Raw genomic sequence first — 115343 nt, forward strand, 5'->3', positions numbered from 1 at the left:
TTAACCGCTTTTAAAATTGGCGTTTTTCAATGTCTTGCCATGATTCCAGGAGTTTCTAGAAGTGGCGCAAGTATTGTAGGCGGAATGTCGCAAAAATTATCTCGAACAACTGCGGCCGAATTCTCTTTCTTTTTAGCCGTTCCAACGATGCTTGGAGCAACATTAAAAAAATGTTATGATTACTACAAAGACGGATTGGTATTAACCAACGAGCAAATAAATTTATTGATAATTGGAAATGTAGTTGGATTTATAGTTGCGCTTTTGGCAATTAAAACGTTCATCGGATTTCTTAGTAAAAATGGTTTTAAAGTTTTTGGATATTACCGAATTATCGTCGGAATTGCCTTGTTGCTCATTCACTTTTTTATTCAAAAATTAGACGTTATATAATGACTTCAGAAGATTTTTTAAACGGTCAGGTTATCTTGATAGACAAACCACTTACTTGGAGTTCGTTTCAAGCGGTGAGTAAATTGAAGTACATTTTAAAACGAAAATTCGATTTACCCAAAAAATTTAAAATTGGTCATGCCGGAACTTTAGATCCGTTAGCATCGGGATTGTTGATTATTTGTACCGGGAAATTCACAAAATCAATTACCGAAATTCAGGCGCAAACCAAAGAATATACAGGTACAATAACGGTTGGTGCTACAACGCCAAGTTATGATTTAGAGACTGAAGTCGATTTTACTTTTCCAACTTCACATATAAATGAGGGTTTAATTCTGGAAACTACCAAGCAATTTATTGGAGAAATAGATCAGAAACCACCTGTTTTTTCAGCCATAAAAAAAGATGGAAAACGACTTTACGAGCATGCTCGTGCTGGTGAAGAAGTCGAAATTGCATTTAGAAAAACGACCATTTACAAATTTGAAATCACTCGAATTGATCTTCCAGAAATTGATTTTAGAGTAACTTGCAGCAAAGGAACTTACATCCGATCGTTGGCTTTTGACTTTGGAAATGCATTGCAATCTGGCGGCCATTTAACCAAATTACGCCGTACAAAAATTGGCGATTACTCGGTTGAAAATGCAGTATCTCCAGAAGAATTTGAAAAGAAAGTTGCAGAATTTTTATGAAATCACAGATTTGTAAAAACCAAAAAGATAAGGTTTACTTGCATACAAAAATTATACTAATTGTCGCGTTAGTATCAAATTATTTTAGCTTCGCTCAAGGCTATGATTCACCTCCAGAATCAACAAAAATAAGTCATTTATTTACTCAATTTGAATTTTCGGTTCCAATTAAAGGAAATCCAAATCGTAATGAAGATTATGTAGATGGCGTAGAAAATACCAATAAAAGTTGGTTTGTTCCTGACGGATTGAGCGCAAAAATTGGTTATGGAATTCAGGAAAAACGTTGGATTGGACTGAGTTTACATACTGGAATTGATTGGAAAGCAACCGAAAAACTTGTCGCAGTTCCCGTTTATGCCAACTTTAGAATTAGTCCGGCATTGTCTTCAGAATCTAGAGCTACACTACAAGTTGGCTACGGAAAGGGTTTTGCCTTAGGAAGAGGAAATTTATCGGGCGAATACAGAAAAATAAGTTTAGGGATTGAATCCGATGAAGACATCCTTCTTTTTATTGAAGTTGCCGATTACAAAATTAAAGTCAATGAATTCAACTCGGTTGGAAGTATAAGTTTAGGTCTTGCATTGCGTACTTTTTAAATTCTCATCAAATCAATAATTTCTTTTTGAGTCGAAATTCCTTTATCAGACAAATACCATTTCTGCAAATCGGTTTTAATAGTTTCATCAATTATACCAAACTTTTCTTTGTAATTTTTTACCAAATCAATCGCAGGTTTTGGTCGCGGTCCAAATTGATTTACAACTTTTAACGTGTCTTTTTCAATCAAAATTAAAATGGGAATCGACTTGCTCCCATTAGTCAAAAATTGATTCATCAAATCGTCATTATGATCGCGAAGCACAATTTTGAAATCGATTTTATCCGATAACAAAGCCATTTTATTGATGATTGGAAGTATTTGAGCCGCATCGCCACACCAACCTTCGGAAATTACCAACCAAATGTATTCTTGATTCAAATTTTCTAAAAAACTTTTTACCTCATCAGTAACTTGCATTGTTTTATCCAATCGATTCATTCTTGCTTCGTTCAATTCGGTGTAATGAACCAAACTTTCCGATTGTTCGTTTCCAGTTGCTTTTCCAGCTTGAAATAAATTGGTTACATGACCACGATATTCCTGATAAGTAAAACTATTTGCTAAACTATTTTCGATTATTAGTTTCATGATAAAGTGTAATTTTAAACAAAATTACTTGTATTTAATTTATTGCAATCTTAAAAATAGTTAAATAAAAAAGAATTACTTTTAAACTTATTTTTTATCTATGAAATTCGATTCTAAATCAATTGGTTATGTACTTTCGGGCGGTGGTTCTAAAGGAATTGCGCATGCTGGCGCGATAAAATTTCTTGAAGAACAAAACATTTTTCCCAATCAAATTGCGGGTTCGAGTGCCGGTGCCATTGTGGCTGCAATGTATGGATTTGGAAAATCTCCTGACGAAATTTTAAACTTTTTCAAATCGATCTATTTTTTTCATTGGAAACATTTTACGTTTAAAAAAGCGGGTTTTATTGACTCCGAATCGTTTAAAAACTACTTTAAAGATGTTTTTCAGGATGCAACGATTGGCAATTCTAAAATTCCGATTCATATTACAGCAACTGATATGGTTAAAGGCAAACTCAAAATTTTTAGCGAAGAAACTAAAATTGTAGATGCTATATTGGCTTCATCAGCATTTCCAGGTATCATTTCTCCGTATGAAATTGAGGGTAATCTTTACAGCGATGGTGGTATTTTAAATCATTTTCCAACCGATATTTTGCAAGGTAGATGTGACAAAATTATCGGTGTTTACGTAAGTCCAATTCAGAAAATTGAAGCATCCGATTTGCAATCGATAAAAGCAGTTACTACTCGTGCCTTCGATTTGCTATCGGCAAACTCCAATATCTTAAAATTCAACACGTGCGATTGGGTTATCGAGCCGGAAGAATTATCGAAATTCAGCACTTTTGAAACGAACAAAGGTAAAATGGATAAAATTTTTGAAATAGGGTACCAAGCAGCCAAAAATTCATTTGAAACATTAGACGCATAATTTTTAGTTTCACTATTTCACAAAATTATATAATAACTATATTTGCACTTCAAAACACAACTTCTAAATACCTATGAAATATAAAAGAATCCTTCTGAAATTAAGTGGAGAAGCGTTAATGGGAGAACGCCAATACGGAATTGACCCAAAAACACTTTCAGAATATGCAGAAGAAATTAAGCAAATTCACGATAAAGGAATAGAAATTGCTATCGTAATTGGTGGAGGAAATATTTTTAGAGGTGTTGCCGGTGCCAGCAATGGAATGGACCGAGTTCAAGGTGATTACATGGGAATGCTTGCCACTGTTATAAACGGCATGGCTTTGCAAGGTGCATTGGAAGACAAAGGAATGCTTACGCGATTGCAAACAGCTTTAAAAATTGAAGCTATTGCTGAACCTTATATTAAAAGAAGAGCAGTTCGTCATCTTGAAAAAGGAAGAATAGTAATTTTCGGTGCAGGAACAGGAAATCCGTATTTCACAACCGATACAGCCGCAGTTTTACGTGGTGTAGAAGTACACGCCGATGTAATTTTGAAAGGAACTCGTGTAGACGGAATTTACACTGCCGATCCTGAAAAAGATAAAAGTGCAACCAAATTTGATTACATATCATTTGAAGATGTTATCAAAAAAGGATTAAACGTAATGGATTCGACTGCGTTTACCTTAAGTCAAGAAAACAAATTGCCAATAGTTGTTTTTGATATGAACACTAGAGGAAATTTACTTAAAATTTGCGAAGGCGAAAATATTGGAACTGTAGTAAATATATAAAGGACTATTAGATTATTGGATTGTAGGATTAAAAGATAAAAAACGTCTGAAAATCTAACCATCTAAGAAGTCTAAAAATCTAAAAATCTAAATAGAAATGGAAGAAATAGAATTTATTATCGATGAGGCTAAAGAATCTATGAACGGTTCGATTGCGCATTTAGAAAAAGAATTTTTAAATATTCGTGCTGGAAAAGCTTCTCCTCAAATGCTAGGAAGTGTTTTCGTTGATTATTATGGATCACAAACACCACTTTCTCAAGTTGCTAATTTAAATGTTCCAGATGCTAGAACAATTACAATTCAGCCGTTTGAAAAAAGTATGTTGCAACCTATTGAAAAAGCAATTATGGTCGCCAATATTGGTTTTAACCCTATGAACAATGGGGATGTAATTATTATTAGCGTTCCGCCATTAACTGAAGAAAGACGTAGAGACTTGGTAAAACAAGCCAAAGCTGAAGCCGAAGATGCTAAAATTGGTATCAGAAATTCGAGAAAAGATGCCAATACGGATATTAAAAAATTAGAAAAAGAAGGAACTTCAGAAGATGCTTGTAAAACTGCTGAAGATGAAATTCAAAATTTAACGAATGCTTATATTAAAAAAATTGACGAACTTTTGGCAGCAAAAGAAGTTGAAATTTTGAAGGTATAAGTACTAATAATTTTATAAATTAAAAAAATCCGTTCATTGAACGGATTTTTTTATTTGCCAAAAGCAGTGAGTACTACTAATATGGAACCCCAAACAACACCATGAATTACAATACATTTGATGTGATTTTGGTTTCCAAAAAGTTGCTTAACTAAGTGATACATAAAGTAAACTAAACTTATTGGGATAAATAAATACAGTAATAAAACTCCAACATTGGGTGTTTGTGCATTACCAGGAAACAGTTCAAAACATACTCCTGCAATTAAGATATAGATTACATAAAATCCAATGGTTACGTTTTCTTTGGAATACTTTTTTAACATGATTTAGTGCTATAATTGAATTTGTCGTTCTATTTGTTGTTCCAAAGATATGAATGTTTCTGTTCTTGAAACCCCATTTATAGGTTGTATTTTTTTGTTTAACAGTTGCATTAAATGTTCGTTATCACGACAAATAACTTTTACAAGTATGCTCCAGTTTCCAGTGGTGTAATGACATTCTAGGACTTCGGGGATTTTTTTTAACTCTTTTACGGCTTCCGAATTGCTGGCGGCTTTTTCGAGGTATACGCCTATAAACGCCATGGTTTTATAACCCAAAACTTTGTTGTTTACAATAAATTTTGATCCTGATATAACACCAGCATCTTCTAGTTTTCTTAGTCGTTGGTGAATTGCAGCACCCGAAATTCCGATTTTGTTGGCTATTTGTAAAATGGGTTTTCGAGCGTCTTCCATCAAATCGCGAAGAATTTCTTTGTCGATGCCGTCTATTTCAACTTGTAGCGAATTGAGTTTCATGTTACAGATTTTAATCAAAAATAGGAAAAATGTTTTATTTAGAAATCAATACTTGCCTTTTACTACTTATTTTAACAAAAATGATGACTTTAAATAGCCCTGATGGAAATGAAAATCCTGCAGCATTGCGATTAGAAATGCTGCAGATTAAATGTACAGCAGGAATAGGGCTTGCTGCAATGCGCTTGCCATTAGCTCCTAAAAAAAATTAATTACCTAAAAGTCGGTCGGGATTGTAACCTATATAAGGCATTACGGTTTCTTTAAAAACCACACCATATTCTTCCAATTCTTTCAATATTGGTTCGTATACTTCTTTGGTTATAGGCAGTTGCACGCCTGGAGTTTTGATGTTTCCGTTTAGTATTTGTAGAGTGGCAATGGCTACCGGTAATCCTACAGTTTTGGCCATGGCAGTGTAGGTTTGGTCGTCGCCGATGCAAACCATTTTGGAATCTATTTGTTGTTGTTTACCGTAAAGTTCATATCCAAACTTGTGGTACATTACAATCATGTCTTTGTCGTTGGGTTGCAACGTCCATTTGTCGGCTAAAATTTTTTCTAAGATTTGCGCTGGCGTTGCGTTTTTCAGTCCTACAATTTTGTTGGCGTTGAACAAATCGAGTTCCAACAGTTTGTCCCACATAATATCGTCTTGCTCGATACCAAGAGCCATTCTGGTTTTTATTTCGACAGAATCTGATGGCGAATAGGGCAAAAATAAATTGACAAAATCGCGGTACGAAAGAGTTTCTGAATTGTCTAGTACATAGGTATCATCGGTCATGCCCAATTGCACAAACATATTCCAAGCTCTAGAATAACCTACTCTTCTTATTGTTCCTCTATACAGTGTCAACACGTCGTCTAAACCATACACACTGCGGTATTTGAGAGAATCACGGTTGGCGTAACCTTCAAATCGTCCGTAGCCTTCTATTTCTAAAAACTCGGTTCTACGAAACAATTTGTGGTACGGAATGTATTTGTATTTTCCTTCTTGAATAAACTTGGCTGCACCACCTTGACCAGCTAAAACTACATTTCTTGGTGCCCATGTAAACTTATAATTCCACAAATTGTTGTCTGATTCTGGAGCTACAAGTCCGCCACAAAAAGATTCAAAAAGTAATAATTTTCCGCCTTTGTCTTTTATTTCATCTATAATTTTCATGGCGCTCATGTGATCAATTCCTGGGTCTAAACCAATTTCGTTCATGAAAATTAGGTTGTTGGCTTTGGCCTGAGCGTCTAATTCTTGCATAGCATCAGAAATATAGGATGCTGTAACCATGTGTTTTTTATAAGTAATACAATCTTTGGCTACTTGAATGTGCAAATGCGCTGGAAGCATAGAAATTACAATATCTGCCTTTTGAATTTCGGTTTTTCGTTGATTTTCATTAAAAATATCCAATTCAATTGCAGTAGCATTCGGATGATTATTGGTTTTACGTTGCGCTAATTCTTGCGACAAATCGCCTATAGTAAGGTGTAAATCTTGTGCTACAGATTTATTTAAAAGATACTGTATTAAGGATGATGCTGAACGTCCTGCACCAATTATAAGAATATTTCTCATGGTAAAAGTTATTGGTCACAAATGTATGAATTTGGAATAATTTTTAAAGATTTTTTGATAAAAACAAAATAAAAGAATGATTTGAACTAACTTTGTTATGGAATTAATTGGAAAATAGAATTGAAATTTACGCTTGCAAATATGGACAAAAAGATTCTTTCAACTGCTGGTATTTTAGGAATGACTGCAATTATTTTGGGTGCTTTTGGTGCGCATGCTTTAAAAAAGGTACTTTCGATAGACGAATTAACCACTTTTGAAACTGGAGTGAAATACCAAATATATCATGCCTTATTTCTGTTATTTTTAGGAATAAATCAATCAATTTCAGAAAAAACTAAAAGAACCATTTTTTGGTTAATTACTATTGGTGTTTTTATGTTTTCAGGTTCTATTTATTTACTGGCAACAATGTCCATTACAAATATCAATTTCAAACCATTTGGAATCATCACGCCTATCGGCGGACTACTGCTAATACTGGGTTGGGGAATTTTTTCGATGCAATTTTTAAAGAAAAAATCATAAAATTTGATTAAACTACAACGTTGTAATAATTAATTTTTACCTTTGTCGAAATTTTAAAAAGCAACACAATTTAAATTTCTATGGAGAACTACGCCCAAATTACGAAATCGATTTCGTTAGAACAATATGGAATTAAAAATGCCCAAGAAATAATTCACAATCCATCTTTTGAATTTCTTTATAACGAAGAGCTGAATTCAACTTTAACTGGGTACGAAAAAGGACAACTTTCTGAACTTGGCGCTGTAAATGTTATGACTGGTGAGTTTACAGGACGATCGCCAAAAGATAAATATATTGTAGAAGATTCAATAACTAAAGATACCATTTGGTGGAATAACGACAAAGCGCCCAACGACAACAAACCAATTTCTGAAACTACGTGGAAAGCTTTGAAAGAAACTTCGGTGAATCAACTTTCGGGAAAACGATTGTTTGTAATTGATGCATTTTGTGGTGCCAATGAAAACACACGTCTTAAAGTACGCTTTATTATGGAAGTGGCGTGGCAAGCACATTTTGTAAAAAACATGTTCATTCGTCCTACTGAACACGAATTAGAACATTTTGGCGAACCCGATTTTGTAGTTTTAAATGCTTCTAAAACAGACTTTAAAGATTTCAAAGCTCATAATTTAAACTCTGAAGTATATGTTGCCTTTAACCTAACCGAAAAAATGCAGCTTATTGGCGGAACTTGGTACGGTGGCGAAATGAAAAAAGGATTGTTCTCGATGATGAACTATTACCTTCCGTTGCAAGGAATAGCATCGATGCATTGCTCTGCCAATAAAGGAAAAGATGGTGATGTTGCCGTTTTCTTCGGATTATCTGGAACAGGAAAAACAACGCTTTCCACCGATCCAAAACGTGAATTAATTGGTGACGACGAACACGGCTGGGATAACGACGGCGTTTTCAACTTTGAAGGCGGATGTTATGCTAAAACCATAGATTTAAGTCCAGCAAACGAACCTGATATTTTTGGAGCCATTAAGAAAAATGCACTTTTAGAAAATGTGACTCTAGATGCTCATGGAAAGATTGATTTCAGTGACACATCGGTTACTCAAAATACGCGTGTTTCTTATCCAATTGATCACATTCATAATATTGTAAAACCAGTTTCTAAAGCGGGTCATGCAACCAAAGTTATTTTCTTAACTGCAGATGCTTTTGGCGTAATGCCACCAGTTTCTAAGCTAACACCAGAACAAACTAAGTACTATTTCCTTTCAGGATTTACCGCCAAACTTGCTGGAACTGAACGTGGGGTTACCGAACCTACTCCGACCTTTTCTGCCTGTTTCGGAAAAGCATTTTTATCACTTCATCCTACTAAATATGGTGAAGAATTGGTAAAGAAAATGGAAGAACACAACGCTACAGCGTACATGGTGAACACCGGTTGGAATGGAACAGGAAAACGTATTTCTATAAAAGATACTCGTGCTATAATCGATTCGATTCTTGATGGATCGATTGAAAAAGCAGCAACAAAAGTAATTCCGACATTTAATTTTGTAGTTCCAACTGCTTTGAACGGTGTGAATGCGGCGATTTTAGACCCAAGAGATACGTACGAAAATGCAACCGAATGGAATGAAAAAACAGCCAAACTAGCTGGCTTATTTGTTAAAAATTTCGTGCAATATACAGATAATGAAGAAGGACAGAATTTAGTAAAAGCTGGTCCGCAATTGTAAATTTTAAACTATAATAACCTAACCGAAAAGAGTCACGCTAAATTAGTATGACTCTTTTTTTTGGTTATTCTTTAATAATTTTTACGGATTGGTTATTATTGATAGTTAAAAAATAGATTCCTGCTTCGCCAACTATATTTATTTTAGCATTGTTAATTTGATGAAGAGTAGTTGAATAAATTTCCTGCCCTAAAATATTTTTTAAACTGATTACTGCTTCTTCTTGAAATACACCAAATTCGATATTTAAAATATCATACGTAGGATTAGGATAGTATATAAAATCTTCCAGTTTATTATTTTCCAAAACTGAAAGATTATCAGGAGCAAATTTTACAACCCAACAATCATAAACACCTTTAGGAGCTATTGAAATGTCTCCAGAAATAGGAGATTGCGTTATGCCTGATACGTGATAACCACCATCTGCGGCTTGAACAATAGTATTAAACTCATCTTGATCAGAACCACCTAGTGTTTTTTGCCATGCAATTTCTCCTAGCGCATTTAATTTAACAATCCATCCGTCAACTATACCGTTTATAGCTTCTGTTTTTTCGCCAGAAATTGAGGATAAGGATGAGCCTGCCAAAATTACACCTCCATCGCTGCACAAAGCAGAAGAATATAGAAAATCGGAATTATCGCCACCGATAGTTTTTTGCCAAACAAGTGTTCCTGTTGCGCTTAATTTAAGACACCAAAAATCTTCTAATCCTCTTGAAACTTCGGTCTTATCTCCAGAAATTGAAGAATTGGAATGTCCTGAAATAAAAAATTGGCCATTTGGCAATTCAACCACATCTGCAAATTCTTCAAAACCTGAGCCACCAAGAGTTTTTTGCCACTGAATGACACCCAGCGGATTGATTTTTAATATCCAATAATCGCCAGAACCTTTTGAATTTTCTGTTTTTTCGCCAGAAATGTTAGAATTTGATCTACCGCCTAACAAATAACCACCATCACTGGTGGTAATCATAGCACTAAGTATGTCATTACTAGAACCTCCGTAGGTCTTATCCCATTCTACTACACCACTACTATTAATTTTTACAATCCAATAATCCTGTAAACCTCTACAATTTTCAGTTTTATTACCAAACATGTTGGAGCTAGAATAACCACCAATTAAATACCCGCCGTCTGTTGTAGATAGTGCGGTAGTGGGCACATCATCATCAGTACCGCCAATAGTAGCTTGCCATACAATACCTCCTAATGGATTGGTTTTAACTATCCAAAAATCGGCTGCACCTACAGGATTACTTGTTTTATCGCCAGACAAAGGCGAACTAGACGACCCACATACTAAAAATCCATCGTTATTATTGGACTCTTTGACAAAATAAATTCTGTCGACTTCAAAACCTAACGGACTGGCTCCACCGATTGTTTTGTCCCATTGTATCGTGCCTTCCGAATTGGTTTTAACAAGCCAATAATCATGACTTCCTCTAGAATTTTCGGTTTTATCGCCCGAAATGTTAGAATTCGAACGCATACCGATAATGTAACCCATATCGCTAGTTTGTTGCGATGTATAAGCAAGATTGCTATTACTACCACCGTACCGATTTTGCCAAGAAACCGATGGCGCTTGGCTGTAGCAAAACATAATGCTAAAAAACAGTACTAAAAAATGGATTTTCATGGCTGTGAAAGATATTTCCTTACTTAACAAATGTAAGCGATTATTTTTAAACAAAAAAAATCCCAAACTCTACTAGAATTTGGGATTTTATATTTTAAAAAATCTTGTGTTTATTTTCCTTTATTAGCTTCGGCTACATATTTTTCTAAAGCCATAGTCATGGATGGAGTTTCTGGTGTTGGCGCCAAAATATCAATACGCAATCCGTGGTCCAATGCTTCTTTTTGAGTAGTGCTTCCAAAAACTGCAATTCTTGTATCATTTTGTTTAAAATCTGGAAAGTTTTTAAACAATGATTTTATTCCAGTTGGACTAAAAAACGCTAAAACATCGTAATAAACATCAGCTAAATCAGATAAATCGCTCATTACCGTTTTGTAAAAAGTAGCTGGCGTCCAATTGATTTTTAAATTATTCAACGTGTTTGGAGCATCGGCATTCAATTGATCTGAAGCTGGCAATAAGTATTTTTCGTCTTTGTATTTTTTAAACAACGTACTCATATCAGCAAAATCTTTTTGACCTACATATATTTTACGTTTTCGGTACACCACATATTTCTGTAAATAAAAAGCAATCGCTTCTGATTGGCAAAAATATCTTAAATCTTCTGGAACCTTATAACGCATTTCTTCCGCCACTCTAAAAAAGTGATCGACAGCATTTTTACTAGTTAAAATTATTGCTGTAAAGTTATTAAGGTCAATTTTTTGAGCTCTCACATCTTTGGCACTTACTCCTTCAACATGTATGAATGAGCGAAAATCAACTTTTACCTTGTGCTTTTGTTGTAAATCAAAATAAGGCGAGTTCTCTACTTTTGGCTCTGGCTGTGACACCAAAATCGTTTTCACTTTCAAGTTTGACATTTATGCTCTATTTTTTATAATCAAATAATATATGAAATAATAGGGTGCTATTTCAAAAGCGCAAAGATACAAAATAAAATAAAAGATATTACCTATTATTAAATTTTGATATATCCGCAATGAAATAATGTATGTCAGCACATTTATTATTAATAATATAGCTATTATAGTCAAAATAACAGCATTTATTGAATAATCATTATAAAACAACAATATCGATACTGGAAGCAGCAGCAATCCGATAAACGTTCTGAAACTTACTTTCTGCAAATTGAATCCTTCTATAAGTTCTTCAATACCAAATGTGGTTGCAATAATTTTTTCTAATAAAAACTTAGACAATATAAAAACAGTCAGTAGTGTGAATATTCTAACAAATAATACCCAATCTAATTTTTCACCATAATCAAAATGATGCAATACCAATTGGATGAAAAACGAGAGTGAAATTAAATTAACCACAAACAACAAGATGTTGAACCCGCTCATTAAATGGCTACTATCCTTGTAAATTTTGAGGTATTTATCAGAAACAATCAACCTGATAAAATCATTAAATCGGTTTTCAAAAGCCGATTTTGCCAAAACCACCAAGGCAAAAGCCAACAAAAAAACGACGGTTGCCCAGTCTTTATTTTCAATTAATCGAGGTTGTAGTTCTAGTGCAATCATTGGCGCAAAATTAGTAATTTTTATTTGTTGATTAGTATTATAATATTATTAAGATTATCAAGTTATAAAATCTGTATTTTTGCGACATATTTTTAATAAAACTTATGAACTGCGGCATTGTAATTATTCCTACTTATAACGAAATAGAAAACATAGAAAGTATTGTGAGAGCAACTCTTTCTTTACACAAACCGTTTCATATTCTTATAGTTGACGATAATTCGCCAGATAAAACCGCAGATAAAGTTAGAGAATTACAAAAAGAATATCCCACGCAACTTTTTCTAGAAGTTCGAACCAAGAAAGCCGGACTTGGAACTGCCTATGTACATGGTTTTAAATGGGCATTGGCACGTAATTATGAGTTTATTTTCGAAATGGATGCCGATTTTTCTCACAATCCACACGATTTAGAAAAACTATACGATGCGTGTCATTTTGGTGGTGCCGATATTGCAATTGGATCAAGATATGTAACTGGTGTAAATGTTGTGAACTGGCCTTTAAGTCGTGTTTTATTATCCTATTTCGCATCGGTTTATGTTCGATTAATAACTGGAATGAAAATTATGGATGCCACTGCAGGATTTATTTGCTACAGCAAAAACGTTTTGGAAAGCATCGATTTAGACAAAATAAAATTCATTGGATACGCTTTTCAAATAGAAATGAAATACCGTGTGTATGCCAAAAATTTCAACATACAAGAAGTACCTGTAATATTTACCGACAGAACCAAAGGACAATCTAAAATGAGTGGTTCTATTATTAAAGAAGCAATATTTGGTGTACTTTCCTTACGATTAAAAAAACTGTTTAACAGATTATAAAAAATACAAAATATGAACACCGTCTTAATTCAGAATGCCAAAATTGTAAACGAAGGAATCATTTTTGAAGGTGATGTTTTGATTGAAAATGAATTTATAATCGAAATAGCGGAAAGAATTTCGCCAAAAACACCCAATTGCAAAATTATTGATGCCGAAGGAAATTACTTAATTCCCGGATTGATAGACGACCAAGTGCATTTTCGCGAACCTGGATTGACACACAAAGGCACTATCGAATCGGAATCTAGAGCTGCAGTTGCTGGCGGAATAACATCCTTTATAGAACAACCCAATACCGTACCGAATGCTGTAACACAAGAATTATTAGAAGATAAATACCAAATAGCCGCACAATCTTCCTATGCCAATTATTCTTTTATGATGGGTGGAACCAACGATAATCTAGAAGAAGTTTTAAAAACGAATCCTAAAAATGTTGCTGGAATAAAACTATTTTTGGGCTCTTCCACCGGAAATATGTTGGTCGATAATGAAGCAACTTTAGAGAAAATATTCTCTAGTACCAAAATGCTTATTGCCGTACATTGCGAAGATGAAGCCACAATAAAAGCTAATTTAGAAAAATATAAAGCCGAATTTGGTGAAGATATTCCCGTTACAGCACATCATTTAATTCGAAGTGAAGAAGCCTGTTACCTATCGTCATCAAAAGCTATTGCTTTGGCTAAAAAAACTGGCGCAAGATTGCATGTGTTTCATCTTTCGACCGCAAAAGAAATGGAATTATTTACCAACAAAATTCCGTTAGAAGACAAGATGATTACAGCAGAAGTTTGCGTACACCATCTTTGGTTTACCAACGAAGATTATGCTACTAAAGGAAATTTTATCAAATGGAATCCTGCGGTAAAAACGCAATCGGATAAAGATGCACTTTGGAAAGCACTACTCAATGATACTATTGACGTTATTGCAACCGATCATGCTCCGCATACTTTAGAAGAAAAATCGCAAAAATACCTGAACGCACCTTCTGGCGGACCATTGGTTCAACATGCGTTAGTTGCATTATTTGAAGCACACCATCAAGGAAAAATTTCGGTTGAAAAAATTGTAGAAAAAATGGCGCACAATCCGGCCAAAATTTTCAAAATAGAAAAACGCGGATTTATCAAAGAAGGTTATTATGCCGATTTAGTTATCATAAATCCGGCAAAACCATGGAGTGTAAATAAAGACAACATTCTGTATAAATGCGGTTGGTCTCCTTTTGAAGGAACTAATTTTAAATCCAGAATTTCGCATACTTTTGTAAACGGACAACTGGTATATGAAAACGCAAAAGTTAAAGAAATCAAAGCGGGTAAAAGATTATTGTTTGACAGATAAAAAGAACTATGAAAAAAATAACAGTACTCTTGGTAACACTACTTTTTATAGCAACTAGTTGCAAAGAAGACATTGTCAAAAAGCCTAAAATTCTTGTTGATCGAGAAAAAATGGTCAATATACTTTATGATTTATCGTTGTTAGAAGCCATGAAATCGCAATCTATGGGCGAACAACACAATTATCCTAAACCGATTGCTTTTATCAAATCAAAGTACAAATTAGACAGTATCACTTTTGTTCAGAATACCCAATATTATGCTTCTGACATTAAAAATTACAAAAAAATGTATGACGAAGTTAAAAGTAGAATCGAAAAAGAATCTAAAAAACTAGAAATCGGAACTAATGGTCCAGCAAAACAATTGGATGATGTTGGAATTGTAAAATAAAATCTAGGACAGATTTAGCATAAATAAATCTGCTGCAATTCCGTCGCTTAAAAACGTTCCTTTTTTGGTTGTTCGTAAAATATTTTCGTCAACAAAAAGCAGGTGATCTTCAATATATTTTGCTGCTTGTTGTTTGAGATAATCTAAATAAAATTTACCAAATTCGGTTTCAATTCGGTCTAAAGAAATTCCCCAAATGGTTCTCAAACCAGTCATTACATATTCGTTATACCGATCGGTTTTTGATAAAATTTCGATTTCTGATGGCAGTTTGTTTTCAGATATTGATTTCAAATACAGTGCATTATTTGATACATTCCAACCGCGTTTTTCGCCATCATAACTGTGTGCCGAAGGTCCAATTCCGATGTATTTTTTTCCTAACCAGTAACTCGAATTGTTTTTAGAGAAATAATTCTCCTTTCCGAAATTGGATAATTCATAATGAATAAAGCCATTTTCGGATAGTTTATCGACTAAAATCTGAAAATGTTCTTGAGCCACTTCATCATCAGGTTGCGGAATAATTCCTTTTTGGATAAACGAATGCAAAGCAGTTTTGGGTTCGACCGTCAAAGCATAACTAGAAATGTGTGGAATATTGAATGACAAAGCAGTTTCGATATTCTGAAGCCATTTTTCATTGCTCAGTCCTGGAATTCCGTAAATTAAATCGACTGAAATATTATCAAAATAGTGTGTCGCTATTTCAAGACATTTTTTAGCTTCTTCGGAATTATGAGCGCGATTCATCAGCTGCAAATCATCTTCAAAAAACGATTGAATTCCGATAGATAGTCGATTAATTCCAATAGCTTTAAGTTCAATCAGATACTCTTCTGACAAATCATCTGGATTAGCTTCAAGTGTGATTTCAGGATTTTCTGATACCTTGTAGTTTTTATAAATCGAATCAATCTGCAATCTCAAATCTGCAATCTGCAATCTGCTTGGCGTTCCTCCACCAAAATAAATGGTTTCTACAACTTCGTCTTGAAACTCACTTTTACGCATTTCAATTTCTTTAGTCAATGCCAAAACCATCTCGTCTTTCTTCTTCAATGAAGTCGAAAAATGAAAGTCGCAATAGTGACACGCTTGCTTGCAAAATGGAATGTGAATGTAAATTCCTGACATTTAAATTTGAAAATTTATTAATTTGAAAATTTGAAAATTATTGTGCTTCAATGAAATCATTTTCAAATTGGCACATTTTCAAATTATCTAATTCTTCCTTCATTTTCCTTAACAAAAGCATCCCAACCGGAATAACTTTTTTCACCAACCACTTTTCCAGAGTTGAAGAAATGGCAAACTGCTGCTGCCAATCCATCGGTTGAATCGAGGTTTTTTGGTAATGTTTTTAGTTCCAGAAGTTGTTGTAGCATTTTGGCAACCTGCTCTTTACTGGCATTTCCGTTTCCGGTAATTGCCATTTTTATTTTTTTGGGTTCGTATTCGGTAATTGGAATGTCTCTTGAAAGTCCGGCTGCCATTGCAACGCCTTGCGCTCTTCCTAACTTCAACATGGATTGCACGTTTTTACCAAAAAATGGTGCTTCGATGGCAATTTCGTCTGGATTGTGTGTATCAATCAACTCAATTGTACGCTCAAAAATGACTTTTAATTTCTGATAATGGTTGTCGTATTTGCTCAATATCAACTCGTTCAACTGCAGAAATTCCATTTTCTTGTTGACTACTTTTATCAATCCAAAACCCATAATGGTTGTTCCTGGGTCGATTCCTAAAATTATTCTTTCGTTTGCCATTTTCAGTTGTCAGTGTTCAGTTGACAGTTATCAGTTGCCCAAAGTGAGAATTATTCACTTCCAAAATAGTACATTTGTACCAATGATTACAATTCCTCACAAAGCTAAACAATTCTTGGTTTTTTCAGTCAAACTTTTGATTGTTGTTGGTGCATTTTATTTTATTTACAACCAACTTGCTTCCAATGACAAATTGGATTGGGATAAATTTCTTATTTTATTTCATAAAAATCAATCATTTGCTGGAATTTCGTTCATTCTATTTTTTAGTTTTTTGAATCGTTTTTTTGAAATTCTGAAATGGCAAAATTTGGCGCAAGTTGTAAAACCTATTTCTGTAAATGAAGCGACGAAACAAGTTCTTGCCGCTTTGACTTTGGGCGTTTTTACTCCGGTTGGCGTTGGTGAATATGCCGGAAAAGCATTATACTTCGACAAAAAAAATACTAAAAAAATTATTTTTCTGAATCTCATTTGTAATGGCGTTCAAATTGTTGCCACTGGAATTTTTGGTATTCTTGGAATGATGATTTTAGGTTATTGGCTTTGGAGTTTTGCAATAATAGCTTTTACAATTATATTTTTTCTGTTTTCTTATTTCACAAAAAAAATCAAAATCAAAGGTTATTCTACTGAAGATTTACTTGATAAAATCAATGAAATTCCGAATAAAATTCATCGTAAGAATTTGATTTTGGGATTTTGTCGTTACTTGGTTTTCTCGCACCAATACTATTTTCTGTTTTTGGCATTTGATGTAGATTTGCCCTATTTTACTTTAATGGCAACGATTACGACCGTTTATTTTTTAGCTTCAATTGTTCCGAGTTTTCAGTTTTTAGACTTTGCTCTGAAAGGAAGTTTGGCCATTTATTTCTTTGGATTACTCGGTGTTAACGAATGGATTGTGGTTTTTGTAACAATGTTGATGTGGTTTTTAAATGTGGTTTTGCCAGTAGTATTTGGAAGTTATTATGTTATGATTTTTAAGGTTTTACCTCAAAAAGGCGAAATTTTAAACCATTAAGGAAATTAAGTTCATTAAGATTTATGTTTCTGAGTTGTTTTAATTTAAAAAAATAATTAGCTTTCTATTGGTTTCTCGCAAAGGCGCGAAGTCGCTAAGATTTTAAACCATTAAGGAAATTAAGTTCGTTAAAATTTATGTCTGTGAGTTGTTTTAATTTAAAAAAATAATTAGTTTTCTGTTGGATTCTTGCAAAGGCGCGAAGTCGCTAAGATTTTTAACCATTAAGAAAATTAAGTTCATTAAGATTTATGTTTCTGAGTTGTTTTAAATTTCAAAGATTAATTAGTTTTCTATTGGATTCTCGCAAAGGCGCGAAGTCGCTAAGATTTTAAACCATTAAGGAAATTAAGTTCGTTAAAATTTATGTTTCTGAGTTGTTTTAAATTACAAAGATTAATTAGTTTTCTATTGGATTCTCGCAAAGGCGCGAAGTCGCTAAGATTTTAAACCATTAAGGAAATTAAGTTCGTTTAAATTTATGTTTGTGAGTTGTTTTAATTTAAAAAAATAATTAGTTTTCTATTGGTTTCTCGCAAAGGCGCGAAGTCGCTAAGATTTTAAACCATTAAGGAAATTAAGTTCATTAAGATTTATGTTTGTGAGTTGTTTTAATTTAAAAAAAATAATTAGTTTTCTACTGGTTTCTCGCAAAGATTTTAAATCATTAAGAAATTATGTTGCATAAAGAATACTATTTGTGAAATCTCTTTAATTTGTGTAAATTAGTGAAATTCGTGTAAAATTTTTATATATGTTTGAAATTATATTGTTCGTTGTTTTAGGAATTTATGTTGTGTTTATTTTACAACTTATTTTAGGTTTTGATAAAGTAAAAACATTTGTTAGAACCGATGAAAAACCCAAAACAACCTTCTCGATAGTAGTTCCGTTTCGGAATGAAGAAAAGAATTTACCGAAACTATTAAAATCGATTTCTAACCTAAATTATCCCAAAGAACTTTTTGAAATCATACTGGTAGATGATTTTTCTACTGATGCTTCAGAACGCATTTATATTAAATGGCGCATGGAAAATGGCTTGATTGAAACAACGCTTTTAGAAAACTTACGCTTGTCCAATTCACCCAAAAAAGATGCAATTTCAAGAGCAATCCCAATCTTGAAACACGAGTGGGTTGTAACTACCGATGCCGATTGTGTAGTACATAAAAACTGGTTGCTAACTTTAGACAATTTTATTCAAAAAAATAATGCCGAAATGCTTGTTGGCGCTGTAGTGTATAAGACTAAAAACAACTGGTTTCATCAGTTTCAGCAATTGGATTTATTGAGTTTGCAAGGAACTACGATTGGAAGTTTTGGCATTGGTAAACCATTTATGTGCAACGGCGCAAATTTTGCTTACACCAAAAAACTTTTTAATGAAATTCGAGGTTTTGGCGGCAACAACAAAATGGCGAGTGGCGATGATGTTTTTTTATTACAAAAAGCATTGAAAAATCATTCGGATAAAGTGCATTATGTAAAAAATACTGAGGCCATTGTAAAAACAAAACCCGAAAATGATTTGTACAAATTGTTCATGCAACGCGTTCGTTGGGCAAGTAAAACAACTGGATATTCTGGATATTATTCTAAAAGTTTGGCGGTTGTGGTTTTGACTATGAATGCTTTACTTGTTACAAGTTTGGCCTTACTTGTTGCTGGTTTTTTAAAGTGGGAAACATTCCTAATCGTTTTTTGGAATAAATATTTAATTGACTATCTATTACTTTTACGTTCGAATCAATACTTAAGAAAAAACAAATTTATTTTTCCTTTGGCTAGTAGTTTGGTTTATCCTTTCTTTTGTAGTTTAGTTGGTATTTATTCTTTGTTTGGCAGTTTTTCTTGGAAAGGTAGAAGTTTTAAGAAATAGTTTTGTTGAAAACGTTTGCCCTAGCCCAGATGGAAATGGAAAGCTTTTTTTTGAAAAAATATAATTTTTCTTGATGAAAAAAAGCGACCAACGGAAGCTCTTTTTTTATCTTAGAAAAACTTATTTTTTAATAAAAACTTGTAATGGATAGCTGGAATGAGCTTCTAAAAATTACTCTTCTGTTTTAATTATTACGGGTAGAATAAATTGAGTTTTTACAGGAATCCCGCGCTTTATGGCTGGATTTACTTTTGGGAAATCCATTAGTTTTTCACTAAGAATACTATCTATTTTAACTTTATCGTAAGCCACACTATCTTTAGGAAATTGGGGTTCAAATTGTAAGGTTGCATCGGCATTTACAGTGACTTTGACCTCTATGGTGTCTAATTTTGGAAAAAGAATTTTTAACGTATCGACACTTAATTTTTGTTGAATTGTACTTGCCATAAACTCAAAAAAACATTGCTTACGTAACGCAGCATCGGTTAGTTTTTCGCAATCGTCAATCGATGGGTATTCGTCGACTTCTTTCCAATTAATTTCATTTAATTTCTCATTTAGCAATTCTTTTTCTGTCGGCACTTTCTTTTCGAAATACTGACATGAAGACAATGCTACTAAACATAGTAATGCTAAAAACTTTTTCAATGTATTATTTTTTCGAATTTAAGTAATCAGAGTAACTTCGGTTAAACCACTCTTGCTTTGTTTGCTCTGATTCAGCTTTTCGATCTTTGTACAAAAGACCTAATTTTTCAGAATAAATTGCAATTTTTATCGTGTAGGTATAAAACTCCTCTTTGGTTAATGTAATTTTTGGATTGTTTTGTTTGTCAAAAAATTCCAAAAACAAATTATCAAAATCCCTTCTATTAAAGGCTAAAACCTCATTTCTATATTTGGTATACAATACTTTTTTGGTTTCAATATCTGGATCATTTATCATTTTTTCTTGTGCAAAAATTGATGTATCAAGACAAAAAAACAAAAAACTAAAGAATGCTATTTGGATTATTTTTCTCATATTTAGACTTCAAAAATACTAAAAATAAATTTATGGATGTTATATTGGTTTTACTAGGGTTTATTTGCTGTGTTGGAGGAATATTTGGAAGTTTTTTACCTGCAATTCCAGGGACTCCACTAAGTTGGATTGGCTTATTACTACTATATTTAACTGATTTTGTCGAAACTAATTATTGGGTTTTAGGAATAACATTGCTACTTACCATTATGGTTTCAATTCTTGACTATACAATTCCTGCACAAGGTACAAAGAAATTTGGCGGCACTAAATACGGTGTTTGGGGAACCAATATTGGATTGATTATTGGATTGTTTTTTCCTCCGATAGGTTTTATAATTGGATTGTTTGTGGGCGCATTCATTGGCGAATTAATAAATAATTCTCATGATAAAAAAGACGCTATAAAAGCTGCTTTTGGAGCATTTTTAGGTTTTCTAGTTTCCAGCTTTATGAAATTCATGATGTGTTTGTGCTTTTTAATTCTCTTTATTTGGATTACAATCACCAATTACGTGTAAGCGCCACCTGTTTTAAAAAGGCTTTCTATTTCTTTAGAAAAATAGCATAATACGGTGAAATTGATTAAAAAACAAAAAAGCCATCCACATAAGTGGAAAGCTTTTCATTGGTCTAACTACTAAACCGTGATACGCTTTACAAAGGCGTATCGAAAACAACACAACTATTTTGAATGATTTGCAAAACATTTAACGTTTGTTTACAAATGCATTTCGATTGCTTTTTTGGGCAAAAAAGCACCTCATTTCTGAAGTGCTTTTTCCCAATTTAGCGGTCTGGACGGGACTCGAACCCGCGACCCCATGCGTGACAGGCATGTATTCTAACCAACTGAACTACCAAACCATCGCTTTATTGCGGTTGCAAATATACAACCGTTTTTGGTTTACACAAGTGTTTTTTTATTTTTTTTTAAAAAAATTTCAGCAAAATCAACCAAAGTTTTGTTTTTCAACCAAGTAAGTAGTAAGAATTTTTTCAAAATTTGCACCAACATTTACTGGAACATACTTTATTTTGTTTTGAGCACAGGTTAACGAAAGCTTTTTAAAGTACTCTGAAACCTTTTTCTCATATTCTTCTTTTACATTTTCGGCAAAAAGATTGACTATTTCACCCGATTCTACATCGATAAACTTTCTTGGAGCGCTATCAAAATCGAAATTGAGCTCTCTTTTTTCATCAATAACATGAAACACCACTACTTTATGCTTGTTGTGTTTTAGATGCTGTAAGGCGTTAAAAAGTGCTTCTTGATTGCCTTCTTGAAACAGATCTGTAAATAGAACAATCATCGAACGACGGTGGACCTTCTCGGCTATTTGATGAAGAAAAGTTATAGTATCGGTGTTTTTAACCTCTTTCGGGTTTTCAAGTAAATTTTCCAATTGATTTAAAAGCATTCTGTGGTGCCTGTCGCTTCCTTTTTCGGGCGCATAAAATTCATAGTGATCAGAATAAATACTTAAGCCAACGGCATCGCGCTGTTTTTTTAATAAATTCATTAATACTGCTGACGCCAAAACAGAAAATCCAACTTTGCTCTCATAAAACGAATCGCCGGTGCTAAGTTTTGGAAAGTGCATGGATGAGGAATTATCAATAATCAAATGACAACGCAGGTTGGTTTCTTCTTCGAAACGTTTGGTATATAAACGATCTGTTTTAGCAAATAACTTCCAATCGATGTGCTTGGTGCTTTCACCAGAATTATATGTTTTATGTTCGGCAAACTCGGCTGAAAATCCGTGAAATGGAGATTTGTGCATTCCTGAAATAAACCCTTCAACTACTTGGTTTGCTAAAAGTTCTAGGTGCTTGAAACCCGATATGATTTCTTTTTGTTCTTCTATCTTCATAACCCAAAGATAATTTGAATATTTGATAATGAGTTCATTTGGACTTTTTTTTAACAATCAAAAAAAAGGTTCAACTTTCGCTGAACCTTTTTAGTCTATATTATTTTAGTATTACAACAATGCGTCAACTGCATCGGTATAAGTTTTCTTTGGTGCTACGCCTACCTGACGTCCAACAACTTCTCCATTTTGGAAAATTAATACCGTTGGAATGTTTCTTACGCCATATTTTGCTGCAAATTCTTGATTGGCGTCAACGTCAACTTTACCAACTGTTGCTTTTCCTTCATATTCTGTTGCGATTTCGTCAATAACTGGTCCAACCATTCTACATGGTCCGCACCAAGCTGCCCAAAAATCTACTACTACTGGTTTGTCTGATTTCAATACTACTTCGTCAAAAGTTGCATCTGTTATTGCTAATGCCATATTTTCTATTTTTAGAATTGTTTAATTTTTATTGTACAAAATTAGCAATTATTTCCTTAAGACAATGTTAATTGAGAATTGCTTTTAATTATGAGTGTATTTGTGTAATTGATTACTAATTCAACTTGAAATTGACTTGAAGTTTTTCCAGATCGGCTAAAAGATTTTTAGAAATAGCTACTTTTAATCTCCTACTCGACATTTCTAAGGTGGTAACTTTCTTCATTACTTATATATCTTTTGGTGTTAAGTCTTATAATTTATAACCTAAGTTATCAATATTATTTTCTAAATTGCCAGAATCGGCTTTTGCTTTTCTTTTTTTAGTTCGCGATTGAAAAAAAAAAAACCCAGAGCAAAATTGTCTGGGTTAATTTTCTTATTTTATAGTGCTCATTTATAGCAGCTTGTATAGTAGTGCACTTAACAGAGTACAAAAGTAATAAAAAAAATTACATATCAAACTTAATTTTAGAATTTATTATATTTTTAACCAAATCATTTTCTGAGGCAGTTGCTAATAATTTTTTTACTTCTTCCTCCAAATCGTTAGCTCTATTTTTAGAAACTTTACTCAATATGTAGAGAAGCAATCGTAATGAGGCGTTTAGATTGGATGTGTTTCCTGTATTAATTCTATATTTCAAATTCGGAATTCTTTTTATACCTATTGGTTGATTATAATCAAAAAGTACGCCATTATGTGAACAAATGTTTCTAATATTTATTATTGAAATAAAATAATTATTCAATAAAGATACATCCCGAAAACCATAAACTCCTGAAATTTGTTTTTTTAATTCTTCATTTTTGAGATTAGAAAAGAACTTGAAAGTTTGTCCAAATGTTAAAAATTCAAACACCTTCCAAGCTGGTGCATAATCGCATGGATAGTTTATATGATGCTTTACTAAGTTTTTGTTTTTTGTTTTTAAATTAAAATAGATTGTATTAAATTCTTTAAAAATTGAACTATCAACTATTTTAGAATCGACGTACCAAGCGTTGTTATCACTATAATGATTGGATGCATAGTACAAAAGTTGTGTGCGAAAATGAACTTCAATTCTGTAAATATATCTCAAAAGCAACATCTTCATATCAAAATCAAAGTAATAGAGCTTGATGATGTCGTTAAAATTTATATTTGATGTAAATTGATGACTTTTTTTATCTTGAAAATAGTAGGAATAAAAACCAAGCCGATAATAACCAATATCAAGCAATGTTTCTTTAATTTTTTCTACATCACAATCAAACACCATTCCTCTACTTTCTAGAAGTGCTATTTGCTCTTCGACCGTTGTGGCTTTATTTCCCATTTATACTGTTATTTTTAACTCGCTTTTACAATTTCAACTTCGTCCGGTGTTAAGTCATACAATTTATAAACCAACTCATCTATTGCGCTTTCTAAATCGCTAGTATCGGCTTTTGGATTTTCTTTTTTTAGCGTTAGGATTTGATCGACTATCGAAACAAATTCTGATTGATTTTCTGCTTTTTTAACACGAAGTTGACCAACTGGACCAGGATAATATTCGTATCTATAATCCATTAATTTACCATAACTTTTAAAATAAAAATCTAACAATTTAGAATTTAACAACGCCATAACAAACTTTAAATCATACTCTTCTTTATAAGCAGTTTTTAAAACTACAATAGTTGTATCTGCGCTTGAATAATATTTATTGGTATCTAATGCAAAAGTGTTTTGTGAAGCTTTATATCTGCAAATTAGTTTGTCACTATCAAAAAGTTGGCTTTCTCTGTATCTATGCAAATCATACCAACGATAATTTCCTAATTTTACTTCTGTTCTATTTTCTAATCTTTCTTTGAAAGGTTTGAAATGTTCAACAAATTTTGGAAATTTGGTAATATCAGAAATATTATTTGGATATATTAAACTCCTCTCTTCTCTTATTTCAAAATAGAATTTAAAAATATCTCCAACTTTTAACCAAGGTTTTATGTTATTTTTTGGAATATCTAAATTTTCATCGCTTTGAATTATGAATGCTTTATCATATCCAGTTAAAATCCCTTGTTTACAATCTGCAATATCATCTAACAGAACGGTATTGGTTTTTATTTTTTTATAAACACTAAGTTCACTTTCATTACCAAAAACCCATTTATCATCGTGTTTAATATCTTCATTATTGATATTAACAGTTGTAAATTCTTCAATTGCTACAGTTGTAATTTTTTTACTGTCAATATATTTTAAAGTAAATTTATGTTCGTCTGTTGGTTTAGTTTTTGCGATTGATGCAATAGAAGTTTTTACACCAACACCATCAAATATAGTCACGTTTTTAAAATCTATAATTTCAAGTATAGAACTATTGTTAGCAATTGAACTTCTTAATTTTTTTCCAAACTCAGCTTCAACCCAATAACGAGAAGTTATGTAACTCATTATTCCGTTTGGTTTTAAAGCTCTTAATCCTTGTTCGAAAAAGTAATAATAAATATCTGCTTTTCCATCAAAAATAGTTTTAAAATCTTCTTTAAAAACGTTCCTATCTTCTTGTGAATACATTTTAAAATTCAAATACGGTGGATTTCCAATCACCACATCAAAACCGACAAAACCACCTTTATCATCCAATACTTCTGGAAATTCAAACCGCCACTCGAAGGCATCTTTATAAACTGGGTTGTCTTTTAGGGTTTGTATTTCTACTTGTTTGTCGTTTATTTCTTTTTCAAGTTTTTCTTTTGCTTTGGCTTGTTTTTCTGTTAATTCACTAGTAAAAAACTGATGCGTTTGGTATTTATCATAAAATTCACCGTTAAGTTTTCGTAATTCGTTTAGTAACTTGGTAACGCGTAAATCTGCCAATTTAAATTCGTCTTTAAAGAGTTGTAAATTCTTTTTCAATATATCTTTGGCTTTCTTATCGTTCGTGTCTTTATAAATACTTACCCATTTTTTATAATCGGTTAGTTTTTTCTGAAAACCACTTATACGCTCAAACACATTGTCTTTTACAGCAAATTTAGAAATAAGAGAGTTTCCAGTTTTTATATTAATATCGATATTAGGTAAAGTGTGCAACTCTTTGTAATTGCTTTCTTTGGTATAATAAGCATTTTTTAATAACTCAATCCACAAACGCAATTGGCAAATCATCACGGATTTTGGGTTGATATCTACACCAAAAAGGCAATTTTCAATAATGATTTGCTTCTCGGTAAACAAGCAATCTTGCAATTCTTGCAAATCGGGAATAACGTTGTTGTTTTGGTTTAAGGTGTATTCAAACAGTTTGTCGGTTTCTTGGTTTTGAATAATTAATTCGTCGTTGTCTAACGTAATTGTGTAGCCTAAAACGCGGTTTCCGTTGGCATACGAAAGAACTTGCAAATCACTTTTTATAGCAATAATTTCGTTAAGTGCAGAAACCAAAAAGTGCCCTGAACCAACTGCAGGATCTACAATTTTTATATCGTTTATTAGTTTGTTGGCTTCTAATCGTTGCGCTTTGTTGGTATAATCTATTTTATCTTTTAGTTCTTCATAATCGTTAATGTCTTTACAATAAGGAAAACTGGTTTTAAATTTTTCTACAACAGCTTTTCTTATGGTTTCACGACACATATACATCGTAATGAAACCTGGCGTAAAGAAAGAACCGTCTTTATAACCATTAATTTTCTCAAAAATTAATCCAAGAACCGATGCGTTGATTATGGATTTATTTTCTTCTTGAATTTTGGCATTGCTTTCACTAGCAAAATTGTAGGCATCCAAAAAATCTAGAAGATAGTTTAAACTGGTTTTAGGTTTTATTATTTCTTTTGTTCCTTTCTTTAAAATCGATTTTTTATAAACTGCAAATTCTAATCGATCTTTTAAATTACTTAATGCTAAAGCATTTTTTTCTAAATCGGTCATTTCAAATAATGAACTGTTTAGATACGGAATGTCCTTGTATTTTAAAGCAATTGATGGATTTCTATCGGCTACTTTTTCAGCTAAAACCTCAAAAAATAATTCTTCTAATTCGTCAAAATCTTTAATTTTGGAATACGATAAAAAAGAATAATTTTCTTTATCTCCTCGATGGTATTTTATTAATTGAGATTCTAAAAGTTTAAGAAATAAAATTCTGTTCAGCCAAGTAATGCACAATTCTAAAGCAACTTCGTAGTATTGATTTTCGGTTTCTTCGTTGTTTTCATAACCAAAATATTTCTTGGTTTTAAGTTTAGAAATCGTGTTTTCTATAAGCGAACCTTCGTTTCGCTCAGCTGCATTTATTCTACGAATGGTTTTTTTAGCAGTGTCTTTGCTTTCTTCTAGCCCAATTATGTAAAGTAATTCATTATAGAAATCAGTATTTAAAGAATTACTGTCGTTGGCAAATTTTTTATTTAATAAATGTTCGGGCGAAAGAATTTTGTATAAATCAATTAAATCATCATCGTCTTTTTTATTATCATTGGTAATTTTCTTCTCGTAGTCTTTTAAGTTAAAATACGTACATGGAACTTCTTCGTCAATGGTAGCAAGATATTTAGCCGCAATTGTATCATAAAAATATTTAGTATCGTGACCAGAAGTTTTGTAAGCTAAATACTCTTTTTTAAGTTTAGAATTTCTAAAAATATTTTTTTCAAACCAAACGCCATCAAAAATAAACCATTCATAAATATTAGTTACAACAAGATTTGTAATTTTATGATTTTCATTATCAACAGTTTGACGTAAATAATAAAGAACTACTTCTTGCAATGCTTTTACATTGGCATTTTCTGCCGAAACCATGTCACGCTTTTCGGTTGGCTTTTTAAATTCTAATAAAACTCCAACATCATCAGTCGTGGTGTTTCCCAAACGAATTACTAAATCTTCTTTCTTATTGACATTTACAAGATATTTATCTTTACAATACACGTTTTTAAACAAGTCGGCAATGATATTTTTATGATATTCTTCGTCTTGCTTTTCATCAATATGATTAAAAGTATTTTGCAATTCCTTTTTAAAAAGTTCAATTTGTTCACGAGTAAGTGATTGCTTGTAATAAGCTTTGCTTAGACTTTTAGAAGGTTTTATTTTTAGTAGTTTCATTTAGTAAATATTGCTTTCCAAATGTAAGAATTTTAATTCAATCTAAAATTAACATCTAATTTATCCAACTCATTTAAAAGTTCGTTAGAAATAGCTACTTTTAATCTCCTACTCGACATTTCTAAGGTCGTCACTTTCTTGACTTGTTCAGCAACAGCAACAGGTGTTTCGGCAATTTCTTCTTCTAAAGTGTCATTTACATCTAAGTTCTCTATATCAATGTCATCATCGCTGTTGGTTGCAATCAGAACGGGTTGGATGGCTTGAACAACCTCAACTGGTTTTGCAACAATTTCAGTTTCTATAACTTCAAAACTAACCGATTTATCACCTTCATTCGCTCTAAAAATCTCATTCAATTGCTGAATGAAATGCTGTTGTAAATCGTAAATATTCAATTGAATAGATAGCTTTTTAGCAAATGTTGGTAAAACATCGGCCAATAATTTAGCATCTTGAAAAGTAATTTGTGGATCCGATTTTTTTCCGGTTTCGCGATTCACCCAACCGTCTTTGACTCCTATTTTGAAATAAATAAATTGATTGTTTACCAAGAAATGACGAAATTTCAAATATTCTTCGTTAAATATTCTGAAATCGTGGCTTTCATCATAACCTTCAAGCGTAAACATGGCCCAATCTTTTCCGTTTTTTCCTGTTCGGTATTGCACATTGGTTACAATTCCGCCGAAAGTTAGATTTTTACCAATCAATAAATCCAAACTCTTAAGATGTGCTAATTTTACATTACAAAAATGTTTCATTTCAAACTTATAATCATCCAATGGATGACCCGAAATGTAAATCCCAACAACTTCTTTTTCTTTTGCCAATTTCTCCATCGTACTCCATTCTTCACAAGGTGGTACAACTGGTTCGGCGATTTGAACATCACTGCTTTCGCCAAATAAACTGACTTGCGAAGAATTTTCATTTTCCTGAAACTTTGATCCATAGCGGATGGCTTTTTCTAAAAATGTAATTCCTTCGCCTTCAATATGAAAGTATTGCGCTCGGTGTGTTTCATTAAAACAATCAAATCCGCCTGCAAATGCTAAACTTTCAAAGGCTTTTTTATTGGCAGCACGCAAATCTATTTTCTTAGCTAAATCAAATATCGATTTGTATGCAGCGTCTTTTCTATTTTGTACAATCGTATCAACCGCATTGGCTCCAACGCCTTTCACTGCGCCCATTCCAAAACGAACCGCATAATTATCATTTACCGTAAATTTATAAAACGACTCATTTACATCCGGACCAAGAACGGTCAATCCCATGCGTTTACATTCTTCCATAAAGAATGAAACTTGCTTGATGTCGTTCATATTATTGGATAAAACCGCAGCCATATATTCCGCTGGATAATTGGCTTTTAGATAAGCCGTTTGATATGCAATCCAAGCATAACAAGTGGAATGCGATTTATTAAACGCATATTCGGCAAAAGCTTCCCAATCTTTCCAAATCTTTTCTAACTTTTCTTCAGAATGACCTTTGGCTGCAGCTTGGGAAATGAATTTAGGTTTCATTTTATCCAAAACGTCACGTTGTTTTTTCCCCATCGCCTTACGCAAAACGTCGGCATCACCTTTCGAGAAATCAGCTAATTTTTGCGACAAAAGCATTACTTGCTCTTGGTAGACTGTAATTCCGTACGTATCTTTTAGTAATTCTTCGCAGGCATCTAAATCATATACAATTTCTTCCTCACCATTTTTACGTTTAATAAAACTTGGGATGTACGCAATTGGACCTGGACGATACAATGCATTCATGGCAATTAAATCGGGAAAAACCGTTGGCTTTAATTCCTTCATGTACTTTTGCATTCCCGGACTTTCGTATTGGAAAATACCCACTGTTTCACCTCGTTGAAAAAGCTCGTAGGTCTTTAAATCATCAATTGGAAATGCATCAGGATCAATATCTTTTCCAGTTCGATATTTTACAAGTTTTACTGTGTCTTTAATTAAGGTTAGGGTTTTCAATCCCAAGAAATCCATTTTTAATAGTCCGGCGCTTTCTACAACCGAGTTGTCAAATTGGGTAACATATAAATCAGAATCTTTAGCCGTTGCTACAGGAACGAAGTTGGTAATATCGTCTGGCGTGATAATTACACCACAAGCATGGATTCCGGTATTTCTTAAATTTCCTTCTAATATTTGGGCTTGCTGAATGGTTTCACCTCCTAAATCGGAAGCTTTTCCAAGTGCAATTAATTCTTTTACTTTATCAAAATCTTCTGGACGCAAAGCCGCTTTTAACTTGGCATCGTCCATAGAAAATATTTTGGCCAAATTCAAATTGGTTGGAATCAGTTTGGCAATTTTATCCGCTTCAAATAAAGGCAAATCCAAAACTCGCGCCGTATCACGAACCGATGATTTTGCAGCCATCGTACCGTAAGTAATAATTTGCGCTACTTGTTTGGAACCGTATTTATTGATCACATAATCCATTACTTTACTTCGACCTTCATCATCAAAATCGATATCAATATCGGGAAGTGAAACCCTGTCTGGATTTAAGAAACGCTCAAAAAGCAAATTGTACAGCAACGGATCGATATTGGTAATTCCGAGACAATACGCCACAACTGAACCTGCTGCCGAACCACGACCTGGGCCAACCGAAACGCCCATATTTCTAGCTTCGGCGATGAAATCTTGAACAATCAAGAAATAACCTGGATAACCAGAATTTTCAATAGTTAGTAATTCAAAATCAATGCGTTCTTGAATTTCAGGTGTAATTTCAGCGTATCTGCGTTTTGCTCCTTCGTATGTTAAATGATGTAGAAATTTATTTTCACCGCGTTTCCCAGCATCTACTTTATCTTCTTCAACCAAAAACGCTTCTGGAATATCAAATTTTGGAAGCAACACTTCACGAGCCAAATTGAAGATTTCTATTTTGTCTACAATCTCGGTAATATTGGAAATGGCTTCTGGTAAATCAGCGAACAATTTTTTCATCTCTTCGCTCGACTTGAAATAATATTCTTGATTAGGCAATCCAAATCGATAACCCCGACCGCGACCAATTGGCGTAGATTGCTTTTCGCCATCGCGAACACAAAGCAAAATATCGTGAGCGTTAGCGTCTTCTTTATTAATATAAAACGAATTATTCGTCGCAACCGTTTTTACATTGTGCTTTTTGGCCAAATCAATTAAAGTTGCATTCACTCGGTTTTCATCTTCTTGATTGTGACGCATCAACTCGATATACAAATCGTCGCCAAACTGTTCTTTCCACCAAAGCAGCGCTTCTTCCGCTTGATTTTCCCCAAGATTTAAAACTTTATTTGGAATTTCACCATACAAACTTCCCGAAAGCACAATAACGTCTTCTTTGTATTGTTTGATGATTTCACGGTCAATTCTTGGCACATAATAAAAGCCATCGGTGTAAGCAATGGAAGACATTTTAGCTAAATTATGATAGCCTTTTTTATTTTTTGCTAGTAAGACAATTTGATATCCGTTGTCTTTTCTTGATTTATCTTTATGATTATCGCAAACGAAAAACTCGCAACCAACAATAGGTTTTATGATGGTTTCTGATGGCGATTCGCCTGCTTCAACTGCTGCTGCATTTTTAGCCTCGGCTGATTTATTGTGATTGATGATATCTCTAACAAAATGAAAAGCACCCATCATGTTTCCGATATCGGTCATGGCTACGGCTGGCATTTTATTTTTTACAGCGGCAGCAACTAAATCTTTTACAGAAACAGTAGACTGCAAAACCGAAAACTGTGTATGATTGTGAAGATGAACAAACTCTGAGTCGATGAGAATTTGCTTATTTTCGGATAATGTTTCTTTAGAAATAGGCACGTTTCCTTTTTCGCCAAATTGCTGACGAATTGTATCGGAAGCCTCTTTAAGATTGATGTGCTTCAGACCAATTAACTCAATTGATCTCGGATTTTTGAGTTGAAAATCTTCAAAATATTCGGGTTCAACATCCAGTTCTTCTTTGGTAAAAATTTCAGTTCGAATTAATTCTAAGAAACATCGAGTTGTTGCTTCAACGTCGGCAGTTGCGTTGTGTGCTTCTGCAAAGGGTTGGTTGAAAAGATATTGATGTAACTCAGTTAATGTTGGAAGTTTAAATTTTCCACCACGTCCGCCAGGCAATTTTAAAAGTGATGCGGTTACTTCGGTACACGTATCTAAAACGGGCATTTGCGTCATTGGCGAATCGATTCCTAATCGGTAGAATTCGCAACCCATGATGTTAACGTCGAAACCTACATTTTGCCCAACGATGAATTTGGTTTTCGAAAGTGCTACATTGAACTTTTCTAAAACTTCTTGTAATGAAACACCTTGTTGTTGTGCTAATTCGGTTGAGATACCGTGAATTCTTTCGGCATCGTAGGGAATATTGAAACCATCTGGTTGTACCAAATAGTCTTGATGCTCGATAAGATTCCCCATTTCGTCGTGCAGTTGCCAAGCAATTTGAATACACCTTGGCCAGTTGTCTGTATCAGAAATTGGTGCTGCCCATTTTTTGGGTAATCCGGTGGTTTCGGTATCGAATATTAAATACATAGTTTTCAAAAATCAATGTCAATTGCAAAAATCAATAGCAAAAAAAATGCTGATTTTTGACTTTGTTCAAAAGTACAATTTACAAAATAATTTATGAATTTTAGTTATTAACAAAAGGAAAAATGAAGGACTAACTAGCCCTGATTGACTGGACGCCGTTTTTTTTAACGGCTGGAAGGAAAGCAGGAAAATGGATTGCTGATAAAGCCCGAGCCATTCGCTCCTAAATAAAAAAACCACTCGATTTCTCGAATGGTTTTCTGTATAAAATTTAGGTTTGGAATTAGTATCTTCCTCTGTTTCCACCACCATTATTGTCTCTATTTCCGCCACCGTAACTTCCGCTACCGCCACCGCGAGAATTTCCACCACCATTGTAACCACCACCACTAGGACGGTTGTTGTTGAAAGATCTTCTTTCTCCTTCTGGTTTTGGTTCTGATTTATTAACCACAATAGTTCTACCGTCAACAGTAGCACCGTTTAATTCTGTGATTGCTTTTTGTGCCTCTTCGTCGTTTTCCATTTCAATAAAACCGAAACCTTTACTTCTTCCAGTAAATTTATCAGTAATAATTTTAACAGAAGCAACAGTTCCGTATACTTCAAAAGACTCTCTTAAATCTGCTTCGTCTATGCTAAACGGAAGGCTTCCAACAAAAATATTCATAATATTATTTTAAAATTTGATTACAAAGGTAACTTAAATAAACTGATACTCAATCTTAATTGGGAATATTTAACTTAAAAATAAAAACCAACCTGTTGATAGGTTGGTTTTTAAAGATATTTATATAGGTTTGGTTAGGGTTGCGGTACTATTGGAACTTTATAAAATTCGCCGTATTGGAAATTTACAACCGCACCACCTAATGGATTGTTATCGACATTGACTGCATTGAATTTGAATTTTCCTGAAATTGTTCCGTTTTCAACACTTTCTATAACTATTTCACCGTTGCTTCCTTCAATATTCAAAACTCTAAAGCTAGCATTAGCGTCTCCACCTGAAATGGTGATTACATCGCCTGGAAGATAGTTGTTTCCTGGAGAAGAAAGTTTTACATCAGTTACTACTCCAGCCGAATTAACGATAGTACGCACTGTTAATCCAGTTCCCGAACCTCCTGTTGTAGCTACGCCTGAAGAAGCAGTGTAGCCGCTTCCGCCAGAAACTAAAGGCATTTCTATTTGTGCAACACTACCCGAAATAATGTTGGTAGCATAATACAAATCGATATCGTTGAAATTGGAAGTATATTCGGCGCTAATATTTTGGTTGGTAGTTCCCAAATAATAAGTTCCTACGTTAGAACTAGGCAGACTTAATACAAGTTCTTCACCTTGAGCAAGACCTTCTAAAGAAATTGCTCCCGAAGTTGATTGATACGCTCGTATATCGATTGCTCTAAAAAGCACATCGTCACGGTAAGCTTGAAAACCAGGTGTATTGAACTTAACTTCTTCTTGACAAGATGAAAATGCAACTGCAAGTACGAAAAGGGAAACTATTTTTTTCATTGTATAAGTATATTTACGTTTACAAAAATAGTTTTTTTGAGTAATTATTGATATTTTTTTTGAACAAAAATCAATTTAGTTGTAAATTTAACACATCTATTAGTTTGAATGAAAAACTTTTATATCTTTGCACCCTTAATTAATCGAGGTCGAGAACCTCACAATTTAATCACAAGATTATGTCAGTAAAAATTAGATTACAAAGACACGGTAAAAAACAAAAACCTTTTTACTGGATCGTAGCTGCAGATGCACGCTCAAAAAGAGATGGTAAATTTCTTGAAAAATTAGGAACTTACAATCCAAACACCAATCCTGCAACTGTAGATTTAGACATTAACAAAGCGGTACAATGGTTACACAATGGTGCACAACCAACTGATACTGCAAAAGCTATTCTTTCTTACAAAGGTGCTTTATTGAAACACCATTTAGATGGTGGTATCCGTAAAGGTGCTTTAACTCAAGAACAAGCTGATGCTAAATTGGCTGCTTGGTTAGAAGAAAAAGCTGGTAAAGTAGATGCTAAAAAAGAAGGTTTGACAAAAGCACAACAAGAAGCTAGAGCGAAAGCTTTAAAAGCTGAAAAAGCTGCTAATGAAAAACGTGTAAATGCTGCGGCTGAAGCTGCTAAAGCTGCTGAAACTCCAGAAGTAACTGAAGAGGAAACTGTTGAAGCTTCTACTGAAGAAACTCCTGATGCTGAAGAAGCTAGCGAAGAAACTGAGGCATAATTAAGAGCGATTATGCGTAAAGAAGATTGTTTCTATCTAGGCAAAATCGCGAAGAAATTTAGCTTTAAAGGTGAAGTTCTTATCTATTTAGATACAGACGAACCAGAATTATATGAAGATATGGAATCAGTATTTGTTGAATTCAACAAAAATCTGGTTCCATTTTTTATTGAAAATTCATCACTGCATAAAAATGATTTTCTTCGTGTAAAATTTGAAGACACCGACAATGAAGAAGATGCCGATAGAATAATTGGCTGTGAAGTTTATCTTCCACTAAACATGTTGCCGAAACTTGAAGGCAACAAATTTTATTTTCATGAAGTTATTGGCTTTGAAATTGAAGACAAGCGTTTGGGCGTTTTTGGCAAAATTGTATCCATAAACGATACATCAGCGCAACCTCTTTTTGAAGTTATTAATGGCACTGTAGAAATTCTAATCCCGATGATCGATCAGTTTTTAGTGAAAATTGACCGTGAAAATAAGAAAGTTGTTATGGACTTACCAGAAGGATTGGTTGAAATGTACCTTTAATTGGATTTGTAGAATCGCTACGGTTTTAGATTTTTAGATACTCTGCGCTCATAGATTTTTAGATTCGCTTCACTTTTAGACAAATAATCCAATCATCAAACAATCTAGCAGTCCAAAAAAAATGTCCACATTCAATTTCAAACAATTCTCCGTTCAACAAGACAAATGTGCTATGAAAGTTGGCACCGACAGTGTCTTACTTGGTGCTTGGTGTCCAACAGATAATAATCCGTTTTCGGTTTTGGATATTGGAGCTGGAACTGGAATCTTATCGTTAATGTTGGCACAAAGAACGAATGCTGAACAGATTGATGCTTTAGAAATTGATGAAGAAGCCTACGAACAATGTGTTGAAAATTTTGAAAACTCACCTTGGTCCGATAGACTATTTTGCTTTCATGCAGGTTTAGATGAATTTGTAGAAGAACCGGAAGACGAATACGACATCATCATTTCAAATCCGCCATTTTATTCTGAAGATTTTAAAACTTCCAATCCACAACGAGACACCGCTAGATTTCAAGACGCTTTGCCTTTTGAAGACCTCATCGATGCTGCCGATTTACTTCTGTCAGAAAATGGCATTTTTGCTGTTGTAATTCCATCTAAAGAAGAAGAACGATTCATCGACCTGTGCGCTGAAGTAGAACTTTTTCCTGTAAAAGTTACTCGTGTAAAAGGAGCACACACGACTCCAATAGTACGAAGTTTACTTGCTTTTAAAAGATACGAGCTTTCGGTTTTGGAAGCCGACGAACTTGTTGTTGAAATAAACCGTCATGAATATACCGACGACTATATTGCGCTGACCAAAGATTTCTATCTCAAAATGTGATTGTTGTAAATTTAAAATCAATTTAGATCATTACTTTCAAAAACACGCTTAACACTTTTTTAAAATAGTAAACGTAGTAACCTACAATTGAACTAAATCAATTACAGTTACTATAACTAGTCGCATTAAGTTCAGTTTCCTAACAAACGGCTCAAATTTTAGCACCTCTATCTTTACTAATATCCTAAAAATTCAATACATTTGAACGTACTAAAATCAAATATAGTCCAACTATGAACGAGATCATTTGCCCGCACTGTAACAAAGCTTTCAAAGTAGATGAAGCCGGTTTTGCCGAAATTGTAAAGCAAGTACGCGACCATCTGTTTGAAGAAGAACTTCAAAACAGGTTACAACTTGCCGAGAAAGAAAAAGAAAGTGCTGTAAAGTTGGCAGAAGCTACCATTAGAAATTCGTTTCAAGAATATTTGAATAAAAAAGACAAAGAACTGCAGGAACTAAAAACCCAAACCGAACTGGCCAACGCAGAAAAACTCAACAAAAAAGAATCTGAAATCGCACAGCTTAAAGCTAAAATTGACAATGTTGAGATAGAAAAAAAGCTCGCAGTCAACGAAGCGGTTCAGAAAATTGAAAAGGAAAGAGATGCTTTGGCAAACGACATTAAAACCAAGGACCTTGAAAAGCAAAATCTTGAAAGCACTTTAAAGCAGCATTTTACAGCCGAATTGCAAAACAAAGAAGCCATCATAAAATACAAAGACGAAGAAATTGCTCGGGTAAAAGACATGAAACTCAAACTATCTACCAAGATGTTGGGTGAAACTTTAGAACAACATTGCGAAACCGAATTCAATAAATTACGAGCCACTGCTTTTCAGAACGCGTATTTCGAAAAAGACAATGATGCGAAATCTGGAAGTAAAGGTGATTTTATTTACAAAGAACACGACGAGCAGGGAAACGAAATTATTTCGATCATGTTTGAAATGAAAAATGAAGGCGACGAAACGGCAACAAAAAAGAAAAATGAAGATTTTCTAAAAGAATTGGACAAAGACCGAACAGAAAAAAAATGCGAATATGCCGTACTAGTTTCTTTATTAGAAGCCGACAGCGAATTTTACAATACCGGTATTGTAGATGTATCACACAAATACAAAAAAATGTATGTCGTAAGACCACAATTTTTTATTCCAATAATCACATTACTTCGAAATGCTTCGATGAACTCATTACAGTACAAAGCGGAACTGGCTTTGGTAAGAAGTCAAAACATCGACATCACCAATTTTGAAGATAAAATAAACAAGTTTAAAGATGGCTTTGCTAGAAACTATGATTTGGCAAGCCGCAAGTTCAAAGATGCTATTGACGGAATAGACAAAACCATTAAAGAATTGCAAAAAACCAAAGACGCATTACTGTCTTCAGAAAACAACCTCCGCTTGGCTAATGAAAAAACCGAAGACCTTACCATTAAAAAATTAACACACGGTAATCCAACAATGAAAGCTAAATTTGACGAGCTAGAATAACAACTCTAGCTACTTCTTCATTTTTAACAAGACTGTAAAACATAAAACGCACCAATAAATAGTGGTGCGTTTTTTTGTTTTTAGTCAATGTAATAAGATTGACCAAACAAAGTCGGTTCGTCAAAATAAACATTTATTTAAATTAATTAAATCGATAAAATTAATTTCTTTAAAATCAAACTTAGTAAAATTTTCATTGATAAAAATTTCATTTGTAATAAGGAAAATCTTACTGTGATAACCCATAATTTCAGAGTCATATTTGCTGATTTTCCCATTACAAATACTTCCCTTGATAGCTGAGTAATAAACTATAACATTCGCTTCATGGGCTTTATATTTATACTTCATTGAAAGTATTTCCTTTTTATTTCTTTCTATGATGTTAAAATTTTTTTCTAAAAGATCATGATTTATTGAATCAAATTTAAAAGTATCGTTGGAAAAGGATTTATAGATATTTATAGTATCGCATAATTTACATGAATTAACTTGAGAATCAGAAAAATCGTTAAATAAAACAGGAGATGCTTCCCCTAAAGGTTTCCTTAAAGAATCTAATTCTATAATTAAAAATTTTCTTTTAAAAGGATGTAATTTAGTTTTACTTTTAATGTCGATACTTATCAATAAATAATTTTCTTTTATTTGGCTATTTACATAAATCCATTTAAATAAAATAAACAAAACTGCAATTAAATATTTTTTTTTCATATCATATTTTTTTTAACCCCAACTGCCGCGCGAATCCTTTCGCGTGGTTCTAAAATATAAAAGTATTAAAAAAAACAACAGCTACCGCGCGAATCCTTTCGCGTGGTTCTAAAATATTAAAAAAACACAAACACCAACTGACCAATTATCCCAGCTGCCACGCGAATCCTTTCGCGTGGTTCTACAATTTAAAATATTGAAAAACAGAACCCAGCTACCGCGCGAATCCTTTCGCGTGGTCTTACAATTTAAAATATTGAAAAACACAAACCAAAAATACCCCTATCCCCTAACTTACCGCAGCTCTTTGTAAGCACGATTATTTTAAGAACACTTTGCCAATCTGGTTTAAAAGTAAATGGATGATAAATATTTACGAAACTAATTACTATACAATATAATTTATGTTGAATTTTTTATTCACAAAAAAATATTATGGTTTAAACCCTGCTTGTATTATTTTTACTGAATCAGTAACTTTATCATTGAAATATATTATGGAAAATTTTGGCTCTACACTCGAAAGATCAATTCTATAATAATTATTTATGTACTGCTTTCCTGAATTGTGTATATACTCATTTGAATAAAACTTTTCATCGTTAAAATAATAAAAATAATTAGCGCTTGTAAAACTTCTTCCTGATACTATCTCATATACTTTGCCTATAGTCTCAATTTTATTATCATTAATTAATTTATTTTTATTTTTTCCTGTACGAAAAGACCAAAAAATTAATAGTCCAAAAAGAAGAAAGAATAATAAAGCGGGGATTGTTGTTTTTTTACTCACATTTATAATTTTTTTATTATCACTTTTTTTATCATTAAAAGATTTGTCAATCTTGAAATCCATAAAAGAGACTATTATTATTTTTATATCTTACCCAACTTCACAAAGTCTTCCTTGTCTGCAATACGCTACACAAATATCTCTTGACGCTGCGCACTTTTCCTAAGCACGATTATTTTAATTAGAAGTCTTTGTGGAGCTAGTATTGGATTGCACTACAAATAATTTACTTTTTCATTTGAAAGATTTATGAAGGTATTTTAATCCATAATCCTCGTCCATTTTTTTGATGACTATAAAGTTTTGCATTTGACGTTTTACTGAAACCTCAAATTTTTCATCTTGATTGCCTTTAAAAAGAGTATCCGAAATAGTACCGTTTTCTGAACAATTAAGCACTACATACTTAAACTGCTCCGCTTTATTTCGTAGAAAAATTCTACCACCTATAGATAATTTTCCCTTTTTTATCAAACAATGTTCTATTGTTGGAGAAATCAAAAACTCTCCTAATTTTAGTGTAATATTTTCGAAGCGCTGCTTTTCCTTAAACCAAATAACTTTCGAATATTTACCATCAAAATCGCAAATATAAAAAGATAAAAGTGAAGCTAAAATTAACAAATGTTTCATAAACTAAATTTATACAATTATTTAATATACACAAGCTACCGCGCGAATCCTTTCGCGTGGTTCTAAAATATAAAAATATTGAAAAACACAAACACCCTCTAATATTCCTTTTTCACCTGCGTAGTCAGGAGCGCTACTGTATTTGTAATCTTCTGGTCTAAACACAATACCTTCTTCAACTGGATTGTTATGAATATAATCTATTTTTTGCTGAATTATAGCATTACTCCATAATTCGATTGGCTTGTTGTCATGTCGCCAAAATTGAAAATTAGTAGTATTTGAACTTCTTGCACCTTCTTTCTTAAAGTAGTCTAATAAAAATTCTTTTCTGCTTTCTCTCGGATTTTCTTGAATTGCTTTGATAATACTTCTGCTTGTAAATCTTTTAAAATCTCCTAATAACAATTCTGGTTTTTGATTATCAATACTTCTAAAAATTAAATGTACGTGATTGGTCATAATACACCAGGCATGAATTTCCATGCCTTTACTTTTTTGACAAAATTCTAAGCTCTCTACAAGCAAATCTTTGTATTCGTTTCTCGTGAATACATCTAACCAACCCACCACTGCAAAACTAACAAAATACAATCCCTCAGAATTATAGAACTTGTAATTTCTACTCATAACTTGTTCTCTTAACCAAAATTAATACAAACTTTCAATGTTATCAAGAACCACGCGAAAGGATTCCCGCCGTAGCTTGGGGCTGCAATTGCGCAAAACGGTTGTTAGCAGCAGTACTTTTATAGTTTAGTTTTACTACTATCTAACGGAAATTATTTCGTCATGTATTTATAAAAAAGTTGGTTTAAATAAATATAAGACTCCTTTTCAATTGGAAGTTTTATATCTTTAAAACCAGATTCGTAATAGAAAGTAGGTAAATTAAATTTACATTCTGTAAAACTTTTCAACGTCAAACAAAAGAACAAATATCTTTCTCCAGCTTTTTCAACAACATCATTTTTACAAATATCTTTTTTAAATATATTGTCTAAAACATCACATCTTTTGATCAATTCATTTTTATCTATTTTATATTCTACAAGTTGTGTTTTCACATTTAAAATTTCCGAAACGATAAATATTCTATATTGATTTTCTAACTTATTTATAACCATATAATCTTTATCAATATTATAAATTAAATAATCGGATGTCTTTAATTCATCCGAAAGATATACTACAACATTTAACGGATTATAAATGTTCATTGTCCTTTCCTGAGCATAAGGCATCAAGATAAAAAAAAGTAAAGCGATAAAAGTCAATTTCTTTTTCATCAAATTATTTTCAAAGAGTGATTTTTTGGAGTAGTGCCCCCAGCTACCGCGCGAATCCTTTCGCGTGGTTCTAAAATATAAAAGTATTAAAAAAAACACCAGCTACCGCGCGAATCCTTTTGCGTGGTTCTACAATTTAAAATATTGAAAAACAGAACCCAGCTACCGCGCGAATCCTTTCGCGTGGTCTTACAATTTAAAATATTGAAAAACACAAACCAAAAATGCCCCTATCTCCTAACTTTCTGCAACTTTTCATAAGCACGATTATATTAATTAGAACGCTTTGCTAAGCTGATTTCATTTCCTAAAAAAATTTCTAAATCAGAAAGGAATTTGTCGCTATCAAATCCTTTTATCTTTTTATTTAAAAAAATTTCCTTTGCCATTTTTAATATTTCAGACCGTATATATATATATCGTTTTGCATTATCACTATTTATCATCTTGTTAAAATCTAGTTTTATTTCATATTCAAATGATTTTTCTTTTCTATAAATTTTTAATGGTCTCACATTAAAAAACATTTCGAAATCTTTTGATACACAAATAACTCCAATATATAGTTTTTCTATACACATTCCATAGTTTTTATCTGCAAAATAAAAATTTAGTTCCTCTTCAATAGTGATAATAATTGAGGAATCATCATTGCTAAATTCTCTTGAAAACTGTATACCAAATCCTACTAACATATTATATTTTATATTATTACCGTAAATTTTTGCTTCTTGTAAGCAACCAACCCAACTGCACAAAGTCTTCTTTTTTTAGCAACACGCTATACAATTATCCCCAGCTACCGCGCGAATCCTTTCGCGTGGTTCTACAATTTAAAATATTGAAAAAGACAAACCCCAACTGCCCAATTATCCCCAGCTACCGCGCGAATCCTTTCGCGTGGTTCTAAAATATAAATATATTAAAAAAACACAAACCCCAACTGCCCAATTATCTCCTAACTTTCCGCAACTTTACATAAGCACGATTATTTAAATTAAAACTCCTTCCAGTGTCGAAAACACCATCAGTTGTCAGTCAAAATATCAGTTGCACGACTTCACATATTTATCGATAATATAGTTTGTAACTGGCCGTAATGCCTTGCCCGTTACCGGATGCAATCCGTGAGAAGTAAAATATTCTGGATTACCATTAACTCTACAATACCAAATTACAGCTTTTGTTCCTTTAAAAAAAGCTGTTGTATCACACACCGCAATCTTTTTTAGTTCAAACACTTCATCATCATAAGGTGTGACCTCAGCAACACTACCAATCCGATTTTCCGCACTAGTACAACTAACTTTTTCATAATGATCGCCATTCCATTGCATGCAGTCATCAGAAAAAAATAAGGATTTAGACGTATAGCCAACAAGAAAAACGCACACAACTACTAAAATTAAAATACCAATCCGCTTCCTAAAATTCTTGTCCACTGGATTCGCAATGGGTTGCACTTCCATGTTCACACTTGCGCTTGACAAAGCTATTCCTGTTTCCGCCTCTTGTTTAGTCAAATCTCCAAACACTTCTTCAACAGTACCAATTGCAGATTTACTAAATTTTGTAAAAGGTCTCGGATTAAAATCGACCAAAATTGCGGCCATATTGATTGCTTCTGGATCAGACAAATCGGTTGCTCCTTTTAAGAAATTTTCAATAGGTCTAAATTTATCGGTTGCCGCTTGTAATTTATTTTTAGCTCCTGCACTAAATTCAAATCCAAAAAACAGTTCAAAACACCTCAAGTCGCTGGGTTTACTATTGTTCCTAAACCGCTCAACACACAATTTTCGCAATTGCGCTCGAGACGGAACAATCAAAAAACTCGAATAGTGTTTTCCTTTTTCTACTTCAAATTGTGCTCTTATGGCACTCTTATAAGCTTCAAGAGCATCTTGTGTTGTGGTCATAATTAGGAATTTTTAGGAACAGTAGGAATTTCAGGAATTCCCTATAAACACTACCACAAAAACCACATTCCTTTGCCTCAGAATTAGTTCTTGATCTATTTCGCGATAGGAACAAATGTACAAAACTGATTCTAAAAAAGTGACGCACTACAGAACTGATTTTTATTCAGGGAAGTGTACTTAAAAGGTTCTGTAGCGGCGCACTTCACTTCCCACAAAAAAACTGAGTACTCAAAAAAAGTAACAGATTTCTCTGTAAACCCAGCTTTCGAGAATACCTCGAACAGCCCAACTTATGTTCAATTTTTAAAAATCAATACCATGAAAAAAATACTATTTATTGCCTTTGTGGCAACAGCAACCATAGCAGTTTCTTGCACAAGTGATTCAGATGCACCAACGCCTGCTCAAGGAATTCACCAAATTCAAAATGACGACACGTTAGCATCCAAAGAAGGCGACACGTTACCTGCCGATACTGGTGGTCAAGGCGGACAAACGCCACCACCTCTACCACCAAGAAAATAATTAAAAAAGATTTATTTTACTTTCTAAATTAAAATCAATAATTTCGGGAAATGATATTCAAAAAAATATTTTTCCCGATTTTTATTGGTCTATTCATCTTAAACTCTTGTGTGAAAAGTGAAGCCGATCTGCCTTCCAACGACCTCTTTTATGAGTATGTCGAAAAAGCCAGTACATTCAATTACAATCAAAAATACGACAGTGCCTACCACTACTTTCTGAAAGCTAAACAAACCTGTACTCCAGAAGAAAAAGACCGCATTCTCTATGCCTTGTACAACATAGCCGATATCCAACAAATACGATGTGACTTTGCCGAAAGTGAAGCCACTGCAACCGAAATTATAAAAACCTATCCAGAATACAAACACCTGTACAGCACCTACAACCTGCTAGGATTATCCTTCCTAGAACAATATAATTTCGATAGCGCACTCAAGTACTTCAACTTGGCCATAAAATCGAATGCTACCGAAAAAAACAAACTAGTCTACCTCAACAATATCGGATACACCTATCTCGAAGCCAAAGAATTTGGTAACGCGCAACAAATCCTTGCTAAAGCACTAGTGCATGATTCACTGGCTAGTAACCCAACAAGCAATGCCGATATACTCGACAATCTCGGTTACGCCTATTTCAAATTGAACAACCCCAAAGCAATCAACTACCTTAACCAATCATTGCACATTCGAAATAGCCTTAAAGACCATTCCGAATTAATTGCCTCCTACATACACCTTTCAGAATATTATCTCAATTCCAATCCGGTGCTGGCTCAAGATTTTGCACAAAAAGCCTACAATTCGGCTACCGCGATCAACAGTCCAGACGATCGCATTGAAGCTATAAAATTCCAAATTGCCTCAAGCACTTCCAATGATGTAAAACAACTTGCATTGAAACAAATGCGCATTTCCGACAGCATTAATAAGGTAAGACAAATATCCAAAACCAAATTCGCCAACATCAAATACAACTTCGATATTGCCCAAAAAGAAAGCGAAAAACACAAAACACAAAAACAACTCTATCTACTGCTGTTCCTTTTTGCCTCTACCATTTTCTTGCTAATTTTCTTCACCATTCGTTCTCGAAACCGAAGAAAACTTAAAATCATTTCCTACGAAACCGAAACCAGAATATCCAAAAGACTCCACGACGAACTCGCCAACGACGTCTTTAACGCACTCACCTATGCCGAAACGCAAGACCTACAAAATAGCAGAAAAAAAGAACAGCTACTAGAAGACCTGGACGCTATTTATACTCGAACCAGAAACATTGCTAAAGAAAACAGCGACATCGATACAGGAACTTATTTTCAAGACAATTTACAAAGTATGATGGCAAGCTACAGCACTGCCGATGTAAACGTGCTTATTCAAAATACAAATACTATAAATTGGACTTCCGTAAAAAAAGAAGTAAAAATTGCAATCTATCGTACGTTGCAAGAATTAATGGTCAACATGAAAAAGCACAGCCAGTGTTCGGTGGTGGTAATAAGGTTTGACAGCACTAAAAAGCACCTCACAATCAACTATTCGGATAACGGAATTGGCACCTCCGAAATGTTAAAATTTAAAAATGGACTCCAAAATGCGGAAAACCGTATTTTAGCCCTAAAAGGAACACTTACTTTTGAAACAGAATCAGGAAAAGGATTCAAAGCGCAAATCATTGTACCACAATAAAAAGAAAAGCTATGTTTAAAAAAGTACTTGTCGCCGAAGATTTTGACAGCATCAATATCGCCGTAAATCATACCTTAACCGCCTTGGCTGTTACCGAAATCCATCATGCCAAATACTGCGACGATGCCCTATTGAAAATAAAAAAAGCACTGCAGGATAACGAACCCTATGAATTACTAATAAGCGATTTGTCTTTCAAAACCGACCACCGCAAAGTACAACTAGCATCGGGCGAAGACCTCATCGAAAAAGTAAAACTACTGCAACCCGACATCAAAGTCATTGTATACTCCATCGAAGACAAAAATTTTCGGGTCAAAGCACTGTTCCACAACCTCAACGTCGATGCGTATGTGCACAAAGGCAGAAAAAGCATTACCGAACTCAAAGCAGCAATAAAAACTATTTTTAAAGAAGACAAAAGCTACATTTCGCCCGATTTTGCGCATTTCCTGCAAGACAAAGTAATCCATGAAATCGACAATTTTGACGTGCAACTCATCAAGCAACTCGCCAACGGCTTGGCACAAGACCAAATAGAAACCAAATTCAAAGAACTCGGCATCGTACCACACAGCAAAAGCGCCATCGAAAAAAGATTGGGCAAACTAAAAGATTATTTCAAAGCCAACAACACCGTGCATCTTATAGCTATTGCAAAGGATTTGGGTATCGCATAACAACTTTTTTTATTTTTTTTTTACGTTTTACGGTTTTCCGTAGAATAGACATTTTTATTGGGTTTAAGTTTACCGAAGTAGTAATTGAATCCATTTAAAATGAAAAAAATTACGTTACTTTTATCTGTGTAAAGTTAGCACAGCTCGCAACCTATCCGTATAGAATAACAAAAAGTAATTGATATTTTTTTTATGTTTGTATTAAATCCATAAGTATCCATTATATCAGCCAATTAAAAATTAAAAGCCATGAAGAAGAGAAAATCCAATCGTTTAAAAGGATATGATTATTCAAAGAATAATTTATATTTTGTTACAAATTGTGTTAAAAATAATTTGTGTTGTTTTGGGCGTGTGGAATCCGTAGGGACAGGTCGCGACCTGTCCGTGCATCATCCCCAAATTAATCCCCAAATCCAAAATTCAGAAGAAAAATATAGAATGAAATTAAATCAATATGGATTAATCGTTGATGAGAAAATTAATTGGTTAATGAATCAATATGAATATGTGGATATTCATAATTATATAATTATGCCCAATCATTTCCATTTAATTTTAGAAATTGATAGTCAAAAGTTGAAGGGTCAAGACGTTAAAATTAAATCGCTTTCTAGTCTTGTGGGAGCATTGAAAACAACATCTTCAAATGAAATTCATAAAGCTGGATTTGAAGATTTTGCTTGGCATCGTTCGTTTCATGATCATATCATTAGAGATGAAAAAGCATATCAAAATATTTCAAACTATATAGATTTGAATCCTCAAAAATGGTTTGAAGATAAATTTTACAGTAAAGTTTAAAACAATTCTAATTGTGTTGGTTGAGTTTCTTTGGGTACTTCGGCCTAACCGCACTCCGCAAAATCCTAAGCTTCTTAAGCTCTACGAAGTCTCCTGACATCGGAGCACAACAACAAACGCCTCCATAAAACCGTATTTCCCTACACCACAAAAATAAAATCTAAATATGACACTACGGAAAGGTATTCAGTATAACAAATAGAAAACACTATTTTAAATTTGGTTTAATAGTAATTTAAAACCAATTTAGTATGCCCATCAATGAAACCGGACATTATAAAAATGTCGCCAACCTAAACCTACTAATAGGATACATCACATCCTATGGAGCGCAGTACGCACCAACCAAAGAAGCTATTCAACTAGCCAATCTTCAAAACCTCTACCAAAGCGCAAGTCAGCAAATCGCCTTGGTGCAAGATGCCAAAAACAACTATTCTCAAAAAGTAGACAACAGAGAAGTAGCGTTTAAAAACATCAAAAAATTCAGTACAAGAATCGTGGGTAATCTGTCAGGTACCAACGTAACCGAGCAAACCATTAAAGACGCCAAAACCATCAACGCCAAAATTCAAGCTTCAAAAGCCAAAAAACCCAACACCTCCAATCCCGACAACCTCGACCCAACAGCTACAAGCCATTCCACATCAAGACAAAGCTTCGACAGCCTGTACGAAAACTTCAACGACATGGTCAGTCTGCTCAACTCCGTGCCAGGTTACGACACCACACAAAACGAGTTCCTCATTACCGCACTAACCAGTTACGCCAACCAACTGCAAAATGCCAACGAAGAAATTAACACCGCAGTTGTGCTAGTAACCAATAAAAGAATGGAACGCAACAACCTACTGTACACGCCAGCAACAGGATTGGTAGACACCGCACTCGATGCCAAAAAATACATCAAAGGACTTTTTGGTGCAACCAGCCAACAATTCAAAATCATAAACAGCATAAATTTTAAAAATACCAAATAAAAAACCCAAACCATCAAAGTTTTTAATACTAACTTTGATGGTTGTTTTACACTACGCACTACAATTCATAAAACAATACAACAATACATACAAATCAGTCAACTATACATGCATTATATTAAAAACTACTTGCAACCCAACAACAACTAGATTAAAACAAGAAAACACTAGTAGCAACAAACCAACAACTACTTCCATTATGTTACAATATACTATCAAACTGCCAACCACTACTTCCATTATAACAACAGCTACTACCAAACAGCCAACCACTACTACCAAGTAATCAACCACTAGTACCGTTATACAACCCTCTCGTACCAATGCGCCAAAAAATACTGTACCTACTTCTTTTTCTAACAGCAGCAACGCTCCACAGCCAAGTAAAACTGGTATCTTGGAACATCGAAAACCTGGGAAAATCTAAATCCGACAGCACTGTTGCTTTCATCGCCAACACCCTAAAAAACTACGATGTAGTTGCCTTGCAAGAAGTGGTTGCAGGCGATGGTGGCGCGCAAGCCGTGGCCAAACTAGCCGACGAACTCAACAGAAAAGGCGCAAAATGGGACTATACCATAAGCGATCCTACAAGCAGCAGCGCCTATAAAGTAGAACGCTACGCCTTTCTATGGAAAACCGCCAAAGTCAAGAAAATTGGCAAAGCATGGCTGGAACAAAAATACCATTTGGAAATAGACAGAGAACCGTTTTACTGCACTTTCGAATACAACCAAAAGCAATTTACCGTAGTTAATTTTCACGCCATCACAAAAAGCAAACAACCCGAAACCGAAATAAAATATTTCAAGTACTTACCTGCGGAATATCCGAATCTAAATTTGTTGATTGTTGGCGATTTCAATTGTCCACAGTCGCATACCGTTTTCAATCCGTTGAAGAAAATGGGGTACCAATCGGCTTTCAGGAATCAGAAAACATCGCTCAAGCAAGAATGCAAAGAAAACAATTGCCTTGCCTCAGAGTTTGATAACATTTGGTACAAACCAGCCACAATCACCACAACTTCAACAGAGGCAATTCATTTCTACACCAAGTTTGAAACCCTAAAACAAGCAAGGGCAATCTCCGATCACCTGCCTATTGCCATAACATTTTCAATCAAGTAACAGTTCATTACGGTTTTCCGTAAAATACCTACTAGTGTGTCACCTATTTTTACACAAACACATTAGTCATGAAAAAAAAACTACCCGTTCTACTCGCTTCAATTGCTACGATAGTACTAGTTACAAGTTGCCGACAAAAGGAAGCAGCAAGTCCACCCAAGCTTTTACCCGAATCGGTCAAAGAAATTACAATTGATTCGGTTACCAACCACCACGAAGACACAACCCATCACTACGAATACCGTACCGGCGAATCGGGAAACTACCAATACAATTATGACGTAGTTGCCACTGATGCAGAGGGAAATGAATTGGAAGGCAACATCAATGTAGAAGGCAAATACGGCAAAGGAATCCTCACCGATTTTCAAGGTAACACAATCGCAATCACCACCGAATGGATTGGTTACGGTAAACTTTTAGGAACTGATAACGAGGGTAACGAATATGAAATACTGGTAAAAGAATAATCCATTTATGTAGGCAAAAACTACTGGTTGCTTTATCTATTCTGTGTTGTACCTTGTTTATAAGAGCGTGAATTAACATTTTGCTACTGTGAATACAAAAGTCTTTAAAACAAAAAACCTCTGATTTCTCATAGGTTTGTACACAAATCAGATAAAACATCGAACCAATTATTGATTGATTATGATGAATTTTGTAATTTTATTAACCACTTGAATAGTTGAAAAATTATTCAATTACGCTACTCAATTCAAACATTTTATTTCCTAACAAACTTTGACTTAAACTGTTCCCTTTTAAAATACTCACTTCCACTTTTTCAAGTGATTGTTGCAATGGTACAAAACTAATCATGTTTTTTACCATTTGAATACTATTTAGTATTGGAACTTTGAAACTAGTCAATAATGAAATTGCTTGGGTAAATTGAGCTAAAACCAATCAAGTATTCGCATTAACCAATTCATTTACAGGACAAAATGTTATCTAAAACAAAAAACTCACCACTTAAAAAGTGATGAGTCTTGTTTTGTACCCGGAGCCGGAGTCGAACCGGCACGGTTTCCCACAGGTGTTTGAGACCAGCGCGTCTACCAATTCCGCCATCCGGGCTTAGCAGACAGAAATAACAACAGTCATTTCATCGCATTAAAATTGATTCAAGAAATCAATTTGTTTTAACACGTTGCAAATGTAAAAAAAATTAATTCAAATTTTAAAGAAAATAGTTAAAAATATCCTTTCAGAGTCGGTTTTTATTTCTAAATTTGCACCTCGTTAAAACGAAACACAACTAACTAACTACATTCGAGGGATTTATAAGCTAAAAATATTATTTAATAAAAAATAATGTGAAGAGGTTGTAAATCATTTGAAATAAAAAAACATTACAATGTCGCACCAAGAACCAGAAGCAAAGATATTTGCGTGTTCGCAAAGTGTCTATTTAGCAGAACAAATTGCTGAAAAGTATGGAGTTCCGCTAGGTAAAGTTACGTTCTCAAAATACAGTGATGGTGAATTTCAACCATCCTACGAAGAGTCAATTCGTGGATTAAGAGTTTTTATTGTATGCTCTACTTTTCCAAGCGCAGACAATCTAATGGAATTGTTATTGATGATAGATGCAGCTAAAAGAGCTTCAGCCAGACACGTCACAGCAGTAATTCCTTATTTTGGATGGGCTAGACAAGACAGAAAGGACAAACCAAGAGTTCCAATTGGAGCAAAACTGGTTGCAAAACTGTTAGAAAGCGCCGGAGCAACAAGAATAATGACCATGGATTTGCATGCAGATCAAATACAAGGATTCTTTGAAAAACCAGTAGATCATCTGTTTGCTTCAACCATATTTTTGCCATATGTTAAAAGCTTAAATCTAGAAAATTTAACTATTGCATCGCCAGATATGGGAGGTTCTAAAAGAGCTTACGCCTACTCTAAATTTTTAGATTCAGATGTAGTAATATGTTACAAACAGCGAAAAATTGCCAACGTAATAGATACTATGGAATTAATTGGAGAAGTGAAAGGGAGAAATGTAATTCTAGTAGATGACATGATTGACACTGGAGGAACATTGGCAAAAGCAGCCGATTTAATGATCGAAAAAGGAGCATTAAGTGTTAGAGCAATTTGTACACATCCAATATTGTCTGGAGAAGCTTACGAAAAAATAGAAAATTCTAAATTATTAGAATTGATAGTTACCGATTCAATTCCGTTAAAGAAAGAATCAAACAAAATAAAAGTAGTGAGTTGTGCACCGCTATTTGCAGAAGTAATGCACATGGTACAACACAACAATTCCATCAGTGGAAAGTTTTTGATGTAAATCAGAACAAATACTATCAATAGCAATTTGAAATTGATTTTTGAAATTGACATTGATATTGAAACGAATTATTATTAATTATATATATTTTACAATGAAATCAATTTCAATTAAAGGATCAGAAAGAGAAAGCGTAGGCAAGGTAGCAACCAAAGCGGTACGTAATGCTGGAATGGTTCCTTGCGTTATTTACGGAGGAAGTCAGCCAGTACATTTTACAGCAGAAATCAAAGCTTTCAAAAGCTTGGTTTACACTCCAAACGCGCACACAGTTGTGATTGATTTGGATGGAAAAACCTACAATGCAATTTTGCAAGACATTCAGTTTCACCCAGTTTCAGATGCAATTTTACACATTGACTTCTTCCAACTAAGTGATGACAAAGAAATCATCATGGAAGTACCAGTAAAAATCACAGGAACTTCACCAGGTGTACTTTTAGGAGGTGTTTTGAACTTAAACCAACGTCGTTTAAAAGTAAAAGCATTACCAAAAAACCTTCCAGATTTCGTAGAAGCGAACATCTCAGAATTACAAATGGGTAACAAATTGTATGTAACTAAATTACCTACAAACAATTTTAAATTAATGCACCCAGACAACACTGTTGTTGCACAAGTTAAGATTTCACGTGCTGCAATGAAAGCGGCTCAAGAAGCTGCCAAAGCAGAAAAAGGTGGAGCAAAAAAGAAAAAATAATTTCTTTTACATCAATACAAAAAGCATCAGGAAACTGGTGCTTTTTTTTATTTAATCTGAACTTCAATCTGAACTTGTTTCAGATTCTCATGAACTTGTTTCAGATTCTCATAAACTTATTAAAGAGCCTTCTAGACTTCAGGAACAAATGGCTCGGGCATTTCTACATTCCTTACCTGCCTATCGGCAGACAGGCTCCTGCTCTCTGTACCAAGTTCCAATAAAAATTGGAAGCTTTCCTATGTAATCTACCTTACGTAAGACTAATCTAGGTTAAGTAAGTTATCAATTGAACGAAATTCAAATATTAAAAACAAATTCCTACATTTACAACATGAATTGGTTCACACAAATATTTCAAAACAAAACACCACAAAACCAAACTCCAATGAAGAAATTCTTAATCGTTGGCCTAGGAAATATTGGCATCGAATATGTAAATACACGCCATAATATAGGTTTCAAAGTTCTCAACCATTTTGCCTCAAAGAATAACATCACATTTCAAACTGCCAAGCTGGGCGATATTGCCGAATATACAGTAAAAGGCAGAAAACTAGTACTTTTAAAACCCAATACCTACATGAACCTAAGTGGTAAAGCGGTGAAATATTGGATGGAAAAAGAAAATATTTCCAAAGAAAATATTTTAATAATTACCGATGATCTTAATCTTTCTTTTGGAACCATACGAATAAAAACTAAAGGAACCGATGGTGGTCACAACGGTTTAAAAAACATTCAACTTCTATTAAACACGTCCGAATATCCAAGATTTCGATTTGGAATAAGCGACGAATTTAAAAAAGGAAAACAAGTAGATTATGTATTGGGAGAATGGAACGACGATGAAAAACTTAAACTTGAAGAGCGACTAGAAATTTCATCCGAAATTATTGCATCATTTGCATTAGCAGGATTAGATACAACAATGAACACATTTAATGGTAAATAAAAGCATTTAAAAAAATAACTAAAATGAAAAAAACAGTAGCCATTTTAATTGCAGCAATAATCACATCTTGCAATTGCAAAAAACAAGTAGTATCCAAAGATGCTGTAGCCATTTCTAATTTAGAGCTAACTTCAAACTGTCCATCAGATGGTACTTGTACTATTGAAGTACTTAAGAACAAAAGCTTAGTCTTAAAATCGGATGAATTTGGTTCAATTTACACACAACAAATTGATGATGATAAGCACAGTATCGTGGTTTTTCAATACAATAAAAACGTCCCTGAAGGTTTACAAGACGGAAATTATCGTGAAGAAATTCAGTTTGAAATTCCAAATACGGATACAGAACTCAATCTGAACAATCAAGAATTACAAAACACAAAAATGCTTTTTGGAAGGTATTGTTATTGCAAAGGCGAGACCGGGATATTTAAAGTGATCGACGGAAGTTTGAAGTTACTTCAAAAAAACAACAAATTGAGTTTTAATTTGAATTTTAAAAACAATAAAGTACCTCAACTCATCGAATCAATTTCTGCAGACAACAAATAAAAAAAGGCTCCAAATGGAGCCTTTTCTATATAGTTAAAAAAACATTATTCAATTATAATCTTTTTCACTTCTTTCTTTTCACCATCAAGAACTGTTACTAAGTATACTCCTGCTTCAACATTAGATAACTGTAAATTTTGATTGAAAATTCCAGAATTTTGAAACTTCTTGTTGTACACAACTCGGCCTCTAACATCATTAACTTGAATAGTAATATCGTTAGTTGAAGCGGAATTGAATTGAATGTTAAAATTACCATTATTTGGGTTTGGATATAAAACAAAACCATCTAAACCAAAGTTTTCGGTAGCTAGTGTGGCTGTTTGAGTACAAACTTCTATAGACCAGTTGTTTACGGTTCCAGTATCACCTCCGAAATTATCATAAACTCTAAAAGTCCAAACTCCTTGCGGGTTTTGTCCATTAAATGTAGTCAATGAACCTCCTGGAGCAACCGTTTGTAATGTTGTACCCAATAGGCAATCAATAGCACCAGCACCGTCACTGAAATTCAAATTCACGGTACCATTTGTCATACCGCAACCTCTATTAAACAGCTTAATGAAAGTGGTAGGATTTTGAGGACTACTAATGTCAGTTTGAACGTCAGATAAGTACGTATGAGTAATATTGTTAACCACGTTTACATCAGAAATACTTCCAGTAATTGGCACATTGATAGTACGAGTGGTAAAATTACCTGGCGCTTGATCAACAAACGGCAATGGATTATTATCTGAATAGGTATTACATGCACTTACTATAGTATATCCAATAGCTATATTTTTCGAAACTGCATAAAAAATATTTCCTACTGCTTCAACCATAATTCTACCTGATGTTGAAGGCGTGTTGGGAACAGTAATGGCTTGTGTACCATCATTAGGAGTGTTTGCTACTAAAGTAGTAAAAGTAGTTCCACCGTCAGTTGATATTAATATATTTACGTTGGCTGTATTAATACCATTGGCTGTAGTACCTGCAACATCCCAAGTTATTGTTTGCGAAGATCCAAGCAACCAAGTTGTATTTTCAACACTTGGACTTGTAATTCTAAATGGTCCAACTGCTGCCGTTGTAATAGTTACATTTCCTCTGTTTGTTTGACCTCCGTTTGGAGTTCTATTATCTCGTACTGTTAATGAGAAAGCCATAGTTCTTGCTACAGTAGGTACAACTTCCCAAGTAGGAGTTAAATTACCTAACAATACTTGTTGAAAGTTTGGCATGAATCGATTAGGAGATGTTGCTGGAGGCAACGATCTAAAATTTGGGCCAAGTGTAGAAGTTGAAACTGGTGGCTGCGTTGAAACTTGGTTATTAGTTTGTTCCCAGCAATAAGTCAACGCATCATTATTTGCATCTGTAGCAGAACCTTTAAGAACAAATGCAGTGCCGTTTGGAATCGTGTAATTTACACCTGCATTCACAACTGGAGGAGTATTTCCGTTAGCAACTGTCACTGCACAACCGCCAGAACCAGCTATAAAAGTATCCATTTGAGCCAAACTTACTGCGTGAAAATGAGCATCAGAATTTCCTTGAATGTCTGGTGCACAAATACCTGCATAACCCATAATAGTAGTTCCACTTCCAGGTTCTACAGCAGTTGCACCGCTACGATTTCCACCGCATGAATTGTTAAAAGTATGAGTAGCACCAAATTGATGACCCATTTCATGTGCAACATAATCGATATCAAATGGATCGCCAACTGGAGAAGGAGAACCAGTAATACCTCGAGCTTTGTTGGTAGTACATGGAGAATTCAACTGAGCCAAACCTCCACCACCTGTGCTTACGGTATGACCGATATCGTAATTGCTTAAACCAATTGCAGCATCTATCTCTACTTGACTTTCGTTTATTAGAGAATTAGCGGCAGAATTAGAAAAATTATCTGAATCAATAAATATAACTAAATCATTATTGGCTACTAAAGTCATTCGTAATGACATATCTCTTTCGTACAAACCATTTACTCTTGTCATAGTCACAACCATTGCAGATAGAACGGCAGCTTTCTTTTGAGCCAATGTTCCAGAATTCAAATTGGCTGCATTAACATGAAAAGCTGCATACTCAATTGTACAAGCCATTGCAAGTCTATAAGTTCTAAAAACACCGCCGTTAGCCAAAGGAGCCGACGTAGTGTTTATTGACTTATTCATATCTTCCTCATCCACTACTGCACAAGAAAATGAATTGGTTCTACTTACCTTACTTCTTTCATAAACCATATAGTTGTTCAAATCTTTGGTATAGGTATCTATATAAAAAGTTCCTCTCTTGCCAGATAAAACCATAGCATGAAAACCAAATACTGTTGTGCTAATGTTTATAGTAGCAGTCGGATCATCAATACCTTTTCCAACATAAGAATTAATGCTCGGAAATTTATTTGCCAACTGTGGATCCATAACTGAAGCCTCGTACATTTTATAATTTTCTAAGGTTCCATCTGGATTTGGAAACTGCATGATAACAGTAGAATCAAAAACCAGATTCTCTCTTGACGGAGCTAGTGCTAGTTGTGATTTTAAATTATTCAATTCTAGAGAATACAATTTATATTCACTTGGAAAAGATGCTCTTTCAAAAGTTTCTTTACCCTCTAATCTATCCTTAGAAATAGATTTCCAATAAGAATTTTGACTGAATCCAAAATTGAAAATCATTATTAAAAATAATGCTAAATGTAGTTTTTTTCTCATTTTTTTATAGTATTTAATGATTAATCATCAAATATAATTAATTTATTCTATTTTTTATATAATCAACAAAAAAAAGACCCATCATTGATGAGTCTTTTGTATTATAAAGAAAGTGAATTTACACTATTCAATACTTATCTTTTTAGTTTCAGAAATTGTTCCGTTATCTATTTTAACTAAGTAAACTCCTGCTTCAACCGAATTAAGATTGATTTCTTGGTTAAAGATTCCTGAGTTAGCGTAAGTCTTTGCAAATATCTGTCTTCCTCTTAAATCGTACACACCAATTTTTACATCATCTGTTGATGGTGATTCAAATTGAACAGTAAAACTTCCATTATTTGGGTTAGGATATAAAGCGAAGTCTTTAAAACTAAATGTTTCAGAACCTAAGGTTACTGTGGTTGTAGTAGAACAAACATTTAAAGACCAACTGTTTAAGGTACCACTATTTTCAGCGGTAACATCTGCTATTGCTAACCTCCATAATCCAGCAGAATTTCCTCCATTAAAAATGTCTAATGTATTTAAAGGCTTGTAAGTATTGTTATTCCCAATTCCAGCACAAGCTAAGTTAACTCCACTATCATCAAAAGTTGTAACCATATTATTGGTAATAAAAGTTGAACAACCTTGCTGATATAAAATTCTATCCACTGTAGTACTATTTGGTTTAACCAACGCTACGTATAAGTCATTAATTCTCGTATGTGAAATATTTATAGACATATTTAAATCTGAAATTACTACATTACTTGCAGCTGGAATATTTACATTTCCTAAAACAAAAAACTGAGTATTCGGACCAGCAATTGTTGCATTGGTAACTACTCCTGTATAGGTATTGCAAGTATTAGTAACCGTTACAGTATACCCAACAGCTACAGATTTAGAAACAGCATAATATATATTTCCTATTGGCTCTATTTTAATTCTGCAAAATGGAGCAGCTATATTAGGAACTGTTATTACTTGCGAACCGTCATTTGGTGTATTGGCAACTAAAGTGGTGAAAGTAGCTCCAGCATCAGAAGAAAAAAGAATGTTCACGTTGGCAGTATTGATGCCGTTTGCATTTGTTCCAGCAACATTCCAAGTAACAGTTTGAGTACTCCCTTGCGTCCAAGAAGTATTTTCAACATTTGGTGAGGTTATAGTAAATGGTCCAGCAGTTCCACTAACATTTACAGACATCGTTGCAGTTTGAGTTTGTGGTCCAGAAGGATTGTTATCTCTACCTGTAAGGGTAAAATTTAGCGTTCTTGCAACAGTAGAAACTGCTTCCCAAGTGTTACTCAAACTTCCAGATAACACCGTACTGTATGCAGGGAAAAATCTTACTGGTGTAGCAACTGGATTTCTAGATCTAAAATTTGGTCCATCTGTTTTTGTTCCAGCTGGATATGATGGAGCCGCACCAACAATAGTAGCGTCATCATTTTGCTCCCAACAATACGAAATTGTATCGCCTTGAGCATCAGTTCCAGTTCCTGTCAACACAAATGCTGTTCCATTTGGAATGGTATAGTTTAAACCTGCATTAATAACCGGTGGTGTATTTGTCAAAGGCACACTTACAGGACATGTTTTAGTTAGTAAATTTGTCTGCATTTGTAAAATACTTCTGTAAGTGAAATACGGATCTGAATTTGCTTGAACATCAGTAGCACCAGTAATACCAGCATAAGCCATAATAGTAGATCCACTTCCAGGTTCCACGTTTACCGCATTATTCTCTGCAGAATGTGAAAAAGTATGATTCCCACCCAATTGATGACCCATTTCGTGAGCTACATAATCAATATCAAATGTATCACCTTGAGGAATACCGTTTGATGGTGAAGTATAAGCACTACCTTTTCCGTTATCACAAACACAACCAATACAACCTGCATTTCCTCCGCCACCAGTTCCTCCAAACAAATGACCTATATCATAGTTAGCTTCACCAATTACAGATGTAAGATTATTTTGTAATTCAGAATTCCAATTCCCTAAATTTGCAGCATCTGAATAAGGATCGTTTGCAGCATCAGTATATATGACAGCACTATTATTAGCTATGATATTTAAATGTAGCGCCATATCCATTTCGTAAACACCATTTACTCTTGTCATTGTAGCATTCATTGCTGCTAATGCACCTGCAACAGTTCCTCCAAAATAAGTTCCATATTCTCCTGTACATGAAAGTGCCAAACGCATCGTTTTCATAACTTGATTGTTCGCTCTTTGCAATTCAGGTGAACTTGATAGCTTTTGATTTAATGCCAAATCCTCTGTGCTACATACAAATGGTAAATTTCCTTTTGTTCTAGTTTTCGAATCAAATAATACATAAACAGAACTATCCGTAGTATAAGGCTCTATAAATTCAGCGCCTTTATCTGCTCTAAGTATCATGGTTTGAATACCACTAGGAGCAATACTAAAATTAAGTTTAGCATTAACATCCGATATTCCTTTCCCAACATAGGCTCTAATTTCAGGATATTGAGCTTGTAATTCTGGCTCAAAATTAGAATTTTCCCAAACTAAAAATTGCTCAAGTTCTCCTGCTGCATTTGGTAGTGTTATTTGAACACCTGAAAGACCTGAAAAACGATCAGCAACATTTGACAAAGACTGAATAAATAATTGCTTGTCAAAATTGAATAAAACTTGATTTTCTGAGTAAGTTGTAGTTCTAATTTTCTTAGAATCTACAACATTTGCTTCATTAACTTTTTTCCAAACAGATGATTTTTGAGAAAATACATATATTGAATTAGTTAAAATTAATAACAGTAGTAATGTTTTTTTCATTTTTTAATATATTTTTTCCAAATATATTAAGTTAATTCGTAATTCTAAAAAATTTAACACCTACAGAAGTATATAAAAAATTGAATATTATACTTTTTTTCAAAATAATCAATAAAAAAACAACGTCAATCCTATACATCCGTAATAAATTATTATTTTTACCGAAAATATCTTAATCATTATGAAGAAAAATACTTTATTATTAAAATTTTTGTTTTTGATTACTCTACTCATAAATAGTACTGTATATAGTCAAGAAACCAAACCAAGAACTATTTTTGGAAAACCAGTACAAAACATATCTCCAGATGGATTTGTTAGATGTGCAACTACAGAGTACGAACACTATTTACAAGCTAATAATTCTAAAAGAGCCACAGACGAGGAATTTGAAAGATGGTTACAACCATTAGTAGCAAAATACAAACAACAGCAAACGTTAAGTTCACAAAGTGGTGGTATTATTTATATCCCTGTTGTTGTTCACGTGATTCACAATGGTGATGCTTTCGGAACTAATGAAAACATTACCGATGCCCAAGTACAGTCACAAATAACTGTAATGACTCAGGATTTTAGAAGACTATTAGGAACTCCAGGATATAATACTAATTCAGTTGGTGCAGATACAACAATTGAATTTGTACTTGCAAAAGTTGACCCAAATGGAAATCCTACAAATGGAATCGACCGAGTTAATTTATGTCAGGCTTCTTGGTCTACAGATGCTATCGATGCAATTGTTAAACCATCTACAATTTGGGATCCAAGTTTATATATGAATATGTGGAGTGTCAACTTTTCAGACGCATCTTTACTTGGTTATGCTCAATTTCCTGATGCATCTGGACTTGGAGGATTGAATGCTTCTGGTGGTGCAGCAAATACAGATGGTGTAGTTGCAGGATATTCTTTCTTTGGAAGTTCGGATTTAGCAACAGGTAGCTTTCAACCTCCATTTGACAAAGGGAGAACGATGACACATGAGGTAGGCCATTATCTTGGATTAAGACATATTTGGGGAGACAATGGAACTTGTCCAACAACTAACATTGCAACAAACAAAGATTTTTGCGCTGATACTCCAGCAGCGAGCGGACCTAATTTTGGCTGTACAGCTAATACCGATAGCTGTCCTTCAAATCCAGGACTAGATATGATTCAAAACTACATGGATTATACCGATGATGCTTGCATGAACATTTTCACGCAAAATCAAAAAGATAGAATGATTGTTATTATGAATAATGCAGCAAGAAGATCAACTTTAAAAACATCAACTAAAGATATTGCTATTCCCTTGTTCGCGAATGATGCCGAAGTTAAAATTGAAAACAGTTGTGGTGGAATCGCTCCGACATGCACAACACCAAATCCAATTTCTCCAGCAAAAACAATTTCGTTATACAATAGAGGTACTGCTAATTTAACAGCAGCAACATTAAGTTATAATATGAATAACGGAACTAATTTTACTCAAAATTGGACAGGTAATTTAACTCCTAATCAATACGCAGTAATTACATTAACAAATTCTACAGGAAATGGAACTTTGAATGTAACCATTACAGCAGCAAATGGCACAGACCAAAGAGCAAGTAACAATACTGCTTCTAAAGCTTTCGGTTCTACTTTACCGTATGCAAATGCAACTACCTTTACCTTTAATTTGTTTGGTGACGCTTATGGATCTGAAACAACATGGACTTTAAAAAACCAAGCTGGAACAACTTTATACAGTGGCGGTCCTTATACTGATCAGACTGCTGGTGGAATATACCAATTAGTCAACAACCAATCTTGGACTTTACCGACAAACGGATGCTACTATTTAACTGTAAATGATTCATACGGAGACGGACTATTTGACGGCACTGGACAAGGTTATTATACAGTAACAGCAGGTACAACTAACGTTGTAAACGTAACCGATTTTGTAGCAACTGGCAACCCAGCAAACACGCTAATTTCAAGATCAAGTTATTTTACAAACAATGCATCTTTATCAACAGAAAGCTTTAGTTTGACTGACATTACTTTGTACCCAAATCCGTCAAAAAATTATTTTACAATTGATGTTCCAAACACTATTGAACGATCTGGTACAATGGAAATTTATAATACATTAGGACAAAGAGTAATGACTAAAGCAATCTCGTCTGATGCTGATTTAAATGTTACTGTTTCAAATCTTACTAATGGGGTTTATTTCTTAAACTTAAATTTAGGTGAATCAACAAAAACATTACAATTTATTAAAGAATAAATTGTACTTACATATCATTATAAAAGGGTTGAATTCGTTTCAACCCTTTTTTATTTTTAAACCAAACACAAAATGACCTTATAAATAAAAGGTAAATCTTTTCCATTATTTAATCGTTTACATTAAATTCGCACTTTCGTAATATAAGTCTTTTGAAAACCTACAATTCCATTTCTGATTACGCTGCATCTAAAAAATCGATTGTAACAATTGGAACCTTTGATGGTGTGCATCTTGGTCACAAAAAAATATTAGAAAAAATTACACAAAACGCTAAGCAATTAAATTGTGAAAGTCTTGTACTTACTTTTTTTCCACATCCTAGAATGGTACTTCAAAAAGGCTCTGACATTAAATTGCTTAATACCGTTTTAGAAAAAACTACCCTTCTTGAGAATATTGGTATTGACAAACTAATTGTTCATCCCTTCGATCAAGAATTTTCTAGATTAACTGCCGAAGAATTTGTTAAAGATATTTTAGTTGACAAACTGAACATTCAAAAAATTATAATTGGATATGACCACCGCTTTGGTAGAAATCGAAATGCAGATATTAACGATTTAATACTTTTTGGAGAAAAATACAATTTTGAAGTAGAACAAATTTCAGCCAAAGAAATAGATGAAATAGCGATAAGCTCTACCAAAATAAGAGTTGCAATTCAAGAAGGCGAAATTACTTTAGCAAATAAATATTTAGATTACGACTATTTCTTCTCAGGCAAAGTAGTCGAAGGAAAACAATTGGGAAGAACAATAGGCTTTCCAACTGCCAATATTCAAATCGAAGAAGATTATAAACTTATTCCTAAAAATGGCGTTTACATTGTAAAAAGCCATTACAACGACAGGACAATTTTCGGAATGATGAATATTGGAACGAGACCAACAGTTGAAGGAGAAAATCAAACCATTGAAGTACACTTCTTAAATTTCAATGAAACTATTTATAATAAGATAGTGACTATTTCCATTCTTGAACGAATTCGAGATGAAATAAAATTTCCTTCATTAGAAGCATTAAAACTACAATTAGATACGGATCGAAACACAACAGTCAGTTATATAGAAAAAATATAATCTCATTTATTAAAATTCAACATTAATAATTTTTTTGTTAAAATTTATTGTTTTTTCTTATTATTTCTTAAATTTGAAAGAGATGTAACAAGAATAAAAACTAAAAATTTGGACTATGAAATTATCTAAAGAGTTTATCAATGGTTTTTTAATATTCCTAGGAATTGGAATTTATTTTATCCTAATGGAAGTTCTAGGACTTTCAAAATATTATGTTTTACGAATATTTAATGTACTTATTGTAATCTACGGATTGAATAAAACCATAAAATCTAACATCCAAGAAGGCAAAACTGGATATATTAAAAATTTAATCTCATCAGGTTTAACCGGATTTATTGGTATTGCATTAGGAATAATTGGTCTTGCCGTATACATATACTACAGAGGTGGACAAACCTACCTAAATAATCTATCAGAAGCATTCATGTTTGGAGGAAATCCTACTTTAGGAGAATATTGTTTTGGGCTTTTTATTGAAGGAATAGCCTCAGTGTTCATGGTTGTTTTTATCAACATGCAATTTTGGAGAACCAAAAACGTATTCAAAGACGAAGCCTAAATTCTTAACTAAATATTGGCAATTGAAAGCTAAGTTAAATTCTTTTATACTTCAAAACAATTAACTACTTTTGAGGCAACATAAAAAGTACTTATGAGCATAACAAAACACAATTGGACAAAAGAAGAAATTATAGCTATATATAATAAACCAATGATGGATTTGCTTTTTGAAGCAGCTTCAATTCACAGACAAAATCACGATCCAAACGTGGTTCAAGTATCTACATTATTATCAATAAAAACAGGTGGTTGTCCTGAAGATTGTGGTTATTGCCCACAAGCTGCAAGATACCATACTGGTGTTGAAGGAAACGATTTAATGAGTGTTTCCCAAGTAAAAGCTCAGGCATTACGTGCTAAAGCTGGCGGATCATCGAGAGTTTGTATGGGTGCAGCTTGGAGAAATGTAAAAGACGGTCCAGAATTCGATCAAGTACTAGAAATGGTTCGTACCATTAATAAACTTGACATGGAAGTTTGTTGCACACTCGGAATGATAACTGAAAATCAGGCAAAACGTTTAGCAGAAGCTGGTTTATATGCCTACAATCACAATTTAGACACATCCGAAGAATATTATAAAGAAGTAATTTCTACACGCGGTTTTGAAGACAGACTTGAAACAATTGAAAATGTAAGAAAAACAAATGTAACAGTATGTAGCGGTGGAATCATTGGAATGGGTGAAAGCATTGAAGACAGAGCTGGAATGCTTGTAGCTTTAGCGTCACTTAGTCCACAACCAGAATCAGTTCCAATCAATGCTTTAGTTGCAGTGGAAGGAACTCCAATGGAAGATGAAAAACCAGTAGAAATTTGGGAAATGATTCGAATGGTTGCAACTACTAGAATTGTAATGCCAGATACTCAAGTTAGACTTTCTGCTGGAAGAACCAACATGTCTCGAGAAGGACAAGCTATGTGCTTCTTTGCTGGTGCAAATTCAATTTTCGCTGGAGACAAACTACTTACTACCCCAAATCCAGATGTAGAAGACGACATGAAAATGTTTGAATTATTAGGATTGAAACCTCAAAAACCATTTACTAAAGTTTCTCAACCACAAACCGTGGAAGCAGTAGATTCTCAATACGAATCTTTAGGAGAAAAACCAAAATGGTCAAGACCTGGACACAAAATTGAAAAAAATCTTGAAGCATCAGGAAAATTAAAATAAAACGAAAAACTCTAACTTACAAGTTGGAGTTTTTTTTTATAAATTTAAATATTAATAATACGTTCCAATTATTTCTATATCATTTAAAATATTAGCATTATTAATATATCCTGCTCCACCAGTTCCACCATAACCCACTAGCCGAAAGACAACGGTAGCATTGGTTAAGTTTTGTAAATCAGCTACAGAACTTAATATTGTTTCAGCAATAATATTTCCAGTTGCACCAGTATCCGTCATTTGATTACTAGCTACACCAACATTAATAAATGCACCACCATTTACCGAATATTGCCACTGTAAATATTGTGGACCACTAGCAGGTCTTCTATAATTGAATGTTGGAATTTTCGTAAATGAAAATGTTGAACTGGTAGGTAACACCAATGTAAAAGTAAAATAATCATTATTTAAAACTGCCGCTGCTGCATCTACTGAAGCATCAAATCCTATTCCACCCCAAGCATTAGCAGCTGCACCTCCAGCTGGAGTAGACAGCAATCCAGAGCCTCTTGCTAAACTCGCAGATGTTATTTGATTAATTGTTGTAGCAGAAAATGCAGAAGCACCACCATAGCCCGTAATTCCATTTACTTCCCAACCTGCAAATGCTACAGTACGAACTGTTCCTAAAACCTGCCATGACGATCCATCAAATCCTAAAAATTGTTTTAATGTAGTATCAAAAACCATCAAACCCTCTGAAGCCGTTGCTGATAAGGCTACAATAGCAGATGTCGTTAACCTTGGAATCAAAAGTCCTCTAGAAGTAGAAGCAATTTCCAATTCAGAAGATACATGAGGATTGGTCGTACTGATTCCAACTTGAGCCAAACAAGAAATTGAAACTAATAAGAATAAAAAAGTAATTTTTTTCATAAAACAAATAAATTGATTTGAAGCAAATTAAAAACAATACACCTCCTATAATTTTACTTCAAATAAAACTACAATAAATTTTAACACACCAATAATTTTTTAGGTTAATTCATTGTAAACAAATACATTAAACTTTAAAAGACCTGAAAAATCAATAAACCACAGATAAATAGCAAAATGATCTACAAAAAATATAAAAATCACGATTCAACCTAGAATGTAATTTTCACTATGTTTGTAAACTGTAATCAAAAATGCTAAATAGTTTACATTGAATTTAACTTCTAACTCAAATTCTGATTCAAATAAATCCAAACTTGAAGCCTATTGCGCCTATCAAGAACGCTGCCATAAAGAAGTAGTCGCAAAACTATGGACTCTTGGTTGCAATCAAAACGAAATTGATGAAATTGTAAGCTACTTAATTACCTCTAACTTTTTAAATGAAGAACGGTTTGCGTGCAGTTTCGCAAGAGGAAAACACCGAATCAAAAATTGGGGAAAAGTAAGGATTGTAAACGAACTAAAATTTCGGAATATTAGTTCAAGGAACATCACAACAGCACTAAAAGAACTTACAGCAGAAGAATATTACGATGCTTTTGAAAAACTTTCCGAACGCGTATGGGAATCAATTCAAGAACCAAATATCTTAAAAAAACGAAAGAAATTTTGTGATTATTTACTAAGAAAAGGTTGGGAAAGTGATATAGTATATTCTAAAGTTAAAGAATTAGAAACTAATCCTTAGACAACAACACGCTAACCGCATTTCCTCCAAAACCAACAGCATTTATTATAACTTTTTTAATAGATTTTCGTTCTTGTTGTGCTTCTGCAAATGGAACTCCAATGAATTGATTGTGTTGCATCATCAGAATTGCTAGCTCAATATTCAACATTCCAGATGCACCGAAAGTGTGTCCAATTTTCCATTTATTAGTAGTAAGCATCGGATGATTTTCTCCAAAAACACTTTTAATTGCCTTATATTCTGAAGTGTCGCCTTTTAAAGTTCCAGGCATGTGCATCACAATAGCATCAACTTCTTCAAGATTAGTATCTTTTAAAGCCATTTTCATAGACTTTTTGAAACATTCAGCTTCATCAGAAATCGAAATGTTATGTTGCAATTCGTCGGTTGCATAGCCAATTCCTTCAACATAACACAAAGCATTTTTACTTTCACCAAGTTCCAAACAGGCTACACTTGCACCTTCTCCCAAAACCATTGAATTTTGAGTTTTCGTAAAATCAAACGCTCTACATGGAAATTCAGAATCTTCTCTAGAATAGATTTTTAAAGCTTGCATTTGAGCAATTGTGAACGGAGTTAACGGCGCTTCACTTCCTCCAACCAAAAATTTTTCTGCCATTCCAGCTTTCATCCAAGCAATTCCGTTAAGCAAAGCATGTAATGCTGTAGAACACGTTATGGAATGTGAAATTTCTGGACCTTGTGTTTTTAAATCGTGAGCTACCCAAGTGGCAATATTTCCGAGTGTTGTGGTTGGCGATGTTAGGGTTGACGTTTTTCCTGTTGTGAGAAATTCTTCGTGGTATTTTTCAAATAATTCGGTAGCGCCGCGGGACGAACCAATGTTTATTCCGAAATCATCTTTGCCACTCCAACCAGCATTTTTTATGGCTTGGCGCGATGCGTAAATTGCAAACAGAACAGAATTATCTAATGATTTATATTTTAAATCGGAATTTCTTAAGACTTCGATTTCCTGTTTTACATTTTCTGGAATTTTAGAGGCTAAAACAAGCTGCTTTCCAATTTGCTCTTTTGTAATTAGTGTTTGTGGCGTACAGTAATGTTCCCAAATCTGATCAGGAGTGTTTCCTAATGGTGAAATGGAAGAGATTGCTGTTATGGAAATTTTTGTTTTCAAGAGTTCAAATGATTTTTCTTATAGCCCTGACACTGGAATTGTTTGAGCTCTTGGCATTTTTTTCTTTTTAAAAAATGACAAAGCGAGTTCCTGTGGCAGGAATATGGATTGCTGAAAATGACCAAGCCATTCGCTTCTAATTATTTTACAAATTTAAACTATTTCTAACGCTTTTTCGATAGTTTCGTAGACTTTTTGAAGTTGCTCTTTGGTGATGATGTACGGCGGCAAGATGTAGACGATATTACCAATTGGCCGCATGATGATGCCATTTTCCATGAAGTAATTAAAGAGTTTGTTACGCATTGTGCCGTAATAAGATTCTTGCGATTCGGATTTGATTTCTAATGCGAAAATGACTCCGAGAACGCGTGTTGTTGTAACTTTTGGATGCTGTTTTATTTTTTCTTGGAACGCTAGATGTGAGGCGTTTACTCGTTGAATATGTTGTTGCATTTCAGGAGTTTGTAACAACGAAATGCTTGCCAAAGCTGCGGCGCAACCTGTAGGATTTGCTGTAAAAGTGTGTCCGTGGAACAAAGCTTTATTTACATCGTCGTCGAAAAAACCATCGTAAATTTCCTGACAGAATGTGGTAATTGCCATTGGAATTGTGCCGCCAGTTAGTGCTTTTGAAAGGCAAATTACATCCGGTTTTATTTCTAAGTAATCAGTTGCAAATGTTTTTCCTGTTTTTCCGAAACCAGTCATGACTTCATCTGCAATTGTGAAAACTTGATTTTGATTACAAATTGCAATCATTTTATTCAGAATTTCTGGCTCGTACATGACCATTCCGGCTGCACCGAGAACTAATGGTTCAAAAATAAACGCTGCGTATTCGTTGGTTTTTACTAGACTTTCTAAAATTTCGATGGCATTTTGTTCGTTTCCTTTTGTTGGAATTGGAACTCGAACAACTTCTAATAATGAATTTCGAAAGGCTTCGGTGTAGAATGAAATTCCGCTTGCTGCCATTGCTCCGAAAGTATCGCCGTGAAAGGCGTCTTCGAAAGCGATGATTTTGGTGCGTTTTTCTCCTTTATTATAAAAATATTGTAGACATCCTTTTATAGCGACTTCTACCGCTGTTGATCCGTTGTCGGAATAGAAAATTTTCTTTTGGTTTGACGGTAAGATTTCCATCAGTTTTTCTGACAATAAAACGGCTTTATCGTGCGTGAAACCTCCAAAAAGTACATGTTCTAAGGTTGTGAGCTGCTTGTAAATAGCGTCTGCAATAATCTGATTGGAATGCCCATACGGATTTACCCACCAAGAAGCGATGGCGTCGATGTATTCTTTATCGTTTTCATCCCAAAGCAAAGCGTCTTTTCCTTTGACAATTGCCGGATGAAATTGTGCTGTTTTGTGTTGCGTATAGGGATGCCAGTTGTATAATAAATCTCTTTCGGAAAGGTTCATATTTTAGAATATAGAAAATAGAGAATAGAAAAAAGACTACTCGCTAAATGTTTTTGCAAAGATAAACTCTATTATCTAACCGTCTCTCATCTATTCGTCTAATTTTAGTAGATTTTCTCGAAACAAATCGGCGTAATATCGAATAACATTCTGATCGAAATACGGTTCATCATCGATTCGACCAATGAATTTGGCATGGGTTTTATTGAGGATAATTTCTTCTGAAGCCTTGTTTTCATCTCCCGAAAAAATGATTCCGGCAACTTTTAAATTTCGGCTTTTTACTGCTTCGAATGACAATAAAGTATGATTAATACTTCCAAGATAGTGACGAGAAACCAGAATAATTTTATAATCGGGCTTAATTAAATCGATAATAGCATCCTTATCATTTAGTGGAACTAATAATCCGCCAGCGCCTTCAATTATTAAATGATTATTGGTTGTTGAAGGTTCAACAATCTTTTTTAAATCTATAGTTACTCCGTCAATTGCTGCCGCCAAATGTGGACTTGCTGGCGTATTCAATTTATAGCTGTTTTCATGAATGACTGTTTGGTCATTTGAAATATAGCGCTGTATTTTATGGCTATCTGAATTGTCTAAATCTCCTGCTTGTACTGGTTTCCAATAATCGGCTTCTAACGATTGTGTTATAATGGCTGATGTTATTGTTTTCCCAACGTCGGTTCCGATTCCTGTTATAAATAGTTTCATAATATTTCTTTACACGCAAAGTTCGGGAAGAATGCATACAGAAACAAATCGTTGAATGAAATTTCACAAAGATTCTCAAATAAAAAATAGTTACACTAAACTTATTGAAAATCTGTATAAAACTTTCTTCCTCTCTTTTCAAAAACTTTGTGAATCTTTGTGCAAAAAAATTAGTGAACCTTCGTGAAACAATTAAAAAATCAAAGAACTCAACAAGTATAAAACATCAGCGATTTCCTTTTCAGAATTATAAGAGTGCAAACAAAAACGTAGTCGTTCTTGACCTTCTGGAACAGTTGGTGAAAGAATGGCTTTTACATCAAATCCGTTTTTTTGAATCTCCGAAGCGATATATTTCACTTTTTCATTACCAGGAATTATGGCCGATTGAATAGCTGATTTATTGCGTACGAAAACTTGTTTCAAACTTAATACTGTTTTCTGTTGATTGAAGTACTGGATATTATTCCGCAGTTTCTCAATAGTTTCTGATTGCTTTTCCAATTCCTGATACGCAATATAAATTGTAGCAACTGCATGAGGCGAAAGTCCTGTTGTATAAATAAAGCTGCGGGCAAAATTTACAAGATACTCTTTCAATTCCTTACTACCCAAAATTGCTGCGCCATGACAACCCAATCCTTTTCCGAAAGTCATTATTCTTGCAAAAACTTGATCTTGTAGGTTTAGTGCTTGAATTAATCCTTGTCCGAAATCCCCAAAAACTCCTAACGCATGAGCTTCATCTATTACTAAATTGCAATTGTATTTTTCTGAAAGATTCACCAAACTTTCTAATTCTGGTGAGTCGCCGTCCATTGAAAAAACCGATTCTGTGACAAGGTAGATTTCGTGATTTTTACTATTTACTTCTAATCTTTTGAGCTGATTTTCTAAGTCTACCAAATCATTATGCTCGAATTTGTATGATTTTGCATTACTCATTTTAATTCCGTCACGAATTGAAGCGTGACAAAGTTCGTCGTACAAAATTACATCATTGCGTTGCGGAACAGCATTAAAAAAACCGACGTTAGCATCGTAACCTGAATTGAAAATCAACGCCGTTTCAGATTCATGAAATTTGGCAATAAAATCTTCAGCAATGGTGTACAAATTATGATTTCCAGAAATCAATCTTGAACCGGTTGCTCCATTTATTTTGATGTTATTTTCAATTAGATACTGATGTGTTGTATCAAAAATACCTTCAGAATTGGCAAAACCTAGATAATCATTGGAAGAAAAATCTACTAAATTATTTTGCGCCGTTAATTTTCGCAACGATTGGTTTTGATTGCGCTGATTTAGTTTTTCTGATAATTGCTTTGGAAAATTACTCATAGTTGTACAAAGGTAAAAAATCTTTATAGAATACAAATTTTAATAAAAATGTTGTTTTTTGATGTTTTATTATTGTTTTACAATAATTTTTATATATTTGTAATGAACTTTAAAACTTAAAGCATGAGAAAATTAAACTTTTTGAAAACTGTATTAGATTTATTTTGGTTTTTCACCCTTATCTCAATAGCAGGAATGCTAATTTTTATTCCACTATATTTCTTTAGCTCTGACAATGATATGTCCATAAAAATAAAAGGCCACGAAATTTCAACTAGTACTATTATTGCTAAAATAGTTGTTTTCGTAAATGTTATTAGTGGCTTATTATTTGTTTACAGCATTTATTTGTTAAGAAAAGTGGTCGGAATGTTTCAAAAGAAAGAAATTTTTAATGATGAAGTGGTGAAATCCTTTAATTTAATTGGAAAGTTAATAATTGCTTCTTCAACTATAAGCTCATTATCGCTATTCATTTATAATGGCGTTGAGAGAAAACATTTAGGTTTGACTTTAGATTTTGGTAGTTATGATTCCTTTTTAATTTCTATTAGCTTGGGATTATTCTTTATGGTAATTAGTGAGATTTTCAAGATTGCTAAAAATATGAAAGAAGAAAGCGACTTAATGATTTAACTATGGCTATAATAATTAACTTGGATGTAATGTTAGCTAAAAGAAAAATGCGCTCCAACGAATTGGCTGAGCATGTCGGCATAACAACAGCTAACATTTCAATATTAAAAACTGGAAAAGCTAAAGGAATTCGGTTTTCGACTTTAGAATTGATTTGTGAAATATTAGAATGCCAGCCTGGCGATATAATGGAATATGTACAAGACTAAAAAAATAAAATAACATGAAAAGAAACTTATCTTTATTACTAGTTGGAATGGTACTAGTTATTGTTGGCGCACTTCTTAAAATACAAAAGTACGAAGTTGCTCAATTTGTAATGTTGGTTGGCTTGGCTATTGAAGCCTTTGCATTAGGCTCAATTGTATGGCAATCACTTAAAAAAATTAAATAAAAAAAGTCCCGATAAATCGGGACTTTTTGTTTATGCTAAATTGTCTTAGTCGGCTAAAACAATAACTTTATTATCTTTCATTTCGATAGTTCCAGATGCTATTTCTAAAGTGTAGGTTTGGTCGTTTACTTTAATAAACTTTGGCGCTACTTCCTTGTTGATTGTAAAACTTGAAGCAACAATTTTTATTGCTCCTTGTTTTAAAATGGATACTATTGGTGCGTGATTGTTCAATATTTGAAATGATCCATCCACTCCTGGAAGTGTGATTGATGTTACTTCGCCTTTGAATAATGTAGCTTCTGGTGATACTATTTCTAAAATCATTTCTAATTATTTTAAATTTTAAATTTTATTATTTTAAATTAATTTATAATTTAAAATTCATAATTTAAAATATTATTACGCTTCTGCCAACATTTTTTCTCCTGCTTCGATTGCATCTTGAATAGAACCTTTAAGGTTGAAAGCTGCTTCTGGCAAGTGATCCAATTCTCCGTCAATGATCATGTTAAATCCTTTGATGGTATCTTTAATGTCAACCAAAACTCCTGGTATACCTGTAAACTGCTCAGCTACGTGGAAAGGTTGTGATAAGAAACGTTGAACACGGCGCGCTCTTGAAACAGAAAGTTTATCTTCTTCTGATAATTCTTCCATACCTAGAATCGCGATGATATCTTGTAATTGTTTGTATTTCTGTAAAATTTCTTTTACTCGCTGAGCACAATCGTAGTGGTCTTTTCCTAAAATTTCTGGAGTAAGGATTCTAGAAGTTGAATCCAATGGATCAACTGCTGGATAAATACCTAACTCTGCAATTTTACGAGACAATACAGTTGTTGCATCTAAGTGAGCAAATGTTGTAGCTGGAGCTGGATCTGTTAAGTCATCCGCAGGAACGTAAACCGCCTGAACTGAAGTAATAGAACCTTTTTTGGTAGAGGTAATTCTTTCTTGCATCGCACCCATTTCGGTTGCTAATGTTGGCTGATATCCTACCGCAGATGGCATACGACCTAAAAGAGCCGAAACCTCAGAACCTGCTTGTGTAAAACGGAAAATGTTGTCAACGAAGAAAAGAACGTCTTTACCTTGGTCTGAACCTGCACCGTCACGGAAATATTCTGCAATAGATAATCCAGATAACGCAACACGAGCTCTTGCTCCTGGTGGCTCATTCATTTGTCCAAAAACGAATGTAGCTTTAGACTCTCTCATTCCTGGTTTATCAACTTTAGATAAATCCCATCCTCCATTTTCCATAGAGTGCATGAATTCTTCTCCGTATTTAATAATTCCTGACTCTAACATCTCACGAAGTAAGTCATTTCCTTCACGTGTTCTCTCTCCTACTCCTGCGAATACAGAAAGTCCACCGTGACCTTTTGCAATATTGTTAATTAACTCTTGAATCAATACCGTTTTACCTACTCCAGCACCACCGAACAATCCAATTTTACCTCCTTTAGAGTAAGGCTCAATTAAATCGATTACTTTGATACCAGTAAACAGTACTTCAGAAGAAGTTGATAAATCTTCAAATTTAGGTGCTTGACGGTGAATTGGCATACCGTTTTCTCCAGTTTTTGGCAAATCTCCTAACCCATCAATTGCATCTCCAATTACGTTGAATAATCTTCCGTAAACGTCTGCTCCGATTGGCATTTGAATTGGGTTTCCAGTTGCTTGCACATCTGTACCACGACTTAAACCATCTGTTGAATCCATAGAAATAGTACGTACTGTATCTTCTCCAACGTGCGATTGCACTTCAAGAATTAATTTAGTACCATCTTTTTTTATGATTTCTAATGAATCGTAAATTTTTGGTAATTCAGCATCTTTACTGTTGAATACTACGTCAACTACTGGTCCGATGATTTGAGAAACTTTTCCTATTGCTTTTGACATTGCTTATGTATTTATTAAATAGCGTGTTAGAAATAAAAAAACTTGTGGTTTTTTCAGAGTGCAAAGATAATTTTTTATAAATAAATAATCAATAATAAATGTCTATTTTTTTATTGAAATTTTAAATTATTATCTCAATGCTGTTATTTTGGAGATAGATTATATAAAAAAAGCCACCAAGGAATACTTGGTGGCTTGCTGTAAAATTTATTTTTCTAAAGAACAGAAGGATATAAAATTCTAGTAGTAAAAAGATTAATACCTTTTAAATTTGAACCATAAGTTGCATTAATTGCTTCGATAAATTTATTGGCAATTAGCGCATATCCTCTTGGACTTGGATGAACACCATCTAATGAAAATCCACCACCTGATACATAAGTTGAAGTAACAGTATAGTTATTTGCCGACACACCACCATTAGCAACTTGATTTAACACCGCATTAGCATCTACAAAAGCCAAACCTTTAGCAGAAGCTAGTGTTTGAATACTTGCATTAAACGCATCAGTCGCAGTTTTAACTTCTAGTGTTTCAGCAGCAGTTAACGTAGTATTATCTTGCATAGGAAATGAAACCCCTACTGTGTTAAATGGAGCCGGCGCACCAGCTTGTGTAGTTCCAATCACTCCTCTTGCAGTTAATAAAATATAATCTTTAGAACCCGCAGTATTTCTTGCATGTCTAGCTCTTCCATAAAGGTTACCTAAAAATGCTGCAGTTGTAGGACCAACAGCAGGCGTTAGAACTGCAGTAATTTGAACTGATAAATTAGGCAAACTCTCATCAATGATCAATAATGGATTTTGCTCAACCGTTGCCGAATTTCCATCATCCGCAACCAAAGTAGCAAATCTATTAGGTTGTCCTATTGCAGTTGTTAATTGATTGATTCCTCCAAATAATTGATTAAGTTGACCTGCACTAGCCGCTGGCAAACCTGGAATTGGATTAGTAGGAACTGTTGTAAAAAACGGAACTGATGTAACATAAGGAATGTTTGCAACAACTCCTTTTGCACCATTTGCTGTTAAATTATCCAACAAAGTGCTGTAAACAGATTCGAAAACATTTGGATCTGTTATGTCATTTGGACCATAAGTCGCAGGACTTAAATTACCTAATCTATTTACACCTACACCACCTGAAGTAGCATAACTCAATACGTCGTTATTACCAATCCATAAAGAGAAAAAAGTAGGAGCTTGAGTTAAAGCATCTGCTAAAACAGTTGTAGTAGGCGAAGATGCAAAACGAACAAAAAACGGATTTGCTTGTCCAGAAGCAACTCCTGCCACATTTCCATAACCAGGAGCAATTAAATGAAAACTTTTAGCTCCAGGAACACCCATGTTGTTGAATTGACCTGATAATGTGTTAGTTATCTCAGTAGATGGGGTTCCAGAAACAGGAACTGGACCAGTACCATTAAAATACAACCTTGGCCCTTGAACTACATTTCCTCCTAAAAGTAAACCTCCAACATTGTCGGCCATGTAAGGTATTTTAAATTCTCCACCACCAACTAGCGAAAACTGATTAGCCAATAAATTTGTATAAGAATCATTTTGCCCTTGTATAAATAATGTACCATCAGCAAAACCAGCAGTTAATGAATTCCCTAAAGCAACGTATTTACTAAAATCTGCAGAACCAGCAGTTAGAGGAAGTCCATTTGATGAATTAGGATCAGTAACAGCCTCATCATCGTTATTATCACAAGCTATTAAAGTTAATGAAACTAATAATAACCATTTGAAATTTTTTATCATAATTATATAATTATATGTTATTGCTTAGAAAAAAATTAAGGATTGATTGTTAATGAAGCAAAATATTGTTGTCCAATTGCTCCAGCACCCAATACTTGAATGTATTCTTTACCGAAAAGATTGGTTGCTCCAAATTTAAGTGTCGATTTTAGTTTTGGAATTGAGAAGTTTACTTGTGCATCTAAAACAGTAGCCGACTCTATCATTCCATCTGCAAATGATGATTCCCATAAATATTCGTTATTCCATCTTGCACTTACATTAAAACCAACATTTTTAAATAATTTATCATTACTTAATGTTGCTTTCACTCTATGTTTTGGTGTATTAAATCCTGCTTCAAAACTTGGATCTTTTGCTTGATCAAAATTAAATTCAGCGTAGTTATAATTAGCTCCAAACTCAAAGTTTTTAATAATTCTTTTTGAAATTCCGATTCCAAAACCTAATGATTTTATTTCTACATCAGTATTAGTGTACAATTGGTAATTTCTAACATTTCCATTTTGAAGTGCATGTAAACTTTGTGCACCTCCATCTGTTGGACCAGCTAAAGGATTTGGCGCATCTTGTGCTGTACCATAATATGGTGCTACAACAGTTAAATTACCAATAAAATCATTATAAATATTATAATAACCATTAACATCAATTGAAAAATCTTGAACTTGTCCTCTATATCCTAAATCAAAAGCTTTAACAGTTTCTGGTTTAACTAAACCAACATTGGTTCTTCTTAATAAAGCAGAAGCAGCAACAGGATCTGTTGGTGCCAAAGCAGCAAATGCTTGAACTGAAGTTGCAGTATAAGAATTGTAATAAGCATTCTGACCCGTCATTATTGCAGTTGTTCCACCAGCAAAAGCTTGTCCTACCGCTGTACTAACTGGTAATGTTTCTGAATATCTGTCTAAGTTGTCTGGAGCAGAACCAAGTAATACCGCATTTCCAACATTAAATCCAATGTATTGATCTTGAGTAGTAGGGTTTCTAAATCCAGTTTGAAAAGAAGATCTGAAATTATGATTCTTTTTTTCTCCAGCCGAATATACTAAAGATACTCTTGGAGAAAGGTTTCCGTCAAAATTTTGACTTTTATCGTATCTGATAGAACCTGTAAATTTCAAACGGTCTTCCATCAATTTCTTTTGAACTTGAGTATACGCTCCGTATTCATCATATTTTATACCTCCAAATTCTGGTGTATCGGTGTAAATTCGACCAAATGAATTTAAATCATATCTTCTAGCTGAACCTCCAACTTGAATTTCAGCAAACTTAATAAGGTCTTTAAAGTTATAATTTACATCTGAATGATAAATTTTAGACTCATCTACAAGCTTAGAACCGCTTAGTACATCAGGGTTAGAAATAACATTATTAAATGCAGCTTTAAAAGCATCTGTACCTGGAATTAATCTTCCTGTATCTGCTACATTTCTAGCATTTTGATGCGCTTGAGTTGGTGTTGCACCAGCAAGAGTTGATTGTACATAGGCTCCAGCATATTGCCCAAACCAAGTTGAATCAGATTTCCAAGCACGGTTTACATTTATACCTGTAAAACGCATATCGTATGAATTTCCTCCATTTTCAGTAGTGAAATATCCTCTTATAAAAAAGTTTTTCCCTTTTAACTCAATTTTATGTTGTTGCATAAAAAAGTCATTAAGATAATATCTGTTTGCTCCTTGATATACTGTACTTCCAAATCCGAATTTACTTTGAAGTATGATTTCAAAATCATTTGCAAAAGGTTTGAAATGTAATGAGTAATCAATTTTAGCATTTTTAACTTCGTTGTCAGTTAAATCAACTTCGTTGTAACCTGTTCTTGAAACGTTTTCGTTTGGTAAAATTGCATTAAATGCAGGGAATTGAGCAGGTGTTATCGCTCCAGCGTTTAAAAGACCTTGCGCAACACCTCTTATGTTTGTTGAAACTTCATCTCCATAAACATTTAAACCATTATAGTTATGGTGTGATCTATCTCTTCCTTCAAAACCTAAATCTCTATAATCTGTAGCGTACCAATCAGTTCCTTTAAGAAATGTAAAGTTAGCTTTGGCAGCAAAATGTGGAGAGAATTTTTTAGCGACACGTACTCCGTAATCATAGTAAAGATTATTTCCGGCAGCTTGTTGTGAGGTTTGACCTATTTTGGCGTAAGCCGAAACTCCTTCACTTACAAATGGACTTTTACTGTTTATAAATAAAATTCCGTTGAATGCATTTGCACCGTATAATGCAGATGATGCTCCTGGCAAAAGCTCAACACTTTGCACATCAATTTCAGAAGTACCGATAAGGTTTCCTAAAACGAAATTCAAAAGCGGAGAAGAGTTATCCATTCCATCAACCAATTGCAAAAATCTAGTATTAGCAACCGTTGCAAAACCTCTAGTATTTATAGATTTAAATGTCATACTACTCGTATTCATTTGAACCTCTTTCAAGTTTTCTAAACCATCGTAAAAGGTAGGAGATGCAGTTTTTTTGATGTCCTTTATACTCATTCTTTCAATGGTAACAGGAGATTCTTTGATTCGCTCTGGAGTTCTTGAAGCAGAAACAACTATTTCATCTAATTGAGTTTCTTTATCTGTAAAAACAATTTGTAATGATTGATTGTTGGAAGTAACTTCTTGCTCAGTTGAACCATACCCAACGCTAGTGATTTCAATTGTAAAAGGTGGTAACTTAGACGTTTTCAATGTGAATTTTCCATCGCCATCAGCAACTGTTCCTGAATCGTCGCCAACTACCCTTACGTTGGCTCCTGGAACTGGTTCGTTCTTGCTATCTTTTACCGAACCTGAAACTGTCGTTTGCGCAAATGAAATGCTACAAAAAAACAATGTCAAAATAAAATAATAAATCTTCATTAGGCTAAAATTTTGTTGGTTTAAGTAGCCAAATTACAAATATTTTTTATATTACTAAAAAAACATCAAGTTAATTTCACTATTAACAATGAAATTATATATTTATTATTTATTTGATATTTACGATTTTTTAAACTTTTCTTAACATTTTGTAGATATTAACAAATAAATAGTATGCATACATAATAAATTTCTAAATTTTTTAAATTTATCATAATAAAATTTGTTAATAAATAAAAATAAAAAAAGCGAGATAAAATCTCGCTTAATGTTATAAATAATGACATTAATTACTATTCTACCGTAACCGACTTAGCTAAATTTCTTGGCTGATCAACATTACAACCTCGTAACACAGCAATATGATAAGACAATAATTGCAACGGTATAGTTGTTAATAATGGTGATAAAGCGTCAGAAGTATCAGGAATTTCAATCACGTGATCGGCTAAATCTTTTACTTGTGTATCGCCCTTAGTAACTATAGCAATAATTTTACCGCTTCTCGATTTAATTTCTTGAATGTTACTTACCAATTTATCATAATGTCCTTGTTTTGGTGCAATTACAATAACTGGCATTTTATCATCAATCAAAGCAATCGGACCGTGTTTCATTTCTGCAGCAGGGTAACCTTCAGCGTGAATGTATGATATTTCTTTTAGCTTCAATGCTCCTTCTAATGCTACTGGAAAATTATACCCTCTTCCCAAATACAAACAGTTTGGAGCATCTTTATAAATTTCTGCAATTTGCTTAGCAATATCGTTTGTATTCAATGCTTCGGCAACTTTTTCTGGTATTAATTCTAATTCTTGCAAATACCTAAAGTAATCTGAATTAGAAAGCGTTCCTTTTGCTTTAGCTAAACGTAAAGAAATTAACGTCAAAATTGTAATTTGAGTTGTAAATGCCTTAGTCGATGCAACCCCAATTTCTGGACCAGCATGTGTATAAGCACCAGCATGAGTCTCTCTAGAAATTGATGATCCAACAACATTACAAACTCCAAAAACAAAAGCTCCTTTTTCTTTAGCAAGTTTAATTGCAGCTAATGTATCAGCGGTTTCTCCAGACTGTGAAATGGCTATAACAACATCTTTGGAAGTTATGATTGGATTTCTGTATCTGAATTCCGAAGCGTACTCAACTTCAACTGGTATTCTTGCAAATTCTTCAATAATGTACTCTGCTACTAATCCGGCATGCCAAGAGGTACCGCAAGCGATGATTATTATACGTTCTGCATGAAGAAATTTTTCTAAATTATCTTCTATACCAGCCATCTGAATGATACCAGTATTTGCATGAAGCCTTCCTCTGTAAGTATCTTTTATAACATTTGGCTGCTCATAAATTTCTTTAAGCATGAAATGTTCGTATCCGCCTTTTTCAATTTGTTCCAAATTCATTTGCAACTCTTGAATGTAAGGATCAACCAACGAATCGTCTTTGATTTTTCTAATTTTCAAGGATTTATTCAATCGTACTATTGCCATTTCTTCATCTTCTAGATAAATAGCATTTGAAGTATACTCAATAAATGGAGATGCATCTGAAGCGATAAAATATTCGTTTTCACCAACACCAATTGCTAACGGACTTCCTAATCGAGCTACAACTATTTCATCTGGCTTTTTAGTGTCAAAAACGCAGATTGCATAAGCACCAACCACCTGATTTAAGGCTATTTGTACTGCTTTACCCAATTTTAAATTGTCCTTTTTCTGTACATCTTCAATAAGATTAACTAAGACTTCAGTATCAGTATCTGATTTAAAAACATAACCTCTTTTTATCAGCTCTTTCTTAAGTGGTTCATAATTTTCAATGATACCATTATGAATTATAGCCAAATCTCCAGAGTTGGACAAATGTGGATGTGAGTTAACATCATTAGGAACACCATGTGTTGCCCAACGCGTATGTCCCATTCCAATGGTGCCATTAGTCAAAATTTCTTTTGATTTTTCTTCAAGATCAGAAACCTTGCCTTTGGTTTTAGAAACTTTTAAATTAGTTCCATCATAAAGCATTATTCCGGCACTATCGTAACCTCTATATTCTAGTCGCTTTAAGCCTTTAATAATAATAGGGAAAGCTTCTCTTGTTCCAATATATCCTACAATTCCACACATAGTTATAAGTATTATTCAGGTTTTGTGTAAAAAATTTCTAATTTCATTCTTTTCGCCTCAGGCACATTTGGTGATGCTTTACTACCATAAATCAAAGTTCCTAACGGGTTTATAACAGAAGAAAAAGGAACTCTGTCTAAAGTTGGAGACACTGGATTTTTTAATCGTGCCGTACTCACATTACCAATATTTTCCGTTACTACCAATCCTAGTTTAACGTTGGTGGAATCGTTATTAATCAAATTCCTAATGTGTCGTGTTAGTCTTACTTTATATTTAACACCTCTAGGGTTTTCGGCATCATCAACCTCTATAATTCCGCCATGAACTCTTTTATTAAACTTTTCTGTTGCTCCCAAAGTTGTATCGTCAAAATAATCTAAAAGTGGTCTTCTGTTATTTATATCATACAAATATATTCGATTTGGTTCAGGCGCAGTTCCCATGGCATCTTTATCGATATAAAAAGTCAAATTAGCTTCATTAATTAACCAACCATTAGTCTTTAATGCTTGTAATTCTGGAAATTTTCCGGTAATGGGATTTGCCTCTCCAAACAAACTAATTACTGCCATTGCACCTTGCTGTCCTTTTAAGTATAATTTTTCATCACCTAAAGTTGGATTTGCCGCAGCTATATTACTCAAATAAGCAGTATTGTCTTCGTTTTCGAAAAGATTTACGCTATTACCTAGTGTTTTTAATATTAATGTTTTTCTGACACGTGTTTCATTAGTTGCAGATGTTTGATCGCGGTATACAATAGTTATTTCACCTTTAGAAAAATCCATCATTGCCATAGAACCTCCATCAGGATCGGTAGTTGCAGCATCCACTTTAAAATAGATACCTTTAAAATAATTTTTGAAAACATTGTTATTTAACAGCTTGCCTGCTGGAGCATTTGCTATTTTATTTTTAAAAAACTGCTTGTTTAAATTCAGAAACATTCCAGGCGCTAAGCGTTGTTTCACTTTGGTTTCATTATCTTTTACATAAGTCAGCTTGATTTCTTTATTACTAAAAACAAACTCATCATTTTGAGTTACAACATTTTGCCCATCAATAGTTTGATCATTCAATCTATTATTTGCCAAAACACTACTATTATCTACAATTGCTTGTGTAAATTCAGGAGTTTGATTTGAATAATAGCGTTGCGGTTGTTGTAAGCCCGAAGAAGCGTCGAAATCTCTTAAATAATATCCTGACTCATATAAACTCAATTTAATTTTTTTAGTTCCGCCTTGGATTGAATCTAATTCATACGTACTATCACCCGTTTCGCTATCTCTAACCGTTTTTGCACTATTTATGAAATAAGGCACATACAAATACACCGAATCAATTACTACCGCACCCGGATTAAAAAACTTTGGATCGGCACCGACTAGTTCAACTTGTGTAACAAAACTAGCTTTGGTTTTTCCAAATACTGGATTGTTGTAATAACCCAGCGCATTTAAGGGCAAATTATTGGTTTGAACCACATCGACTTTTTGGTTGTAGGCTACAACAGAAGCCTCAGAGTATTTGTCAAAATTGTAATGATCGGGTCCAATAACATCGGTTCCGATTTCATTATAATCTTTGTCGCAAGAAATTACGAAAATTGCAAACAACGAGAGCAATAATGATTTAAATAAGAAATTAAATTTCATGTTTTTAATGTAAATTATAATTATAACATATTTTTATAAAAGGATGTGTAAGCAGCTGCAAACTCCTCTTTCGGTGCGAAAGGTAAAAAAGGTTTATCCGAAGATTCTATAAATTTTGTTAAACTTGACGACAGATTGTCTGATGCAATAATTACAGCATCTGAATGAAGAATCGACGTTTTGATTAAATTCTCGTAATTTGGCGTTTCCAAATCAGCAATTGCCTCTGCAGGAATACCGTCAAACTTCACTTTGTTAATCATTTCAACATCTAAAGTACCATCAAACGATTGAGCATAAATTGAGCTTACAATCTTAGTCTCCGAAAACAAGGCTTCGTCTTTATAAAAATGCTTCATGTAAACAGGAAGCATTGATGCCATCCAACCGTGAACGTGAATAATATCGGGAACCCAATTTAATTTTTTTACCGTTTCGACTACACCTTTTGCAAAGAAAATGGCACGTTCGTCGTTATCTGGATACATCACACCATCTTCATCAGAAAATGTGGCTTTGCGTTTAAAATATTCGTCGTTATCTATAAAATATACCTGAATTCTTTCTTTAGGAATTGATGCAACTTTAATAATCAACGGCATATCAACATCATTTACCACAAGATTCATCCCAGAAAGGCGAATAACTTCATGCAACTGATGTCTTCTTTCATTGATATTTCCATACCTAGGCATAAAAATTCTAATTTGTCCGCCTTGATCGTTAATCATTTTAGGCACATCATAAGACATCAGAGAAACTTCGTTCTCTGCTAAATAAGGCACCACTTCAGATGATACATACAATATCCTCTTGTCTTCCATACAGTATTATGTTTATTTATTGAAAATAAAAGCACGCAAAATTACGAAATTTTATGCAGTTATTTACTAAAATAGTAAGTTTGTACCCTATTTCAAATAAAAGCTGATGCACATTTTTACGAACAATGTCGATTTAAACCATTATTTATTGGGTGTTTCTGCCTCAAATTCGAGTATAGGATTTGTTCCAACTATGGGTGCATTGCATGCTGGACACTTGTCTTTGCTTAAAGAATCCATAAGAAATAACGCAATTACCGTGATAAGTATTTTTGTAAATCCTACACAATTTAACAATCCTGAAGATTTAAAAAAATATCCAAGAACACTTGAAGCCGATATTGATAAAGTGAAAACTGTAAGTGACGAAATTGTTATTTATGCGCCAACTGTAGAAGATATTTATGAAGGAAATACTAAATCCAAGCACTACAATTTTGACGGATTAGAAAATCAAATGGAAGGAAAGTTTCGACCAGGACATTTCGATGGTGTTGGTACAGTGGTAAAACGATTATTTGAAATTGTGAAACCAACAAACGCCTACTTTGGCGAAAAAGATTTTCAGCAACTACAAATAGTTAGAAAACTTGTAGAAAAACAAAAACTACCCGTTACTATTGTTGGATGCGAAATATATAGAGAACCTAATGGCTTAGCAATGAGTTCAAGAAACGAAAGATTAACAGATGTTGAACGTAAAGAAGCATCCTTAATTTTTAAAACACTGCAAGAAGCAAAAATACTTTTTGCCAGACAATCTGCTAAACAAGTAATCAATTCGGTTGAACAAATATTTAAAAAACATCCTCAATTTGAATTAGAATATTTTGAAATTGCCGACGAAGCCACATTACAATCGTGTAAACGAAAAAGTAACAATAAAAAATACCGCGGTTTTATAGCTGTATTTGTTAATAATGTCAGATTGATTGACACTATTTCTTTCTAAATAAAAAAAATAATATAACTTTGCACCATGCAAATTCAAGTAGTAAAATCGAAGATTCATCGCGTTAAAGTAACTGGCGCTGATTTAAATTATATTGGTAGTATCACTATCGATGAAGAGTTAATGGACGCTTCAAATCTTATTGAAGGAGAAAAAGTTTCTATTGTAAACATCAACAATGGTGAACGTTTTGAGACTTACGCCATCAAAGGTCAAAGAAATTCAGGTGAAATTACATTAAATGGTCCTGCGGCAAGAAAAGTTCATGCTGGCGACATCATTATCATTATTTCCTACGCAACTTTAGATTTTGAAGAAGCTAAGACTTTCAAACCATGGTTAGTTTTTCCTGATGAAACTACCAACACCCTGAAATAATTAGTTTGTGAAAAAAACCATAAGCAAGTGGCTGTCAATCTTAATTCCTTTAATTTTAGGAGTGGCTCTGATTACTTATCAGTACAATTCGTTTACACCACAACAACTTGCAGAAATAAAAAGCTATTTTAAAAACGCTGATTATTTCTACATTAATTTATCGCTTTTTGTCGCGCTATTCGGCTTTATTTCACGTGCTTACAGATGGAAATTTTCAATTGAACATTTAGGATATCAATCTAAATTTCAAAATAATTTCATGGCAGTATGCGTTTGTTATTTCATGAATTTATCTATTCCACGTTCAGGAGAAATTTCTAGAGCAGTAGTTTTAAAAAAATACGAAGGCATTCCGTTTGACAAAGCATTTGGAACCATAATTGCCGAAAGAGTAGTGGATACCCTAATTTTTTTACTCTTTATTATAGTTGCATTTATCCTCCAATTTGATGTTTTAAAAGATTTTATATTAGCAACAATTCCTTTCAAGAAATTATTGATTTTAATGATCGTTGGTTTTGTAGGTTTCCTAACTTTTATACTAATTTGGGTCTATTCTAACTGGAAAATAATCCATAAACTTAAGAGTAAACTTTCAGGACTTGTAGAAGGAATGACCAGTATTTTAAAAATGAAAAACAAATGGGCGTTTCTTTTTCATTCATTATTTATTTGGTTTACCTATTTGCTCATGTTTTATATTACCATTTTTGCACTTAAAGAAACGAGTAATATTGGCATTAGCGCCATCATTATTGGCTTTGTTTTTGGAACACTTGCCATCGGATTTACCAATAGTGGTTTTGGTGCTTATCCTTTATTAATTGCTCAAATTTTTGTGCTTTACGGAGTTTCAAATACTGCTGGAACTGCTTTTGGATGGCTAGTTTGGACTTCGCAAACCGCTTTAACTATTCTACTTGGCGGACTATCGTTTTTACTATTACCTGTATTAAATAGAAAATAATTTGTTATCTTGCTTGCTTTAATATGTACCCTACCGCGTTAAAACAAACACTAACAAATTATGAAAAAAGCAATTCTATTTTTTCTTTTAATTCTTACATCAAATTCTTTTTCCCAAAAAACTAAAGATAGTATTTTATCAAGAAAATTAGATAAATACCGACACCTAACGGTATCACTTCCTCCATCGTACAATAAAGACAGTAAAAAAGCATTTCCTATTTTGCTTTTATTAGATGGCGACTATCTATTTGATCCATTTCAAGGAGCATTAAGTTATGGCAATTATTGGGATGATTTACCAGAAGTTATCCTTGTTGGTCTTGATCAAAACAAAGAAAACGAACGCTTCAACGACTGTTCCATTGATAAAGAAACTGGTTTGCCAGATGCTAAAGGTTCCAAATTTTTCGAATTTATAGGTGGCGAATTGATGCCTTATTTAGAAAAAAAATACCGCGTAGCGCCGTTCAAAATTATTGCAGGTCACGATGTAACTGCTGGTTTCATGAACTTTTTTCTTTACAAAGATGATCCTATCTTTAATGCTTACATTTCTTTTAGTCCTGAATTATCTTTAGAAATGGAAAATATTGTGGCATCAAGATTATCAGCTATGAAAAATAATGTTTTTTATTATCAATCATCTGCCGATGGCGATATAAAAAAGATGAAAGAGAAAATTAAAATTTTAGACGAAAACATCAAAACGGTTAAAAATCCGATGCTGAATTATCAGTACGACGAGATTCAAGGCGCATCACATTACTCATTAGTTTTGCACTCTATTCCCAATGCTCTTTATCAGTTCTTTGTTGCATACAAACCTATTTCGACAACTGAATTCCAAGAAAAAATCGTGAAACTTCCTTCTGGATATGTTGACTATTTAGTCGCAAAATACGAAATTTTAGAAAAAGCAATGGGAATGAAAATGAATATTCGTTACAACGATTTCAAAGCTATTGAAGCTGCTATTATAAAAAACAAAGCCTATTCTGAGTTGGAACAATTGTCGCAATTATCTCATAAAATGTATCCCAAAACCATGCTTGGCGATTATCATTTAGCACTATATTATGAAAATACAGGCGATTTTAAACGTGCTTCGAAAACCTATTTGAGTGCATATCAGTTGGAAGAAATTGGAAGCTTAACCAAAGACATGATGCTTGCAAAGGCAGATGAACTTAGAAGTCAAATTAAAAAATAATACAAGTAAAATACCAAATGTCGAAACTAAAAACTTCTTTTTTTTGTCAAAATTGTGGCACGCAGTATTCTAAATGGCAAGGCCAATGCAATGCCTGTAAAGAATGGAATACTATCGTAGAAGAAGTGATTCAAAAGGAAGAAAAAACCGCTTGGAAACCTATAACTAATGAAGTCAAAAAAGCATCGAAACCCTTAAAAGTTGCCGAAATTGATTCGACTTTAGAGGTTAGAATGAATACCGTTGACGAAGAACTCAATCGCGTACTTGGCGGCGGAATTGTACCCGGTTCCTTAATATTACTTGGCGGCGAACCCGGAATTGGAAAAAGTACATTGCTGTTGCAAATTTCACTCAAATTACCTTACAAAACCTTATATGTTTCGGGCGAAGAAAGTCAGAAGCAGATAAAAATGCGTGCCGAACGAATTACACCAAACGGAGACAATTGCTATATTTTAACCGAAACTAAAACTCAGAATATTTTCAAGCAGATTCAAGAAATTGAACCCGAAATTGTAATTATCGATTCCATTCAAACGCTTCATACCGATTACATCGAATCATCGCCAGGAAGTATTTCTCAAATTAGAGAATGTACTGCCGAACTTATAAAATTTGCCAAAGAAACCAATGTTCCGGTAATTTTAATTGGGCATATTACTAAAGATGGAAGTATCGCTGGACCAAAAATTTTAGAACACATGGTCGATACGGTTTTGCAATTTGAAGGCGATAGAAACCATGTATATCGAATTTTACGAAGTTTAAAAAACCGATTTGGATCTACAGCCGAACTCGGAATTTACGAAATGCTCGGTTCTGGCTTGCGCGAAGTTTCCAATCCGTCAGAAATATTACTTTCACACCGTCAAGAAGAACTATCTGGAACAGCAATTGCTTCTACACTTGAAGGAATGAGACCATTGATGATTGAAATTCAAGCACTAGTTTCGACCGCAGTTTATGGAACGCCACAACGAAGCACCACTGGATATAACGCCAAACGACTCAACATGCTTTTGGCAGTCTTAGAGAAGCGTGCTGGATTTCGTTTGGGAACAAAAGATGTGTTTCTAAACGTTACTGGCGGAATTTCAGTCGACGATCCAGCAATCGATTTGGCAGTGGTTGCGGCAATTTTATCATCCAACGAAGATATTGCGGTTAATAAAGACGTATGCTTTGCTGGTGAAGTTGGATTGTCAGGAGAAATTCGTCCTGTAAACCGAGTGGAACAACGCATTCAAGAAGCCGAGAAACTTGGTTTTGCAACAATTTTTGTATCTAAGTACAATAAAATTGCAAGTAAATATCCGGGGATTAAAATAGTTTTAGTAAGTAAGATTGAAGAAGTTGTAGCACATTTATTTGGATAAATTTCAATAGTAATAGTATAATTTGCAATAAAATGAAAGCAAAAATTGTGTATCTCATCTGTTTTGTCTTTTTAATATCATGCACTACTTCTGTCTACTCTAAATTAGATAAAAATTTTGAAGACAACCGTTGGCAAAAAACCGACGTCAAAAAGTATAAATTTAACATTGAAGAAGAAAACCAGTTTTACTCGTTAGTTTTTAAATTTAGTCACATTTACGATTATCAATTCCCTAAAATTCCAATAGTTGTAACCTTAGAGAAACCTTCTGGAGCAATTGAAAAAACAGTAGTAGATGTAGTAATAAAAGATCAATCGGGTAAAGAACTTGGTGATTGTGCTGGCGATATTTGTGATTTATCACAAATTATTAAAAACAAAATAAAACTCCAAAAAGGAAGTTATACCGTAACTATTACTAACAATTTTAAAGGCAACTATTTACCCAATGTATTAGCGATTGGTTTTGAAGTTGAAAAAACAAAATGACAACAAAAAAGAAGTACTTTTTTTTAGCAATCAAAATTTTACTCCTCGTGCTACTACTTGGAGTGGTGCTTCTTTTTGCCTTTAGAAATTCGGTTTTACAAAGCACCATTGCTAAAGTTAATGGTAAATTGAAACGCGAGTACCAATGCGAATTCAAAATTAAAAATGCTCAATTCAATGGATTGACTGATCTTGAATTTGAGAAAATTTCATTAGTTCCTAAAGACGCCGATACGTTAGTTTACATCGAAAATTTAAAAACTAGCGTAAGCTTTTGGAATTTATTTCTTGGAACGGTTCAATTGGGAACATTAGACATTAACGACGGATTTGTCCAACTTGTAAAAAACAAAAACGGTAAGAATTTCGACGCTTTTTTAAAAAGTAAATCCGAAAAGGAATCGTCTACAGAAAAAGGCAATTATGCTAAACTTGTTTACCGTATTTTATCGCAAACTTTAAATTTGGTTCCAACCGATATGAACGTTAAAGGATTTGAATTTCGAATGGACGATATGGGAAATAAAGTGATTTTAGACTTTAAAAAACTTGCCTTACAAAACAAGCAATTGAATACTTTAATTAACGTTCAAGCTAATGATTTTTCACAAGATTGGAGCATTTCAGGATTTGCAGATCCAAGAGATAGAAAAGCCGATTTAAAGTTCTTTAATGCTAAAAACGATAGTATCTTAATTCCCTACATCACTCAAAAATTCAATTTAAAAGCCAGTTTTAAATCCATTCTTTTCAAACTAGAAAATCTTGATATGGATGGTGGCGAATTGCATATTGATGGCTTCGCTGCTATTGAAAAACTTTCGATAAACCATCCAAAAATTGCAACTAGAGATGTGGTGATTAACAATGCTAAATTTGATTACCGTTTTTTATTTGGAGAACGCTTCGTGGCTATTGACAGTACCTCAAGGGTGAAAATCAGTACTATAAATTGCAAACCATTTGTATATTACTCCAATGACGATGACAAAGTTTACGCACTCAAATTAGACATTCCAAAAATGAAGGCGCAAGAATTCATCAACTCTTTACCCAACGGCTTGTTTAAGCATTTTCAAGGTATGGAAGCCGATGGAAATTTTGCTTACAATTTGAACTTTAAGTACCAAACAAGCAAACCCAATAGCGTTGTTTTTGAAAGTCACTTACAACCCGAAAATTTAAAAATCACTAAATATGGTGAAGCCAATTTAAATAAATTAAATACTGAATTTACGTACCAAGCTATAGAAAATGGAAAAGCACAAAGACCAATTTTTGTAGGTGCATCAAATCCAAATTATACGCCGCTTTCGCAAATTTCACCTTATTTACAAAAGTGCGTTTTGACTAGTGAAGATCCTTCATTTTTTAACCATCGCGGTTTTATAAATGAAGCATTTAAACAATCAATTGTAAAGAATATTAAGACAAAAAAGTTTTCTCGTGGTGCAAGTACAATAAGCATGCAGTTGGTTAAAAATGTTTTTCTAACTCGCGAAAAAACACTTTCAAGAAAATTGGAGGAAATTTTGTTGGTTTATGTTTTAGAAAACAACCGAATTGCTAGTAAAAGCCGAATGCTCGAAGTCTATTTTAATATAATAGAATGGGCACCGAATGTATACGGCATTGGCGAAGCAGCTGCTTATTATTTTCAAAAAAGTCCAATAGATTTATCGCTCAACGAATGTTTGTTTTTGTCTACAATCATTCCAAAACCCAAAGGATTCATGTCTCGATTTGATGCAGAACATCAATTAAAGTCGTATGCAATTCAACAAAATAAATTCTTAACACGCATCATGCTACGTCGCAACTTAATTACTCCTAACGATACCATTGGCCAGTTTCCGGTTACTTTAGTTGGTCCAGCAACGTTGCGCTTAAAACCAAAAGTTGTGGTTGAATCAGTTACAGATTCGACAGCAGTTGAAGAATTTAATTTTTAATTTACTTCAACCTTCCCAACCTTTTTCATAAAAAAATACTCTTTATAACAAATACCATTTGTTAAATTAAAAGACGTACTCATGAAAAAGAAATTCACCTTAGAAATAAAAAGTCCTTGTTCTGAAAATTTTGATAAAATGACTCCCAATTCTCAAGGATCATTTTGTACTTCTTGTGCGAAAAACGTAATCGATTTAAGTCGAAAAACCACTACTGAAGTAGCCTGATTTATTTCTGAAAACAAAGACAAAAGCATTTGTGCCAGAGTAAAAACATCGCAATTGGAAGAAGAATTTGAAATTAATGAGGTTTCAAAAATTAATAATTTCAAATATGCCGTTGCGGTTGCAGCTTCGGTATTACTGACTTCAAATGTTGTTGCACAAAATAATGCACCTACTAAAACAGAGATAAATTGTCCGAAACCGAATCCACATACTATCGGTAAAATAGCTTATGTCAAACCAGAAAGCAAAACAATTTCGTTCACTTTAACCGGAAAATTACTAAACGCAATGACTAAAAAACCGCTTTCGGTAAAAGAATATCCCAATTGTACTATTTATGTAAATGGCGCATTGAAAGAAGGAATTGTTAATGCTACAACTGGAGAATATTCAGTTCCATTGGCTATCGACAAAAGTATAAAACAAGGTAGCGTTACTATCACAAGCCATAATTTACATTTATCTACAACAATTCAGATAAATACTAGTTCTATAAAAAACGAAGAGTTAAAACAGAATATATTTATCAATCCTAAAGAATTTGAAAACTACCAAATACTTGGTGGACTTGGAGTTAATTACATAGACACTAAAAAATCAAACCGACTTATTTAAAATTCAACCTATGAAAAAACTATTTCTTTTTACACTTTTATGTACTGGCATCTCGTTTGCTCAGAAACCCATTTTTGCTTCCGCAAAAGTAAAAGCAGCGACCGTTTATTATAATTCGGGCGAATTACTACAAACAACCTCACTAAATCTTCCTGTTGGCACTAGTGAAATTGTTATTAAAAATGTGGCTAATGATTTAAATGAAAATACAATTAAAATTGGTGTACCAAATTCGGTCACTATATTATCTGTTCAATTTACAGACGATTATGTATCAGAATATGAGGTTGACGAAAACAATCCTTCTATAAAAAAAGTACGTGATAGCATTACATTTATACAAAAAGAAATCAAAAAAATTCAGATTGATATTTACTCACATCAACAAACTATCACTCTTCTTGATAATAATCAAACCGCTGGCGGAACAAACAACGGAATAAACGTCGCAGAATTAAGTAAGCTAGTAGATTATTACAAATCCAAAAGAACAGAATTGGACAATACAATTGTAGTACTTCAAGAAAAAGAAATCAACTGGAATAAAAAATTAAAGGCACTAAATGACAAACTAGTCGTTGATACTCAAAAAGAGGACGAAACATCAGAAGGAAAACTAGTGCTACAAGTGATGAACGAAATAGCTGGCATAGTAAATCTTGATATTAGTTACATCACTGATTCGGCTAAATGGAAACCTTTTTACGATTTACGTGCCGACAATGTTACTACACCTATCAACATGCTTTACAAAGCACAAGTAACTCAATGGAGTGGAATTGATTGGAAAAAAGTGAAACTAACGTTGTCTAATGGTAATCCAAGTCAGAACAACCAAGCACCTATTTTAAACTCTTGGTTTTTGAGATATGGAAATTTATATCGAGATGGAGATAAAAATACTGTTACAAATACATTAATAGGAAGAGCGCCAGGTTTAATAGCTGAAAACTCTTATAAAAGTAAGGAAAGTGATAGGATTGTTATTAGAGGTAGTAGTTCGATGACAAGTGACAAAACAACTCTAATTGTTATAGACAATCGAATAGTTGAGGCATCAGTTTTACAACAATTACCGCAAGAATCCATAAAATCTATAAATGTTATAAAAGGACCAGAAGGCGCAGCATTGTATGGTTCACGAGGTGCTAATGGCGTTATGATTGTTACTACGAAAGATAGGAATGATTACACATCAATTAACGAAACGCAATTAAACGTATCTTTCGAGATTGACATTCCATATGATATTTTATCCAACAATAAAGTACACAGTGTCGCTTTAAAAGAAATAAAACTTCCTGCAACTTACAAGCATTACGCTGTACCAAAAGTCGAAAAAGAAGCCTTTTTACTTGCCGAAATTGAAGAGTATTCCAAATACAATTTACTACCAGGCGAAGCCAACATTATCTTTGAAGGAATGTATGTTGGTAAAACGAATATTAATCCTAATCAAACTTCTGATACCTTAAATTTAAGTATGGGAAGAGATAAAAAAATTAATATCAAACGCGAAAAAGTGGTGGATAAATCGGGAACTAAATTCTTGTCGTCGTATAAAGAACAGACATTTACTTATGATATTACAATCCGAAATAACAAAAAAGAAACTGCAGCAATCATGCTTAAAGATCAATATCCAATAAGTACTGATAAAGATATTACTGTAGAATTAATTGATGATGGAAATGCAAAAGTCAATAAGGAAACTGGAATTCTAACTTGGCAAATAAAACTATCGCCAAATGAAACGAAAAAAATTAGAATAAGTTATCAAGTTAAATATCCTAAAGATAAATTTATCGACAATTTTTAAATTTATTAAAACAAAAAAAGAGACGTTTCTTATGGAAACGTCTCTTTTTATTTGAATTTATTTTATTATTTCAATACTATTTTTTGACTGAAATTTACAGTATCTGAGTTTACTTTCAAGATATAAATACCTGCTTGCAACTGATTAATATTGATCGATTTTTCAATATTAAAATCGGTATTTAAATACTGATTCACTACTCTACCATTGATATCTATTACTTGAATATTTACCTTTCCAACGAAGTTATTGATTCTAATATTTACTTCACCATTTGTTGGATTTGGATATACTTTAAACAACTCTTCGTTATCAAAAGAATCCGTAGCTAAAGTAGTACAGTTAGGACCAGCTGGAAAAGCTGTAAAGCTTTCTACTTGATCTAAAGCGCTATCTCTTGAACCAGAAGTCGCATTTAAACCTACTCCACGTCTTCTAAAAACTTCTTTAATCAAACAGTTATCAGCTCCATTTGAAGTAGCTTGTTCAGCTGCTAAAAGTGCGTCTCTAAACTCAACTATTGTTGGATTACAAGGTTGTAAAATTAAACCATCAATTACCAAACGCATTACTTTATTGTTTCCACCTGTACCAGTATATATATTAGAGTCAAAACCATATTTTTGAATATAAGCCCAAGTTAAATCCCATAAAACGGTAGCCATAAATTCACCGCGACTGTGTTGCTGAGTAATATTAGAATCTGCAAATGTCAATGGATTGATTGACATATTGGTAGAATATTGAAAAGTTCTAATTCCAAGTCCATTTGTAGGCTCATTTACAGCAAAAGTACCAATTCCTCTTGGAGAACTTCCTACATCACCTGTCTTAATTTGCATCATTAAAGCAAACCAATCTGACCAACCTTCACCCATTTGTTCAGCATTCGTCAAACAACTGCTATTTCCTGGACCACCTGTTAATCTGTTTGAGATTCCGTGACCAAACTCATGAGCTATAATTCCATTATCAAAACTTCCATCAGAATTAACAAATGGTGGCGATTGCACTTGCAATTTGGCATTAACAGTTTCGATTTTAATTCTTTCAATTAATGGATACCCTACTGCTTTTGTTAAGCTTATAGCTGGAATTGTAATTGTTGCATCGGCACCAGACATATTGATTGCAGCTGGAACAGTATCAGAAGGATCAACATTGTTAACTATAATTACAGCTGTTGCGCCAGCATTTTGTGCATTTTTTACTTTTTCGGTAAAAGCACACGGAGTTCCTCCTAAAGCCTCTGCCAAAGATCTTCTAACAACCACTATTTTACCATTTAAAGCAGCAGCATTTACGGCAGGCGCGCAAGCGTCGGCATTATCAGTTTCTCCTGGATCGGCTGTTCCATCATTATATAAAACTAAATCAGATTGAATAAATGCTGGAGCAACTGGAATTGCTACATGCCCTGGGTTAAAAACATTATCTCTACCTTCTCTTGGACCAGCAATATCTGCTGGAGAATTGATATTTAAAGGCTCTAAACTTGCACCAGAAGTAACATTCCATAAAAACATCTGCATTCTTGGTGACTGACCATCAACAGGTGTCGCAAAGTTTGCATTATTCAAATTTTGTGGTGCTGCTGTTGAACCATCTTGAGAATCGGCTAATACGTGATCGTTAATAAAACCACTATCAAAACCACCTCTACCGTAGTTATTCTGTTGAAAATTTCCATTAACTTCGTTAAAACCATAACGGTACCAAACATCATGTAATACATTAGTCATGTAAAACAAATTGGTTGTCGCTGCATCAAGATAGGTAGCCGGTTGTTGAAATGTTCCGTTGTAAGGAAAATCAAAATTTAACGAAGTACCACCTTGTGGAGAGACTCCAGTACCATTATCACCATTAGCATCATCTTGAGCTAGAACATTGTTTCCACGAGTAATGGTAAATTCTGCACCATTTGCACCATTGGTATCATGCCATCCATAAGGAGATGCTAAAACATCATGCGGTGTAGATATTAATTGTCTAGGACTATGATTAGGACTTTCAAAGTTGAATGGAATTACTCGGTATGACCCAGAATTTACATTCAATATCGAAGACGACTCTTCTTTGAAAAAATTTGATGCGAAGGCTTTTGCACCATCAAAACAATCGTTACTTCCATGATTAGGATGATCACCAAAACTGCAAGAAATGACCATATCGTGCTTGTCTAAAATTTTACCATCTAAGGCATCGATTCTTACACTCCACATGTGTTGATGACCAACTACATCAATTGTAAAATCCCATGCAAGACGCAGTTTGTTATCAGTAGTTAATTGATAAACAAGCTCTGCGGTAATAGGCGCATCTAAGTTTCCATTTGAAATTTTAAAATGCTTAGAATCAGTTTCTTCAATTATTTGATAGCTACCAGCATTGTGTATTTCTAGTAAATTTACCGCACTAGACAAAGCTTGTAATACCGATAATGATGGAGCAGTTGTATTTACTTTTTGAGTAATATTTGGAATTAATCCTTGTCCTCCATTTATAACAGCATTATTTTTTATCCAAAAGTTAGAAGTTGAATTGAATAACTCAATACCTTGGTATCTTTGTTTTACATAGCAAGCGTTTATACCAGTACCTTCAGATACGGCTTCGCTTTCTATAATCAACTCTTGAATATCTTGAGTTGATAATCCTAATCTTGTTTTATTATCATTCAAATACTGTTGAATTTTCTCTAATTTGTTTTGAGAAAATCCAAAAAAAGCACTTGAAAGTAATAGTAAAAGCGTAATTTTTTTCATGGTTTAATAGTATAAGGTATTTTAGGTTGAGCAAACTTAATTTAAAATTAATGTATAAACAAAAAAAAAGCTTATAAATCAAATATTTAACGTTTTAAGCCGAAATTATTTTACTGTATAACAACGCATTACCATCGGTGAGCATTGAAACAAAATGACACATTACCATTAACCTATCGTAAAGTTGTTCTTTTTCTAAAAAATACTTTTCAGGAAGAATTTTTAGAATCAACTTGTCGTAGTTCGTAGCTTTGCCTTCGTGATGGTTGTTAAAAGCCGTGATAAATTTGTCTAGTAAATTATTAATTATTTGATATCCAGATAGTTCTTTTTCAATAACTTCGCGACTTTGATAAATATTTTTAACACTTATTTTAATGATGTCATCAATTTGAGCTTTGTATTTACTCTTATCTGTTAAGGCATAAGGAAATTGTCCATTCAGAATTGATTCCTCATTTTCAATAAATATTCGCACCGCATCATTAATTAAAGTTCCGATTGCTAGCGCGCGCAAATAACTAATTCTGTCTTCTTTTGTTGTTAGTGAATTGTACTTGGAAGTGTCAATTGAATCTTTAACCAGTTTTATCAGATATTCTAAAGCAAAATCTTCCGAAACTAATCCAAGGTTTATACCGTCTTCAAAATCGATTATCGTGTAACAAATATCATCGGCAGCTTCAACTAAATACGCAAGTGGATGACGTTCATAACCAATGTCATTGCCTGATTTATTCGGAATCATTCCTAATTCGGTAGCAACTTCTTTAAAAAATTCCTTGTCCGATTGAAAGAAACCGTATTTTTTATCAGCGATATTTTGTGTTGGTTTTTTTGGCAAACTCTCTTTCGGGTATTTCATAAATGCGCCAAGAACTGCGTAAGTCAAGCGAATGCTGCCTTCAATTCCGGGACGCGAACTTGTTAAGACTGAAAATCCGTTGGCGTTTCCTTCAAAATCAATTAAATCTTGCCATTCTTTATCCGACAATTGGTCTTTGTATTTTTGTCCTTTTCCGATAGAGAAATATTCGCCAATTGCTTTTTCACCCGAATGTCCGAAAGGCGGATTTCCAATATCGTGCGACAAAGCTGCAGCGGCAACAATGGCTCCAAAATCATTGGCTTGGTAACCGTGAATTTCTTTTAAATGCGGATATTTTTCAATGATTTTTTTTCCAACCAATCTTCCTAATGATCTTCCAACAACCGAAACTTCTAAACTGTGCGTCAATCGCGTGTGCACAAAATCAGTTTTTGACATCGGAATAACTTGCGTTTTATCTTGCAAACTTCTAAAAGCCGCCGAAAAGATAATTCGATCATAATCTACTTCAAAACCCAATCGCGTGTCGTCTTGTTCAATTCGTAGACGTTTTCCTTTGTCGCCTTGGCGTTTTAAAGATAAAAGTTGTTCCCAGTTCATTTAGATTTTAGATTGCAGATTAACGAATTTTGATTTTTGATTTTTTGTATTTCCTTATATTTTTTTCTTCAAGCAAATGCTATTTTCAACTCCTATATATTGACCGTAGTTTTCAGTTATAACGTAACCCAGTTTTTGATATAATGAAATCGCTTCTTTCTGAAGAATACCTGTTTCGAGAACCGCAATTTTGTAGTTTTCTTCTTTAGCCCAAAGTTCCAATTCCGATAAAATTGTAGAAGCAATTCCTTTTCCGCGGTGTTCTGGTAAAGTATACATTCTTTTCATTTCTACTGTTTCTGAATCGTATTCTTTGTAAGCGCCAATTCCAATTGCAGTTTCGTTTTCATAAGCGATTAATGCATTTTTCAATAAATTACTTTTGTTGAATTGCGCATAAAACGCGTGATCTTCACCATCAATAATTGCTAAAAAAGCATCCAGCTCGATTACTAGTTTTTCAAAATCTTGATTGTCGGAAGTTGTTCTTGTAACCGTAATCATTGCTGTTTTATTCTTTATCGTTGGCTAAGAAAAATACTCGAGATTTTTTTGGATATTGATTGTAACTTTTATCGCTTGGATTTGCAATAACCGTTTTGATGTTGATTTCATCACCAATTTTAAAGTTTTTTTCAACCTCTTTATAATCCAATAAGTATTCGCCACAGAAGTAATTTCCGTCGTTGTCTTTTTCTATAATTCCTGTGTAAACTCCTTTTTCTTTTGACATTTTGTTATAATTTGTTTCAAAGATACGAATTGCAGAATTATTTTCTAAAAATAAAAACAGCTACCGATTGATAGCTGTTTTAGAGTTCGTTTTTTTGTAAAGTTTTGTAATTACATCCAATCTTTAGGTTTTTTTAATGTGTAACCATCCTTTTTTGTAATTTCTTCTGAAAACTGACTGTCCACTAATTTTTTTCTTCCAATTGTTAGTGATCCTTTGGCTATTAATGATACTGATTGATTATGCCTTTTTGGTGGAAATGCAACAAATACTCTTTTTTTATTAAAAATTTCATGAACTGCTCTCATTGGTGGAACTAAATCACTATCACCAGAAATTAGCATCGCCATATCATATTTATCTTGATATGCATCTATTAAAATTTGAGTAGCAATGTTAACATCCGTCATTTTTTCATTATATGTTGGCCAAATGTTATTACATCTTCTACATTCAATACTATCTTTTTGATAATTGCCATAATATATATTCACACCAGTACTTTCTAAAGCTTCTATGTATGTATTTTGTCTTTTTTGCTTATCTGGGTTATTGCTTACTCTGCTAGTAAAGTATTTGATTTCAATTAATTCTTGATTTGCTTGCAATAAATTATTTACTAAAAGATTTAGATTTAACCATTTGCAATAATCTAAACCTGCATCTAACATTCCAAAGTATAAATTAAAACCATCAACATATACTACTACACGTTCTTTTTTTGTTAAAATATTTGTATCTCCCATTATTTATTTGTTATATTTGCACCACATTAACAACGCTAAAGATAGTATCTTTAGTCTGACGCCTCGCAAGAGGCGTTTCACATTTTATACATCTACTATATTTCATATCAAAAAAAGAAAGACTTCATTAATTGAAGTCTTTTCTTTTTAATCAATTACAATACAAACTTATAGAAAAAATCAATACAAAAACGATTTTCAATCATCTTTTTCTATGAACCACACATCTCACATTCCTCAGGTCCAGCGTTTTTAGCCAATTCAATCATCGCTCTATATTCCTCAGCAGACATTTCTACCGGTTCGTTTAGAACTGCAATTGGTTGTAATTTTTCGGCAATGGGTTCAGAAACTATTTGAACTGTTGGTTGCTCTTTTACCTCAATTGGTTCTGCTTTTTTGTCGTTGTTTAATGTGAATTTGATTGCATCCACCGCAGCTTTTGTTCTCAAATAATACATTCCAGTTTTCAAGCCGCTTTTCCAAGCGTAGAAATGCATCGATGTTAATTTAGAATAATTGGCATCTTGCATAAACAAGTTCAACGATTGCGATTGATCCACAAAATAACCTCTGTGACGGCTCATGTCAATAATATCTTTCATCGACATTTCCCATACGGTTTTGTATAATTCTTTCAAATCTTGCGGAATATTCAAGTCTTGAACTGATCCGTTGTTACGCATTAATTGTTGTTTCAAGTCTTCGTTCCACAAACCTCTGTTTACTAAATCTTCTAGTAAATGTTTGTTTACAACGATAAATTCTCCTGAAAGAACTCGGCGTGTATAAATGTTAGAAGTATACGGTTCGAATGCTTCGTTATTTCCTAAAATCTGCGAAGTTGAAGCTGTTGGCATTGGCGCCACCAAAAGTGAATTTCTCACACCATGTTCCATAACTTCTTTACGCAAGCTTGCCCAATCCCAACGACCAGAAAGTTCTTCGTCTTTAATATTCCAAAGGTTGTGTTGGAATTCTCCTTGAGAAATTGGCGAACCTGCAAAACTAGAATACGGACCTTCTTCTTTAGCCATTTCCATAGATGCGGTTACGGCTGCAAAATATAATGTTTCAAAAATTTCTTGGTTTAATGTTTTCGCTTCGTCGCTTGTAAACGGCATTCTCAACATGATGAATGCATCTGCCAAACCTTGCACACCAAGACCAATTGGACGGTGACGTTTGTTAGAATTCTCTCCTTCTTTTACAGGATAGTAATTTCTGTCAATTACTTTATTTAAGTTTCTTGTTACGCGTTTGGTTACGGTAAACAACAAATCGTGGTTGAATTGTCCGTTTTCAACAAACATTGGTAACGATAACGAAGCCAAGTTACAAACCGCAATTTCATCTTTCGATGTAAATTCCATAATCTCAGTACACAAGTTCGATGAACGGATTGTTCCAAGATTTTTTTGGTTCGATTTTCTGTTGGCTGCATCTTTGTACAACATATAAGGAGTTCCAGTTTCAATTTGAGATTCCAGAATTTTCTCCCATAATTCGTGCGCTTTAATGGTTTTTCTACCTTTTCCTGCTGCTTCGTATGAAGTATAAAGTGCTTCGAATTCTTCACCGTGAACATCATATAATCCCGGACATTCATTCGGACACATCAACGTCCAATTTCCATTTTCCTGAACACGTTTCATGAATAAATCGGAAGTCCACATGGCAAAAAATAAATCTCTTGCACGCATTTCTTCTTTTCCGGTATTCTTTTTCAAGTCTAGGAAATCAAAAATATCAGCATGCCAAGTTTCAATATAAATAGCAAAACTTCCTTTACGTTTTCCACCACCTTGATCTACGTATCTTGCAGTATCGTTGAAAACACGTAACATCGGAACAATTCCGTTTGAAGTTCCGTTGGTTCCGCGAATGTAACTTCCGGTTGCACGAACGTTGTGAATAGAAAGTCCAATTCCACCAGCCGATTGCGAAATTTTAGCCGTTTGTTTCAACGTGTCGTAAATTCCGTCAATACTATCGTCTTGCATTGCCAATAGGAAACAAGAAGACATTTGAGGTTTTGGAGTTCCAGCATTGAACAATGTTGGCGTTGCATGCGTAAAGAATTTTTTCGACATCAAGTCGTAGGTTTCTATAACCGATTTTAGATCGTCTAAGTGAATTCCAACTGAAACACGCATCAGCATGTGTTGTGGACGTTCTACGATTTTACCGTTAATTCTCAACAAATACGAACGTTCTAGCGTTTTAAATCCGAAATAATCGTAGTTGAAATCTCGGTTGTATATAATGTGTGAATTTAAAAATTCAGCATTTTCCTGAATAACTTTATGTACTTCTTCCGATAAAAGTGGTGCCGATTGACCGTTTCTTGGATTCACATAATGAAACATTTCGTTCATAGTTTCCGAGAACGACTTGTTGGTATTTTTATGCAAATTCGAAATTGCAATTCGTGCTGCCAACTGAGCGTAATCTGGATGTGCAATCGTCATTGAAGCCGCAGTTTCAGCCGCAAGATTATCCAATTCCGACGTAGTAACGCCATCATACAATCCTTCAATCACGCGCATTGCTACTTTTACAGCATCAACTAAATCATTTAAACCATAACATAGTTTTTTAATTCTATCCGTGATTTTGTCAAACATTACTGGCTCTTTATGGCCATCTCTTTTTACTACGTACATACTTTTTTGTTTTTGTGAACTAGAAAATCCCTTCTCTACTTCGGGTTATTTGTAATCTTTTTTTTTGGAAGCTATTCCAGCTTTCCGTTGCAATCTTTTATAATATTGCCTTCGAGAGCCTCAGGCAACACTATAAAAGGATTTCCACTGCAATCTGGGCTAGACCACTTCGATGGTTTGGGTAATCTTGTAATCTTGGTTTTTAATTTTTTTACTCTCGCAGAGACGCAAAGTCGCAAAGCTTTTAACTCTATTTATTAAAGGTAATTCCTTTTGCGTCTTTGCGACTTTGCGAGAAATGTTTTAAATACATTCATGCTTTGGCGAGAAATTAAAAATCGGCGTCGAAACTAATTTTTTGTGCTTCGCTATCGGTGTTCATTACACCAGCTTTTTGGTATTCGGCTACTTTTTTCTCAAAGAAATTGGTTTTTCCTTGTAACGAAATCATGTCCATAAAATCGAACGGATTTGAAGTGTTATATTCTCTGTCGCAACCCAATTCTACTAAAAGTCTATCAGCCACAAATTCTAAATATTGCGTCATTAAAGTAGCGTTCATTCCTATTAAAGAAACAGGAAGTGATTCTGTAATAAACTCTCTTTCAATATTTAAAGCATCAACAATGATGGTTCTGATACGCTCTTTTGGAACTTTGTTAACTAAATGGTGGTTGTGTAAATGCACGGCAAAATCACAATGAACACCTTCGTCACGAGAGATTAATTCGTTAGAAAAGGTTAATCCTGGCATTAATCCGCGTTTTTTCAACCAATAAATCGAACAAAATGCACCAGAGAAAAAGATACCTTCAACAGCTGCAAAAGCAATCAATCGCTCAGCAAAAGAATCTGATTCAATCCATTTTAAAGCCCAATCTGCTTTTTTCCTAATTGCAGGAAAAACTTCTAATGCGTTGAATAATTCATCTTTTTCAGCTTCGTCTTTCACATAGGTATCAATCAATAACGAGTAAGTCTCGCTATGGATGTTTTCCATCATGATTTGAAAACCATAAAAGAATTTTGCTTCAGCATATTGTACTTCGTTTACAAAATTCTCAGCAAGATTTTCGTTTACAATTCCGTCTGAAGCGGCGAAAAAAGCAAGAATGTGTTTGATGAAATATTTTTCATCATGATTCAATTTATTGTTCCAGTCGCTCAAGTCTTGCGATAAATCTATTTCTTCTGCAGTCCAGAAACTTGCTTCCATTTTTTTATACCATTCCCAAATATCGTGGTGTTTGATAGGGAAAATCACAAAGCGATTTTTGTTTTCTTGAAGGATAGGTTCTATGAAGCTCATTTTTGATTTTTTTAAGATATTTTTAACTTATTTCGAGAGTTACAAAGATTGGTATTTTTTAGTGAAAATGAAAGTCAAAGTTATTGACAATCGGCTTTAGTTTTTAACAATGTGTAGGAATACTACTCGTTTCCGTGATTCTCATAACTATTTGTTTAACAATTGTTTATGTTTGTGCAATTTACAAAAAACCTTTAGTAATAAGGCTTTTAAAGTATTTTTACGCAAGTTTTCGTACTCTTTTTTCGAAGTTATTTTGGTGATTTTGATAAACAAAAAAAGCAGTTTTCTGATGAAGAAAACTGCTTTTTTATATTTCTGCAAAATGTCGTTTAATTCGCTAAAAATAATTGATTTTTGCCATCAAATTCGTAAAAATTTGTGCTTAAAACGAATTGATTTAAGATAATGCTAATTTACTCTTCTGCGTCTCGATCAATATAGGTTTTGTTTCCGTTTTTATTGATGTAGTATTTTCCACCTTTTGGACCTGTGAATACTTTTTTCCCTTTGTATTTTCCAGTTGCTTTGTCGGCTACTTTTTTCTCAGCAGCTTTTGACGCAGCCGTTTCTTTCATGTCTTCTTTTTCTTCAGCAGCGGTTTTTTTAACTTTTGCTTTAGCAGTTTTTACATCAGTTTTAGCTTTTGCGACTTTCGCATCTGACTTTGCATCTGCCTTAGTGACTTTATCTTTTGCCTCTTTCTTGGCTTTCGCTACTTTGGCATCTGCGGCGTCATTATATCGTTTATCTGGTGTTCCGTCTTTTTTCAATTTTGTTGCATCAGTTTTGGCTTTAGCCACCGATTTACTTGCATCAGATTTAGCTTTGGCAACATCCTTTTTTGCAGTCGTCTTTTCGGTTTTCAGTTTTTCTTTTTTGTCGGCTACTGCTTTTTCAGTCTTTGTCTTAGCTTTTGTCGCTTTTGTTTTTGCTTCTTGAGCGAAGATTGTATTTGTGAATGCAAATACGAAACATAGTAGCATTAATTTTTTACTCCTAGTTGTAATCTTTTTTAGTTGGTTTTCGAGAATCGTTGATTTCATAATGTCTGTTAATTGGTTAAACTATTTAAAATTAATGATTTTTAGTTACAATTAACATACTGATGCTAAAAATATTTGTAAGAAATTAATTTACAAGAGTTAAAATGAAAAGTAATCTAGCCCTGATGGTAAAGAAAATCCTTTGGTTGGGGTTTTTGCTACGCAAAAACCCCAACCAAAGGATTGAAATGGACAGCAGGAATAAGGTTGATTGATAAAGCCCGAGCCATTTGCTTCTAAAAGAAAGCGCGCAATTGGACATTTCCGGTATGAATGGTGTCGCTTGTATCTGATTTTCGACCTTGATAATTGATGTTTATGTCAAGATATTGCGTCAGATTTTTTTGTAAAAGCAACCGCCAAGTACTGTTTTTTCCTGCTTGAAGTCCTTCTAACATTTGAAAAGCAACTGGTGATAATTGGTTTCCAGTAAAATCGTTATTGTACAAAGAGTATTCGCCGTTGATGGTAACTTTTTTCTCGCTAGAATAGGTAAACGCCATTCCGACGCGCTGTTGCTTGAGTTGCTCTTGATCGTTTATGGTATTCTTCTTTTCTTGATAATCATAAAATAATGCTAAGCTGGTATTTTTTGTAAACAGATACGAAATTTTTGGCTCGATGGCATCGCTTTGCAATTCGAAATTTCTGCTGGCATAATTATCTGATGTGCTGGTAGCTTTGGATGAAGAGGTATTGAGATTGAACAACCAGCTTTTTTTATACAAATGCGCATATTGTAGCTGTGTGGTAAAAGTGCTGTTTTGTTGCGAACCTATGGATAATAGGGTTTTGACTTTATTGTTTAAAATGTTTAAAGTAATGGAGTTTTGCTGCTTACCACGATTGAAGAACAAACTATTACGAAAATTGGTATTTAAACCAAGTAAATTATCATTAGTAGTTTCAAACGGATTCAGATTGAAATTATCGGAATTTCGTTCGATTTTGCGGTCAAGAGAAAAAGAGGTTTGGTTGTAAAAGTGGGATAACAATTTCTTAAACCCTTTTTCATTTATCCATTTTGACGGACTTAATGTAATGGATTGCGAGAATTTATTTTGATGCGTTTTCACAAATACTTGATTGGGCAAAAATACGCGTACATATTTTGCTTGATCTGGGAAAGGAGCAATTTCAAACTCTTGTAACTCTTGAATTCCGTTGTTGTTGTAGTCAATCCAAGCATAAACTCCTTGACCTGGATTCACTTCTAGATAGGTAAATTCTTGTTGTGCAATGGTTCCAGAAGCGGTTTCGTAGGCTGAAGTTGATTGGATTAACTGACTGAAAAAATTATCGTTGTAAAGTAATCTTGAGTTCAGCGATGGTTCGGTTGGTAGCGTAGTATCGGTAAAATTTAACCGTCTATAATTTATGAAAAGTGATAAGTTGGTTTTCTCGTTTTGAATTAGTTTCGATTTTAAATAGTACGAATTAGAAGTGTTAACACGTTGCAGAAATCCGTTTTGCAAACTGTCGTTATTGCGACGAAAATACCCTAATTCGGCATATACTTTTGTACTGTCACCACGACCAATAAAAGCGCCAACTTCTGAAAAACGCTGGCTTAACGTTGATAATTGGTTGGTAACCGCAAGTTTTTCTTGATTGTCTTCTAATCGAAAAGTGGTTCCAATCCAATTTTTTTTGAATTGGAATTTAGCATCGGTTTGATTTCTTAAAAAAGTGGTGTTAGAAATGGTTCCGGTACTTTTTAAATAACTTGCATTTTGTTGAATTGTAACGTTTTTTTGTTTAAAAAGTCCTTGGATAACATGACGTGTTCCTGAAAAATTATTGGAGAAGTCAAGCTTTTCTAATTGGTATTTGGCTGTTCCTTTTTCTATAAAATCAAAATTGAAACCGGTTATTAACAAGCTCTGATTGCCTGAAATTGTAGTTAAATTCCAATCACGGTTGAATTCTATTGTAAACAATCGTTCGATGGTTTTGAAATTTTCTTGAATCAATTGGTAATTCGCAAAGGCATCAACATTGAATTTCTTTCTTGTAAAAAGTCGTTGTTTTGCATTTAACTTAGCCGCAATTCCTTTATTGTTGTTGTCATCAATTGCAGAATATAAGTTTAAATCGTTATTGCTTATTCCAATTTCAAAATCGGCAGTAGTTTGTTCAGATGGATTGTATTTTCCTAATAACGTAGCTATTTGAATTTTGGTTGGTGCGATTAATCGTGTTATAGGTTCGTAATTTCCTTGCAAAACTCCAGCTACTGGCGCTACATATTCATATATTTTTCCTACCGCGTTGTTGTTGGATAAAATATAATTTCCCAAATTGTTTCCAACAAGCGAAAATCGTACATTATATAATACATCGGTTTCGTCATTAGAATATTGAAAAATTTCTTGGCTGCCAACTAGTACTTTTTCGTATAATATTTTGTTTTCAGAATAAGAATCAATGTAGGCCGATGGTGCATTCATTTGTGTCGAATCGTCGCCTGCATTTTTAAGAATTTCAACTTGTTCTGTTGATAAATTTTGCTGTAACGGCTGGTTTTTTACATCATTTTCAGAATAAATAAAGCCGCCAATACTCCATTTTTCTGACGTGTGTGTTGCGCCTCCATACGTTACAAAACGTGTGAAATTTCGATCAGAGAATTGATACTCAACCACGATTCGCATTTCGGATGTAATAGGAAATACTGAAGTAAAAATAATTTCGCCAGCATTATAATCAATAATATAATCGTTACTTTCACCTCTTTTTAACAGAATTCCGTTTACAAAAACGCGTTCAGAACCCGAAATTACAAGCACATACAATTCGCCATTATTTCCTCGAAGTTTATATGGACCTTGATTTCCTTCTTGTCCGGTAAAACTGCTTTTGGAATATTGCCCTCGAACCAATGCACCAGCTGCGAAAATTTCGGTCTTATTTTCTGGAGTTCCAAATTGAAATCGGGTTGATAAACCTTGCACTTTCTTGTTGAAATTTAAGAACTTTGACTGTCTGTTTTCTAAAAATAAATCTCCAGCACGGATGTTCCAATTGTTTGAAAATAATTCGATAAAAATTTGATCAAATTCATCTAATCGCTGTGAATATCCGCCATCTTGCAACGGAATATTGCTATCTTGAATTGAAGCTCGAAGTGAAATGGTACTCGAAATTTTTCCCGTAATTTGCAAATCTAAATTAGAATTTACAGCCGAACTTTGATTGTTTCCCACCGTAATTCCGCGTGTAATACTTCCCGAAGTATTGAGCCCATCAAAGGGTTTAAAAGCTTTTAGGTTATCTCTTTTTATAGAATATAGATTTCCTGCTTCATTAGGAATTACTTTACTATCATCGTAAATAGAATAGGTTTTGGTAAGAAAATCAGGGAATTTTAAATACCTAATCGAAATAGAATCGGTGGCAATAGAGTCACTTTTAAAAATTAATTTTGCTTTTTGAAAATCGATTTTATAAAATGAAGTATCTATTTCAGTACCATTATTATCTAACAATTTAAAAAAGGCTTTGTTGATACTAACATTATCTACCAAAATGGTGTCTTTGGAGAAAGGAATTTTTTTGTTTTTGTATGGCGTTTCGATTTCTTGAGCAAAAAAGCTCGAAAAACCAAATAGCAACATCCATAAAAAACTATTTTTCAACATAATCTATAATAACGTGACAAATGTCAAAAGTAGTATTTATATCTGAAAAGATTTTAGTGCTTGGCATCAAATTGTTTACAGCCAATAAACAATCACAACTAATTCATTATTAATTTATTGGATTTTTTTGTAACTTTACTTTTCTAAATCATTTGCTATGAAATCGCCACTTACTATAAGTTTGTGCAAACAAACCCCGATAAAAAGGCGATAACACCTGCCTGTCGGCAGATTGGTATAGTACCAAGCAAAAATTAACTTTTACCTATATGAAAACGAAACTACTTATTTCACTAATGCTACTTTCTGTTGCTGGATATTCTCAAACCGTTGCAATACAATCTTTCGCAACTGGATTTTCGAGTCCTGTAGAAATTACGCATCCTGCTAATGACAGTCGCCTATTTGTAGTACAACAAGGCGGATTAATTCGAATTTTAAATCCCAACGGAACGATTAATGCCACACCATTTTTAAATTTATCCACTTTAATTAGCTCTGGTGGTGAACGCGGATTGCTAGGTTTAGCTTTTCATCCCAATTATGCATCCAACGGATTTTTCTTTGTGAATTATACCAATACTGTCGGGAATACTGTAATTGCTAGGTATTCGGTAAGTACTGATTCCAATATTGCAAGCACAACCGGCACCATTTTAATGACAATTGCGCAACCTTACTCCAACCATAATGGTGGCACTTTAAAATTTGGACCAGATGGTTATTTATATATAGGTATGGGCGATGGCGGTCTTGCTGGCGATCCAGAAAATAGAGCGCAAAACATAAACACCAATCTCGGAAAAATGTTACGAATTGATGTAAACTCTACCGTCGCACCATTTTATACTTCACCTGCAACCAATCCGTATGTTGGCATTGCAGGAAATGATGAAATTTGGGCAATCGGAATGAGAAATCCATGGAAATTTTCGTTTAACCGATTGAACGGTGATTTATGGATTGGCGATGTAGGTCAGGATGTAGTTGAAGAAATTAATAAAATAGCAAGTCCGTTACCAAATACGGGTTTAAATTTCGGATGGCGTTGTTATGAAGGTACAGTAGCCTACAATACCGGAGGTTGCGTTCCTGTTGGAAATCTAACGATGCCTGTAGCGCAATATCAGCATTCTAGCGGCGGTTGCTCTATAACTGGAGGTTATTTTTATACTGGAACAATGTATCCAAACTTCCAAAACAAGTATTTCTTTGCCGATTATTGTCAAAACCGAATTGGTTATGTAAACTCAAGTAATACAATTACCTATTCAGCGACTTTTAGTGGAAATAACAATTTTACAACCTTTGGAGAAGATTTAAACGGTGAATTGTATGTAGCTTCAGCTGGCGGTACAATTTATAAAGTTATTGATTCTTCACTTTCCAATTCTGAGTTTGAAAATAATGGTTTTTCGTTGTATCCAAATCCGGCAAACGATAGTTTTTTTATAAAATCATCTGCTTCTCTTTTGGCTACAAATATTGAAATTACCGATTTATCTGGGAAATTACTTCTATCCAAAAAACTAGAAAATACACAAGAAAATGCTGTGGCTACTTCAAATTTATCTAGTGGAATTTATCTAGTTGCTATTGAAGCTTCAAATGGTGCAAGTTATACAACTAAATTAGTCGTGCAATAAATTCTTAAATCACAGATTTAATTGTAAACGAATCCGTAATTTTGAATTACAAATAGAAACTTGAAAACTTGATAAACAAACCTTTTACAATAGCGACAATTACAACCAACGAGCAAGGAATTTCAATTTTTTCAGAAGTAGAATTTGATGTAAATCAACGAGGCGGAATGTTCTTAACCGATCAAATTGCTGCTAAAAATTTTCGCCTTAGAAAAAGTGATGCTGGTTATTCCACCGATTTTCATTTGGCTGGCGATGCCACATTTATTCTAATCCTAAAAGGTAGTTTGAAAATTGAATTACAAAATGGTGATTTCAAAATTTTCAATGTTGGCGAGTCCTTTATAGCTCAAGACAATTTACCTGATTCCATAGAATCTAAAGATACAATTCACGGACATAAAGCCAGTGTTATTGGTGACGAAGCACTTGAGGCGATTCATATTAAATTGTAAAATACATTTTGTCATTTCGACGAAGGAGAAATCACACTAGCTATTTACTTTATGCGATTTCTCCTTCGTCGAAATGACAAAACCAACACTTTGAAAATCTAAAAATTTAAGGCGCTGGATTAGGAATTAACTCCTGAATTTTCTCTATTTCAAGTAGAATTTCATTTGACAAAACAGTATCAAATGCATCAATATTAGATTTCAATTGCTCTAAAGTTGTAGCACCAATAATAGTTGACATTACAAAGTTTCTTTGGTTTACAAACGCCAATGCCATTTGAGAAATCGTCAATCCATTGGCTTCGGCCAATTCTTTATACAATCGCGTTGCTTTGGTAGCATTTTCGCCAACATACCTTGTAAATTGTGGGAATCTTGCCATTCGGTATTGCGGATTTATTCCGTCTAAATATTTGCCCGAAAGCACTCCAAATCCAAGCGGAGAATACGCCAATAATCCGACATTTTCACGGATACAAATTTCGGATAAACCTACTTCAAAAAGACGATTCAACAGCGAATATGGATTTTGAATTGTGGCAATTCGAGGTAAATTATGCTTTTCGCTTTCTTGTAAAAAACGCATTACCCCAAACGGATTTTCGTTAGAAACACCAATGCTTTTAATTTTTCCTTCTTTAATCAATCCATCATAAACCGATAAAACTTCGAAAAAATTATCTTGCCATTTGGTATCAATGTCTACTAAACCTCGCTGTCCAAACATGTTCATTACACGTTCGGGCCAATGCATTTGATACAAATCGATGTAGTCTGTCTGAAGATTTTTCAAACTCAATTCCACCGCTTCGTGAATGTTTTTTTTAGAAAAATCCAAAGGCTGTCTGATGTATTCCATACCACGATTTGGACCGGCAATTTTGGTTGCCACAACAATTTTTTCTCTTTCGGATGTTCCAATTTTGTTAATCCACGTTCCAATTTGACGTTCGGTACTTCCAAAAATTTGAGCATTCCCACCAATAGGATACATTTCGGCAGTATCAAGAAAATTGATTCCTCTTTCAACAGCATAATCTAATTGTGAATGCGCTTCGGCTTCAGAATTCTGATTGCCAAAAGTCATGGTTCCTAAACAAATGGTACTAATTTTTATATCGGTATTTGGAAGCGTAGTAAATTTCATATTGACGGATTAAATTTAGAATTGCAAAAATACAGTATCATAAATGAATTTAATAGTAACGATTGTTAAACAAAATAAAAATTATAAAAAAAGAGCCGATCATTACGACCGACTCCTAAGAATAACCAACTTCTTATTTCCAACCGCCACCAAGGTTTCGGTAGATGTGAACTGTGGCGTTTAGTTGTTCTTTCTTGGTCTCAATCAATTCTAGTTTAGACTCCAGCGCATCGCGTTGCGTCATCAATACTTCAAAATAGTCAACACGAGCCGATTTAAACAAATCATTAGATACATCAATTGATTTATTTAAAGCATCAACTTGTTTTGATTTCAAGTTATAACTATTTTCCAAATTGCTAATTTTTGACAACTGCGCAGCCACTTCCAAATAAGCATTTAAAATAGTTCGTTCATAGTTATACAATGCTTGTAGCTGACGTGCATTGGCATTTTTATATTCTGCTTTTATGGCATTTCTGTTAATCAATGGTGCTGCCAAATCTCCTGCCAAAGAATACAATAAGGATTCTGGAAGTGTAAACAAATAGTTGGGTTTAAAAGCTTGCAATCCATAAGATGCTGAGATGTCTAACGATGGATAAAACTCAGCACGAGCCGATTTTACATCCAATTTAGCTGCTGCAAGTTCAAGTTCTGCTTGTTTAATATCAGGACGGTTTGACAATAATTGGGCTGGAATTCCAGAAGTTACATTGTTGGGCATCAAACTTAAAAAATTGGTTTTATCTCTAGGAATTTCCTGCGGATAACGACCTAATAAAAAGTTGATGGTGTTTTCAGTTTCTTTAATTCTTTGCAAAATTTCAAACTCCCTACTTTTGGACGAATATACTTCTGCTTGAAATTTTTGTACCGCCAATTCAGTTGCTCTAGCAGCTTCTTTTTGAACTTTTACAATTTCTAAAGCATTGGTTTGCAAATTGATATTTTGTCTTACAATTTCCAACTGACTGTCTAGAGAAATTAATTCGTAATACGAATCGGCAACCTCAGCAACAAGATTGGTAATTACAAAGTTTTTGCCCTCAACAGTTGCTAAATATCTGCTAACTGCGGCTTTCTTAGAATTGCGCAATTTTTTCCAAATATCAACTTCCCAATGCGCATAAGCAGCCAAAGTATAATCTTGCAACGGTTCTGGAAATTCCTTTCCTGGCATAATTTCAGTTGAAGCATCACCAGCACCTTGACTTGTGTATCGTCCTACTTTTTCTACTCCAGCTCCAGCTTTTACTCCAACCATTGGCAATAAAGCACCTTTTTTTACTCGAATATCATTTCTTGCAATTTCAATTTCTTGCAAAGTAATCAGCAACTCTTGATTATTTTTTAGAGCGACATCGATCAAATCTGCAAGATTTTTATCCTTATAGAAATTTTTCCAAGGCGTACTTGCAATAGTATTGGTGTCCTTGCTGCTTACAAAAGATTCGGGTATTTCCGGACTTGCTTTTGTCGGCTCAATTGCTGGAGCTTTACAACTTACTACTGCCAAACCTATGCTTAGCAGTAGTATATATTTATAATTTTTGAACTTCATTGTTATCAATTTCTTCAGTTAATGGATTTTCTTCTTCTTTTTTAACAAGCTTAATGCGCTCAGCAATTCTTGCAAATATGTAATATAAACCAGGAATTAATAGTACTCCGCAAACTGTTCCTATAAGCATTCCTCCTGCTGCTGCAGTACCGATAGTTCTGTTTCCAATTTTTCCAGGACCAGTTGCAAATGCAAGCGGAAGTAATCCGGCTATAAACGCGAAAGAAGTCATCAAAATAGGACGTAACCTTGCTTTGGCTCCTTCCATTGCGGCTTCAATAACCGATTTTCCTGCTGCGTGTCGTTGTACAGCGAATTCAACAATAAGTACTGCGTTTTTACCCAGCAAACCAATAAGCATTACCATGGCAACTTGAGCATAAATATTGTTTTCTAATCCTGTAAATTTCAACAACAAGAACGCTCCAAAAATTCCTGCTGGTAAAGAAAGAATTACCGATAAGGGCAAAATAAAACTTTCGTATTGCGCTGCTAAAACCAAGTATACAAATCCTAAACAAATCAAGAATACCCATATTGCTTGATTTCCTTGTGCTACCTCATCGGCAGAAATACCAGCCCAATCAATATCATACCCACGAGGTAATGTTTTGGCAGCAACTTCTTGAATAACTTTAATAGCAGTACCAGAACTATATCCAGAAGCTGCTCCACCAGAAATTTCAGTAGAAGTATACATATTATGTCTTGTGATTTCTGAAAGACCATATACTTTTTCTAAGCGCATAAAAGCAGAAAAAGGTACCATTTCATCACGATTATTTTTTACGTAAAGCTTCAAAATATCATCTGGTTGTGCACGATATTCTGGCGCTGCTTGAACAATTACTTTATAGTTAATTCCGTATTTAATAAAACTAATTTCATAATTACTTCCAACAAGAGTTGATAGCGTAGTCATTGCATTTTCAATTGAAACTCCTTTTTGTTGTGCAATATCATTATCGACTTTCATCATATACTGCGGAAAACTAGCGCTAAAAAAACTAAAAACATTTGATAATTCAGGACGCTTGTTTAATTCTTCTACAAAGTCTTTATTGACAGCTTCAAGTTTTTTGAAATCACTAGTGCCGGTTTTGTCTAGCAAACGAAGCTCAAATCCTCCAGCTGCTCCATATCCCGGAACTGCAGGCGGTTGAAAAAATTCGATATTGGCACCAGGAATATCTTTCGATTTTTCCTCAAGATCTTTCATAATCTCTTGAACCGATTCTTTTCTATCGTCCCAATCTTTAAGATTTATCAAGCAAGTTCCTGCATTCGCTCCAGTACCTTCTGTTAGAATTTCATAACCAGCAAGCGATGAAACCGATTTTACGCCATCTATTTTCTCCGCTTCTTGTTGCAATTTTTCGGCAATATTGTTAGTTCTTTCTAATGACGAACCTGGAGGTGTTTGAATAATAGCATAAAACATTCCTTGGTCCTCATTTGGAATAAATCCGGAAGGAACTGTGCTACTAACTAACCAAGTTCCTGCGCAAAATGCTACAAGTGCAAAAACAGTAATTGCTCTTCGGTTTATAATTTTACCTAATACATTTTCATATTTACCTTGTACTAAATTAAACTTGTTGTTAAAACCATCAATAAAAATATTTACTGGTGTTCTCTTTTTTGGTTTACCATGATTATTTTTTAACATAATCGCACAAAGAGCAGGCGTTAAAGTCAATGCTACAATACCAGAAAGTATAATCGCCGTTGCCATTGTAATTGAAAATTGTCGGTAAAAAACTCCAACTGGACCAGACATAAATGCAACCGGAATGAATACCGCAGCCATCAAGAATGTAATTGCTATAATCGCTCCTGCAATTTCATGCATCGCTTTTTTGGTAGCCTTCAAAGCTGATAAATGCTCTTCTTCCATCTTGGCATGGACGGCTTCAATAACTACGATGGCATCATCGACGACGACTCCAATTGCCAAAACCAAAGCGAATAGCGTAATTAAGTTCAACGAAATGTCAAAGAACGTCATGAAGGCGAAAGTTCCAACCAAAGAAACAGGAACTGCAATTGCTGGAATAACCGTTGATCGCCAATCTCCAAGAAAAAGGAAAACTACTAATCCTACCAAAATAAAGGCTTCAATTAAAGTATGAATTACTTTTTCGATAGAAGCATCTAAGAATTTTGAAACGTCATACGAGATTTCGTAATCCATTCCTTTTGGAAATTTTTGCTTGATTTTTTCTAGTTTGGCTTTTACATCTTTAATAACCTGATTGGCATTACTTCCAAAGGATTGTTTTAATACAATTGCAGCCGATGGTTTACCATTTAAGTTAGAATAAATATCGTACATCGAACTACCAAATTCAATTTTGGCAATGTCTTTTAAACGCAAAAGTTCTCCGTTGCTATTGGATCTAACGACAATATTCTCATATTGTTCCTTAGTTGTAAATCGACCCGAATATTTTAATACATATTCAAATGCTTGCGATCTTTTTCCCGAAGCTTCTCCGGTTTTACCAGGCGATGCCTCTAAACTTTGACTCGATAACGCTTCCATAACTTCTTCGGAAGAAATTTTGTAAGCCAACATTCGATCTGGTTTTAACCAAATACGCATCGCGTATTCACGTGTTCCTAAAATATCTCCTGAACCAACACCATTTACCCTTTTCAATTCTGACAACACATTGATGTCGGCATAATTGTATAAAAATTTCATGTCGGTATTTTTATCTGTACTAAAAAGATTTACGTACATCAACATACTCGGTACTTCACGAGTAATTTTTACACCTTCGCGAACTACTAATGGAGGCAATTTATTGGTAACCGAAGCAACACGATTTTGAACATTAATTGCTGCTTGATTGGGATCGGTACCTAAGTTAAATACGATTTGGATACTTGCTTCACCATCATTTCCAGCATCAGAAGTCATGTATTTCATTCCTGGAACTCCATTTAAAGCTCTTTCAAGAGGAATAATCACCGATTTGATCATCAATTCGCCATTAGATCCAGGATAATCGGCAGTGACATTTACCATTGGTGGTGAAATGGACGGAAACTGCGTAATCGGTAAATTCAAAACCGACAACACTCCTAAAAAGACAATTATTAGCGATATTACTATCGACAATACAGGTCTTTGTATAAATTTATTAAACATTTATTTATTTTTTTTAATTAAAACAAAATCTAAAATATAGGAATCTACTCGGCTTTTAATCGCAAATTATGAATGACTTTATTTGGCGCTATGTATTCGTACTTAATTTTATCATCATCTTTTACCTTTTGAATACCGTCCATTAGTATTTTATCATTCTCGTCAATTCCACTTGCAATAACATATAAATCAGGTATTTCACCAGTAATAGTAATTTCCTTTGATTTTAAAACATTGTTTTTATCTACCACAAACACAAACTTTTTATCTTGAATTTCATAGGTAGCTTTCTGCGGAATTACAATTGCATTTTTAAGAGGAATGGTCATTTGAACTGATCCTGTTTCACCATGTTTCAATAACTTATTTGGATTTGGGAATCGTGCTCTAAAGGCAATATTTCCAGTTTCGTTATCAAATTCACTTTCAATAACTTCAACATAACCATGAGAATTAAATAGTTCATTGTT

The 115343-nt window shown here is 33.8% G+C and carries 104 protein-coding genes and 2 tRNA genes (2 of these 106 cut by a window edge); 51 read left to right on the top strand and 55 right to left on the bottom strand.

What is annotated here, in order from left to right; translation table 11 throughout:
* The 3 genes in view from ACZ098_RS05730 to ACZ098_RS05740 are tightly spaced (each overlapping or abutting the next) and all read left to right on the top strand, a layout consistent with a single transcriptional unit that may run on beyond the window.
* On the top strand, positions 1–393 hold the final stretch of the coding sequence (locus ACZ098_RS05730; RefSeq protein WP_487310784.1) for an undecaprenyl-diphosphate phosphatase. Its footprint begins 405 nt before the window's first position; the window shows 393 of its 798 coding nt (coding positions 406–798); its start codon lies beyond the left edge, outside the window; it ends in the stop codon at positions 391–393.
* Entirely contained in the window at positions 393–1091 is a 699-nt protein-coding gene (gene truB / locus ACZ098_RS05735; RefSeq protein WP_487310785.1) for a tRNA pseudouridine(55) synthase TruB, read from the top strand. Before ACZ098_RS05730 ends, truB begins: the two co-directional genes overlap by 1 nt.
* Positions 1088–1693, top strand: a complete 606-nt coding sequence (locus ACZ098_RS05740; protein ID WP_487310786.1) for a hypothetical protein — start codon at positions 1088–1090, stop codon at positions 1691–1693. The genes truB and ACZ098_RS05740 overlap by 4 nt, the downstream gene beginning before the upstream one ends.
* Here the strand turns inward: ACZ098_RS05740 and ACZ098_RS05745 are convergent.
* Positions 1690–2286, bottom strand: coding sequence for a thioredoxin family protein (locus tag ACZ098_RS05745; protein WP_487310787.1), 597 nt, complete (start codon positions 2284–2286; stop codon positions 1690–1692). The two genes, ACZ098_RS05740 and ACZ098_RS05745, sit on opposite strands and share 4 nt — an antisense overlap.
* 100 nt (positions 2287–2386) lie before the next feature.
* On the opposite strand from ACZ098_RS05745, the gene ACZ098_RS05750 reads away from it, so the two are divergent.
* The 3 genes from ACZ098_RS05750 (at position 2387) to frr (ending at position 4605) form a co-directional block, all read left to right on the top strand.
* Positions 2387–3166 carry a patatin-like phospholipase family protein gene (locus ACZ098_RS05750; RefSeq protein WP_487310788.1) on the top strand — a complete coding sequence of 260 codons (780 nt, stop codon included), beginning with the start codon at positions 2387–2389 and terminating at the stop codon, positions 3164–3166.
* Positions 3167–3239: 73 nt separating this feature from the next.
* Positions 3240–3947: a UMP kinase gene (gene pyrH / locus ACZ098_RS05755; protein ID WP_487310789.1), complete on the top strand. Its 708-nt coding sequence runs from the start codon at positions 3240–3242 to the stop codon at positions 3945–3947.
* A gap of 97 nt (positions 3948–4044) precedes the next feature.
* Entirely contained in the window at positions 4045–4605 is a 561-nt protein-coding gene (gene frr / locus ACZ098_RS05760; protein ID WP_487310790.1) for a ribosome recycling factor, read from the top strand.
* A gap of 50 nt (positions 4606–4655) precedes the next feature.
* On the opposite strand, the gene ACZ098_RS05765 is transcribed toward frr, so the two are convergent.
* Entirely contained in the window at positions 4656–4931 is a 276-nt protein-coding gene (locus ACZ098_RS05765; protein WP_487310791.1) for a hypothetical protein, read from the bottom strand.
* A 9-nt stretch (positions 4932–4940) separates the two neighbouring features.
* Positions 4941–5411 (bottom strand): Lrp/AsnC family transcriptional regulator, encoded by a 471-nt coding sequence (locus ACZ098_RS05770; protein WP_487310792.1) that lies wholly within the window; start codon positions 5409–5411, stop codon positions 4941–4943.
* 29 nt (positions 5412–5440) lie between these two features.
* Here ACZ098_RS05770 and ACZ098_RS05775 point away from each other — a divergent pair, with 29 nt between their 5' ends.
* On the top strand, positions 5441–5623 hold the full coding sequence (locus ACZ098_RS05775; RefSeq protein ID WP_487310793.1) for a hypothetical protein: 183 nt from the start codon (positions 5441–5443) through the stop codon (positions 5621–5623).
* Here ACZ098_RS05775 and ACZ098_RS05780 read toward each other — a convergent pair.
* On the bottom strand, positions 5620–6993 hold the full coding sequence (locus tag ACZ098_RS05780) for a saccharopine dehydrogenase family protein (RefSeq protein ID WP_487310794.1): 1374 nt from the start codon (positions 6991–6993) through the stop codon (positions 5620–5622). The two genes, ACZ098_RS05775 and ACZ098_RS05780, sit on opposite strands and share 4 nt — an antisense overlap.
* Before the next feature lie 141 nt (positions 6994–7134).
* Here ACZ098_RS05780 and ACZ098_RS05785 point away from each other — a divergent pair, with 141 nt between their 5' ends.
* Positions 7135–7521, top strand: coding sequence for a DUF423 domain-containing protein (locus ACZ098_RS05785; RefSeq protein ID WP_487310795.1), 387 nt, complete (start codon positions 7135–7137; stop codon positions 7519–7521).
* Between the two features lie 80 nt (positions 7522–7601).
* Positions 7602–9227, top strand: a complete 1626-nt coding sequence (gene pckA / locus ACZ098_RS05790; protein WP_487310796.1) for a phosphoenolpyruvate carboxykinase (ATP) — start codon at positions 7602–7604, stop codon at positions 9225–9227.
* 64 nt (positions 9228–9291) lie between these two features.
* Here pckA and ACZ098_RS05795 read toward each other — a convergent pair whose 3' ends face one another.
* From ACZ098_RS05795 to ACZ098_RS05805, 3 genes are all read right to left on the bottom strand, one after another.
* Positions 9292–10881, bottom strand: coding sequence for a T9SS type A sorting domain-containing protein (locus tag ACZ098_RS05795; protein WP_487310797.1), 1590 nt, complete (start codon positions 10879–10881; stop codon positions 9292–9294).
* A 110-nt stretch (positions 10882–10991) separates the two neighbouring features.
* Positions 10992–11741 carry a uroporphyrinogen-III synthase gene (locus ACZ098_RS05800; RefSeq protein ID WP_487311209.1) on the bottom strand — a complete coding sequence of 250 codons (750 nt, stop codon included), beginning with the start codon at positions 11739–11741 and terminating at the stop codon, positions 10992–10994.
* 9 nt (positions 11742–11750) lie between these two features.
* A complete protein-coding gene (locus tag ACZ098_RS05805) occupies positions 11751–12422 on the bottom strand; it encodes a DUF4271 domain-containing protein (RefSeq protein ID WP_487310798.1) in 672 nt (223 codons plus the stop codon).
* A gap of 104 nt (positions 12423–12526) precedes the next feature.
* Between ACZ098_RS05805 and ACZ098_RS05810 the strand changes: the two genes are divergently transcribed.
* The 3 genes from ACZ098_RS05810 to ACZ098_RS05820 are packed head-to-tail and all read left to right on the top strand — an operon-like array spanning position 12527 to position 14997.
* Positions 12527–13252: a polyprenol monophosphomannose synthase gene (locus ACZ098_RS05810; RefSeq protein WP_487310799.1), complete on the top strand. Its 726-nt coding sequence runs from the start codon at positions 12527–12529 to the stop codon at positions 13250–13252.
* A gap of 12 nt (positions 13253–13264) precedes the next feature.
* Positions 13265–14605, top strand: a complete 1341-nt coding sequence (locus ACZ098_RS05815; RefSeq protein ID WP_487310800.1) for a dihydroorotase — start codon at positions 13265–13267, stop codon at positions 14603–14605.
* An 8-nt stretch (positions 14606–14613) separates the two neighbouring features.
* Positions 14614–14997, top strand: coding sequence for a DUF4296 domain-containing protein (locus ACZ098_RS05820; protein WP_487310801.1), 384 nt, complete (start codon positions 14614–14616; stop codon positions 14995–14997).
* A 3-nt stretch (positions 14998–15000) separates the two neighbouring features.
* Here the strand turns inward: ACZ098_RS05820 and hemW are convergent, their stop codons facing one another.
* Positions 15001–16134: a radical SAM family heme chaperone HemW gene (gene hemW, locus ACZ098_RS05825; RefSeq protein WP_487310802.1), complete on the bottom strand. Its 1134-nt coding sequence runs from the start codon at positions 16132–16134 to the stop codon at positions 15001–15003.
* Positions 16135–16217: 83 nt separating this feature from the next.
* Positions 16218–16769, bottom strand: coding sequence for a crossover junction endodeoxyribonuclease RuvC (ruvC, locus tag ACZ098_RS05830; RefSeq protein WP_487310803.1), 552 nt, complete (start codon positions 16767–16769; stop codon positions 16218–16220).
* Between the two features lie 82 nt (positions 16770–16851).
* On the opposite strand from ruvC, the gene ACZ098_RS05835 reads away from it, so the two are divergent.
* Positions 16852–17796: a hypothetical protein gene (locus ACZ098_RS05835; RefSeq protein ID WP_487310804.1), complete on the top strand. Its 945-nt coding sequence runs from the start codon at positions 16852–16854 to the stop codon at positions 17794–17796.
* A 754-nt stretch (positions 17797–18550) separates the two neighbouring features.
* Positions 18551–19678, top strand: coding sequence for a glycosyltransferase family 2 protein (locus ACZ098_RS05840; RefSeq protein ID WP_487310805.1), 1128 nt, complete (start codon positions 18551–18553; stop codon positions 19676–19678).
* 171 nt (positions 19679–19849) lie between these two features.
* Here the strand turns inward: ACZ098_RS05840 and ACZ098_RS05845 are convergent, their stop codons facing one another.
* Together ACZ098_RS05845 and ACZ098_RS05850 are read right to left on the bottom strand one after the other, a co-directional pair.
* Positions 19850–20329 (bottom strand): hypothetical protein, encoded by a 480-nt coding sequence (locus tag ACZ098_RS05845; protein ID WP_487310806.1) that lies wholly within the window; start codon positions 20327–20329, stop codon positions 19850–19852.
* A 4-nt stretch (positions 20330–20333) separates the two neighbouring features.
* On the bottom strand, positions 20334–20705 hold the full coding sequence (locus ACZ098_RS05850) for a hypothetical protein (protein WP_487310807.1): 372 nt from the start codon (positions 20703–20705) through the stop codon (positions 20334–20336).
* A 32-nt stretch (positions 20706–20737) separates the two neighbouring features.
* On the opposite strand from ACZ098_RS05850, the gene ACZ098_RS05855 reads away from it, so the two are divergent.
* Positions 20738–21226: a DUF456 domain-containing protein gene (locus ACZ098_RS05855; RefSeq protein ID WP_487310808.1), complete on the top strand. Its 489-nt coding sequence runs from the start codon at positions 20738–20740 to the stop codon at positions 21224–21226.
* 272 nt (positions 21227–21498) lie between these two features.
* Here ACZ098_RS05855 and ACZ098_RS05860 read toward each other — a convergent pair.
* The 8 genes from ACZ098_RS05860 to ACZ098_RS05895 form a co-directional block, all read right to left on the bottom strand.
* Positions 21499–21572, bottom strand: a tRNA-Asp gene (locus ACZ098_RS05860).
* Between the two features lie 86 nt (positions 21573–21658).
* On the bottom strand, positions 21659–22585 hold the full coding sequence (locus ACZ098_RS05865) for a DUF58 domain-containing protein (RefSeq protein ID WP_487310809.1): 927 nt from the start codon (positions 22583–22585) through the stop codon (positions 21659–21661).
* Positions 22586–22696: 111 nt separating this feature from the next.
* Positions 22697–23014, bottom strand: coding sequence for a thioredoxin (gene trxA, locus ACZ098_RS05870; protein ID WP_298306296.1), 318 nt, complete (start codon positions 23012–23014; stop codon positions 22697–22699).
* A gap of 452 nt (positions 23015–23466) precedes the next feature.
* Positions 23467–24336, bottom strand: a complete 870-nt coding sequence (locus tag ACZ098_RS05875) for an Abi family protein (RefSeq protein WP_487310810.1) — start codon at positions 24334–24336, stop codon at positions 23467–23469.
* Positions 24337–24350: 14 nt separating this feature from the next.
* Positions 24351–28103 (bottom strand): DUF7149 domain-containing protein, encoded by a 3753-nt coding sequence (locus ACZ098_RS05880; RefSeq protein WP_487310811.1) that lies wholly within the window; start codon positions 28101–28103, stop codon positions 24351–24353.
* 32 nt (positions 28104–28135) lie between these two features.
* Entirely contained in the window at positions 28136–32674 is a 4539-nt protein-coding gene (dnaE, locus tag ACZ098_RS05885; RefSeq protein WP_487310812.1) for a DNA polymerase III subunit alpha, read from the bottom strand.
* Positions 32675–32957: 283 nt separating this feature from the next.
* On the bottom strand, positions 32958–33344 hold the full coding sequence (rbp, locus tag ACZ098_RS05890; RefSeq protein ID WP_487310813.1) for an RNA-binding regulator: 387 nt from the start codon (positions 33342–33344) through the stop codon (positions 32958–32960).
* A 134-nt stretch (positions 33345–33478) separates the two neighbouring features.
* Positions 33479–34195: a DUF6252 domain-containing protein gene (locus tag ACZ098_RS05895; protein WP_487310814.1), complete on the bottom strand. Its 717-nt coding sequence runs from the start codon at positions 34193–34195 to the stop codon at positions 33479–33481.
* A 179-nt stretch (positions 34196–34374) separates the two neighbouring features.
* Between ACZ098_RS05895 and ACZ098_RS05900 the strand changes: the two genes are divergently transcribed.
* From ACZ098_RS05900 to ACZ098_RS05915, 4 genes are all read left to right on the top strand, one after another.
* Positions 34375–34929 carry a 30S ribosomal protein S16 gene (locus ACZ098_RS05900; protein ID WP_487310815.1) on the top strand — a complete coding sequence of 185 codons (555 nt, stop codon included), beginning with the start codon at positions 34375–34377 and terminating at the stop codon, positions 34927–34929.
* Between the two features lie 12 nt (positions 34930–34941).
* Positions 34942–35466: a ribosome maturation factor RimM gene (rimM, locus tag ACZ098_RS05905; RefSeq protein WP_487310816.1), complete on the top strand. Its 525-nt coding sequence runs from the start codon at positions 34942–34944 to the stop codon at positions 35464–35466.
* A gap of 121 nt (positions 35467–35587) precedes the next feature.
* Positions 35588–36301 carry a tRNA1(Val) (adenine(37)-N6)-methyltransferase gene (locus ACZ098_RS05910; RefSeq protein ID WP_487310817.1) on the top strand — a complete coding sequence of 238 codons (714 nt, stop codon included), beginning with the start codon at positions 35588–35590 and terminating at the stop codon, positions 36299–36301.
* Between the two features lie 233 nt (positions 36302–36534).
* Positions 36535–37800, top strand: coding sequence for a DUF2130 domain-containing protein (locus ACZ098_RS05915; RefSeq protein ID WP_487310818.1), 1266 nt, complete (start codon positions 36535–36537; stop codon positions 37798–37800).
* 120 nt (positions 37801–37920) lie between these two features.
* On the opposite strand, the gene ACZ098_RS05920 is transcribed toward ACZ098_RS05915, so the two are convergent.
* From ACZ098_RS05920 to ACZ098_RS05950, 7 genes are all read right to left on the bottom strand, one after another.
* Complete coding sequence (locus ACZ098_RS05920; RefSeq protein ID WP_487310819.1) at positions 37921–38514, bottom strand: hypothetical protein; 594 nt, start codon at positions 38512–38514, stop codon at positions 37921–37923.
* A gap of 433 nt (positions 38515–38947) precedes the next feature.
* Complete coding sequence (locus ACZ098_RS05925; RefSeq protein WP_487310820.1) at positions 38948–39370, bottom strand: hypothetical protein; 423 nt, start codon at positions 39368–39370, stop codon at positions 38948–38950.
* Positions 39371–39541: 171 nt separating this feature from the next.
* The gene (locus ACZ098_RS05930) at positions 39542–39940 is read right to left on the bottom strand and encodes a hypothetical protein (protein WP_487310821.1); all 399 of its coding nucleotides are present in this window, start codon (positions 39938–39940) and stop codon (positions 39542–39544) included.
* 21 nt (positions 39941–39961) lie between these two features.
* The gene (locus ACZ098_RS05935) at positions 39962–40570 is read right to left on the bottom strand and encodes an REP-associated tyrosine transposase (RefSeq protein WP_487310822.1); all 609 of its coding nucleotides are present in this window, start codon (positions 40568–40570) and stop codon (positions 39962–39964) included.
* A gap of 152 nt (positions 40571–40722) precedes the next feature.
* On the bottom strand, positions 40723–41229 hold the full coding sequence (locus ACZ098_RS05940; protein ID WP_487310823.1) for a hypothetical protein: 507 nt from the start codon (positions 41227–41229) through the stop codon (positions 40723–40725).
* 272 nt (positions 41230–41501) lie between these two features.
* On the bottom strand, positions 41502–41987 hold the full coding sequence (locus ACZ098_RS05945; protein WP_487310824.1) for an Imm44 family immunity protein: 486 nt from the start codon (positions 41985–41987) through the stop codon (positions 41502–41504).
* 288 nt (positions 41988–42275) lie between these two features.
* Positions 42276–43148 carry a hypothetical protein gene (locus ACZ098_RS05950; protein WP_487310825.1) on the bottom strand — a complete coding sequence of 291 codons (873 nt, stop codon included), beginning with the start codon at positions 43146–43148 and terminating at the stop codon, positions 42276–42278.
* Between the two features lie 321 nt (positions 43149–43469).
* Between ACZ098_RS05950 and ACZ098_RS05955 the strand changes: the two genes are divergently transcribed.
* The 8 genes from ACZ098_RS05955 to ACZ098_RS05990 all read left to right on the top strand — a co-directional run bounded on the left by ACZ098_RS05955 (position 43470) and on the right by ACZ098_RS05990 (position 49437).
* Positions 43470–43676 (top strand): hypothetical protein, encoded by a 207-nt coding sequence (locus ACZ098_RS05955; RefSeq protein WP_487310826.1) that lies wholly within the window; start codon positions 43470–43472, stop codon positions 43674–43676.
* 50 nt (positions 43677–43726) lie between these two features.
* A complete protein-coding gene (locus ACZ098_RS05960) occupies positions 43727–45373 on the top strand; it encodes a tetratricopeptide repeat-containing sensor histidine kinase (RefSeq protein ID WP_487310827.1) in 1647 nt (548 codons plus the stop codon).
* A gap of 11 nt (positions 45374–45384) precedes the next feature.
* On the top strand, positions 45385–46053 hold the full coding sequence (locus ACZ098_RS05965; protein WP_487310828.1) for a response regulator transcription factor: 669 nt from the start codon (positions 45385–45387) through the stop codon (positions 46051–46053).
* A 249-nt stretch (positions 46054–46302) separates the two neighbouring features.
* Positions 46303–46857, top strand: a complete 555-nt coding sequence (locus ACZ098_RS05970) for a transposase (protein WP_487310829.1) — start codon at positions 46303–46305, stop codon at positions 46855–46857.
* Positions 46858–47108: 251 nt separating this feature from the next.
* Positions 47109–47837: a hypothetical protein gene (locus ACZ098_RS05975; protein WP_487310830.1), complete on the top strand. Its 729-nt coding sequence runs from the start codon at positions 47109–47111 to the stop codon at positions 47835–47837.
* Between the two features lie 37 nt (positions 47838–47874).
* Entirely contained in the window at positions 47875–48123 is a 249-nt protein-coding gene (locus ACZ098_RS05980; protein WP_487310831.1) for a hypothetical protein, read from the top strand.
* Positions 48124–48160: 37 nt separating this feature from the next.
* Positions 48161–48967, top strand: coding sequence for an endonuclease/exonuclease/phosphatase family protein (locus tag ACZ098_RS05985; protein ID WP_487310832.1), 807 nt, complete (start codon positions 48161–48163; stop codon positions 48965–48967).
* Between the two features lie 68 nt (positions 48968–49035).
* On the top strand, positions 49036–49437 hold the full coding sequence (locus ACZ098_RS05990; protein ID WP_487310833.1) for a hypothetical protein: 402 nt from the start codon (positions 49036–49038) through the stop codon (positions 49435–49437).
* Between the two features lie 226 nt (positions 49438–49663).
* Here the strand turns inward: ACZ098_RS05990 and ACZ098_RS05995 are convergent, their stop codons facing one another.
* Together ACZ098_RS05995 and ACZ098_RS06000 are read right to left on the bottom strand one after the other, a co-directional pair.
* Entirely contained in the window at positions 49664–49801 is a 138-nt protein-coding gene (locus ACZ098_RS05995; RefSeq protein ID WP_487310834.1) for a hypothetical protein, read from the bottom strand.
* A 166-nt stretch (positions 49802–49967) separates the two neighbouring features.
* Positions 49968–50047 (bottom strand) — tRNA-Leu (locus tag ACZ098_RS06000).
* A gap of 280 nt (positions 50048–50327) precedes the next feature.
* On the opposite strand from ACZ098_RS06000, the gene ACZ098_RS06005 reads away from it, so the two are divergent.
* The 4 genes from ACZ098_RS06005 (at position 50328) to ACZ098_RS06020 (ending at position 53478) form a co-directional block, all read left to right on the top strand.
* A complete protein-coding gene (locus tag ACZ098_RS06005) occupies positions 50328–51269 on the top strand; it encodes a ribose-phosphate pyrophosphokinase (RefSeq protein WP_487310835.1) in 942 nt (313 codons plus the stop codon).
* Between the two features lie 94 nt (positions 51270–51363).
* Positions 51364–51969 carry a 50S ribosomal protein L25/general stress protein Ctc gene (locus tag ACZ098_RS06010; protein WP_487310836.1) on the top strand — a complete coding sequence of 202 codons (606 nt, stop codon included), beginning with the start codon at positions 51364–51366 and terminating at the stop codon, positions 51967–51969.
* Positions 51970–52357: 388 nt separating this feature from the next.
* Entirely contained in the window at positions 52358–52924 is a 567-nt protein-coding gene (pth, locus tag ACZ098_RS06015) for an aminoacyl-tRNA hydrolase (protein WP_487310837.1), read from the top strand.
* Positions 52925–52947: 23 nt separating this feature from the next.
* Positions 52948–53478, top strand: a complete 531-nt coding sequence (locus ACZ098_RS06020) for a hypothetical protein (protein WP_487310838.1) — start codon at positions 52948–52950, stop codon at positions 53476–53478.
* 44 nt (positions 53479–53522) lie between these two features.
* On the opposite strand, the gene ACZ098_RS06025 is transcribed toward ACZ098_RS06020, so the two are convergent.
* The gene (locus ACZ098_RS06025; protein WP_487310839.1) at positions 53523–56192 is read right to left on the bottom strand and encodes a zinc-dependent metalloprotease; all 2670 of its coding nucleotides are present in this window, start codon (positions 56190–56192) and stop codon (positions 53523–53525) included.
* 123 nt (positions 56193–56315) lie between these two features.
* A complete protein-coding gene (locus tag ACZ098_RS06030; protein WP_487310840.1) occupies positions 56316–58997 on the bottom strand; it encodes a zinc-dependent metalloprotease in 2682 nt (893 codons plus the stop codon).
* A gap of 217 nt (positions 58998–59214) precedes the next feature.
* Here ACZ098_RS06030 and ACZ098_RS06035 point away from each other — a divergent pair, with 217 nt between their 5' ends.
* The 4 genes from ACZ098_RS06035 (at position 59215) to bioB (ending at position 64086) form a co-directional block, all read left to right on the top strand.
* Positions 59215–61263 carry a T9SS type A sorting domain-containing protein gene (locus ACZ098_RS06035; protein WP_487310841.1) on the top strand — a complete coding sequence of 683 codons (2049 nt, stop codon included), beginning with the start codon at positions 59215–59217 and terminating at the stop codon, positions 61261–61263.
* A gap of 152 nt (positions 61264–61415) precedes the next feature.
* A complete protein-coding gene (locus tag ACZ098_RS06040; protein WP_487310842.1) occupies positions 61416–62345 on the top strand; it encodes a bifunctional riboflavin kinase/FAD synthetase in 930 nt (309 codons plus the stop codon).
* 115 nt (positions 62346–62460) lie between these two features.
* Entirely contained in the window at positions 62461–62907 is a 447-nt protein-coding gene (locus ACZ098_RS06045) for a hypothetical protein (protein WP_487310843.1), read from the top strand.
* A gap of 93 nt (positions 62908–63000) precedes the next feature.
* Complete coding sequence (bioB, locus tag ACZ098_RS06050) at positions 63001–64086, top strand: biotin synthase BioB (protein WP_487310844.1); 1086 nt, start codon at positions 63001–63003, stop codon at positions 64084–64086.
* A gap of 51 nt (positions 64087–64137) precedes the next feature.
* Here bioB and ACZ098_RS06055 read toward each other — a convergent pair whose 3' ends face one another.
* The gene (locus ACZ098_RS06055; protein WP_487310845.1) at positions 64138–64965 is read right to left on the bottom strand and encodes a hypothetical protein; all 828 of its coding nucleotides are present in this window, start codon (positions 64963–64965) and stop codon (positions 64138–64140) included.
* Between the two features lie 271 nt (positions 64966–65236).
* Here ACZ098_RS06055 and ACZ098_RS06060 point away from each other — a divergent pair, with 271 nt between their 5' ends.
* Positions 65237–65716, top strand: a complete 480-nt coding sequence (locus ACZ098_RS06060; RefSeq protein WP_487310846.1) for a regulatory protein RecX — start codon at positions 65237–65239, stop codon at positions 65714–65716.
* Here the strand turns inward: ACZ098_RS06060 and ACZ098_RS06065 are convergent.
* From ACZ098_RS06065 to ACZ098_RS06080, 4 genes are all read right to left on the bottom strand, one after another.
* The gene (locus tag ACZ098_RS06065; RefSeq protein ID WP_487310847.1) at positions 65706–66863 is read right to left on the bottom strand and encodes a beta-ketoacyl synthase N-terminal-like domain-containing protein; all 1158 of its coding nucleotides are present in this window, start codon (positions 66861–66863) and stop codon (positions 65706–65708) included. The two genes, ACZ098_RS06060 and ACZ098_RS06065, sit on opposite strands and share 11 nt — an antisense overlap.
* A 153-nt stretch (positions 66864–67016) precedes the next feature.
* Positions 67017–68288 (bottom strand): adenosylmethionine--8-amino-7-oxononanoate transaminase, encoded by a 1272-nt coding sequence (gene bioA, locus ACZ098_RS06070; protein WP_487310848.1) that lies wholly within the window; start codon positions 68286–68288, stop codon positions 67017–67019.
* A gap of 90 nt (positions 68289–68378) precedes the next feature.
* Positions 68379–69005, bottom strand: a complete 627-nt coding sequence (bioD, locus tag ACZ098_RS06075) for a dethiobiotin synthase (RefSeq protein WP_487310849.1) — start codon at positions 69003–69005, stop codon at positions 68379–68381.
* 192 nt (positions 69006–69197) lie between these two features.
* The gene (locus ACZ098_RS06080; RefSeq protein ID WP_487310850.1) at positions 69198–70349 is read right to left on the bottom strand and encodes an aminotransferase class I/II-fold pyridoxal phosphate-dependent enzyme; all 1152 of its coding nucleotides are present in this window, start codon (positions 70347–70349) and stop codon (positions 69198–69200) included.
* Positions 70350–70472: 123 nt separating this feature from the next.
* Between ACZ098_RS06080 and ACZ098_RS06085 the strand changes: the two genes are divergently transcribed.
* The 3 genes from ACZ098_RS06085 to ACZ098_RS06095 are packed head-to-tail and all read left to right on the top strand — an operon-like array spanning position 70473 to position 71379.
* The gene (locus ACZ098_RS06085; protein WP_487310851.1) at positions 70473–70985 is read left to right on the top strand and encodes a DUF2975 domain-containing protein; all 513 of its coding nucleotides are present in this window, start codon (positions 70473–70475) and stop codon (positions 70983–70985) included.
* Between the two features lie 2 nt (positions 70986–70987).
* On the top strand, positions 70988–71194 hold the full coding sequence (locus tag ACZ098_RS06090; RefSeq protein ID WP_487310852.1) for a helix-turn-helix domain-containing protein: 207 nt from the start codon (positions 70988–70990) through the stop codon (positions 71192–71194).
* A gap of 14 nt (positions 71195–71208) precedes the next feature.
* Positions 71209–71379 carry a GldL-related protein gene (locus ACZ098_RS06095; protein ID WP_487310853.1) on the top strand — a complete coding sequence of 57 codons (171 nt, stop codon included), beginning with the start codon at positions 71209–71211 and terminating at the stop codon, positions 71377–71379.
* 45 nt (positions 71380–71424) lie between these two features.
* Here ACZ098_RS06095 and ACZ098_RS06100 read toward each other — a convergent pair whose 3' ends face one another.
* From ACZ098_RS06100 to ACZ098_RS06130, 7 genes are all read right to left on the bottom strand, one after another.
* The gene (locus tag ACZ098_RS06100) at positions 71425–71706 is read right to left on the bottom strand and encodes a F0F1 ATP synthase subunit delta/epsilon (protein WP_487310854.1); all 282 of its coding nucleotides are present in this window, start codon (positions 71704–71706) and stop codon (positions 71425–71427) included.
* A 75-nt stretch (positions 71707–71781) separates the two neighbouring features.
* Entirely contained in the window at positions 71782–73293 is a 1512-nt protein-coding gene (atpD, locus tag ACZ098_RS06105) for a F0F1 ATP synthase subunit beta (protein ID WP_487310855.1), read from the bottom strand.
* A 215-nt stretch (positions 73294–73508) separates the two neighbouring features.
* A complete protein-coding gene (locus tag ACZ098_RS06110; protein WP_487310856.1) occupies positions 73509–75065 on the bottom strand; it encodes an SGNH/GDSL hydrolase family protein in 1557 nt (518 codons plus the stop codon).
* A 35-nt stretch (positions 75066–75100) separates the two neighbouring features.
* Positions 75101–77950: a TonB-dependent receptor gene (locus ACZ098_RS06115; protein ID WP_487310857.1), complete on the bottom strand. Its 2850-nt coding sequence runs from the start codon at positions 77948–77950 to the stop codon at positions 75101–75103.
* 293 nt (positions 77951–78243) lie between these two features.
* Entirely contained in the window at positions 78244–80088 is a 1845-nt protein-coding gene (gene glmS / locus ACZ098_RS06120; protein ID WP_487310858.1) for a glutamine--fructose-6-phosphate transaminase (isomerizing), read from the bottom strand.
* An 11-nt stretch (positions 80089–80099) separates the two neighbouring features.
* Entirely contained in the window at positions 80100–81749 is a 1650-nt protein-coding gene (gene bamH / locus ACZ098_RS06125; RefSeq protein WP_487310859.1) for a BamH family beta-barrel-assembly machinery protein, read from the bottom strand.
* Positions 81750–81769: 20 nt separating this feature from the next.
* A complete protein-coding gene (locus ACZ098_RS06130; RefSeq protein WP_487310860.1) occupies positions 81770–82573 on the bottom strand; it encodes a glycogen/starch synthase in 804 nt (267 codons plus the stop codon).
* 106 nt (positions 82574–82679) lie between these two features.
* On the opposite strand from ACZ098_RS06130, the gene panC reads away from it, so the two are divergent.
* The 10 genes from panC to ACZ098_RS06180 all read left to right on the top strand — a co-directional run bounded on the left by panC (position 82680) and on the right by ACZ098_RS06180 (position 92566).
* The gene (gene panC / locus ACZ098_RS06135; RefSeq protein WP_487310861.1) at positions 82680–83525 is read left to right on the top strand and encodes a pantoate--beta-alanine ligase; all 846 of its coding nucleotides are present in this window, start codon (positions 82680–82682) and stop codon (positions 83523–83525) included.
* 27 nt (positions 83526–83552) lie between these two features.
* Complete coding sequence (gene panD, locus ACZ098_RS06140; RefSeq protein ID WP_487310862.1) at positions 83553–83903, top strand: aspartate 1-decarboxylase; 351 nt, start codon at positions 83553–83555, stop codon at positions 83901–83903.
* 7 nt (positions 83904–83910) lie between these two features.
* Positions 83911–84870, top strand: coding sequence for a lysylphosphatidylglycerol synthase transmembrane domain-containing protein (locus ACZ098_RS06145; protein WP_487310863.1), 960 nt, complete (start codon positions 83911–83913; stop codon positions 84868–84870).
* A 60-nt stretch (positions 84871–84930) separates the two neighbouring features.
* A complete protein-coding gene (locus tag ACZ098_RS06150; RefSeq protein ID WP_487310864.1) occupies positions 84931–86082 on the top strand; it encodes an alpha/beta hydrolase in 1152 nt (383 codons plus the stop codon).
* A 17-nt stretch (positions 86083–86099) separates the two neighbouring features.
* On the top strand, positions 86100–87461 hold the full coding sequence (radA, locus tag ACZ098_RS06155) for a DNA repair protein RadA (protein WP_487310865.1): 1362 nt from the start codon (positions 86100–86102) through the stop codon (positions 87459–87461).
* A 32-nt stretch (positions 87462–87493) separates the two neighbouring features.
* On the top strand, positions 87494–87952 hold the full coding sequence (locus ACZ098_RS06160) for a gliding motility lipoprotein GldH family protein (protein ID WP_487310866.1): 459 nt from the start codon (positions 87494–87496) through the stop codon (positions 87950–87952).
* Complete coding sequence (locus ACZ098_RS06165; RefSeq protein WP_487310867.1) at positions 87949–89904, top strand: transglycosylase domain-containing protein; 1956 nt, start codon at positions 87949–87951, stop codon at positions 89902–89904. Before ACZ098_RS06160 ends, ACZ098_RS06165 begins: the two co-directional genes overlap by 4 nt.
* An 81-nt stretch (positions 89905–89985) precedes the next feature.
* Positions 89986–90132: a hypothetical protein gene (locus ACZ098_RS06170; protein WP_487310868.1), complete on the top strand. Its 147-nt coding sequence runs from the start codon at positions 89986–89988 to the stop codon at positions 90130–90132.
* Positions 90133–90186: 54 nt separating this feature from the next.
* Entirely contained in the window at positions 90187–90747 is a 561-nt protein-coding gene (locus tag ACZ098_RS06175) for a hypothetical protein (RefSeq protein ID WP_487310869.1), read from the top strand.
* 10 nt (positions 90748–90757) lie between these two features.
* Positions 90758–92566, top strand: a complete 1809-nt coding sequence (locus ACZ098_RS06180) for a mucoidy inhibitor MuiA family protein (protein WP_487310870.1) — start codon at positions 90758–90760, stop codon at positions 92564–92566.
* 65 nt (positions 92567–92631) lie between these two features.
* On the opposite strand, the gene ACZ098_RS06185 is transcribed toward ACZ098_RS06180, so the two are convergent.
* From ACZ098_RS06185 to ACZ098_RS06225, 9 genes are all read right to left on the bottom strand, one after another.
* Entirely contained in the window at positions 92632–95334 is a 2703-nt protein-coding gene (locus ACZ098_RS06185) for a T9SS-dependent M36 family metallopeptidase (RefSeq protein ID WP_487310871.1), read from the bottom strand.
* Between the two features lie 94 nt (positions 95335–95428).
* Positions 95429–96763, bottom strand: coding sequence for a deoxyguanosinetriphosphate triphosphohydrolase (locus tag ACZ098_RS06190; protein WP_487310872.1), 1335 nt, complete (start codon positions 96761–96763; stop codon positions 95429–95431).
* A 54-nt stretch (positions 96764–96817) separates the two neighbouring features.
* Positions 96818–97267 carry a GNAT family N-acetyltransferase gene (locus ACZ098_RS06195; RefSeq protein ID WP_487310873.1) on the bottom strand — a complete coding sequence of 150 codons (450 nt, stop codon included), beginning with the start codon at positions 97265–97267 and terminating at the stop codon, positions 96818–96820.
* A gap of 7 nt (positions 97268–97274) precedes the next feature.
* On the bottom strand, positions 97275–97496 hold the full coding sequence (locus ACZ098_RS06200; RefSeq protein WP_395065997.1) for a S1 domain-containing protein: 222 nt from the start codon (positions 97494–97496) through the stop codon (positions 97275–97277).
* A gap of 110 nt (positions 97497–97606) precedes the next feature.
* Positions 97607–98242: an NYN domain-containing protein gene (locus ACZ098_RS06205; protein WP_487310874.1), complete on the bottom strand. Its 636-nt coding sequence runs from the start codon at positions 98240–98242 to the stop codon at positions 97607–97609.
* A 212-nt stretch (positions 98243–98454) separates the two neighbouring features.
* Positions 98455–100908, bottom strand: coding sequence for a ribonucleoside-diphosphate reductase subunit alpha (locus ACZ098_RS06210; protein ID WP_487310875.1), 2454 nt, complete (start codon positions 100906–100908; stop codon positions 98455–98457).
* 331 nt (positions 100909–101239) lie between these two features.
* Entirely contained in the window at positions 101240–102217 is a 978-nt protein-coding gene (locus ACZ098_RS06215) for a ribonucleotide-diphosphate reductase subunit beta (RefSeq protein WP_487310876.1), read from the bottom strand.
* Positions 102218–102633: 416 nt separating this feature from the next.
* Positions 102634–103263, bottom strand: a complete 630-nt coding sequence (locus tag ACZ098_RS06220) for a hypothetical protein (protein WP_487310877.1) — start codon at positions 103261–103263, stop codon at positions 102634–102636.
* A gap of 236 nt (positions 103264–103499) precedes the next feature.
* The gene (locus ACZ098_RS06225) at positions 103500–106904 is read right to left on the bottom strand and encodes a hypothetical protein (RefSeq protein WP_487310878.1); all 3405 of its coding nucleotides are present in this window, start codon (positions 106902–106904) and stop codon (positions 103500–103502) included.
* Positions 106905–107173: 269 nt separating this feature from the next.
* On the opposite strand from ACZ098_RS06225, the gene ACZ098_RS06230 reads away from it, so the two are divergent.
* Together ACZ098_RS06230 and ACZ098_RS06235 are read left to right on the top strand one after the other, a co-directional pair.
* Positions 107174–108550, top strand: a complete 1377-nt coding sequence (locus ACZ098_RS06230; RefSeq protein WP_487310879.1) for a PQQ-dependent sugar dehydrogenase — start codon at positions 107174–107176, stop codon at positions 108548–108550.
* A 68-nt stretch (positions 108551–108618) separates the two neighbouring features.
* A complete protein-coding gene (locus ACZ098_RS06235) occupies positions 108619–109005 on the top strand; it encodes a cupin domain-containing protein (protein WP_487310880.1) in 387 nt (128 codons plus the stop codon).
* A gap of 106 nt (positions 109006–109111) precedes the next feature.
* On the opposite strand, the gene ACZ098_RS06240 is transcribed toward ACZ098_RS06235, so the two are convergent.
* The 4 genes from ACZ098_RS06240 to ACZ098_RS06255 form a co-directional block, all read right to left on the bottom strand.
* Positions 109112–110152: an aldo/keto reductase gene (locus ACZ098_RS06240; protein ID WP_487310881.1), complete on the bottom strand. Its 1041-nt coding sequence runs from the start codon at positions 110150–110152 to the stop codon at positions 109112–109114.
* 133 nt (positions 110153–110285) lie between these two features.
* Positions 110286–111716 (bottom strand): TolC family protein, encoded by a 1431-nt coding sequence (locus ACZ098_RS06245; protein ID WP_487310882.1) that lies wholly within the window; start codon positions 111714–111716, stop codon positions 110286–110288.
* Positions 111697–114873: an efflux RND transporter permease subunit gene (locus ACZ098_RS06250; RefSeq protein WP_487310883.1), complete on the bottom strand. Its 3177-nt coding sequence runs from the start codon at positions 114871–114873 to the stop codon at positions 111697–111699. The genes ACZ098_RS06245 and ACZ098_RS06250 overlap by 20 nt, the downstream gene beginning before the upstream one ends.
* Positions 114874–114917: 44 nt before the next feature.
* Positions 114918–115343: the end of an efflux RND transporter periplasmic adaptor subunit gene (locus ACZ098_RS06255; RefSeq protein ID WP_487310884.1), read on the bottom strand. It continues 657 nt past the right edge of the window; the window shows 426 of its 1083 coding nt (coding positions 658–1083); its start codon lies off the right edge, out of view — the gene reads right to left on this strand; the stop codon is at positions 114918–114920.

It is taken from the genome of Flavobacterium sp. SP2 (assembly GCF_057626655.1).

Bases quoted from the DNA above. Each gene is read 5' to 3' on its own strand.
- truB (WP_487310785.1), top strand. From the start codon at position 393: ATGACTTCAGAAGATTTTTTAAACGGTCAGGTTATCTTGATAGACAAA.
- ACZ098_RS05740 (WP_487310786.1), top strand. From the start codon at position 1,088: ATGAAATCACAGATTTGTAAAAACCAAAAAGATAAGGTTTACTTGCAT.
- ACZ098_RS05745 (WP_487310787.1), bottom strand. From the start codon at position 2,286: ATGAAACTAATAATCGAAAATAGTTTAGCAAATAGTTTTACTTATCAG.
- ACZ098_RS05750 (WP_487310788.1), top strand. From the start codon at position 2,387: ATGAAATTCGATTCTAAATCAATTGGTTATGTACTTTCGGGCGGTGGT.
- pyrH (WP_487310789.1), top strand. From the start codon at position 3,240: ATGAAATATAAAAGAATCCTTCTGAAATTAAGTGGAGAAGCGTTAATG.
- frr (WP_487310790.1), top strand. From the start codon at position 4,045: ATGGAAGAAATAGAATTTATTATCGATGAGGCTAAAGAATCTATGAAC.
- ACZ098_RS05765 (WP_487310791.1), bottom strand. From the start codon at position 4,931: ATGTTAAAAAAGTATTCCAAAGAAAACGTAACCATTGGATTTTATGTA.
- ACZ098_RS05770 (WP_487310792.1), bottom strand. From the start codon at position 5,411: ATGAAACTCAATTCGCTACAAGTTGAAATAGACGGCATCGACAAAGAA.
- ACZ098_RS05775 (WP_487310793.1), top strand. From the start codon at position 5,441: ATGTTTTATTTAGAAATCAATACTTGCCTTTTACTACTTATTTTAACA.
- ACZ098_RS05780 (WP_487310794.1), bottom strand. From the start codon at position 6,993: ATGAGAAATATTCTTATAATTGGTGCAGGACGTTCAGCATCATCCTTA.
- ACZ098_RS05785 (WP_487310795.1), top strand. From the start codon at position 7,135: ATGGACAAAAAGATTCTTTCAACTGCTGGTATTTTAGGAATGACTGCA.
- pckA (WP_487310796.1), top strand. From the start codon at position 7,602: ATGGAGAACTACGCCCAAATTACGAAATCGATTTCGTTAGAACAATAT.
- ACZ098_RS05795 (WP_487310797.1), bottom strand. From the start codon at position 10,881: ATGAAAATCCATTTTTTAGTACTGTTTTTTAGCATTATGTTTTGCTAC.
- ACZ098_RS05805 (WP_487310798.1), bottom strand. From the start codon at position 12,422: ATGATTGCACTAGAACTACAACCTCGATTAATTGAAAATAAAGACTGG.
- ACZ098_RS05810 (WP_487310799.1), top strand. From the start codon at position 12,527: ATGAACTGCGGCATTGTAATTATTCCTACTTATAACGAAATAGAAAAC.
- ACZ098_RS05815 (WP_487310800.1), top strand. From the start codon at position 13,265: ATGAACACCGTCTTAATTCAGAATGCCAAAATTGTAAACGAAGGAATC.
- ACZ098_RS05820 (WP_487310801.1), top strand. From the start codon at position 14,614: ATGAAAAAAATAACAGTACTCTTGGTAACACTACTTTTTATAGCAACT.
- hemW (WP_487310802.1), bottom strand. From the start codon at position 16,134: ATGTCAGGAATTTACATTCACATTCCATTTTGCAAGCAAGCGTGTCAC.
- ruvC (WP_487310803.1), bottom strand. From the start codon at position 16,769: ATGGCAAACGAAAGAATAATTTTAGGAATCGACCCAGGAACAACCATT.
- ACZ098_RS05835 (WP_487310804.1), top strand. From the start codon at position 16,852: ATGATTACAATTCCTCACAAAGCTAAACAATTCTTGGTTTTTTCAGTC.
- ACZ098_RS05840 (WP_487310805.1), top strand. From the start codon at position 18,551: ATGTTTGAAATTATATTGTTCGTTGTTTTAGGAATTTATGTTGTGTTT.
- ACZ098_RS05850 (WP_487310807.1), bottom strand. From the start codon at position 20,705: ATGAGAAAAATAATCCAAATAGCATTCTTTAGTTTTTTGTTTTTTTGT.
- ACZ098_RS05855 (WP_487310808.1), top strand. From the start codon at position 20,738: ATGGATGTTATATTGGTTTTACTAGGGTTTATTTGCTGTGTTGGAGGA.
- ACZ098_RS05865 (WP_487310809.1), bottom strand. From the start codon at position 22,585: ATGAAGATAGAAGAACAAAAAGAAATCATATCGGGTTTCAAGCACCTA.
- trxA (WP_298306296.1), bottom strand. From the start codon at position 23,014: ATGGCATTAGCAATAACAGATGCAACTTTTGACGAAGTAGTATTGAAA.
- ACZ098_RS05875 (WP_487310810.1), bottom strand. From the start codon at position 24,336: ATGGGAAATAAAGCCACAACGGTCGAAGAGCAAATAGCACTTCTAGAA.
- ACZ098_RS05880 (WP_487310811.1), bottom strand. From the start codon at position 28,103: ATGAAACTACTAAAAATAAAACCTTCTAAAAGTCTAAGCAAAGCTTAT.
- dnaE (WP_487310812.1), bottom strand. From the start codon at position 32,674: ATGTATTTAATATTCGATACCGAAACCACCGGATTACCCAAAAAATGG.
- rbp (WP_487310813.1), bottom strand. From the start codon at position 33,344: ATGAATATTTTTGTTGGAAGCCTTCCGTTTAGCATAGACGAAGCAGAT.
- ACZ098_RS05895 (WP_487310814.1), bottom strand. From the start codon at position 34,195: ATGAAAAAAATAGTTTCCCTTTTCGTACTTGCAGTTGCATTTTCATCT.
- ACZ098_RS05900 (WP_487310815.1), top strand. From the start codon at position 34,375: ATGTCAGTAAAAATTAGATTACAAAGACACGGTAAAAAACAAAAACCT.
- rimM (WP_487310816.1), top strand. From the start codon at position 34,942: ATGCGTAAAGAAGATTGTTTCTATCTAGGCAAAATCGCGAAGAAATTT.
- ACZ098_RS05910 (WP_487310817.1), top strand. From the start codon at position 35,588: ATGTCCACATTCAATTTCAAACAATTCTCCGTTCAACAAGACAAATGT.
- ACZ098_RS05915 (WP_487310818.1), top strand. From the start codon at position 36,535: ATGAACGAGATCATTTGCCCGCACTGTAACAAAGCTTTCAAAGTAGAT.
- ACZ098_RS05920 (WP_487310819.1), bottom strand. From the start codon at position 38,514: ATGAAAAAAAAATATTTAATTGCAGTTTTGTTTATTTTATTTAAATGG.
- ACZ098_RS05925 (WP_487310820.1), bottom strand. From the start codon at position 39,370: ATGGATTTCAAGATTGACAAATCTTTTAATGATAAAAAAAGTGATAAT.
- ACZ098_RS05930 (WP_487310821.1), bottom strand. From the start codon at position 39,940: ATGAAACATTTGTTAATTTTAGCTTCACTTTTATCTTTTTATATTTGC.
- ACZ098_RS05935 (WP_487310822.1), bottom strand. From the start codon at position 40,570: ATGAGTAGAAATTACAAGTTCTATAATTCTGAGGGATTGTATTTTGTT.
- ACZ098_RS05940 (WP_487310823.1), bottom strand. From the start codon at position 41,229: ATGAAAAAGAAATTGACTTTTATCGCTTTACTTTTTTTTATCTTGATG.
- ACZ098_RS05950 (WP_487310825.1), bottom strand. From the start codon at position 43,148: ATGACCACAACACAAGATGCTCTTGAAGCTTATAAGAGTGCCATAAGA.
- ACZ098_RS05955 (WP_487310826.1), top strand. From the start codon at position 43,470: ATGAAAAAAATACTATTTATTGCCTTTGTGGCAACAGCAACCATAGCA.
- ACZ098_RS05960 (WP_487310827.1), top strand. From the start codon at position 43,727: ATGATATTCAAAAAAATATTTTTCCCGATTTTTATTGGTCTATTCATC.
- ACZ098_RS05965 (WP_487310828.1), top strand. From the start codon at position 45,385: ATGTTTAAAAAAGTACTTGTCGCCGAAGATTTTGACAGCATCAATATC.
- ACZ098_RS05970 (WP_487310829.1), top strand. From the start codon at position 46,303: ATGAAGAAGAGAAAATCCAATCGTTTAAAAGGATATGATTATTCAAAG.
- ACZ098_RS05975 (WP_487310830.1), top strand. From the start codon at position 47,109: ATGCCCATCAATGAAACCGGACATTATAAAAATGTCGCCAACCTAAAC.
- ACZ098_RS05980 (WP_487310831.1), top strand. From the start codon at position 47,875: ATGGTTGTTTTACACTACGCACTACAATTCATAAAACAATACAACAAT.
- ACZ098_RS05985 (WP_487310832.1), top strand. From the start codon at position 48,161: ATGCGCCAAAAAATACTGTACCTACTTCTTTTTCTAACAGCAGCAACG.
- ACZ098_RS05990 (WP_487310833.1), top strand. From the start codon at position 49,036: ATGAAAAAAAAACTACCCGTTCTACTCGCTTCAATTGCTACGATAGTA.
- ACZ098_RS05995 (WP_487310834.1), bottom strand. From the start codon at position 49,801: ATGGTAAAAAACATGATTAGTTTTGTACCATTGCAACAATCACTTGAA.
- ACZ098_RS06005 (WP_487310835.1), top strand. From the start codon at position 50,328: ATGTCGCACCAAGAACCAGAAGCAAAGATATTTGCGTGTTCGCAAAGT.
- ACZ098_RS06010 (WP_487310836.1), top strand. From the start codon at position 51,364: ATGAAATCAATTTCAATTAAAGGATCAGAAAGAGAAAGCGTAGGCAAG.
- pth (WP_487310837.1), top strand. From the start codon at position 52,358: ATGAAGAAATTCTTAATCGTTGGCCTAGGAAATATTGGCATCGAATAT.
- ACZ098_RS06020 (WP_487310838.1), top strand. From the start codon at position 52,948: ATGAAAAAAACAGTAGCCATTTTAATTGCAGCAATAATCACATCTTGC.
- ACZ098_RS06025 (WP_487310839.1), bottom strand. From the start codon at position 56,192: ATGAGAAAAAAACTACATTTAGCATTATTTTTAATAATGATTTTCAAT.
- ACZ098_RS06030 (WP_487310840.1), bottom strand. From the start codon at position 58,997: ATGAAAAAAACATTACTACTGTTATTAATTTTAACTAATTCAATATAT.
- ACZ098_RS06045 (WP_487310843.1), top strand. From the start codon at position 62,461: ATGAAATTATCTAAAGAGTTTATCAATGGTTTTTTAATATTCCTAGGA.
- bioB (WP_487310844.1), top strand. From the start codon at position 63,001: ATGAGCATAACAAAACACAATTGGACAAAAGAAGAAATTATAGCTATA.
- ACZ098_RS06055 (WP_487310845.1), bottom strand. From the start codon at position 64,965: ATGAAAAAAATTACTTTTTTATTCTTATTAGTTTCAATTTCTTGTTTG.
- bioA (WP_487310848.1), bottom strand. From the start codon at position 68,288: ATGAACCTTTCCGAAAGAGATTTATTATACAACTGGCATCCCTATACG.
- bioD (WP_487310849.1), bottom strand. From the start codon at position 69,005: ATGAAACTATTTATAACAGGAATCGGAACCGACGTTGGGAAAACAATA.
- ACZ098_RS06080 (WP_487310850.1), bottom strand. From the start codon at position 70,349: ATGAGTAATTTTCCAAAGCAATTATCAGAAAAACTAAATCAGCGCAAT.
- ACZ098_RS06085 (WP_487310851.1), top strand. From the start codon at position 70,473: ATGAGAAAATTAAACTTTTTGAAAACTGTATTAGATTTATTTTGGTTT.
- ACZ098_RS06090 (WP_487310852.1), top strand. From the start codon at position 70,988: ATGGCTATAATAATTAACTTGGATGTAATGTTAGCTAAAAGAAAAATG.
- ACZ098_RS06095 (WP_487310853.1), top strand. From the start codon at position 71,209: ATGAAAAGAAACTTATCTTTATTACTAGTTGGAATGGTACTAGTTATT.
- ACZ098_RS06100 (WP_487310854.1), bottom strand. From the start codon at position 71,706: ATGATTTTAGAAATAGTATCACCAGAAGCTACATTATTCAAAGGCGAA.
- atpD (WP_487310855.1), bottom strand. From the start codon at position 73,293: ATGTCAAAAGCAATAGGAAAAGTTTCTCAAATCATCGGACCAGTAGTT.
- ACZ098_RS06110 (WP_487310856.1), bottom strand. From the start codon at position 75,065: ATGATAAAAAATTTCAAATGGTTATTATTAGTTTCATTAACTTTAATA.
- ACZ098_RS06115 (WP_487310857.1), bottom strand. From the start codon at position 77,950: ATGAAGATTTATTATTTTATTTTGACATTGTTTTTTTGTAGCATTTCA.
- glmS (WP_487310858.1), bottom strand. From the start codon at position 80,088: ATGTGTGGAATTGTAGGATATATTGGAACAAGAGAAGCTTTCCCTATT.
- bamH (WP_487310859.1), bottom strand. From the start codon at position 81,749: ATGAAATTTAATTTCTTATTTAAATCATTATTGCTCTCGTTGTTTGCA.
- ACZ098_RS06130 (WP_487310860.1), bottom strand. From the start codon at position 82,573: ATGGAAGACAAGAGGATATTGTATGTATCATCTGAAGTGGTGCCTTAT.
- panC (WP_487310861.1), top strand. From the start codon at position 82,680: ATGCACATTTTTACGAACAATGTCGATTTAAACCATTATTTATTGGGT.
- panD (WP_487310862.1), top strand. From the start codon at position 83,553: ATGCAAATTCAAGTAGTAAAATCGAAGATTCATCGCGTTAAAGTAACT.
- ACZ098_RS06150 (WP_487310864.1), top strand. From the start codon at position 84,931: ATGAAAAAAGCAATTCTATTTTTTCTTTTAATTCTTACATCAAATTCT.
- radA (WP_487310865.1), top strand. From the start codon at position 86,100: ATGTCGAAACTAAAAACTTCTTTTTTTTGTCAAAATTGTGGCACGCAG.
- ACZ098_RS06160 (WP_487310866.1), top strand. From the start codon at position 87,494: ATGAAAGCAAAAATTGTGTATCTCATCTGTTTTGTCTTTTTAATATCA.
- ACZ098_RS06165 (WP_487310867.1), top strand. From the start codon at position 87,949: ATGACAACAAAAAAGAAGTACTTTTTTTTAGCAATCAAAATTTTACTC.
- ACZ098_RS06170 (WP_487310868.1), top strand. From the start codon at position 89,986: ATGAAAAAGAAATTCACCTTAGAAATAAAAAGTCCTTGTTCTGAAAAT.
- ACZ098_RS06180 (WP_487310870.1), top strand. From the start codon at position 90,758: ATGAAAAAACTATTTCTTTTTACACTTTTATGTACTGGCATCTCGTTT.
- ACZ098_RS06185 (WP_487310871.1), bottom strand. From the start codon at position 95,334: ATGAAAAAAATTACGCTTTTACTATTACTTTCAAGTGCTTTTTTTGGA.
- ACZ098_RS06190 (WP_487310872.1), bottom strand. From the start codon at position 96,763: ATGAACTGGGAACAACTTTTATCTTTAAAACGCCAAGGCGACAAAGGA.
- ACZ098_RS06195 (WP_487310873.1), bottom strand. From the start codon at position 97,267: ATGATTACGGTTACAAGAACAACTTCCGACAATCAAGATTTTGAAAAA.
- ACZ098_RS06200 (WP_395065997.1), bottom strand. From the start codon at position 97,496: ATGTCAAAAGAAAAAGGAGTTTACACAGGAATTATAGAAAAAGACAAC.
- ACZ098_RS06205 (WP_487310874.1), bottom strand. From the start codon at position 98,242: ATGGGAGATACAAATATTTTAACAAAAAAAGAACGTGTAGTAGTATAT.
- ACZ098_RS06210 (WP_487310875.1), bottom strand. From the start codon at position 100,908: ATGTACGTAGTAAAAAGAGATGGCCATAAAGAGCCAGTAATGTTTGAC.
- ACZ098_RS06215 (WP_487310876.1), bottom strand. From the start codon at position 102,217: ATGAGCTTCATAGAACCTATCCTTCAAGAAAACAAAAATCGCTTTGTG.
- ACZ098_RS06220 (WP_487310877.1), bottom strand. From the start codon at position 103,263: ATGAAATCAACGATTCTCGAAAACCAACTAAAAAAGATTACAACTAGG.
- ACZ098_RS06225 (WP_487310878.1), bottom strand. From the start codon at position 106,904: ATGTTGAAAAATAGTTTTTTATGGATGTTGCTATTTGGTTTTTCGAGC.
- ACZ098_RS06230 (WP_487310879.1), top strand. From the start codon at position 107,174: ATGAAAACGAAACTACTTATTTCACTAATGCTACTTTCTGTTGCTGGA.
- ACZ098_RS06240 (WP_487310881.1), bottom strand. From the start codon at position 110,152: ATGAAATTTACTACGCTTCCAAATACCGATATAAAAATTAGTACCATT.
- ACZ098_RS06245 (WP_487310882.1), bottom strand. From the start codon at position 111,716: ATGAAGTTCAAAAATTATAAATATATACTACTGCTAAGCATAGGTTTG.
- ACZ098_RS06250 (WP_487310883.1), bottom strand. From the start codon at position 114,873: ATGTTTAATAAATTTATACAAAGACCTGTATTGTCGATAGTAATATCG.